Origin of the sequence: Parasphingorhabdus sp., assembly GCF_036964565.1 — a bacterium.
Lineage (GTDB): Bacteria > Pseudomonadota > Alphaproteobacteria > Sphingomonadales > Sphingomonadaceae > Parasphingorhabdus.
This window is the reverse complement of sequence record NZ_JBALTN010000004.1, coordinates 167,181-279,619: the sequence shown is the minus strand read 5'-3', so window position 1 is coordinate 279,619 and position 112,439 is coordinate 167,181. Positions and strand designations below refer to the sequence as shown.

The following is a 112,439-nucleotide window of genomic DNA, read 5'->3' as shown; positions in this document are numbered from 1 at the left end:
CGGCTCAAATGATCATATTGGCGCAGATGGCCGCCGCTACGGCACGGCGACGATAGCCGAAGCCGTTGCCCGGTTGAGGGATGGCGGTCTGGTCGCCGTGCCGACCGAAACGGTTTACGGCCTGGCTGCCGATTCGGCCCGTGCGGCGGCGGTGGCGGAAATCTACCGGACCAAGGGACGGCCCGATTTCAATCCGCTGATTGTCCATGTCCTGGACCTGGAAGCGGCCCGGTCGCTGGGGCAGTTCGATTCGCTGGCCCTGCGCTTTGCGGCGGCGTTCTGGCCGGGCCCGCTGACGCTGGTGGTGCCCAAGACAGACGATTGTCCGGTCGCACCGGCGGTCACGGCGGGGCTTTCCACCATCGCCCTGCGCTGTCCAGCCGATCCGGTGATGCGGGAGTTGCTGGCGGCTTCGGGCCTGTATCTGGCCGCACCCTCGGCCAATCGCAGCGGCGGGATCAGCCCGACTACGGCCGCTCATGTCGTGCGCAGCCTGCAGTCCGCAGCGCCGCTCATCCTGGACGGCGGCCCGTGCGATCAGGGCATCGAGTCGACCATCGTCGCAGTCGATGGCGACGACTATCGGATCTTGCGTCCGGGGCCGGTGACCGCGAGCCAGCTGGAGGCCGTGGCCGGCAAAGCAGCGGACACCGCGATCAGCAGCAAGATTGAAGCGCCCGGTCAGATGGCCTCCCATTATGCGCCCTCAAAACCCGTTCGTCTTGGCGCCGACATCGCCCGACCGGATGAATATCATATCGGTTTCGGGCGCGTGGCGGGCGACATGAACCTGTCCCAGGGCGCCGATCTTGCCGAGGCGGCCAGTCGGCTGTTCGCCGCGCTGCATCTGGCCGACGACAGCGAGCAACCGAAGATTGCGGTGGCGCCCATTCCCGCCACCGGGATCGGGATCGCGCTGAATGACCGCTTGCGCCGGGCCGCATCGCCGAAATAATCTCTCCCGTGAAACTGAACGGCTGTGCAGCGGCGTACTTGCGGATCACGAGGACCGAGTTCGCTTCGGAGTTTTGGCAAACTGACACTTTAATGGCACAATCAGGCTGCCCGCTTTAACAATCCGGCCGTTTTCGGTTTCATTTCGCAATTTTCTATTGGTCAACGCCGGATAGATACTTAAGACAAGTGGCAACAGGGGTGGAAATGCGCGTTATGACGCTTGGCAGAACGACGATATCGATTGTGGGCGGTCTCTTTTTGTTGACCGGCTGCAGCCCGAGCGAACCCGACACGAAGCCCAAATCCGACGATCCGATTCCCGCAGCGGTTGCGACGGTCCAGCCGGCCAGTGACAGCGAAACGCTCACCGCCGCCGGCACCGTTCGCCTGCGCCGGGAAACGGCACTGGGCTTTACCACATCGGGCAAGGTGGCTTCGGTCCGCTACGACGAAGGAGACCGGGTGAAGCGGGGTGCGCTGCTGGCAGCGCTCGATTCCAGCACCGTTGCCGCGGATCTCAATGCGGCCCGGGCCGAACGCGATCGAGCGGAAGCCGAATTTGCCCGCGTCGAACAATTGTACAAGGATGGCTGGGTGACAAAGTCGCGGCTGGAGCAGGCCGACGCGGCTGCTCGTGCGGCGCGGTCGCGTGTCGATTCCGCGGGATTTTCCAGTCGAACATCGCAGATTCATGCGCCCAGCAGCGGCATATTGCTGACCCGAAATATCGATGCCGGTCAGATCGTCGCGGCGGCGGAAACCGCGCTGGTGCTTGGCGAAGTCGACAAGGGTTTCGTCCTGCGGGTGCCGATGACCGACGCCGACGCTTCCCGCTTGCGGGTCGGGATGCCGGCGACCGTCCGGATTGGCGGCGCCGAAGCTGAACCGCTCCGCGCGGTGGTCAGCGAGATGGACGGACGGGCGGACCAGCGAACCGGAACCTTCGAGGTGAGCTTCCAGCTGCCGGCGAGCGACCGGTTGCGCTCCGGGCAACTGGGCAGCGTGGAGGTGGCCGTGGCGCGCAACTCTCCCGACAGCTTTGCGGTACCCGCCAATGCCATATTCGGCATTCGGGCCGGTGAGGGGCTGGTCTATGTCGTCGATGCCAAAAACCGTGTGAAGCAGCGCAACGTGCAGATCGGCGAGCTGAACGACCAGTCGCTCGAAATCCTCTCGGGGCTGGCAGAGGGCGAACTGATCGTGACGCAGGGTATCGAAAAGCTTCAGGATGGCAAGATGATCAAGCCGATCCGGGTTGCAAGGTGATTGCACGGGTCCGTCAAGCGGGTGGTCTGAGCTGATATGCTTGCCCGGTTCGTGATCTCCCGCTGGCAACTCAGCCTGGTGCTTTTCATCCTGCTGGTGATGCTGGGCATTTCCGCGCTGGCCAATATTCCCAAGGCGGTGGACGCGCATTTCCCGATCCCGGCGGTCAATATCATCGCGATCCAGCCCGGAGCCGATGCCCAGGAGATGGAAGAGACGGTCGCCAAGCCGATCGAGGAAGTCGTCCAGGGGCTCGACGATATCGTCAAGGTGCAATCGACGAGCACCGATGGCGGGACGATCATCCATGTCGAGTTCAGCGAATGGTCGGGGAATGTCGATGGCTATTATGATGACGTCGTGCGCTCGGTTTCGGCGATACGGGACCGGCTCCCCGAAGGCTTGCAGCGGCTCGACTATCGCAAGATCCGGACGACCGAAGCGGCGGTCATGCAGGTGGCGCTGGTCAGCGAGACGGCTTCGTGGCGGCGGATGGAAAAATATGCCGACGACATGGCGGATGTCTTCATGCGCAATGCCGGTGTGCGCGAATCTCGGATTTTCGGACTGCCGCGGCCGGAGGTCAGCGTCGAAGTCAATCCCGAGCGACTGTCCGAGCTGCGGGTGCCGGCCAGTACGGTCGCGGATGCCGTCCGCCAGGGAGGCGCCGAGTTGCCCGGCGGTGCGGTCCAGAGCGGCGAACGGCGGCTGAATGTCGAGGCGGGCGGCGCCTATCGGGAACTGGATGCGATTCGGGGGCTGCCGCTTCGCGCATCGGACGGATCGCTGCTGACCGTGGGCAATGTCGCGCAGGTGCAATGGGGCGCGGAAGAACAGATCTATCGTGCGAGGCACAATGGCAAGCGCGCCGTATTCCTGACAGTAACGCAAAAGGACGGGGTCGATGTCACGCGGCTGAAAAGCCAGCTGGACAGCGAACTGGAACGGCAGCAATCGATCCTGCCGCCCGACATCAAGCTGGTGATGCAGTTTGACCAGAGCCGGGATGTGCAGCGGCGACTCGACGAACTGACCCGCGATTTTACCATCGCCATCGTGCTGGTCATCTTCACGCTGCTGCCGCTGGGCCTGCGCTCCTCGGCGATCGTGATGATCTCGATCCCGCTCTCGCTCGCATCCGGCCTGCTGGTGCTCTACGCGGCCGGCTTCAACCTCAGCCAGCTTTCGATTGCCGGCTTCATCGTCGCCCTAGGCCTGCTGGTCGACGACAGTATCGTGGTGACCGAGAATATCGCGCGGCACTTGCGGATGGGCAAGACGCGGACCGAAGCCGCGATCGACGCCACGCTCGAGATTCGGGCCGCGGTGATCGGCTCCACCTTCGTGCTGGTGTTTGCCTTCGTGCCGTTGCTGTTTCTGCCCGGTGGTGCCGGCGCCTATACCCGGTCCTTCTTTATCGCGATCATTGCCACGGTGATCGCCTCGCTGGTGATCTCGCTGTCCCTGATCCCGTTTCTCGCCAGCCGCATCCTGCGGCGCGACGAGGACCCCGAGGGGAATGCGGCGCTGCGCTGGGTCAACGACAAGATCCAGCGCTTCTACCGGCCGTTTCTGCATATTTCGCTGGAGGCTCCCGCGCGGACCGTCGGCCTGGCCATGGTCTTGTGCCTGTCCGCCTTCGCGCTGGTTCCGGTGCTGGGCTTTTCGCTTTTTCCATTCGCCGATGCGCCCTATTTCCGGGTGTCGGTCGAATCCGAACAGGGCAGCAGCCTCGACCGCACCGACCGGCTGGTTGCGGAGGTCACGAGGATTCTCGAAACCGAGCCGAGCATAAAGGTGCGGGCGGAAAATATCGGAAACGGCAATCCGCAGGTGTTCTACAATGTTGGCCCGCGGGCAGAGCGCATCAACTATGGCGAGGTGCTGGCCGTTCTCGACCAATGGGACACGCGCGAGGGCCCGGCGATGATCGCCCGGCTGCGCCAGCAACTGGACGAGATTGCCGGGGCGCGGGTGAAGATCGAACTGTTCCAGAACGGCGCGCCGGTGGAAGCGCCGATCGTGATTCGCGTGGTCGGTCCCGAGCTGGACAAGCTCAAGCAACTGTCGAGCAAGGTCGCGAACGTGTTGCGTGAAACCCCGGGCGCGCGCGATATCGTCAATCCCGTGGAGACCGACAAGGTCGATCTGGATGTTGGTCTCGACGAACGGAAGGCGGCGCTGCTGAACATCGCCTCGGGCGAACCGCGCCGCGCCATCCGGCTGGCGCTCAGCGGCGAACGGGCAGCATCCTTCCGCGATCAGGAAGGGGACGATTATCCCGTCGTGGTGCGCTTCCCGTTCGAGAACAATCTGCCGATATCCGCACTGGACAAGATTTATGTCGCGACGCGCACCGGCGATCCGGTGCCGCTGACGCAGATCACCAGTCCGAGGCTGATCAATGTCTCGCCGCAGATCCAGCGCTATCAGTTGCAGCGAACGGTGCTGGTGACGGCCCAGGTCGATTTTGGCGAAGTCCCTTCCACGATCAACGACCGGGCCGTGGCGGAGCTGGAGAAGATCGAGTTCCCGGAGGGCTATGCATGGTCAATCGGCGGCGAATCGGAAGCGATAGGCGATACGTTCGGCGATTTCGGGCCACTGATCATCACCGCGATCATGCTGATCTTCGCCATTCTTGTCGCCGAGTTCCGGCGGTTCCGGGAGACGATCGTGGTGGCAGGCGTCATCCCGCTGGGGACCTTTGGCGGTCTGCTGGCATTGTTCGTCACCGGCAATTCGCTCAGCGTGATGGCAATCATAGGTTTCATCGCGCTGATCGGCATCGAGATCAAGAATTCGATCCTGCTGGTCGACTTTACCGCCCAATTGCGGGCCCAGGGCATGGGTCTCCGCGAAGCGATCGAACGGGCAGGCGAGGTCCGGTTCCTGCCGGTTCTGCTGACATCGATCACGGCCATCGGAGGCCTGACGCCGCTCGCATTCTGGGGTGGCGCGCTCTATGCGCCGCTGGCCGCGATCATCATCGGCGGATTGATCAGCTCGACCCTCTTGTCTCGCGTGGTCACACCCGCCATGTATCTTCTGGTCGCACGACGCGACGAAGAGAACAGAAACGCAAACGGCGGGATTGACCCGGCCACCGCGTAAAAGGAGTGTTTATGGCACAGCAGGAAGCCATTTTTGCCGGTGGCTGTTTTTGGTGCACCGAGGCGGTGTTCAACGACATAGCCGGGGTCCATTCGGTCGAGAGCGGCTATATCGGTGGGGCGAAGCCGGATCCCACCTATCGCGAGGTCTGTTCGGGGACCACCGGCCATGCCGAGGCGATCAAGATCGGCTTTGACGACGATGCGGTTAGCTATTCCGATCTGCTCGATATCTTCTTCGCGACCCATGATCCGACCCAGCTCAATCGCCAGGGCAATGATATCGGGACCCAGTATCGGTCGGCGATTTTCCCGCTCGACGATGACCAGCGCAGCGAAGCGCTCGCGGCGATCGCGCGCGCTGCCGATGGCCGGCCTGACCCCATTGTCACGACGATCGAGGGGCCGGCGCCCTGGTATGCGGCCGAAGATTATCACCAGCAATATTGGGCTGACGAGGGCCGCAGCAATCCCTATTGCGTTGCGACCATTCCGCCAAAACTGGAAAAGCTGCGGACCAGCTTTGCCGACAAGCTCAAGGACTAGAGCCGACCCATGAAACCGATCAGAAAAGCTGTATTCCCGGTGGCCGGCATGGGCACCCGCTTCCTTCCGGCTACCAAGGTGATGCCGAAGGAGCTGTTTCCGATCGTTGACCGGCCGCTGCTGCAATATGCCGTGGACGAGGCGCTGGAAGCCGGGATCGAGCAGATGATCTTCGTCAACGGCCGCGGCAAGGGCATGATCGAGGATCATTTCGACATGGCCTACGAGCTCGAGACTATCATGGAGGAGCGTTCGAAAGATCGCAGCATGCTCGACGGGACGCGGCTGAGACCGGGTGACTGTGTCTTCGTCCGGCAGCAGGAGCCGCTGGGCTTGGGTCACGCGATCTGGTGCGCGCGCGACATTATCGGCGACGAACCATTTGCGATTTTTCTGCCCGATGAATTCATGGTCGGCTCTCCGGGCTGCATGAAACAGATGGTGAGTGCCTATGACAGGCTCGGCGGCAACATCGTCTGTGCGCTCGAAATTCCGATTGAGGACACGCCGTCCTACGGGGTCATCGATCCGGGCTATCGCGACGGACCGATCACCGAGGTCAAGGGGCTGGTCGAGAAGCCGGCGGCCGGGACCGCGCCCTCCAATCTGATCCTGCCGGGGCGCTATATCCTGCAGCCCGAGGTGATGCGCATTCTTGAAACCCAGGAAGCGGGGGCTGGCGGAGAGATCCAGCTGACCGATGCGATGGCGCAGATGATCGGCAAGCAGCCGTTTCACGGCATGACCTTTGACGGCAAGCGCTATGATTGCGGGTCGAAGCAAGGCTATGTCGAGGCCAATCTGGCGCTGGCGCTGGCCCATCCCGAAATCGGCACCGAAATTCGGGCAATGGCGGAGCGGCTGCTGGCAGAATAGGGCATGCTGTTCAGCATGACTTCAGTTGATGGCATACAGACTGTTTCCAAGGAGTATCTCATGCGCGCACCTACCCTGCTTTTCATCGGCCTCATCCCCGCCCTGCTGTCCGGCTGCGTCGCCAGCAAGATTGTCACCGCCCCGTTTCGCGCGGCTGGCACGGTGGTCGAGACCGCGGTCGATGCGACCACCCAGACCCAGTCGGAGCGCGAGGAGGATCTGGGCCGCAGAGTGCTTGCCGATCGCAAGCGACAGCGGGATCTCTGCCTTGATGAGGCGCAAAACAAGCAGGAGCGGCGCAACTGCAAGGAGGCCTACGAGCGGGACGACTGACGGCGCCTATTCGGCCGTCAGCAGCGGCGGCGGATATTTGCCGTCAACAGCCTCCATAGCCGCCATTTTTGCCATTTCCTCCTCGAACAGCTCGACACGTTTTTTCCAGCGATAATGCGTCGATGCGGACAGGATGCCCTTGCCATGTTCCTGGCCATAGCGGGTCCAGAAGCGGATCGCGGCCTGCGGGTCATAGCCGGCATTGGCCATAAGCCAGACCGAAAGCCGGTCGGCCTCGATTTCTGTGCTTCTGATCCGGCCGGCGCTTTTGCCAAACTGGCCGAAAAATCCGCGATTGACATCCTGCGCGTCGAGCCGGTCGCGGTGCTCGAGCAGATTATGGGCGAGCTCGTGCGCGACCACGGCGGCAAATTCGTCGTCGCTCAGAAAATATTCGGCCATTGCCGAAGTGACGGACACGATTTTTCCGTCTGCGGAGGCCCCGCGATCCTCACTGGCCGTGATCTGGAAACGGCTGGCACAGGCGGGCGGGGCGTCGATGACGAGTTGCATCCGTTCGCCGCCGCGCATGATGTCGAGCGTGGTCTGGCCCTGACCGAGGGCCCGATCCAGCTGGCTGTTCACCGCTGCGATGCGCCGGTAGGCTTCAGGTTCCTTCGCGATGGCGGGACCGTTGGCGGGGATGTCTTCCACCCGCTGCCCGTCGATCGCCAAGAGATCATCGCCGGGCAACAGCCCTGCCGCAGCCGCCGGGCTGTCGGGCGCGACGGCCATGACCGCGATCCGCCCGTCAAAGCCGAGCGCAAATCGGGCGACGGCCTGATCGGGATATTGCTCGATATCGTGTAGCAGGACACCGGCCTGCGCAGCGGTGTCTGTGCAATAGGGCGCGTTGCCGGTGACCAGCCGCTGGCCGATGGCGTTCAGCCGCTGATCGAGCAGCTGCAGGCCTTTCAGCGCCAGGATCGTGCCGGAATCACACGCGCTGTCGGATTGTTCCTGAGCGGCGAGGGGCTGGGCGAGGACAAGCGCCAGCAGGCAGAGAGATGGTCGGATCATTCCGGTCATTTATCCGATCGTCCCTTGCGGCAGGTTGAACGCGCCGGCAATCGCGCTGTCGGTCAGGTTCCACCAGGCCAGTATCAGCGCTGCGCCGAGCAGCACGACGGCAGCGACCTTCTGAAACAGCGGCTGCGCGCGGTCGGCGGTACCCAGACGACGCGCCCGCGACGCCAGGGCGGCATAAAAGGTCAGGCCGGTGGTTTCGGTGATCACGGTCAGCCCGGCAAGGATCGCAAATTGCAGCAGCAACGGCCTGCCTGGGTCGATGAAGGGCGGGATAATGGCGGTATAGAAGAGCAGCGCCTTGGGATTGGACATGTGCACGGCCAGGCCGTTCGCAAATCCGCGCGCAAAACCGGCAGGCCGCGCCGACTGCGTGGCGAGGCGGCTGTTGCCGCTCCGAAACATGCGCAGCGCCATCCATCCCAGATAGGCGACGCCGATCCAGCGCAGCGCCGCATAGGCGGTCGGCACCGCCTGGATCAGGGCGATCAGTCCGAAAGCCGTCAGGACGTACCAGATGAAATTGCCGAAATTCACCCCGACAATTGGTCCGAGCGCGCCGCGCATCCCGCCTGAGGGCCCCTGCGGCAAGGCATGGCTCACGGTGACCAGAGTCGCCGGGCCGGGGGTCAGGCAGAACATCATGTCGGTAATCAGGAACAGCAGGATCGTTTCGATTGCCATTAATATTCGGCCCCGCTGCGCTGACGATCTTTACAAACTTTGCAGTGTAAGAGCAAAATCATCTCTGCCTCCGAATCCGGCAAGGTTCAGCCCTTCCGGATCATGCGAGAATGCTGTTGGCGGTGGTGGGTCATCGTCGGTTGCTATCCGTTTGTTCGGCAAACAGGGAAGATACAAAATGACGGCGCTGTAGGACAGCGAAATGATTGATCGGGCTTTGGTATCACCGGCGGCCATAGCGCCCGATCCCGATGCTAGCGCAAATTGTCCTTGAGATGGTTGACCAGGGCATCAACTCTGGCGGGCCGCAGCCGCGACGGCGGCATGACGATATTGAGAGCAATATTGTCACCGATCCGCCACCCCGGCAGGATATTGATCAGCTGGCCGCTGGCCAAGGCGGGATCGCACAGAAAATCAGGCAGACAGCCAATGCCGCGGCCGGCGATCAGCGGTGACAATATGGCATCACCGTTGTTGCTCCGGAAGCGGCACCGGGGGCGGACGGTGATCATCTGACCATCGGGTCCGATCGTCTGCCAGACGTCCGGATTGGGCGTGTTGGAATAGAGAAAGCAATCATGATCGACCAGTTCTGCCGGTGACTGGGGCTCGCCCATGCGGGCGAGATAGGCGGGAGCGGCGAGAAAATAGGCTTTGACATCGCGCAGCCGGATCACCCGCAGGCTGCTGTCGCCGAGTGCCGCGATGCGGATTGCGCAGTCAAAGCCTTCCTCGACCAGATCCACCCGTGCATCATCAAGCTGCAGATCGACAGCGATTTCGGGATAGGCGCACATGAAGTCGGCGATCACCGGGGCAAGATGGGATAGGCCGTAGCTGAGCGGGGCGGCCATCCGGACCTGCCCCCGCAGCAAATGGGTGGTGTCGCGGGCCGCCTCCATCGCCGCTTCGCCGTCGAAGGCAATCTGACGGGCATGGTGCAGCAGCGACCTGCCGGCGGTGGATAGCGATATCTTGCGCGATGTGCGGTGGAACAACACGGTGCCGAGCGAGCGTTCCAGCCGCGAGATCGCTTTGGAAACCGTCGGCTTGGACAGCGACAATTCCTCCGCGGCAGCGGTGAAGCTTCCGAGCCGCGCAACGGCGGCAAAAATTGCCCAAGCTTCATAATCGGGTAAGGCCATCTCTCGATATTATATCAAATTTGGAAACAATCAAATTCTATATTGTCTGTTTAAGAAACATCAGTCTCGCCCTATTTCCATACCAGATGCAGCGGCTTGGTAGCCGCCAGAGCAGGAGACAGACGATGATAGAGAAGAGGACATTCAAGGACCTGGCCCATGTGGATCACGAGTGGCTGCAGGCCCGCCACCATTTTTCCTTCGGCAAATATTGGGACCCGGCCCGCATGGGATTCGGTCCGATCCGGGTGTGGAATGACGACGAAATCCAGCCGAAGACCGGATTTCCGATGCACGGCCACCAGGACATGGAAATCATCACCTATGTCCGCGAGGGTGCGATTACCCATCGTGACAATCTGGGCAACGAGGGCCGCACCGAGGCCGGCGATGTCCAGGTGATGAGCGCCGGCTCCGGCGTGATGCACAGCGAATATAATCTGGAGGACGAACAGACCCGTCTGTTCCAGATCTGGATCGAACCCCGCGCTGCCGGCGGCGCGCCACGATGGGATGCCAAGGCATTCCCCAAGGGCGAGCGGTCGGACCAGCTGGAAATCCTGGCGAGCGGCTTTGACGAGGATATCGACAAGGGCGCGCTGATGATCGGCGCGGACGCCCGGCTGTATGGCGCGTCGCTCACCGCAGGGACGACCATCGAGCACCGGATTGCGGACGGAGCCCATGTCTATCTGGTCGGTTCCTCTGGCCAGATCCGGGTCAACGGCGAGAGCGTGGCGGAGCGCGATTCGCTGGCAATCCGGGATGTCGCATCGCTTCGGATTGAAGCGATCGAAGACGCCGAATTCGTGTTTGTCGAGGCGCAGGAATCCCTGAACTGACCCTCGATCAAAGGGGCGCTCTCCTTCCCTCCCTTGCGGGGAGCGCCCCCCATGCCGAGCAGTATCAATCCAATCCAGGAGACATGATCATGACCAATAGCCAGAATATCCTTCGGGTCGACGCCAGCGCGCGGCGAGCCGGTTCCTCGTCCCGCGCGCTCGGCGATGCGCTGATTGCCAAGCTGGGCGCTGAAGCGGTTGTATCCCGCGACCTGGCCGAACCTTTGCCTCATGTCACCGAAGACTGGGTGCATGCCAATTTTACCGACGAGGCCGATCGGAGCGACGAGCAACGGGCCGAACTGGCGCTGTCGGACCAGCTGGTTGCGGAACTGTTTGCCGCCGACATTCTCGTGATCGCTTCGCCGGTCTATAATTTCGGAATCCCTGCGGCCCTGAAGGCGTGGATCGACCTGGTCGCCCGGGCGCGCAAGACGTTCCTCTATACCGAAAATGGTCCGCAAGGGCTGCTGACCGGCAAGAAAGCCTATGTGCTGATCGCCTCGGGCGGTACCGCCATCGGCAGCGAGATCGATTTCGCCTCCGGATATCTGCGGCACGTGCTTGGCTTCATCGGCATTGACGACGTGACGATCATCGCCGCCGACCAGCAAATGATCCGCGGCGAGGAGGCGTTGAGCCAGGCGATAGACCTGGTGGCTGCCACCTGACCGGGCGGCGCGGAAACCGGCGGCGTCGACGGGTCGGACCGCTTGTCTGCCACCTGCACTGAACCTTTTTCCCGTTCGGATCGTTGGTACAGAAGAGGCTGTCCGTCGGATGGCCTCTTCCGGCGGCGGGCGATTGCCCGTCGCGGATGAATGAAATTTTTCCCCCGGACGGAACTGCAGCCGCGCTGCGCGCGCTCGCGTCCCCCATGCAAGGAGCTAGAAATGGCGAAGATACTGATACTCTATTATTCCTCTTACGGACATGTCGGCGCGCTGGCCGAGGCAATCGCCGAAGGCGCGCGCGATGCTGGCGGCGACGTCACCATTGGCCGTGTTCCCGAAACAGCGCCGAAGGAGATTGTCGAGTCTGCGGGCTTTTCGGTCAATGAGGATCACCCGGTGGTCGAGCCGGACGATCTGTCCGACTATGACGCGATCATTGTCGGCGCCCCGACCCGTTATGGCCGGCTGTCCAGCCAGATGGCATCCTTCTGGGACCGCACTGGCGGCCTGTGGGGCAAGGGAACGCTGATCGGCAAGGTCGGTGCATCCTTTACCTCCACCGCGACCCAGCACGGCGGGCAGGAGACGACACAATTCTCGATTCTCAGCAACCTGCTGCACCATGGCATGATCATCGTCGGTCTGGATTACGGATTCGATGGCCAGATGAGCACCGATGCGATCATCGGCGGTTCGCCCTATGGAGCTTCCACGGTCGCTGGTGGCGATGGCAGCCGCACGCCCCACGAGATTGATCTGAACGGCGCCAAATATCTTGGCGCGAAGGTGGCGCGGACGGCGGCCAAGCAATGCGCCTGACCGGCCGGCCGACATAGCCCGGCATATTCTGCCGGACGGCAGTTGGTGAGCCACTTATTAAAAAAGCCCCGCCGGAGCATGTCCGGCGGGGCTTTTTTTTGAAACCGGTCAGGCCGGGAGAAGATTTACTCTTCTTCGTCCTCGTCGGCCTGGGCCGCTTCGGTTTCGCTTTCCTTGATGCCGTCTCCCATGGTCTTGGCCATGTGCGAATCGCCGGTAGCCGCTTCGTCACCCTGTGCGAGTTCCGCTTCATGCTGTTCTTCGGCGCTGTCGGCAGCGATCAGGGATTCTTCCACCGGTGCATCCCGGAAGACATCCTCCGCCGTCGGTTCGGCAGCGACGGGAGCAGCAGCCGAAGCCACTTCTTCCGCCTTCAGATCAGCCGCCGCCTGCATCGCATCCAGCATTTTCTGCTGCTGCGCCCGGAGCGCAGCGTCGCGGCTCGTGGCAGCGATCCGTGCCCGGTTCATGCCCGCGCCGGTACCGGCCGGGATCAGACGACCAACGATGACGTTTTCCTTGAGACCGATCAGCTGATCCTTCTTGCCCTCTACCGCCGCCTGGGTAAGCACCCGGGTGGTTTCCTGGAAAGAAGCGGCAGAGATGAAGCTGCGGGTCTGCAGGCTCGCCTTGGTGATGCCGAGGAGAACCGGCTTGCCGGCAGCAGGTTCCTGCTTCTTGGTCAGCTTCGCGTTATATTCCATCATCTCTTCGAGATCGACCTGTTCGCCCGGCAGCAGGGTGGTATCGCCGCCATTGGTGATTTCAACCTTCTGCAACATCTGACGAACGATCGTCTCGATATGCTTGTCGTTGATCTTCACGCCCTGCAGACGATAGACTTCCTGAATTTCCGAGACGAGATATTCGGCCAGCGCCTCAACCCCCAGAACTTCCAGAATGTCGTGCGGATCGGGAGAACCGGAGACCAGGTTGTCGCCCTTCTTGACGAAATCGCCTTCCTGGACGTCGATGACCTTGGTCTTCGGCACCAGATATTCGACCGGTTCGCCTTCTTCCGGCACGATCGCGATCTTGCGCTTCGCCTTGTAGTCGCGGACGAATTCAATCCGGCCATCGATTTTCGCGATGATCGAATTGTCCTTCGGAATACGCGCTTCGAACAGTTCGGCGACGCGAGGCAGACCACCCGTAATGTCGCGCGTCTTCGCCGCTTCGCGCGAAACACGAGCGAGCACGTCACCGGCGGCAACCTTGGCACCGTCCTCGACGGACAGGGTCGCACCATTGGCCAGCATGTAACGGCCGGCTTCGCCGCTGTCCTCGTCAAGCAAGGTCATGCGCGGACGCAGATCTTCCTTGTTGGCACCGCGTCCCGAAGCCCGATATTCCATGATCACGCGCTGTGCGATCCCGGTGGCTTCGTCGGTCTGTTCGGTCATCGTCTTGCCTTCGATGACGTCCTGGAACTTGATGACACCCGGCTTTTCGGTGATCATCGGCATGGTGAACGGATCCCATTCGGCCAGTCGATCGCCGAGCTTCACCTTGGCGCCGTCCTTGATCAGCACGCTGGTACCATAAGGCACCTTGTCGGCAGACCGTTCGCGACCGTCATTGTCGATCACGGCGATGATACCGCTGCGCGCCAGCGACAGGAAGCGGCCGTTCTTGTCCTCGATGACCGGCATGTCGCGATATTCGACTTTACCTTCTGCCACCGATTCCAGATTCGACTGCTCGTTGAGCTGCGCGGCGCCGCCGATGTGGAAGGTCCGCATCGTCAGCTGCGTGCCTGGCTCACCGATCGACTGGGCCGCGATAACGCCAACCGCTTCACCGATGTTCACAGGTGTACCGCGGGCAAGGTCACGTCCGTAGCAGGTGCCGCAGACGCCCATCTTGGACTCGCAGACCAGCGGCGAGCGAATGCGCGCGGACTGGATGCCGAGTTCCTCGATCACGACGATCGCCGCTTCGTCGAGCAGCGTGCCCGACTTGATCACGACGCTGTCGTCCTTGCTGTCGACGATATCCTCGGCCATCGTGCGGCCCAGAATACGTTCGCCCAGCGATGCGATGACCGAACCGCCCTGGACGATGGCTTTCATCTCCAGCGCGTTCTCGGTGCCGCAATCTTCCTCGACGATCGTGCAATCCTGCGACACGTCGACCAGACGACGGGTCAGATAACCCGAGTTTGCGGTTTTCAGCGCCGTATCCGCGAGACCCTTGCGGGCGCCGTGGGTGGAGTTGAAATATTCCAGAACCGTCAGGCCTTCCTTAAAGTTCGAGATGATCGGTGTTTCGATGATCTCGCCGGAAGGTTTCGCCATCAGGCCGCGCATGCCGCCCAGCTGCTTCATCTGGGCTGGCGAACCACGGGCGCCGGAGTGACTCATCATGTAGATCGCGTTGATCTCGCGCTCGCGGCCATCCTCGTCCAGCGGGGTGGCGGCCAGCTCTTCCATCATCGCGTTGGCAACCGTGTCACCGCAACGGGACCAGGCGTCGATCACCTTGTTGTATTTTTCCTGCTGGGTGATCAGGCCATCCTGATATTGCTGCTCATAGTCGGCAACCAGCGTCCGGGTGTCCTCGACCGTCTTGTCCTTCGAATCCGGGATGATCATGTCATCCTTGCCGAAGGAGATGCCGGCGCGGCAAGCGTGGCGGAAGCCAAGGCCCATGATCGCATCGGCGAACAGGACCGTGTCCTTCTGACCGGTGTGGCGATAGACCTGATCGATCACGTCGCCGACTTCCTTCTTGGTCAGCAGCCGGTTGACGATGTCGAACGGTACCAGGTGCGACTTCGGCAGACATTCGGCGATCAGCAGGCGGCCCGGGGTGGTTTCGAAACGCTTGAGGATCGGGTTGCCGTCCTCGTCGGTCTGCGGAACCCGGGTGGTAATTTTGGAGTGCAGGGTCACCGCACCGATTTCCAGCGCCTGGTGCACTTCGGCCATGTCGGCCAGCAGCATGCCTTCGCCGGGTTCGCCCTTGCGGTCCATTGTCAGATAATAGATGCCGAGGACCATGTCCTGGGACGGCACGATGATCGGCTTGCCGTTGGCGGGCGAGAGGATGTTGTTGGTCGACATCATCAGCACGCGGGCTTCAAGCTGAGCTTCCAGCGAGAGCGGCACGTGGACCGCCATCTGGTCGCCGTCAAAGTCGGCATTGAAGGCGGAGCAGACCAGCGGGTGCAACTGGATGGCCTTGCCTTCGATCAATACCGGTTCAAAGGCCTGGATGCCGAGACGGTGGAGTGTCGGCGCGCGGTTCAGCATCACCGGATGCTCGCGGATCACCTCTTCCAGGATGTCCCAGACTTCCTTGCGTTCCTTTTCGACCCACTTCTTGGCCTGCTTCAGGGTCATCGAAAGACCCTTGGCATCAAGACGGGCGTAGATGAACGGCTTGAACAGCTCGAGCGCCATTTTCTTCGGCAGACCGCACTGGTGCAGTTTCAGTTCTGGACCGGTCACGATCACCGAACGGCCGGAATAGTCGACGCGCTTGCCGAGCAGGTTCTGGCGGAAGCGGCCCTGCTTGCCCTTGAGCATGTCGGACAGCGACTTCAGCGGGCGCTTGTTGGCACCGGTGATGGTCCGGCCGCGACGACCATTGTCGAACAGCGCGTCGACCGATTCCTGCAGCATGCGCTTTTCGTTGCGGACGATGATGTCCGGCGCGCGCAGTTCCATCAGACGCTTCAGGCGGTTGTTGCGGTTGATCACGCGGCGATAGAGATCGTTGAGATCCGACGTCGCGAAGCGGCCGCCGTCCAGCGGCACCAGAGGGCGCAGCTCGGGCGGGATCACTGGAATGATCTCGAGGATCATCCATTCCGGCTTGTTGCCGGATTCGATGAAGCTTTCGACGACTTTCAGGCGCTTGATGATCTTCTTGGGCTTCAGCGTCGACTTGGTCGTCCGCAGATCTTCCATCAGATCGTCGCGTTCCTGCTTCAGGTCGAGGTCCTGCAGCATGATCTTGACCGCTTCCGCGCCGATGCCGGCGGAAAAGGCGTCTTCGCCATATTCATCCTGGGCGGCGAGCATTTCGTCTTCGGTCAGCAGCTGGAATTTTTCCAGAGCGGTCAGGCCGGGCTCGATAACCACATAGCTTTCGAAATAGAGCACGCGTTCGAGCTGCTTGAGCTGCATGTCGAGCAGCAGGCCGATGCGCGATGGCAGCGATTTCAGGAACCAGATATGGGCAACCGGGGCAGCCAGGTCGATGTGACCCATGCGCTCGCGGCGAACCTTGGTCACGGTGACTTCGACACCGCATTTTTCGCAGACGATGCCCTTGTATTTCATGCGCTTGTACTTGCCGCACAGGCATTCATAATCCTTCACGGGACCAAAGATGCGCGCGCAGAACAGGCCGTCACGTTCCGGCTTGAAGGTCCGGTAGTTGATGGTTTCCGGCTTCTTGATTTCGCCGAAGGACCAGCTACGGATCCGCTCCGGCGACGCCAGGCCGATCTGGATCTGGTCGAAGGTTTCCGGCTTTGCGATCGGATTTGCAAAATTTGTTACTTGATTCATGTCTTAATTCCTCTTGGGCTTTCGCCCCAAATTTGAAATGCTGCGTGGCGTGAAGCTAGCGCTTCACTCCGCCGCGATCGCAATCCCGTCGTCAGAGTCGTCATCATCCTCGTCGCCAAAGCTGGAGAGCTGGATGTTGAGGCCCAGCGACCGCATTTCCTTGACCAGCACGTTGAAGCTTTCCGGAACGCCCGCTTCGAACGTGTCGTCGCCCTTGACGATCGCCTCGTAGACCTTGGTCCGCCCAATCACGTCATCGGACTTGACCGTCAGCATTTCCTGCAGGGTATAGGCAGCGCCGTACGCCTGCAGCGCCCAGACTTCCATTTCCCCGAAACGCTGTCCGCCGAACTGGGCCTTGCCGCCCAGTGGCTGCTGCGTGACCAGGCTGTACGGTCCGATGGAGCGGGCGTGGATCTTGTCGTCGACCAGATGGTGGAGCTTGAGCATGTAGATATAGCCCACGGTCACCTTGCGGTCGAACTTGTCGCCGGTCCGGCCATCGTAGAGATTGACCTGACCGCTGCGATCCAGACCTGCCAGTTCCAGCATGTCGGAAATGTCGCCTTCGTGCGCGCCGTCGAACACCGGCGTGCCCATCGGGACGCCGTGCCGCAGATGGCCGACCATTTCGACAATGTCGGCGGTGTCACGGCTGTCGATATCCTCGTGATACTGATCGCCGTAGATGACCTTGAGCCGTTCCTTGACCGCATCCGGTGGCGAGGCCGCCTCGGGATCCGGGTTGGCGAGCTTCCACTCTTCCAGCGCTTCGGTAACCTGCTGGCCGAGGCCACGTGCGGCCCAGCCCAGATGGGTTTCGAAAATCTGCCCGACGTTCATGCGCGAAGGCACGCCGAGAGGGTTGAGCACGATGTCCACCGGCGTACCGTCTTCCAGGAACGGCATGTCTTCCTGCGGCAGAATCCGCGAGATAACACCCTTGTTGCCGTGACGGCCGGCCATCTTGTCGCCCGGTTGCAGCTTGCGCTTCACCGCGACGAACACCTTGACCATCTTGAGCACGCCCGGTGCGAGTTCGTCACCGCGTTCCAGCTTCTCGCGACGGTCTTCGAACCGCTCGTTGATCAGCTTGATCGCTTCGTCATATTGCTGACGGGTCGCTTCGAAATCGGACTGAACCTGATCGTCCTTGACCGCGATCTTCCACCAGTCGACCTGCTCCAGTTCGGACAGGCTTTCCTCGGTGATCTCGGCACCCTTCTTCATCGGCTTCGGCGCGGATGTCGCGGTCTGGCCGATCAGCATATCCTTCAGCGTGTTGAAGGTGGCGCGATTGAGGATGGCGCGTTCGTCGTCACGATCCTTGGTAAAGCGGCTGATTTCTTCGCGTTCGATGGCCAGGGCACGCTCGTCCTTGTCGATGCCGTGACGGTTGAACACGCGCACCTCGACCACCGTGCCGGCGACGCCGGGCGGCAGACGCAGCGAGGTGTCGCGCACATCGGAAGCCTTCTCGCCGAAGATGGCGCGAAGCAGCTTTTCTTCCGGTGTCATCGGCGATTCGCCCTTGGGCGTGATCTTGCCGACGAGAATGTCGCCCGGCTCGATTTCCGCACCGATATAAACGATGCCCGCTTCGTCGAGGTTGCGCAGGGCTTCCTCGCCGACGTTCGGGATATCGCGGGTGATGTCTTCCGGTCCCAGCTTGGTGTCGCGGGCCATGACTTCAAATTCTTCGATATGGATCGAGGTGAAGACGTCGTCCTTCACGATCCGCTCGGAGATGAGGATCGAATCCTCATAATTGTAACCGTTCCAGGGCATGAAGGCGACGAGGCTGTTCTTGCCCAGTGCCAGTTCACCCATGTCGGTCGACGGACCATCGGCAATCGTGTCGCCCTGCTGGATCATCTCACCAACCTTCACCAGCGGACGCTGGTTGATGCAGGTGTTCTGGTTCGAACGCTGGAATTTCTGCAGCGTGTAGATGTCGACGCCGGATTTGCCGGCTTCGACCGCACCCGAGGCGCGGATCACGATACGGGTGGCGTCCACCTGATCGACGATACCGGCGCGGCGCGCGGCAATGGCAGCGCCGGAGTCGCGGGCCACGGTTTCTTCCATGCCGGTGCCGACAAACGGTGCTTCGGCTTTCACCAGCGGCACGGCCTGACGTTGCATGTTCGATCCCATGAGCGCGCGGTTGGCGTCATCGTTTTCCAGGAACGGAATCAGCGACGCGGCAACCGAAACCAGCTGCTTGGGGCTGACGTCCATCAGGGTGATGATATCGCGCGGCGCCATCAGGAATTCGCCAGCCTGACGCGAGGAAACGATTTCCTCGACAAAGCTGCCATCTTCGTTGAGCTCGGCATTGGCCTGCGCCACGGTATGCTTCTGCTCTTCCATTGCGGAGAGGTAGAGGACGTCGTCGGTGACCTTGTTGTCGACGACCTTCCGGTATGGCGTTTCGATGAAGCCATACTGGTTGATGCGGCTGAACGAGGCGAGCGAGTTGATCAGACCGATGTTCGGGCCTTCCGGCGTTTCAATCGGGCAGATCCGGCCATAATGGGTCGGGTGAACATCGCGGACTTCAAAGCCGGCGCGTTCGCGCGTCAGACCACCGGGTCCAAGCGCCGACACGCGGCGCTTGTGGGTGACTTCCGACAGCGGGTTGGTCTGGTCCATGAACTGCGACAGCTGCGAGGAGCCGAAGAATTCGCGGACGGTCGCGACTGCAGGCTTTGCGTTGATCAGGTCGTTCGGCATCACGGTGGAGACATCGACGCTGCTCATGCGTTCCTTGACGGCACGCTCCATGCGCAACAGACCGACGCGATACTGGTTTTCCAGCAGTTCGCCGACGGAACGGACGCGGCGGTTGCCGAGGTTGTCGATGTCGTCGACTTCGCCCTTGCCGTCCTTGAGATCGACGAGGGTCTTGACCACCGCGAGAATGTCTTCCTTGCGCAGGATGGTATAGTCTGCCGGTGCATCGAGTTCGAGACGCATGTTCAGCTTCACGCGGCCAACGGCGCTCAGGTCATAGCGCTCCGGATCGAAGAACAGGCCTTCGAACAGGGCTTCCGCGGTTTCGCGGGTTGGCGGTTCGCCGGGACGCATGACGCGGTAGATGTCGGACAGCGCGCCATCACGGTCTTCGGCCTTGTCGGCTTTCAGCGTGTTGCGGATCCAGGGACCGGTGGTGACATGGTCGATGTCCAGCAGTTCGAGCGAATCGATGCCGGCATTGTCGATCTTCTCGAGATTTTCGGCGGTGACTTCGTCACCGGCCTCGATGTAGATTTCGCCGGTCTTCTCGTTGATCAGGTCGAAGGCGCTGTAGCGACCGAAAATTTCCTCGGTCGGAATGACGATGTTCTTCATGCCGTCGGATTCGGCCTTTTTCGCGGCGCGCGGCGTGATCTTGGTCGCGGCTTCGAAAACGACTTCGCCGCTCTGGGCGTCGACAATATCAAAGGTTGGCTTGATTCCGCGCCATTGCTCGGCAACGAACGGGATCGTCCAGCCGTCCTTGGCGCGCTTGTAGACAATGCGCGCGTAGAAGAGGTTGAGGATATCTTCTTCCGAATAGCCCTGCTTGACGATCTTGACGAGCTGGGCGCTCTTGGTGCGGCCTTCGTCCTCGATCTTGCCCTGGACGTCGATCGCACCCATCGGTTCGCGGATGGTGATCAGATTGCCGTCGATTTCGAGAATTTCGGCGGGCTGCTTCATGCCGGCCACGCGGACCATTTCGCCGACCTTGAAGTCAGGCTTCTTTTCCTTGACCTCGAGGATGGCGTCGCCGAGCGAACGCAGCAATGCGGTCACCGGCAGCTTGCGCTTGCGGTCGATACGGACGTTGACGATGTCCTTGGCGTCGAATTCGAAGTCGAGCCAGCTGCCGCGGTACGGAATGACGCGGGCGGCGAACAGGAATTTGCCGGAGCTGTGGGTCTTGCCGCGGTCATGGTCAAACAGCACGCCGGGCGAACGGTGCATCTGGCTGACGATCACGCGCTCGGTGCCGTTGATGACGAACGTGCCGTTCTTGGTCATCAGGGGCATGTCGCCCATGTAGACATCCTGCTCCTTGATATCGAGAACGGAGCGGGCTTCGGTTTCGGGATCGACCTCGAACACGATCAGGCGGAGGGTCACCTTCATCGGCGCGGCATAGGTGATGCCCCGCTGGCGGCATTCCTCGACATTATACTTAGGATCTTCGAGCTGGTAGTTGACGAAGTCCATTTCGGCGGTACCGGCAAAGTCGCGGATCGGGAAAACGCTGCGCAGCGTCTTTTCGAGGCCCGACACATAGCCGATCGAGGCGTCCGAGCGCAAAAACTGTTCATATGATTCGCGCTGCACTTCGATGAGATTCGGCATCTCGATGACTTCGTGGATATTCCCGAAGATCTTGCGGATGCGTTTCTTGCGGGTGGGGGTCGGAGCCGTCGTCTTGACCGAAGCTGCTTGGGTAGCCATAAAGTTTTGCCTTCTCGCCATCGCCGGAAAACCGGCGGAAAATCAATATGTGGAGGCGCTTCAAGACAACAAAAGCCGCAAGTCCCCCGAAGCGGGAAACTGCAGCTTTTTAGCGTCCTGAAAACCGGGCAGATTTCATTTCTTCTGGCGCGCCGCGCGACTGCACGCCCTGTCTCGAAATCTGTGGTGAGTGGGCGATATAGGCCGTCGGCCTATTTGGGTCAAGGGGGCAGAGTCGAACAATGTGCAGGCAAATGGCGTGGTAACGGCGGCGCGTGGTCAGTCGCGCCGTGCCCCTTCGCGGTTCTGCCACCGTGCCGAGCCCCAGGTCCGGATCAGCCGGTCGACGCGATCCCCGAAGGTTCCAGACAGGCTCCGCGCATTGGCGCACTGCTTCTGCTCGACCAGGCAGGCTTCACCGGTATCAAGCCGAAGGCTGGTGATCCGCGATCCCGCCTCGGCCATGCCGATCTGCGTCGGATGATCAAGGCCGCCGATCGTCATCAGCACCGGCTTGGCGGCGACATGGGCCTTCCTGCCCTGGAGCAGGGCAAGCATGATGGCGCGATAGTCGTTCAATCCGATCGGACCCTCGGCGCTGACGCCGGGGCGATTGGTGACGAGGAAAGTGCCGTTCTGCCGGATATTGATATTGTGGCCGTGGCCGAGCAGGCCGTCCTCGAACAGGTCCTCGCCATGATCGCCGGTGATCACGACCAGGCTGTTGTCCCAGACGCCGTCCCGCTTCAGCCTTGAGACCAGCTCGCCGAGCTGCTGATCCGAATAGCGGACCGCGTTCCAGTAGGTGCGTTGCAGGGCATCGCGCTTGCCGGGGCTGATCTCGGCGCGGGGCAGGGGCTGGTCGGTCAGCCGCAGCGGCAGGCCTTCGTGGAAATAGGGGAAATGGGGGGACTGGAAGTTGAAATAGAGAAATTGCGGCCGCCGCCATTGGTCCGGCCCGGCATATTTCTCGTCAAAGGCCTGGAGCAGATGCTTCTCGTCGACCAGGATTGAACCCTGCGCGCCGTTGCCGAAGGCCCGCAGATGCTTCAGCTTCTCGCCGTCGATGAAGAAATCGGCATTTTCGCGCATGCCGACGGTTTCTGAAATATCGCCGAAATCCTCCGGCTGGCCGGAAAACACGGCGATGTCATAGCCGCTGGCCTTGAGCTCGCGGAACAGCGAAGGCGAACCGGCGGCCGGCTGCAGGGCGCCGCCGAATATGGATTTGAGCGACGCGGTGGTGAAACCGACGTGGCTGAAGACCGGGGCAATGAAGCTGCCGGACCGGGCAATGGCTTCGAGATTGGGCGCGACCGGCTGGCCGTTGATGCGCTTGCCGATCGCGTCATGGCGGGCGCTTTCGATGACGATCAGGACGAGATTGGGGCGCGTGCCGATCAGCGGGGTGAGCGGTGGCTGTGGCGGCACGGGCAGCAGCTCGAGGTCGCCGCCATAGCCGTCTTCGTCGATGCCGTTGCCCGGGATATCGAGCGCCAGCGGATAGCGGGCGCTGTCGAACGGATGGCGGTCCGGCATGCTGGAGATCCAGCCATAGCCGTCCCGGTCAAAATCGGTGACCGCATTGGCGGCCTCGGCGAACAGCCCCCAGGCCAGCGTGCGGTTGAGACCGTTCCGCACGTCAGTCGAAACCATCGGCACGGCAAAAGCAAGCAGCAGGCTGGCGAGAAACAGGGCGATCACGGAGCGGCCGCGGGCCGGCCATTTCATGCCGGCGGTGTCGACCGGATATTTCCGGGACAGCCAGCGGAACGCCAGGACATAGCCGAGCAGCCCGATGAGCAGCGCGGTAACGCCGACGAAGATTTCGTTGGAAACGAACAGCATCGCATCGGCGAGGCTGCCGCCGCCCAGATTGGCCATCAGCGCGAAGCTCATCGTGTCGCTGAAATATTGGCCGAGCTTGAAGGTGAGGGCGAGCAGCAGCAGATAGCCGCCCCCGACGATCGTCACCAGAAAGAACAGCGGCGGCCAGGAACGGTTGCTTCTGCAGATCCGGACGATGATCCACCACATGGTCATGACCAGCATTGCCAGGGCGCACAAATAGCCGACCCCGAAGACAAGCCGTTCCGCAAGCGTATCGACCGCCTGCGACTGGCCGAAGCCGCCGGTGAACAGGCCATATTTGCGGTCGGCGAGCGCCAGTTCCAGACCGGCGAGGAGGAGCGTCAGCGCCGCAAGACTGGCTGCAAACAGCTTGCGCTGGCCCTCGCTCTGGGTGAAGAAATGTCTCATCCGGCTCTGCATTGATTCCCGCTGGTGGTTGGCCGACCAACGCTAGCAGCAACCGGTAAAAGGCTGGTTAAGCATGGATTTTCGGCGGCGACGCGCGGTCAGCTGTCCCGGAATTCGGTGATCAGCACCACTTTGCGGACCATCGCCGGATCATATTCGATCTGGCCGTCGAGGATCAGCATCGCCAGCCCGTGGACCAGCGACCAGGCGTGCAGCGTGGCGGCCGCGCGTTCCTCCGGTGCAAGGTCGCCGGGCATCTTTTCCGCTATCCCCTTGCGCAGCTGGCGAAAGGCCTCGCCCATGGCGGAGGGGTCGGGGGTAGCCAGATCGACCTTGCCGACCCTTGCATAGATCAGGCGGAGAAGAGCGGGGTGCTGCACCGCCCATTCGACATAGGTGACGCCGACCTCGGCAAAGCCGGGAAGCCCACCACCAGCCGCGTCGGCTGCCTCGGCCTGACTTTGTCCCAGCCGGTCGAGGCCTTCCAGCGCCAGCGCATCGAGCAGGGCATCCTTGTTCGGGAAGTGGCGGTACAACGCGGTGGCGGACACGCCGAGATCGCGGGCGAGGGCGCGCAGGCCGAGGTCGGGCTGCACCTGGCTGGCCAGCCGCTCCATGCCCATTTCCAGCGCCGCGGCGCGCAGATCGCCGTGATGATAGGGGGCGTTCATTGGAAGGATTGGAGGCTTGGAGCACTCCTCGCCAAACATATGTTGACACTGTTATCATTACTTGTCATGTTAACGGCATAAACATCGCGAGTCGATTTGCCAACAGCCGTGTTGGAAATCGTGCGACCAGCAAGAGGAAATCGCCATGGCTTCCGTCATCGAAAAGACCATCCGCTCCGCCGTCACCCCGGTGATCACCGCCGTGGCCAGTTACAACCGCAAGCGCCTGCCCGAACCCAATGGCGGGCATCCATTCCTGGACGGGCTGCACGAACCGATGCAGAGCGAGGAGACGATTTCGGCAATGCAGGTGACGGGGACGATTCCGGACCAGCTGGACGGGCGCTATCTGCGCATCGGTCCCAATCCGCTCAAAAAAGCGCACAGCCCGAGCCATCACTGGTTTGTCGGCGACGGCATGGCCCACGGCATCCGGATAAAGGGCGGAGAGGCGGCCTGGTATCGCAACCGCTGGATCCGCAGCAACGCGGTGAGCGACGCGCTGGGCGAACCGCGCAAGCCGGGTGCGCGGAACCCGCGGTCGGATACCGCCAATACCAATATTGTCGGCATCGACGGCCGGACCTTTGCGATCGTCGAGGCCGGCGGCTTTCCGGTCGAGCTGAACGACGAGCTCGACACGATCAAGCATAATCCGTTCGACGGCACGCTGACCCATGCCTTTTCCGCCCATCCGCATCTTGACCCGAAAACCGGGGAGCGGCACGCGATCTGCTATGACGCGGCGACGCAGGACACGGTCTGGCACGTGGTGGTCGATGCGCAGGGCAAGGTGATCCGCGAGGAGCCGATTGCGGTCAAGGACGGCCCGTCGATCCACGATTGCGCGATCACCGAACATTATGTGCTGGTGCTGGACCTGCCGGCGACGCTGTCGATGAAGCGGCTGATCAAGGGGTTCCAGTTTCCCTATGACTGGAACCCGGATCATGGCGCGCGGGTCGGCCTGATGCCGAAGACCGGCAGCAACGACGACATCATCTGGTGCGATGTCGAACCCTGTTATGTCTTTCATCCCGCCAATGCGTTCGAGACCGCCGACGGCAAGGTGATCGTCGATGTGGTGGTGCACGAAAGCATGTACGCAAGGTCGCCCTATGGTCCAGGTGGCGACTGGGCGCGGTTCGAGCGCTGGACGGTCGACCCGGAAACGCGGTCGGTCGACCGCAAGATCATCCACGACCGGAACCAGGAATTTCCCCGCTATGACGAGCGGCGGACGGCAGAGCCCTATCGCTATGTCTACAGTGTCGCGCTGGCCGAAAATGACAGCGGCGTGTTCGATCGCGGCGGATCGCAGCTGTTCAAGCATGATCTGGAACGCGGAGAGACGCTGACCCGCGAGCTGGGCGCGGATCGCTATCCCGGCGAATTCGTGTTCGTGCCGCGCTCGGAGGATGGCGGTGAAGATGATGGCTGGCTGATCGGGCTAGTGATCGATGCCGCAAATGAAACGACCGAGCTGCAGATTTTGAACGCCGATGATTTTCTCGGCGAACCGCAGGCGGTGATCCATGTGCCGCACCGGATTCCGCCGGGATTCCATGGCAATTGGGTGGAAAGCTAGACTTTCTGGCGGCTGGCGCCTTGCCTTGAGCGGTCGTTGAGCTGCGCTCGCCCTGCGGGTCGACGGGCTGAGGACGAACGGGGAGGTTACAGCAGCTCGATAAAGCGCGCGGCCTCCTCGGCGGCGCGGTTGGCGGCGCGTTCGAGATTGGCGTGAAAGTCGCCCGAGCTGTCGCTGTTGGCGCCGTCTGTGACCGCCTTGATCCCCGCCCAGGGACGATCGAGCAACGCAGCGATCTGCGCCACGGCTGCGGTCTCCATGTCGACCAGATCGGCCTTCAGCACATCGCGCAAATAGCCGGATCGCTCCGGACATTTGACGAAGCAGTCGGCGGTCGCGATTCGGGCCTGCGGCAGAGCGAGCGCTTCCGGCATCGGATGGGCCGTGAAGGGTTTCCAGTCTGACGGGCCAATCGGCCAGGCGCCGGCGTTGTAGTGGGTGAAGCCGTCATGGTCGCCGAACCGTTCGAGCGTGCCATAGTCGGCCTGCAGCGATTCGCCGAGATAGAAGCAGTCGCCGGCCAGCGCACTGACATGGCCGGCGGTGCCGATTACCAGAAACAGGTCGGGGCTGAAATGGCTGTGCATGTAGAGGGCAGCGGCGCCGGCATGAACCTTGCCGATGCCGCAACACAGGACAGAGACGGTCTTCCCGGCATGATCGATCTGACGGATGGTGCCGAGCGGACTCCCGGCGGTCCGTGCCGAATGGTCGGGCAGGAAGGCGTCGGCCTCGTCCTGCACCCCGGTGATGATCGCGACATGGTCAATCACCGGCAAAGGCCATCAGGGCTTTCGGTGTCACCCCGGCTGCGGCCAGTTTCTGCGCGCCGCCCAGATCGGGCAGATCGACAATGAACAGGGCCTGTTCGACCAGTGCCCCCTGGCCGCGGAGCAGCTGGGTCGCGGCGATGGCGGTGCCGCCGGTGGCGAGCAGGTCATCGACCAGCAGCACCCGCTGCCCCGGCAGGACCGCGTCCGTGTGCATCTCGATCCGGTCGGTGCCATATTCCAGCGCATAGTCGATATAGACGGATTTGCCGGGCAATTTGCCCGGCTTGCGCAGCATGATCTTGCCCTTTTCCAGCGCGTAGGACATCGCCGCCGAGACGATGAAGCCGCGCGCTTCGATGCCGGCAATCAGGTCAAAGGATGCCGGATCGACCAGCGCGATCATCCGGTCGATGGTGCGGCGAAAGGCGGGGCCGTCGAGCAGCAGGGTGGAGACGTCGCGAAACTGGATACCCGGCTTGGGATAGTCGGGGATCGTCCGCACCAGATCGATCAGGTCCTGATTGTCGGTCATGTCGTCCCCCGGAATCGTGAAAGCCTCTAGTCGCGCAGGGGCCGGGCCGTGTCAATCATTCTGCAGGAGGGAGCAGCCGTGACTCTCGGCCGGGACGTTCCGCCAGCGGCCATAGAAAAAGGGCGGCTTCCGAACCGGAAGCCGCCCTCTTGAATGGATAAAAGTCGAAAGACTTACTTGAGTTCGACGGTACCGCCGGCAGCTTCGATCTTCGCCTTGATGTCTTCGGCTTCGGCCTTGTTGACGCCTTCCTTGATCGCCTTTGGCGCGCCTTCGACGAGGGCTTTCGCATCGGTCAGACCAAGCTGGGTGATCGCACGGACTTCCTTGATCACCTGGATCTTCTTGCCGCCGTCGCCGGTCAGGATTACGTCAAATTCGGTCTGCTCTTCGGCAGCTTCGCCAGCGGCAGCAGCCGGGCCAGCAACAGCAACAGCAGCGGCAGCGGAAACGCCCCACTCTTCTTCCAGTGCCTTGGACAGTTCAGCCGCTTCCATGACGGTGAGTTTCGAAAGTTCTTCGACCAGTTTTGCAATATCAGCCATGTTAAATACGCTCCAATTTTCTAAAGATTTGAAAAGTTAAATTCATTCACCCGCAGCAGCATAAGCGCTGAGTACGCGTGCGACACTGGTTGCCGGCTCGACAAGAACCCTTGCGATTTTCGTTTGTGGTGCAACAAGCAGTCCCACAATCGTTCCGCGCAGTTCGTCAAGCGAAGGCATGGCAGCCAGAGATTTGATGCCGGCTTCGTCGAGAAGGGTGTCGCCCATTGCGCCGCCAACGATTTCCAAACGGTCGTTGGTTTTTGCAAATTCCACTGCGATCTTGGCAGCGGCCACCGGATCATCCGATGTGGCAAGCGCGACCGGACCCGTCAGCATATCTGCTATCGGGGCATAGTCGGTACCTTCCAGAGCCAGCTTGGCAAGGCGGTTTTTAGAGACTTTGAAGCTTGCGCCCTCGTCCCGCATTTTCGTCCGCAGCGCCGTTGATTGCGCGACGGTCAGACCCAGGTTGCGTGTCACCACGACCACCCCGGCCTGCTTGAAAACAGCGTTCAGAGCGACAACCGCTTCGGTCTTTTGACCACGATCCATATTTTGCTCCTTCACGTGGATGGGGGCCGAAACCCACATCCAATTCCAATTATCGTCATCCTGAACTTGTTTCAGGACCTCCGGATGCAACATGCTTCCGGGAGGGATGCTGAAACAAGTTCAGCATGACGAGCGAAAGGATTGATCGAAATCAATCCTGTATAATCCGAAGGGGGAGTTTGGCTGCGATGCCGCGTGCAGGACGCGGGCTGCGAACCTATGAGCCAAGGCTCATAAAAAACTGATCCCCGTCTAGGCTGGAAATTAAGAGAGGCAAATTCCCCTCACCCGCTGTCTCGGACGGAAATTGCGATTCTTTTGATGGAAGCACAATTTGTAGGGGAGCCATTAGCGGGTGGGGCAGGGATGTCAAGGGTGGATGGGATTTTGAGTGGCTGTCAACTGCGTAAAGGAGACGTCCGAGGTTTGTGGATGTTGGTCAGTTAACGCGTCAATTGCGGTGGTTGATCATGTCGTCTATTATCGAGTTAAGCGGCCGATGTTTGGAGATCAAGCCAGTGAGCAGGAAGACCAGCAATTACCTCCTTGGGATGAGCATTTGCATGGGCTTGGTATCGCTGCACGGTTTGGAGATCGTTGAACTGGGGAAGGGTGCAAAAATAGTTGCCTTCGTCAGTTTGGTCTTTGCATTTTTAGTGCTGTCCTCGAGCTTGCAGGACCGGAAGGCAAAGAAGAGCTAAACTGTTCTCCTAATCGAGGGCAGAACGCCCTCATCCAACTGCGCCTAATCCGCTTCGCGGATAAGGCTTCGTATCCTTCTACCTCACGGGAGAAGGTTTACTGGTCGCGCCGCAAAACGCCCGGTTCAATCCCGTAATAATCACCCTTGTCGGCTACATAGATATGGCTCCAAATTTTCGTGCCGGTCGGCTGGTCGATGCAGCCCATGGCGATGGCGATCTTGTCGGGATGTTCGATCGGGTCCCAGAACAGGAAGGAGCCGCAGGTGTCGCAGAAGCCGCGGCGGACCTTGGGGGATGACTGGTACCAGCGGATATGGTCTTCGCCGGTGATGGTGACGGCGCTGGTCGGGAGGTCGGCGGAGGCCCAGTAGTGGCCGGACTGCTTGCGGCATTGGCTGCAGTGGCAGGCGTCGGCCTCGGGCAAGTCGCCGTCGACCTCGATCTGGATGGCGCCGCAGAGGCAGGAACCCTTGTGCATATTGTCCTCCGGTAAATGGTCGGACGCCAATCCTACCGGAAAAGGGGGCGGGTTTGGAAGCGGCTATTTTCAGGCGCGGGAGACCCGGACCTGCTGGCTGACCATCTCCATGCTGCCGAATCCGGTGAGGAAGGAGACGTCGGTGGCGTCGCGGCCGATGCCGATCACCGCCATGTCGCTCGCCTGGGCCATGCCGGTCGGATCGACCAGATGCCAGCGGCCGTCCAGAAACACCTCGGCGACCGCGTGGAAATCCTGCGGCTCGACATCGGGGGCATAGGTGCTGACAAAGCGGGCGGGGATATTGGCGGTGCGCGCCATGGCGATCAGGATATGGGCATAGTCGCGGCACACGCCCTTGCGCGCGTCATAGCTCTGCTCGGCATTGGTGTGGGCATTGTCGCTGTCCGAGCCGTAGGTCATGATCCGGCCGACATGGTCGGACATGGCGGCGACCAGCGGGCCGCCGACAAGATCGGCGAACTGGTCGCCGACCAGCTGGTCGAAGGCATGGGCCGAGCAATAGGGCGAGCTGAACAGAAAGGGCACGGCCTCGCCCGGCAGGTCGGGCAGGTTTGTCGCGGCCAGGCTGGCCAGATCCGGATTGGCGCGATCGACCGTGACCCCGGCGGCATAGGAGACGGTCAGAGCCTGCTGCTGCGTCGTCCACAGCCGGGTGCCGATACCGTCCTGCGCCGGGATGATCGTCTGGTCGGGGACCGGACCGACCGTGGTCAGCGCCTGGTCGAGCCGCTGTTCCCGCGTGGCCGCGGCCGAGACCTGGACGAGGATGGTGCAGGGCGCGGGGAGGCGGTAGGAGAGGTCGGCGCTGATCTGCAATCGGGTCATGGCGGGTCCTTCAAAAAAATCGGGCGCATGAAAAAAGGCCGGGGTTGCACCCGGCCTTCTTCACTTGGCTTTTGCGGTCATCCCCGGCGGATGCCGGAGCGACGGACGGCGAATCAGGCGCCTTCGATCTCACCGAGATCAACCTTGAGGCCGGGGCCCATGGTCGTGCTCAGGCCGATCTTGCGGACATATTTGCCCTTGGCACCGGCTGGCTTTGCCTTGACCACGGCACTGACCAGCGCGTCGAAATTCTTGCGCAGATCGGCTTCCTTGAAGCTCACCTTGCCGAGACCATTGTGGATGATACCGGCCTTTTCAACGCGATATTCAACCTGGCCGCCCTTGGCGTCCTTGACGGCCTGTCCGACATTCGGGGTCACGGTACCGAGTTTCGGGTTCGGCATCAGGCCCTTGGGTCCGAGTACCTTGCCGAGACGGCCGACGAGGCCCATCATGTCCGGAGTGGCAATAATGCGGTCATAGTTGAGATCGCCGCCCTGCATCGCTTCCATCAGGTCTTCTGCGCCAACCGTGTCGGCACCCGCTTCGCGGGCTTCGTCCGCTTTCGCGTCCTTGGCAAACACCGCAACGCGGGTTTCCTTGCCGGTACCGGCAGGCAGCGAGACCACGCCGCGGACCATCTGGTCTGCGTGGCGGGGATCGACACCGAGATTGATCACGACATCGAGGGTCTCGTCAAACTTCGAGGTCGAAGCGAGGCCCTTCAGCGTCTGGATCGCTTCGTCGATGCTGTAGATCTTGTTGCGATCGACCTTTTCGTTGATCGTCTGCATTTTTTTGGAGAGTTTCGCCATGGTCTTATCCCTCCACCACTTCTACGCCCATCGAGCGTGCGGTGCCTGAAATGATCTTCATGGCCTGTTCGATGCTGTTGGCATTGAGGTCGGCCATTTTCGTTTCGGCGATTTCCTTGATCTGCGACGCCTTGATCGTGCCGCCGGAGGTCTTGCCCGGTTCGCTCGAACCCTTTTTCAGCTTGGCCGTCTTCTTGATCAGAAAGCTCGCTGGCGGGGTCTTGGTTTCGAAGGTGAAGCTGCGATCGCCGTAGACGGTGATCTTGGTCGGGATCGGCGTGCCTTTTTCAAGCTTGTCGGTCGCCGCGTTGAACGCCTTGCAGAATTCCATGATGTTGACGCCGCGCTGACCCAATGCTGGGCCGATCGGCGGGGATGGGTTTGCAGTACCGGCCGGTACCTGCAAATTGATATAACCATCAATTTTCTTAGCCATTTGGCTGTCCTTTCATTCTTTTCCCGTCCTTCGACAAGCTCGGGATGAGCGGGCCTCGGGGCGGATCAAATTAAGTGGTCAAACGGAGAGCATGCTCTCCTCCCACACTGGTATTCTGGAGCAAGCTCCGGAATTTTGTTGTGCTCCAGATTCTAACCGGAGCGAAAAACTAGCTGATCAGGTCGACTTCGCCGAAGTCGAGTTCGACCGGGGTTGCGCGACCGAAGATGGACACGGAAACCTTGACCTTGTTCTTGTCGAAATCCAGTTCCTCGACAATGCCGTTGAAGCTGTTGAACGGGCCGCTCTTGACCTTGACCTCGTCGCCGATTTCGTAGCTGACCGTGATCCGCTGCTTCGGAGCGTTGGCCGCTTCTTCCTTGGTGTTGAGGATGCGGGCGGCTTCGGATTCGCTGATCGCCTGCGGCTTGCCGCTGCTGCCGAGGAAGCCGGTGACCTTGGGCTGGTTCTTGACCAGATGGTAGACATCGTCGGTCATTTCCAGCTTGGCCAGCACATAGCCGGGGAAGAATTTCCGCTCCGACTGGATCTTCTTGCCGCGCTTGACCTCGGTGATCGTCTCGGTCGGAACCTCGATATCCTCGACCAGTTCGGTCAGGCCCAGCCGCTTGGCGTCGGCCTCGATGGCTTCCTTGACCTTGTGTTCAAAGCCCGAATAAGCGTGAATGATGTACCAGCGTGCCATGCGAATAACCTAAAAAATCTGTGTGGGGCGCTTAGGCAAGGCTCAGGAGCCAGGCCACAACCGCGTTGAAAATCGAATCGACGCCGAGGAAAAACAAGCCGAGGATCGTGGTCATGATCAGCACGAGGATCGCCGTGCGGACGGTTTCCGGCCATGTCGGCCAGACGACCTTGTTGGTCTCCGCCTTGACCTGATTCATGAATTCGCCTGGATTGACTTTCGCCATGCTTGATTCCCTAAACTTGTCTCGCCGGTTTTAACATAAACTCCGGGTGTCAGCCATTTGACTGTGACCGGATATATGCATGGTTTCGGAAAGAACCAGCCCTTTATACGCAGATTCCCGGATTCGCAAGAAAAAGAACGGGGATTTGCCGGAGCGGCACAGCTTCGATCTGCGATCCGATCCTTCGGAGAGGTTCGCGGTGTCACCAGTCGGCGGCTTCCGGGTCCTTCCTTGGACTCACGCGAAGCCGCGAAGCGATTGTGCGCAGTCTTTCATTCTTGGCGGCTTTGCGTCTTCGCGTGAGCCAAGACTTTTGTTGAAGCGAGTCGAGAACTTTACAAAAACGCGCGCTTTTATTTTCCGTGACCTTTGGCCCAAGGCGGCAGATTTGCTGCGGTTCGCGACCGCCGGGATCGCGGCGAGTGTGACCTTCCGGCGGGAGGCGGGGCCAGCCGGATGGTGCGGGCCGCTGGTTCTTTCCAATGTCAAAGAGCCTGTCGAAGTATGTGGGCAATTATAGACGAACGGGGCGGGTGTAGGACAGCGGTTTTTGGCAGTGACGGCAGGGAGCATTGCGCCTTCATCCCTGAGGCTGATCTGCGCTTCGGATGGTGGAACACCCTCATCCAACGCCGCCTAATCGCTGAAGCGATAAGGCTCTGTATCCTTCTCCCTCACGGGAGAAGGGGGGGGTGCCCCAAGTGCTGCGTTCAGACGCGAGTCCCCTCCACCACGCTGCGCGCGGTCCCCCTCCCCGCAGGCGGGGAGGATTTGGCGAGCGCTCAGGCTGGCCGGGTCGCCAGTTTCCGGCTCGGGTGCATGCCGTCGACATAGCCCATGAAGGGCGGGTGGATATTGTAGCCGAGCAGTTCCTGTACGCGCTTCGGGAAGCGCGCCGCCTTTTCGGGAGAGACGGCGAGCAATTGCTGTTCCAGCGGCCGGCACCAGCCCTTGCAGAATTGCGGGGTGACGATCAGCCGGTCGGCGGCGGAGCGGTTGCTGCCGCCGCGGTGCCACAGGGTGCCCTTGGCCAGCATCAGCGAGCCGGCGGGCATGGTCGCCCGGATCATGTCGGGATGGTCATCGGTGCCGTGACTGGTCTTGTCGGTGACGCCGGTCCTGAAATCGGAGCCGCGATTGGCGCCAGCCGGCTGCTCGTCGCCCCAATTGTGGCTGCCGGGGATGATCTCGGTGGCGCCATTGTCCTCGGTGGTTTCGCTGATCGACCAGAAGGTCGACAGGCTGAGCGGGTCGCGCGGCCGCGCCAGGCCGCAATGGCTGTCGTCGAAATGCCAGGGCTGGACGGTTTCGCCGGGGTGCAGGTTGATCGCGAGGCAGGCGTAGAGCAGGCAGCTCTTGCCCAGTTCGCGCTCGGCAAAGGCGAGCTGCAGCGGATGGGCAATCAGGTCGGCAAAGACGGGATCCTTGTCGAGCATTCCGTAGATCCGGTTCGATTTGTCGCCTTCGAAATTGTTGCGCCCGCGGATATCGGCATCGATCCACGGCTGGAGCGCCGCGCGCTGCTGTTCCACCTGTGCGGGTGTCAGCACGTCGGGAAGCATGACATAGCCCTCTTCCTGAAACTGGGCCCAGGCATCCTCGAAGCTGCGCCCGTGCAGCCAGGGGCCGAGATCCGCATCCGCCGTGGCCATGCTGCTTTCGATAGTCATCGATCCTGCTCCGTAATTCGTGTCATTGTGACCTTGATAGCCATTGTTTGAATTGAATTCAATTCAAACAATGGCTAGGAGGCAGGAGGACGGGCAAGGCAAGAGAGACAAGCGCAAGGGCAAGGGCAAGGGCAAGGGCAAGGGCAAGGGCAAGGGCAAGGGCATGGCCAAAGGCAGCAGGACCGCGGAAACATCCGATCGCAAGCTGATGCGGGCGGCGAGCATATTGGCGGCGGCAGAAATGATCCTGCGGGACGGCGACGGTGAACTGGAAATGGGACAGGTCGCCGAGCGGGCCGGCGTGTCGGTGGGCCTGGCCTATCATTATTTCGGCTCCAAGTCGGGGATGCTGGGCGCGATCATCCACGCCTTCTACGATCGCTACAACCAGGTGGCGAACCAGCATATCGACCCGGATATCCGGTGGGGCGTGCGCGAGAAGCGCAGGCTGATGGCGGTCGTCGCCTTTCTCTACGACGATCCGATGGCGCCGGTCATTCTCGGAAAGATGGCCCGGACCAACCAGGTCGCTGCGGTGGAATCGGCGCGCCATGAAGAGATGATCGAAATGGCGATCCGCAATATCCGGTCCGGCATCCGGCGCGGCGATATCGGTGCCCATATCGATCCGGCGATTGCCGGCGCCGCGATAACCGGAGCGATCCGTAGCGGGATCATGCACGCCATGGCGATGGCCCCGCGGCCGGACCCGGCCAAGCTGGGGCACCAGATATGGGGGATGATCGCGGGGGCGCTGGATATCGAGCGTTAATAGCGCTCGATCAGGTCCCACCGGTTGCCGAACGGATCGCGCCACTTGACCACCATGCCGTAGGGCTCCTCGCGCGGTTCCTCGAGAAACAGGATGCCGGCCCGCTGCATGATCGCGTAATCGGTTTCGAAATCATAGGTTTCCAGAAACAGGAACACCCGGTCGCCGGCCTGTTCGCCGATCACCTCCTGCTGCGCCTCGTTGCTTGCCCGCGCGAGCAGCAGGCGCGTCTCGGTGCTTCCCGGCGGCGCCACCAGCACCCATCGCTTGTCGTCAGACAGCGGCGTGTCCTCGACCAGCTCGAAGCCCATCAGGCCGACATAGAATTCGATCGCCGGATCATAGTCGGGGACGAGCAGGGTGATGGCGGAAAGGAACTGGGGCATGAAATCTTCGGTGCAAGAAAAGGAAAAATGGCAGGAGTGCACGGACTCGAACCGTGGGCCCTCGGTTTTGGAGACCGATGCTCTACCAACTGAGCTACACTCCTGCACGGCCGCTGCGCGCTCGCGCGGCAGCCGGTTCGCGCATTAGCGTCCCGCGACGCATTCGGCAAGCGGGTTTGTTGGCGGTCGGCCAAAGCGGTCGATGGTTAATGCGTTAGCCTTCGCCGTTTACCGAAATCCGGCACACGGGCTTTACCGGCAGGGTGGAAAGAACATGGGTCGCCATCTCGCCGCGGATTCGGGATGCGACTGCCATTGCAATGGCCCCGAGGAGGTAAATATGACAGACTCAATGGTTCGGACGCCCGATGTGTCGCCGGTCAGGGACCTGGCGACAATGCCTTATGCGATTGCCGTAGAGGAAGACCGCTGCGCCGTTCGTCACCGGCTGGCGATCCCGGCGAAGATGCGCTTATCCTGTTCCAGCAGCTTCCCGGTCAATGTCCTCGACATGTCGCTGGCCGGATTTTCCTGCGATGCCCTGCTCCAGGCGCATCCCGGCACCTTGTGCTGGCTGACCCTGCCCGGCCTGGGCGCGCTGGAGGCGGAGGTCGTGCGCCATGATCCGGCGGGCATGGGCTGCTCGTTCAAGAATCTGCTCAACCAGGCAGTACTCGATCATTTTGTCATGAGATATCCGCCAGCGCAGAGCTGACCGGCCAGATCGGGGAATATTCCCCGGGCCAGTCTGGTCCGGGGAAACTGTGACAGCGCCGGAGGGCGGTTACTCGGCCGCCTGCAATTGCGGCGCGAAGATCCGGTCCAGTTCCGCGTCATCGGCCTCCGTCAGCCGTTCGACCCACTGGTGGAACGCCTGTCCGCCGCCTTCGTTGCGGCCGAACCAGACCTTGTCGATCAGGCCCGACTGCAGCGCCTCGTGCTGGCGCTTGCCGGTCTTGTAATCCTCTTCCGCGACCACGGTCTCGAGAAAGTCGAACTGGTCGCGCGCGCCCTGGCGGACGGCGTCGTCGGTCGGGGCATGCTCCATCACGTAAAATTGCGTGGTGTAGCTTTCGCCGACGGTTTCGCCGGGGAACAGCTGCGAGATCATCGCGCCGCGACCGCCGCCGCCGTAGAAGCTGGCGATCGAGATATGCGGAAAGATCGTCCAGACGCCCTGCAGCAGCGCGTCGATCGGCCAGTCCTTCTCGTCGATCTCGGTGAGATCGACCTTTTCCTCGCTGCCGGTCTTCTGGACAAATTTCGAGGGCGAGGACAGCCGCTGGTGCGGCCCCCAGGCAAAATAATTGGCGCGATTGAAAAAGTCGGCGCCGAACGTGTTCTTGTGCAGCACCGGCAGGTGATAGAAATCGAGATAGCCGTCATAGGCGGTCTTCCAGTTCGGACCCGGAATGGTGCGCTGGTCGAACAGGTGCCAGCCGTCGAAGCCGAAATGCTCCAGCAGGCTGTCATAGCCGCAGAGATAAGCCTCGATGTCGAGCGTGCTGTCGGGGTCGAGCGTCGCCCAGATCAGGCCGGCGCGTTCGAGCGTCGGGAATTTCTTCAGGCAGAAGGCGGCCTTGTCGACGGTGCCGAAATCCTTCGGCGAGGCGATGGCGAGCAGGTCGCCGTCATTCTTGAAGGTCCAGCCGTGATAGCCGCAGGTGAAGCGGGTGGCCTTGCCGCTGCCCTCGGCGACGGGATTGCCGCGGTGGGTGCAGCTGTTGAGAAAGGCCTGGGCGGTGCCGTCCTTCTGGCGCGTGATCAGGACCGGGATGCCGGCCATGTCCATCGCCTTGTAGCAGCCGGGTTCGGGCAGTTCGCAGGACGGTGCCATCATCAGCGGCAGCCGCTTGAAGATCAGGTTTTTCTCCCGTTCGAACCGGGCTTCGTCGGTATAGTCGGACGCGGGGATTGCCACCACGTCGTCGACGAGCTCCATCGTGTCCGCCTTGCCATGTTCAACCAGTGAACGGGTCATTTCCAACAATTGTTGCCGCGACATGTCTCTCTCCTAAAGATTTGGGGGAGAGATTATCATATCTGCCGGGAGCCGAAACTATTCTTTATGCGAAGGGGGGTGGACGGGCAATATATCGGCGGCCGGCTCGTTGCGGGTCCAGATCCAGCTGCCGCTGATCAGCGCCGCCGCGATCGGAATCAGGTTCCAGGGCAGCTTGACGAACAGCAGGGCGATGACGCAGCTGGCGGCAAAGGCGACGGTGGCGGCCCATTTCCCGCGGCGGGTGATCGCGCGCCGGTCGCGCCAGTTGCGTATGTGGCCGCCGAAAACGTGATGGTCGACCAGCCATGCTTCCAGCCTTGGCGAACTATTGGCAAAGCAGAAGGCGGCCAGGATCATGAACGGCACGGTCGGCAGCAGCGGCAGCACCACGCCGATGCCGCCCAGGGCGACCGAGATCAGGCCGGCGGCCAGATATAATTGTCGTTTCATGGCGATTCTCTAGCATGGATTGCAGCAAAGGCGACCGATTCGATGGCCCTGTCTGCTACCCGCGAGCGCGCCGCTGGTTGCTTTGCGATCCGGCGGCAACCGGGTTTGGTTATCCCGTGGTCCTGCCGGGAGAGGCGACGAAGCGCAGCAGCAGATATCCCAGCAGTCCCGAGACCAGCGAGCCGCTGATCACGCCGAGCTTGACGGTTTCGATCTGGCCGGGATCGACAAAGGCGAGATTGCCGATGAACAGGCTCATCGTGAAGCCGATCCCGGTCAGGCAGGCCAGCCCGTAGAGCTGCAGCCAGGTCACGCCGGCCGGGGGCTTCACCAGACCGAGCCTGGTCGCCAGGAACATGAAGCCGAAGACCCCGAGCTGCTTGCCGATCACCAGACCGGCGGCCACGCCCAGGGCGAGCGGTGCCATCAGGTCGGTGATCTCCAGCCCGGCCAGAGAGACCCCGGCATTGGCGAAGGCGAATATCGGCAGCACCAGAAAGGCGGTCCAAGGATGCAGCATATGCTCGAGGCGTTTGAGCGGGGACCGGCCGTCGGGCGCGGAAAGGGGAATGGCGAGGGCCGCGATGACCCCGGCAAGGGTGGCGTGGACGCCCGATTTGAGGACGCAGATCCAGAGAAATATGCCGACCAGAATATAGGGTGCGGTGCGGATCACGCCCATGCGGTTCAGCGCGAACAGGGCGAGCGTGCCGACGCCGGCCAGCATCAGCGAAATGCCGGAGACTTCGGCGGTGTAGAACAGCGCGATGATGATGATCGCGCCGATATCGTCGATGATGGCGATGGCGAGCAGCAATATCTTGAGCGAAACCGGGGCATGCCGGCCCAGTAACGCCAGCACGCCGAGGGCAAAGGCGATGTCGGTGGCTGCGGGGATCGCCCAGCCATTGATGTTCGCCGGCATGTTCCAGTTGAAATAGAGAAAGATGGCGGCCGGAACAGCCATGCCGCCGACCGCCGCGATCAGCGGCAGCGAGGCCTGTTCGACGCTGGAGAGCTGGCCCTCGATCAGTTCGCGCTTCACCTCGAGACCGACCAGAAAGAAGAAGATCGCCATCAGGCCGTCGTTGATCCACAGCGCCAGCGGCTTGGCGATTTCCAGTCCGCCAAACCGGACGGCCACCGGAATGTCGAGAAAGGACAGGTAATAAGGCGCCAGCGCGCTGTTCATGGCGACCATCGCCGCCAGCGCGGCGCAGAACAGGACGATGCCGGCGCTGGTTTCCTGCGCGATGAAATTCTGCAGGGCGCGGTTCATCCTCTTGACCATGTCGGTGTCCTCATCTCAAAAATCGGGGCGGCGAGCACGTGAGGGAGTGCTGCCGCCCCAGGGGGGTGGGGGAGGGACCGTGGCTAGGCGGACGTGCGGGGCCGAGCCTTGCGGCCGTGCTGCCCGGTGTCGCGGATGCGTTCGGCCAGGCTGCGCTGCAATTCGCGGAGGGCGCGGCCCTGTTCGTCCCTGATGCTAAGGCTTTGCGTGCGGTAATCCGCGTTATAATGTCTTTCTGTCCGATTGCTGGTATATTGCGCCACCTGATGTCCTCATTTTATCGTGCGTTCGCAGCGATATGGTTGATATGCGGGCCGGTCGATGATAAATCCAATCGAATGAATTCCTAAGTATCAATAGATTGTTTCTATAAGTGGAGCGCTGACCCATGCCGACCTTGCGCCAGTTCGAATATCTCGTCGCCGTCGCCGATCATCGCCATTTCGGCAAGGCGGCGCAGGCGGCTGCCGCCTCGCAGCCGACCCTGAGCCACCAGCTGCGGACGCTGGAGCAAAGGCTTGGGGTGACACTGGTGGAGCGCCGCACCCATGGCGCCGAACTGACGCCGGTTGGCCGGGAGATCGCCGACCGGGCGCGCCACGTGCTGGTACAGGTCAAGGATATCCGCGACCTCGCCGAGCGGGCCAGCGACAGCCTGGCGGGGATCCTGCGCTTCGGCGTGTCTCCGACACTGGGCCCCTATCTGATGCCGCCGGTCATCGCCGCCCTGCACCGCACGCGTCCCGACCTGCGATTCTACATGCGCGAGGGGATTCCCGACCTGCAGGCGATGGAACTGACCAAGGGCTCGATCGATATGCTGCTGGGTCCCTTGCCGATCGAGGGCGAGAATCTGCATATCGAGCCGCTGTTCCGGGAGCCGCTGATCCTGGTCGCGCCGCCGGATCATCCGCTGGCCACCCGCGGGCAGCTGACGCTGGCCGACCTGGCGGGGCTGCCGGTGCTCAGCCTCGACCGGCGGCACCATCTCCACCGCGACGTTGTCCGCCAGTGCCAGCAGCACGACATGAACCTGCTGCGCGACTATGAGGGCACCAGTCTCGACAGCGTCCGCCAGATGGTCGCCTCGGGGCTCGGGCTGGCGATCCTGCCGGAGCTTTATGTCCGTTCGGAACTGGCGCGGGGCGGCGACGTCGCCCTGCTCGATGTCGAGGGCTGGACGGTCAACCGCAGCATCGGCGCGGCGTGGCGCACCAATGCCGGCTTTGCCAGTGAATATGCTGAGATCGCCAAGAAAATTGCCGATGAAGCCCGTGTCCTGATGGCCGGTTGAGATAGCGGATTCTGTCTCGATTTATGCCTCGGCGAATGATAGGGACCGGAACATTCCCAGCGCATGACCATTGATCTTGATCTTCTTCTAAAGGCTTACGGCTCCGGCATATTTCCGATGGCCGACGCGCGCGATGACCCGGAAACCTTCTGGGTCGAGCCGCGGGCGCGGGCGATCATTCCGCTGGACAATTTCCGGATGTCGCGTTCGCTGCGCAAGACCATAAGATCCGATCGGTTCCGGGTCACCGCCGACGCAGCCTTTGCCGATGTCATCGCGGTCTGTGCGGCGCAGTCGGGCGAGCGCCGGGAGACATGGATCAATGCCGAGATCGAGGAGGCGTTCAACCAGCTGCACGCGCTTGGCCACGCCCACAGTATCGAATGCTGGCTGACCGACGACGCCACCGGTAAAGAACATCTGGTCGGCGGTCTCTATGGCCTGGCGATCGGCGGTGCATTTTGCGGGGAAAGCATGTTCTCGCGCGTCCGCGACGCGTCAAAAGTGGCGCTGGCGTGGCTGGTGGCGCGGCTGAGAGTCGGCGGCTTTCCGCTGCTGGATTGCCAGTTCATGACCGACCATCTGGCGTCGCTGGGCGCGATCGAGATCAGCCAGCAGGCCTATCTGGAACAGCTCAAACGGGTCCGGGACTATGTGCCGTCGCCGGTTTCGGCGATCAGGTCGCCGATCACGTCGTCGGGCGCGGTACCGGGGGCCGGGGCGGGCCTGGCGGCGGGCGCGGGCGCCGATGGCGGCGGGGACGGAGTCGCCGGTTCGGAATCCGTCTCATTCGGGGTGCTGGACGCGCTGTTGGCAAGGTTGGAAGACGATGCGCGCGGCGCGGTCGGATCCACCGCGCCTTCGGGCGCTTCCTCTTCGCCCGGGAAGCTCATCGCGCAGCTCTTGACCCAGACGTCGTAGATCGGGTGCTCGACCACGTTCAGCGACGGCGATTCGCGGAACAGCCAGCCGGAAAAGACGCGCTTCCACTGGTCCTCGCCGGAACGGTTGGGCGGTCGCTCGTTCACCAGTAGCTGGACAAAGGCGCCCTGTTCCGGGGTCAGTTCCCAGGGGGCGGTGCGTTCGCAGGCCCGGAGGCGGACGATGGCGCGGCCGATGCGAATCGACTGGCCGGGTTTCAGCTCGAGGTCGCGGGTAAGGCCGTTGCGCTTGTTGAGAAAACCGAGCGTGGCAACCCGTTCCGCCATCGGCGTGCCGAGCTGATCTGTCACCGATGCGACGAGGTCACCGTCGGTTGCGGCCACCTTGCCCTTTTCAGCCGCCTGGCCGGTGGCATTTTCGTCGACATTGTCGCTGCCCAGCCAGCCGCAGCCGGCGACCAGCAGCGTCGCCGCCAGCGTCGGAAACAAAATGGATGGGCGGGCCATGCCTGTCATTCCGCTTCGGCGGGATTCCATGGTTCGTAATCGCCGGTCGCCGGTGCCCGGTGACCGCCCTGCTCGAGCGCCCCTGCCGGACGATAGGCCCGCGCTGTACCGGTCAGATTGCCGCTTGGTTCCTTTTCCCAGATGCGCGCCTGCGGCATATGGCTTTCCGGAATATCGTCAAAGCTGTGATGCAGCCAGCCGTGCCATTCCGGCGGTACCCGGCTGGCGTCGTTGGCGCCCTTGTAGATGACCCAGCGCTTGCCTGCGGGATGGCTGTTGCCGGGCTTTTTTGTCTGGAAATAGACATTGCCGAACACATCCTCGCCGACGCGTTTGCCGTTGCGGGCGCTGAACAGGGAGGTGCCGATCGTTGCCCCGTCCCACCAAGTGAAAATGTTCGCCAATATGCTCATGCCGCTCGCTTAGCCCCGCAGCCATACGCTCCGCAACGAAAAAATATCAAATAGGGAGGATGGCCGGCCATGAAGGATCGTCGCTACCAAGTGACGCTGTCACCCGCCTGCAGGCCGAGTTCCGCTGCCCGTCCGGCCGCAATTTCCAGCACGGTCGCGACCGGCTCGTTAGAGCGGACCGGAGCCAGCGAGTAGGGAATGGTATTGGCGGCAATCGATTCGATGGTGCCGTCCCGGCGGATGAAGATGATATCCAGCGGAATGACCGTGTTTTTCATCCAGAAACTGGCCATCCGGTCCTGCGGAAACGGGAAGATCATGCCGCGGTCCGGGGCCAGTTCGGTGCGAAACATCAGGCCCTGTGCCTGCTCCGCCACGCTGGCCGCGACTTCCACCACGAATGCGTGGGTTGCCTCTGCGGTGCGGACACGAAGCCTGACCTGCTCGAGCCCGGCTTCGGAGCGCGGCAATTCGGCCTTGAGGCTTGCCGCGGCGGTGTCGCCGGTCGCTCCATAGCAGCCTGGCAGGGCCGCCAGTGCCAAGGACAGCGCCAACGCATTGAGAATCTTGATCATCGATGTGCTTTTCTGTTTCAGTCTGCAGGCGGCAGACAAATTTGTACGGCCATATGGCCACGATTTCCGTCCTTGATGCGGACCAGCAAAGTCTGTCCGGGATAGATTTCGGCGATGCCCGCATCGCGGATCGTTTCCATATGGATGAAGATATCCCCGGCAAAATCGTCGCTGATCAGGAAGCCGTAGCCTTTGGCGCGGTTGAACCATTTCACCTCGGCATCGACGAAGGCGGAACTGTCGTCCACGATATGGACCGCCTTGCGGGTACCGGTGGTCGCCGACCGCTCGGCCCTGGTGCTGCATGCCGACAGATCAATGTCGAGAATTCGGGTTGCCTGGAGGCCTTTGGGCGCAACGGCATATTCGCAGGTTACCACCGCCATTTCCGGCAATTCGCGCGTGCCGAGCGATTCCAGCAGGCTCCAGTGCACGAGTATGTCGGATGTCGGGACAGTGTCATCACCATCGCCAAGCCCCTTTTCCGGGACAATGAAGCCGAAGCCGCGGTGGCTGTCGAACCATTTGACCCGGCCTTTTGCGCGCCGCAGTTCGCCGCTGGTCGAGGTCTGGTCATCCTGGCCGGATTGGGCTGCCTGATCATCCGCAGGGTCTGGTTCCGCAAACAAGCTTGCCACGATGCATCTCCGAACAAAACTAAGCCAATTCAAATGTCTAACAGATTTCGACTCGTCTTGCAGTCTATATCACAATATTATCGAACTGGCGATTCTTGACAGCAGCGCGGCCGAACTCATCAAGATGGCCTGCTGGCCGTGGCCTTCATGCCTCGTCTTCCCCGGATATTTCTTCGCCCGGTCCGGCAGAAACATAACGGTTCGCCACGGCAAAGTCATGGCCGGCGCGAAGAAAGGCCTGTAAATGCTTGCGGCACATGTCCGGGTCCTGCCGACGTTCCGCATAGGGGCCGATTTTTCGCTTTCGCGCAAATTTGTCCGCCGCCGCCCATTTGTTCGCGTCGCTGATCTGGAACGCCTCACGGCCATCGGTTTCGCTGATCCCCGCCTGGTACAGGGCCTGCGATACCCGTCGGCTTCCATAGCCGCGCCGGACAAGGGCGGTTGCCTTGTTCTGCGCGTAGAGTGCATCGTCGATATAGCCCAGTTCGGCAAAGCGTTCGACCAGTTGTTCGACCTCAGGTGAGTCCGGGCCTTGCCATTCCCGTTCGCTGATTTTCCGGTGCAGATAATCCGCAAGTTTTTTCCGGGTTGTCGCATATCGCTCGACATAGCGCAGGGCCAGCTGATGCAGGCTCTTCTGATCTAACGTTTTAACGCTGTTTTTCAACGGTTTGCCCTTCAGCTGTCGCCTTTGCCCTTTTTGTGCCACAGTCGGGTCGAAATTTAAACGCCAGAGGTCATCAATGACCTTTGCAGATGCGGCTAAAGGAACGTCATTGCGACATTTTTTCCCTTGGCGAGCGAAGCAGATTGATTTTAGGAAGGCTGGACCTTCCGGAAATGGATATTGGATGACCGAACTGACACCGACCCCGACCTTGGACGAGCTGCCGCGCCGTTTTTCCGATTTCGAGACGCTGGGGGAAGCCCTGGACTATGCCGCGCAAGGCAGCAAGGGCTTCAATTTTCACGATGCCCGGGCGTCGCTGGTGCGCGCCTATCCGTTCCGCGAACTGCGTGAGGATGCCTTGTCGGGGGCCAGGCGGCTGATTGCCGCGGGGATCAAGCCGGGTGACCGCGTCGCCCTGATCGCCGATACGGAACCACAGTTCTGCGCGCTGTTTTTCGGTGCTGTCTATGCCGGTGCGTTGCCGGTGCCGTTGCCACTGCCGACATCCTTTGGCGGCAAGGAAAGCTATATCGACCAGATCGGTGTCCAGCTGGACAGCTGCGACCCGGCAATCTTGCTCTATCCGGACGAAATTGCGGACCTGGCGGCGGCCGCCGGCCAGTCGCGGTCTATTCCGGTGGTCGGCTGGGATGCCTTTGCCGAGCAGGATGCGCCGGACACCGAACTGCCCGCGGCGACCAGCAGCGATATCGCCTATCTGCAATATTCCAGCGGGTCGACCCGCTTCCCGCATGGCGTCGCCGTGTCGCACAAGGCGCTGCTGCACAATCTGGGGTCGCACGCGCACGGCATGCTGATCAACGATACCGATCGCTGCATTTCGTGGCTGCCCTTCTACCACGACATGGGACTGGTCGGCTGCTTCCTGTCGATGGTCGCCAACCAGGTTTCCACCGATTATCTCAAGACCGCCGATTTTGCGCGCCGGCCACTGTCGTGGCTGGACCTGATCACCCGCAATCCTGGCACGTCCTGCAGCTTCTCGCCGACCTTCGGTTACGAGATCTGCGCGCGCCGGATCGGCAGCCAGTCCAACGTCCAAGAGCGGTTCGACCTGTCGCGCTGGCGGCTGGCCGGCAACGGCGCCGACATGATCCGGCCCGACGTGATGCAGCGGTTCACCGATGCCTTCGCGGCGGCGGGATTCAATGCCAAGGCGTTCCTGCCGAGCTATGGCCTGGCGGAAGCGACCCTGGCCGTGACCCTGATGCCCTCCGGCGAAGGCATGGAAGTGGAACTGGTCGAGGAAACCGAGCTGTCCGGGGAAAAACAGAGCGATGGCAGCCGTCCGAAGCGCTACCGCGCGATTGTCAATTGCGGCAAGCCGGTCCGCGACACCCTGCTGGAAATCCGCGAGGAAAATGGCGCGGTTCTGGCCGAAAAGTCGGTCGGCAAGGTATGGATGAAAAGCCCGGCGGTGATGGACTGCTATTATCGCGACCAGGAGGCCACCGATGCCTGTCTGGTCGACGGCTGGCTCGACACCGGCGACATGGGCTATCTGTCGAACGGCTATCTCTACATCGTCGGCCGCGCCAAGGACATGATCATCATCAACGGCAAGAATCACTGGCCGCAGGACATCGAATGGGCGGTCGAGCAGTTGCCCGGCTTCAAGGCGGGCGATATCGCCGCCTTTGCGATCACCACGCCGGGCGGCGAGGAAACGCCGGCGGTGCTCGTCCAGTGCCGGACCTCCGACGAGATCGAGCGTCTCCGGCTGTGGAACGAGATCCGGGACAAGGTGAGGGCGATCACCGGCATGAATTGCGTCATCGAGCTGGTGCCGCCACGCACCCTGCCGCGGACCAGTTCGGGCAAGCTCAGCCGTGCCAAGGCCCGCAACCTCTACCTCTCGGGAGACATCCAGCCCTATGCGGTCGCCGCGTGAATGTGATTAACGTTTGTTTATCAGAACATCGGAAACAAAAAATTAAGGCGTTCCTTACGTTTCGCTAAGAAATTTTGCCTACTACAGGCGGGTGTTGAAAACTATTTCCCAATCCGCTCTGCCGCGGGATATCCCGCTGCGCGTCTTGCTCGGTCTTTCCGATCCGCCGGGGATCGACTGGGGCCGGATTCGGGCGCTGCAGTTCAACGGCAATCAGGAGCATGGCTTGCTGAAGATCGTTGCGGCGGTCGTCTGCGCCCTGCTTACCGTGCAGTGGGGCATCGGCCAGGTCAATCTGCTGCTGCTGGCGCTTTGGCTGGGCGGGATTTGCACCCTCTACGTTTATGGCCACATGCTGTTCCGCAAACAGCTGGCCTGGCAGCGCAAGTCGATCAGCCGAAGCGACATGACGATGGTCTATCTGACCTCGCTGGTTGCCGGATTGCTGTGGGCCTCGGGCTTCCTGATGTTCGCGTTCAGCACCGATCTCCTGGTGATGATCCCGGTGTGGGTGACGATCGTCTGCCTGATGGTCGGGGCGGCGATGCTGTTCTCGACCATGCCGCTCAGCAGCATATTGTTCATATCCACGGCTTCTGCCGGGCTGTGCGTGGGCTGGGTCTACGTCGGCAATATCCATCTCGCGGTCGCCTCGCTGGCGATCGCTGTGCTGCTGATATCGGCGTGCCTGAAGACCGGTCGCTCGTTCATCGATCGAAGGGTTGCGGAAGCCAGCCTCACCGAGAAAAGCGAAGTGGTCAGCCTGCTGCTGAAGGAGTTCGAGGACACGGGCGCCGACTGGCTGTGGCAGACCGATACATCGCGCCGGATCACCCACGCCTCGCCGCGCTTTGCCCATGCTCTCGGCAAGCCGCCCGAGGAAATCGAGGGCAAGCCGTTCCTGCAACTTGTCGCCGGGGAAGCATGGGAAAGCGGCAATTTTTCTGCCGCCTTGCACGAACTGGCCGACAAGCTGAAGCGTCGCGACAGTTTCAGCAATATGCTGGTTTCGGTCCAGATCAACGGGGAAAACCGCTGGTGGGAATTGTCGGCATCGCCAAAGCTTGACGACAACGGCATATTCCACGGGTTTCGCGGCGTCGGGTCCGATATTACCGAGCAGCGGGAATCGGCCGACAAGATCTCCCATCTGGCGCGGTTCGATACGCTGACCCGCCTCCCGAACCGGCTGCAGCTGACCGATGCGGTGAGAAAGGCGATGCAGGCCTCGGAACAATGGAGCGGCCGCTGCGGGTTCATGATGATCGACCTCGACCGGTTCAAGGCAGTGAACGACACGCTGGGCCATCCGGTCGGCGACCGCTTGCTGGCCCGGGTCTCCGAGCGGCTCCGGTCGATCATGACAGAGAATGAGCTTTGCGGCCGTCTCGGCGGCGACGAGTTTGCGGTGGTGGTGAAGGATGCCAGCGACACCAGCTATATGGAATTGCTGGCCAAGAAGATCATCGACACGCTGTCCCGCCCCTATGAGGTCGACCAGCACACGCTCTATATCGGTGCCAGCGTCGGCACGGCTATTGGTCCGCGGGACGGACGCACGGTCGAAACGCTGATGCGCAGCGCCGATCTGGCCCTCTATCGATCCAAGGACCAGGGCGGCGGTGCCTTCACGCATTACGAACCCAAGCTTCACGTCCAGGCGGAAGAGCGCCGCGTCATGGAAATGGCCCTGCGCAAGGCGTTGGAGAGCGACGAGCTGCTGCTCAACTACCAGCCGGTGGTCAGCGCCGATTCGGGCGGGGTCGTCGGATTCGAGGCGCTGCTGCGCTGGGCAAGCCCGCAGTTCGGCAATGTTTCTCCCGCCAAGTTCGTGCCGCTGGCCGAAGAAGCGCGGCTGATCGTGCCGATCGGCGAGTGGGTGATGAGAACGGCGTGCAAGGAAGCCATGCATTGGCCGTCCACGGTCAAGGTCGCGGTCAATGTCTCGGCCGACCAGCTCACCGAAGCGAATTTCCTGTCGATGGTGGTGTCCGCGCTCGAAGACAGCGGCCTGCCGCCCGACCGTCTGGAAATAGAGGTGACCGAGAGCATCTTCATGCGCGAAGGCACCGGCGCTGCAGAAGTGCTGGATCAGATCATCGCCCTGGGCATCAATCTGTCGCTTGATGATTTCGGTACCGGCTATTCCTCGCTTGGCTATCTGCGCAAGACCCGGTTCACGACGATCAAGGTTGACCGGAGCTTTGTTCAGGGAGCGGCCAAGAACGCCCCGGAAAGCCTTGCCATCATCCGCGCGGTGGTGGCGATGGCCGATGCCTTGGGCATGTCCACGACCGCCGAGGGCGCGGAGACCGAGGAGGAAGTGCGGATGATCAAGAAGCTGGGCTGCCGCAAAATCCAGGGCTATTATTTCGGGCGGCCGATGATCGCCGAGAACGCCCGCGATCTGTTCGGTACGTTTGAGGCCGAACCCGCCGAATATGGCAAAAGGTCGGCCTAGCCGGATTTGGCGGCGCTGTCTTTCGCCAGCCGCTTCTCGATCCCGCGCCAGATGAGGGCATAGGCCTGCGCCGCAGGGCTGCGCGGCGCAAAACTGCCGACCGGCTGCTGCAATTTCGTCATATGCTCGACCGCGCTCGACATCGGGATCACCGGCCATTTCGGCTTTCGGGCCAGGCTCTGCTTGTGGATCGCCCGGCGGCGGTCGACCATCGTGTACACCGGCAGCAGGGGCGCATGTTTCTTGCCGCTGCTGTCCAGAAACATCTGGACGTCGACCAGCGCGCGCTCCGACAGCGGCGACGGTATGACCGGGACCACGACGATATCGGCGTTGCGCAGGATCTGCTCGCTCGTTTCCGTCAGTCCGGGCGGACAGTCGAGAATGATCCGGTCATAGTCGCTGCCGAGCTGCCTGAGCAGCTTGCCGAGATAGCGTTTCTTGCCGATCTGGAAGAACAGCCGGTCGAGACCCCGCAGCGAGACATCCGCTGCCAGCAGGTCCAGATTGTCTATGTCCGTCGGCTTGATCAGCTTCTCCGGCTTGATGGTGCCCGCGACCATGGCCCGGGCACGATCCCTCTCCTTATGGTCTCCGCGCAGCATGAACGAGGCGGCGCCTTGCGGATCGAGATCCCAGAGCAATGTGCGACGGGAACTGCCGACCGCGCTGTTCCATGCCAGGCTGACCGCCGAACAGCTTTTGCCGACCCCGCCTTTCATGCTGTAAATCGCGATGACTGCCATCGTAGTTCCCGCTTCCGTTGCTCTGACCGCGCTTTGGTGCCGCGAGTCAGAGAATTTCGTGGACCAGCTCCTGCGGGCGGCACAGCCGGACCCCCTTGTCGGTCTCGACCAGCGGCCGGTTGATCAGGATCGGCTCTTCCGCCATGGCATCCAGAATCTGCTCAGCGGTCGCGTCTGCCTTCGTCAGGCCCAGCTCTTCTGCCGGAGACCCGCGCACCCTTAGGCCTTCCTGCGGGGTCATGCCAGCATCGTCGAACAGCTGTTTCAGCCTGGCACGGCTCGGCGGGTGTTTCAGATATTCGACGACCGTCAGCTCAACGCCGGGCGTTTCCTCCAGGATTGCCAGCGTCTTGCGCGAGGTGCCGCATTTCGGATTGTGCCAGATGGTTGCTTTCATGTTTCTCTCCTGTGGGGCCAAACGGGCTATGGCTTCGGCGTGAGCGCCGGCACCGCCCTGGCGGCATCTTCGGGGTCGATCCCCGGCGGCGGCGCGGCGCTGAGCACGGCTTCCCCGCGGGCGACGCGACCGGCGCGCTGGATCGCCTCACGAATCCGCGGATAGGTGCCGCAGCGGCAGATATTGGTGATCGCCTCGTCGATCGCGGCCTTCGAGGGATTGGAATTTTTCTTCAGCAGCACCGCCGCGGCCATGATCATGCCGGACTGGCAGAAGCCGCATTGCGGCACGTTTTCCGCGGCCCATGCCTGCTGCACCGGATGGCTGCGATCGCGCGACAGCGCTTCGATCGTGGTCACGAAACGGCCTTCCAGCTCGCCGATGGTGACCAGGCAGGAGCGGATCGCCTCGCCGTCGATCTCGACCATGCAGGCGCCGCAGTCGCCGGTGCCGCAGCCATATTTCGTGCCGGTCAGGTTGGACGCGTCGCGCAGCGCCCAGAGCAAGGGCGTTTCCGGGTCCATCCGGTACCAGACCGGCCGGTCGTTGACGGTGAATTTGGTCATGTGGCTATACTCGTCATCCTGAACGTGTTTGATGAATTTCCTGTTGCGCCAAGCACGTCATTGCGAGGAGCCGAAGGCGACGCGGCAATCCAGGGCGTCCAGCCGCCACCGTTGGTGATGGCCGCTCTGGATTGCTTCGCTGCGCTCGCAATGACGGCCTTGGTTGATTCATACAAACACCAAATGACGCATGCCGCAGATTACTCCCGCCAGCTCCGGTCTTCGCGATCGACGAGCCGCACCATCGCCTCGAATTCGGGAACACCCTGCTGCAGCGGATCGATCGAGGCCTGGGACAGGTTCTCGAGATGCTTCCTGATCACCGCTTCGCCGATCATGACGGGCTTGCCCATCGACAGGGTCTGCATCTGGATTTCGCAGGCGCGTTGCAGCACCCAGTGATTGAGGAACGCCTGCTCCAGCGTCCGGCCCATCACCACGGGTCCGTGATTTTCCAGCATCATCATCCGCTTGTTGCCGAGGCTGGCGAGGAACCGGGGTCCCTCGTCCTCGTGCACGGTAATGCCTTCGAACTTGTGATAGGCAAGGCGCGGGACGACCGCCGCGGCATAGAAATTGATCGGTTGCAGGCCGCCTTCGACCGAGGACACCGCCATCGTCGCGGTGGTATGGGTGTGGATGATCGCATGGACATCGGGCAGCTCGCGGTGGAACAGGCTGTGCTGGGTGAAGCCGGCCTTGTTCACCGGATAGGTCGAGCCGTCGAGCGTGTTGCCCTCGATGTCGATCTTGACCAGGGTCGAGGCCGTCACTTCGCTGAAATGCAGGCCGTAGGGATTGATGAGAAAGGCATTGTCCTCGCCCGGCACCTTCAGTGTGACATGGTTGAAGATCAGCTCGTCCCAGCCAAGATAGGCGAAAATGCGGTAGCAGGCGGCGAGCTTCTGGCGCGCCTTCCATTCCTCTTCGCTGCAGCTGGACTGGACATTGATCGCGGTGGCCATTTTTCTCTCCTCGAATCGGCTGACTGGGTCTCCTGAAGCGCTTCTATCGCAAAGCACCGGAAACGGGAATGCAAAGCGCCTGTCATTCCGGCGAATTATCGTCTAAAAGCTTGCTTCGGCCCCGAGAAATTGATAGGCGGCCCGAGATTGAAGCAGAATGATTCTGCGGCAAACCCTTTTTTATGGCTTTTACACCAATTCAGGCCAGAAGAAATTGCTTCTGGTCCGCTACGAAATTTGAACGGAGTTACTCAGTCTTATGCAAATCATGGTTCGCGATAATAATGTTGATCAGGCGCTGCGGGCGCTCAAGAAAAAGCTGCAGCGTGAAGGCGTTTATCGCGAAATGAAGCTTCGTCGCCATTACGAAAAGCCGTCCGAAAAGCGCGCCCGCGAAAAGGCTGCTGCCGTTCGCCGTGCCCGCAAGATGGACCGCAAGCGGATGGAACGCGACGGTCTGATTTAAGCGCTTCGGCTCCACGAACATTAAGGTAGCCTGCCCATGTCTGTCACCACGGTTCCGATTCACCCCATCAAGAAAGGCGCGCTGACCAAGCTCTGGATCGGCCTCGCGCTGATTGTCGCCGCGGCGCTGCTTCTCGCTTTTGCGGGCACGGAAAATGCCGTCGTCACGGGCGCGAGCAACGAGCAGTTTCTCGCGGCCAATGCTGACGAGGACGGGGTAGAGACGACCGCATCGGGCCTGCAGTACAAGATACTCAAGCCAGGCGAGGGACCGTCTCCCACCGCCACCGATACCGCGCTGGTCAAATATGAAGGCACGTTGCGCGATGGCACGGTGTTCGATGCCAACGAGCAGGCTCCGATGCCCGTCGGCGCCGTTGTTCCCGGTTTCTCCGAAGCGTTGCAGCTGATGCAAAAGGGCGGCGAATATCGCATCTGGATCCCGTCGGACCTGGCCTATGGCGAAGCATCGCCCGGCGAGCAGATCCCGCCCAACAGTCTTCTCATTTTCGACGTGAGCCTGCTCGATTTCATTTCGCAGGCGCAGATGGAAGAATTGCGCCAGCAGATGCAGGCGCAGGGCATGGCCCCCGGCGCACCGGTCGCACCCGGTCAGTAAATCCGTCGATCCCGGCCGGACAGGAGCGAAATTGTGAGTGTTGTCGGCCAAGCCCGTAACCCGGACGGGCGACCGTTTTCTATCAAGACATTCCTCCTGGGCGTGCTGGTCGGCGCAGTTTCCCTCGGCGCGCTTGCGGCGGCCATTCCGGAAAAGACAAGCCCCGCGGAATTTGTCCAGGCCGGCTGGGAAAAGCTGTTCCCTCCCCCCGACAATGCCGCGTTTCTGGCGGACAATGGCAAGCAGGAAGGCGTCGTACAGACCGCCTCCGGGCTGCAATACAAGGTCCTGAAGCCCGGCACCGGCCCGTCACCCAAAGCCACCGACACCGCGCTGGTCAAATATGAAGGAACGCTGCGCGACGGCAGCGTGTTCGATGCCAGCGAGCAGACACCGATGCCAGTGGGCGCGGTCGTCCCCGGTTTCTCCGAGGCGCTGCAGCTCATGCAGAAGGGCGGCGAATATCGCATCTGGATCCCGTCGGACTTGGCCTATGGCGAATCATCGCCCGGCGAACAGGTGCCGCCCGATAGCCTGCTGATCTTCGACGTCACGCTGCTGGATTTCATCTCGGCCGAGCAGATGGAAGAATTGCGCCAGCAGATGCAGGCGCAGGGCGCCGCTGGCGGACCACCGCCCGCTCCCTAGGAAGTTCCGGCAAGGGCTGACGAACAAACCCCTTGCACCATGGAACGTCATTGCGAGCGCAGCGACGCAATCCAGGGCGGCTATCACCAACGTCTGCGGCCAGACGCTCTGGATTGCCGCGTCGCTGCGCTCCTCGCAATGACAGCGATCGACTCAGTGCATATTTGGTTGAATGGGGTTTGTCATGAATGGACTCAGGCGCGTTCCGCCTGCGCGACCGCTTCCGAGGCGCGCAGGGCGGACAATATCCGCATCAGATGATGGACATTGTGCACCTCCAGCGCGACATCGAATGTGTGAAAAGGTCCGTCCCGATGGGACAGGTGCAAGTTCAGGATGTTGGCGTTGTGAAAGCCGAAGATGCCCGCCATTTCAGCCAGCGTTCCCGGCTTGTTGTGCAGCACCACGCATAGCCGGGCAGGGGCGCCGTCGCTTTCATTGCCCCAGCTGAGATCGACCCAGTCGGCATCCACCCCGTCCGCCAGGCTCTGGCAGTCGATTGTGTGCACCTCGACATTCTCGCCGCTGCGGCGCAGGCCGACGATGCGATCGCCCGGCACGGGATGGCAGCATTCGGCGAGGTCGAATGCGACGCCGGGGGTCAGACCCTTGATCGATATGGCGCGATCCTGTTCGGGCCATTGCCGCTCGTCGTCATTGTCGTTGACGCTGCCGGGGATGATCGCTTCCATCACCTCGCGGTCACTGAGTTCGCGGGTGCCGATCGCCATCATCAGATCGTCCGGTTCCTGCATGTTCAGCCGCTTCAGCGCGGCCTTCATCGCCCGCTTGCCGATCTTGCCGGGCAGCCGCTCGATGATTTCATCGTACAGCTCGGTGCCGATCGCGATCATCTCGTCGCGTTCCTTGAACCGCACGTTGCGGCGGATCGCGGCGCGCGCCTTGCCGGTGATGACGAAGGACAGCCAGCCGGGCTGGGGCTCCTGGCCCTTGGACTTCAGGATTTCGACGACGTCGCCATTCTGCAGCTGGGTACGCAACGGCACGTGCCGGCCATTGACCTTGGCGCCGACCGCCTGGTTGCCGAGATCGGTGTGCACGGCATAGGCAAAATCGACGGTGGTAGAGCCGCGTGGCATCTGCAGCAGCGTGCCCTTGGGCGTGAAGGCAAATATCCGGTCCTGGTACATCGCCAGCTTGGTGTGTTCGAGCAGTTCCTCGGCATCTTCGGCCTGGTCGAGGATCTCGATCAGGTCGCGGATCCAGCCGGCCTGGCCGTCGGGCCGGTTGCCCTGCTTGTAGGCCCAGTGGGCGGCGAGGCCGAATTCATTGTCCTCGTGCATGCGCTGCGAGCGGATCTGGATTTCCACCCGCATGTTGGTGCCGTGCATGATCGTCGTGTGGATCGAGCTGTAGCCGTTGCGCTTGGGCGTGGAGATATAGTCCTTGAAGCGGCCGGGGACCATCTTCCATTTCTTGTGCAATATGCCCAGTGCCCGATAGCATTCCGCGCTATTGTCGGTGACCACCCGGAACGCCATGATATCGGTCAGCTGTTCGAAGCTGACATGCCGTTCCTGCATCTTGCGCCAGATCGAATAGGGATGCTTTTCCCGGCCGCTGACCTCGGCCACCAGGCCGCCGCTTTCAAGAGCCTTGGTGATCGACTGGGATATCTTGTCGACCTGACCTTCGTCGCCTTCCTTGATCGCCTGCAGCCGCTTGGTGATCGTGTCATAGGCTTCCGGTTCCATGTGCCGGAAGGCGAGCAGCTGCATCTCGCGCATATATTCGTACATGCCGACCCGCTCCGCCAGCGGCGCGTAGATATCCATTGTCTCGTGCGCGATTCTCAGCCGCTTTTCCTCGCTCTTGATGAAATGCAGCGTCCGCATATTGTGCAGGCGGTCGGCCAGCTTGACCAGCAGCACGCGAATGTCGTCGGACATGGCGAGCAGGAACTTCCGGAGATTCTCGGCGGCGCGCTCGTTGTCGGTCTGGGCCTCGATCTTCGAAAGCTTGGTCACGCCATCGACCAGCCGCGCGATTTCGCCCCCGAAAAGCCTGCCGATTTCTTCCGTCGTGGTCAGCGTGTCCTCGACCGTGTCGTGGAGCAGCGCCGTGACGATCGTCTGCTGGTCCAGCTTGAGATCGGTCATCAGGCCGGCGACCTCGATGGGATGGCTGAAATAGGGGTCGCCGCTGGCGCGCTTCTGGCTGCCGTGACGCTGCACCGAAAACACATAGGCGCGGTTGATCAGATCTTCATCTGCATCGGGATCATAGGATCGGACCCGTTCCACCAATTCATATTGCCTGAGCATGAGAGGAAGATGGTGCCCTTTCGGGGCCGGGGCAACTAAAAAGAGCGCCGAAGCCTGCTCCTGGTCTCCGGGGAACGGAAGAGAGCGTTGGCTTCGGCGCTATGGCTGACCGGAGCAAACCAGAATTCTGGCTGCGATTGGGAGCGAGAGCCGGTCAGTCGGGGATGGTCATATCAGCCGTTGCACTGGGCCAGTGCTTCGGTGTCGAATGCTTCGCCCTTGTAGGCGAAGCTGGCAACGGGACCGAATTCGTCGGCGATCTTGGCGCAGATCGTCCGCGGTGCGGAGTTGCTTTGGCCACCGATGCACTCGGTGCCGGCGCAGCGGATCACCGTGCCCTTGATGATTTCCTGGCTGGCTTCCACCGGTGCCTGCAGTTCTGCGGTATAGGCAACGGTCGTCGTGCGAGCCTCGGCACTGGTGGCGGTGGTGGCGGTGAACAGGGTGAGCGAGGTCATCGCGGCGACGGAAAATAAAATGGAAGCGCGAAGCGGGCTTTGGGAGAGAAGCATGATACGTCCTTTCGTCAGTCGAGCCCAGCCTTGTCAATCAGGCCGGAGGGGAGAAGATTTTCGTTGCAATTTAGGTTGCGAATCAATACCTATATCAATAGGTTTTAAGTTGCAACTAAAAACTTATAATTTTTTCGCACTTGCCCATAAAAGGGTTTAGGATTGGAGCCATGGATAAAATCAGAGAAGATCTATCGAGTCTGGCGGGCGGTGAGTGCAGCTTGCCGGTGTCGCTGGAGGTTATCGGCGAGCGCTGGTGCTTCATGATATTGCGGGCGGCGCTGAACGGCGTCGGCCATTTCGAGGATTTCCTCTCCGAGATCGGGATCGCCCGGAATATTCTGGCCAACCGGCTCACCCGGATGGTCGAGGCCGGGATCATGACCCGCCGCCCGTGCGAGCATGACAAGCGCAAGGTCGAATATCGGCTGACCGACAAGGGGCAGGACCTGCTCCCGACCATGATCGCGCTGCGGCAATGGGGCGAAAAGTGGGAAACCGGCGTGCCGTCCAATCCGATCTTGTGCGATTCGCGGGACCGCCAGCCGATCCGCCATATCAGCATGCGGGCGCATGACGACCGGGTGCTGGCGCTGGACGACCTGTGCTGGATCGACGAGGCGGAACTGAAGCTGGATTCAGACGGTGCCAGCCGCGACGATATGGTGGTCCGTCACCTCAGGGAAATCGGCGAATCCTCAGCGGCCTGACGATTCGCATGACGGCCGCCTATTCGGTCACGTAAATGCTGTTGACCGGCCGCGCCATGACCCTGCGGACCATCGGCTCGAAAAATTCCAGCGGTGCGGTGTCATAATTGGCATCAAAGGCGGTCTGGTCGTATTTCGCGCAGAATTCGGCGCAATCCTCGAAATGTTCGTGCCCGCGGAACTGTTCGCGCATGTCGCGATCCTGGCCCAGATAATGGAAGAAATAATAGCCCTGGAAGATGCCGTGCTTTTCGGTGATCCAGTGGTTCTTGGCGCTGACAAAGGGCCTGAGGATTGCCGCGGCAATATCGGGATGATTATAGGTGCCGAGCGTGTCGCCGACATCGTGCAACAGGGCCATCACGACATATTCCTCATCGCGCCCGTCGCGGTGGGCACGGGTGGCGGTCTGCAGGCTGTGCTGCATGCGGTCGATCGGAAAACCGCCAAAATCGCCGTCGAGCAGCTTCAGATGTTCTAGGACCCGGTCGGCGACCTTGCTGGCAAAGGGGCCGAAATGGCTGCCGATGATCTGCCAGTCTTCCTGGGAGCCCTCTTCCATCGAAGGAAATTTTGCCCGGACTTCGTTGGGACCACCCATGATATTCTCCTTTGTGCTTTGCCGATCTTCAGCCCCATTTTTGCCGGCAGCAATGCAAATATCTTTGCATTGGGTGTAAAAAACAGAGCCTTTGTCGTCTTAATCGGGCAAATGATAGGCGATTCTTCCCCAAGCGGCAATGCCCCGCTATAGAAAGCAACATGGCCGTCATGGAAATTCGTCCCCAGCCGTTTTTTGGCAACAAGAACCGGGCATTCTGGAACCTGCAATCGGCGGGCTGGGCGGGTGCGCTGATCCTGCGCGCGATCGGCGGCATCTCCAACGGGCTGCCGCTGAGCTTTCTGGTGCCGGTGATCATTTCGACGATCACGGGCTATTCGATCTCGCTGCTGCTGTCGGTGGTCTACAAGAATCTGATCCATCGCCGGCCGATCGTCACCTGGAGCAGCACCGCGGCAATATTGACCGTGGCCTCGGCGCTCTATGCCTTCATCGACGCCTGGGTGTTCCTGATCCAGAATCCGACGACCGAGACCGCCTTCGGAACGCTGTTTCTCGGCTCGCTGTTTCTCGGCATCATGATGCTCGGCGCCTGGTCGGCGCTCTATTATGCGATCAATTTCTTCCTGCGGGTGGAAGAGCAGAACGACCAGCTGCTGCAGCTGGAGGCGCAGGCGACCCGGGCGCAGCTGGCGATGCTGCGCTACCAGCTCAACCCCCATTTCCTGTTCAACACGCTGAACAGCATTTCGACGCTGGTGCTGCTGCGCCAGACCGAGCCGGCCAATGCGATGCTGTCGCGCCTGTCCTCCTTCCTGCGCCATACCTTGGTCAACGAGGTGCACAGCCGCGTGACCCTGGCGCAGGAGGTGGAGACGCTGCATCTTTATCTCGATATCGAGAAAATGCGGTTCGAAGAGCGACTGCGGTCGCATTTCGACATCGATCCGGCGGTGCGCGATGCGCTGCTGCCGTCGCTGCTGCTGCAGCCGCTGGTCGAAAATGCGATAAAATATGCCGTGACCCCGCAGGAAGAGGGGGCCGACATCTCGGTGGCGGCTCATCTGGACGGAGACAAGTTGCGCATCACCGTTTCGGATACCGGGCCGGGAAAAAACGGCGTGATTACCAGCAAATATGATTCTACCGGAGTCGGGCTCGGCAATATTCAGGAGCGATTAAACCAAGCCTATGGAGAAGGCGCGATATTCGAGACGCGTTCGTCACCCGGCGAAGGCTTTTCGGTATTGATCGCCTTGCCTTTTGAAACGAGAGAACAGATCGCGCGGGAGGCCGCAGATCACGCAACAACCGTGGAACAGGTGAGAAACGAGACGATTTTTGGGGAGCATGCATCCAGTGATGACAATCAGCGGGAGTCGGCCAGTAGCCCGGCTTTGCCATCACTTCAGCACAAGGATTTGAAAATATGACAATCAGAGCGATTCTAGTCGATGACGAAAAGCTGGCCATCCAGGGCCTGCAGATCCGTCTCGAGAAATTTGACGATATCGAGATTGTCGACACGTGCCGCAATGGCCGGGAAGCGATACGCAAGATCAAGACCCTCAAGCCCGATCTGGTGTTTCTGGATATCCAGATGCCCGGTTTTGACGGTTTTTCGGTGGTCCAGGGGATCATGGAGATTGAGCCGCCGCTGTTCATCTTCGTGACCGCCTATTCCGAACATGCGGTGCGCGCCTTCGAGGCTGAGGCGATCGACTATCTGGTCAAGCCGGTGGAGGAAGACCGGCTCGCCGACGCGATCGACCGGGTGCGCAAGCGGCTGCTGGAAAAGCGCGGCGGCGCCGAACTGGAAAAGCTGAAGAATGTGCTCAACGAAGTCGCGCCCGACGCCATGGCCCATATCGACGACAACGAGGAGCCGGCTTCGGCGAATCGCTACGAGAAATTGATCAACGTCAAGGACCGCGGCCAGATTTTCCGCGTCGATGTCGACACGATCGAACGGATCGATGCCGCCGGCGACTATATGTGCATCTATACCGCCGACAACAGCCTGATCCTGCGCGAAACGATGAAGGATCTGGAAAAGCGCCTCGATCCGCGGAATTTCCAGCGGGTCCACCGCTCGACCATCGTCAATCTGAGCCAGGTGCGGGAAGTGAAGCCGCACACCAATGGCGAATGTTTCCTGGTGCTGGGATCAGGGGCGCAGGTGAAAGTCAGCCGCAGCTACCGGGATGTTGTCGCGCGCTTCGTGCACTAGCGGTCAGCCGCGGCGCTCCGCGAAAAAATCCAGCAGCAATTTCGCCGACCGATCCGCCTCCAGGCCGGCATAGACCTCCGGTCGGTGGTGGCAGGTCGGGGCGTCGAAAAAGCGGACGCCGCTGTCGACGCCGCCGCCCTTGGGATCATCGGCTCCGTAATAGAGCCTGGCGATGCGGGCATGGGCGATGGCGCCGGCGCACATCGTGCAGGGCTCCAGCGTGACCCACAGGTCGCAATCCTCCAGCCGGTCATTGCCGAGAAAGCGGGTCGCCTCGCGAATCGCGACGATCTCGGCATGGGCGGTGGGGTCGGAATCGATGCGGGTGCGGTTGTGGCCCCGGCCGATAATTTTTCCGCCGCGGACGATGACCGCGCCGACCGGAACCTCGCCGACAGCGATCGCGGCATCCGCCAAGGCCAGCGCATCGCCCATGAATGAAGTATATTTTGCCCCTGTCATGATTATCGATTAGCGGCGAAGCGGCCGGAAGGCCATAGGACAGCGCGATCGTGCAAAAAGCGGCCGATATGCTTGACGCATGGCCCGATTGCGGTTAGGGGACCGCTCTTTCCCGTGGGAATCACTCAACAACAAGAAATTGGACTTATACGATGTCGCGGATTTGCGAACTGACAGGTAAGACTCGGCTGGTAGGCAATAATGTGTCGCACGCCAAAAACCGGACCAAGAAGACCTTTTTGCCCAACCTGCAAAATGTGACGCTTCTCTCCGACGCATTGGGCAAGGGCGTTAAGCTCCGCGTTTCGACGCACGGCCTGCGTTCGGTCGAGCATGTTGGCGGTCTCGACAACTGGCTGCTGAAAACCAAGGACGAGAAGCTGAGCCTGCGGGTGAAGCGCCTCAAGAAGGAAATCGCGAAAAAGCAGGTTGCTAGCGCTTAAGCGATCCGTCCGATTCGAATGCTGAAAAGCCGGGGCTTGCCTCGGCTTTTTGCTTTTGGCGTCGGGCAGAGCGCGCTTTCTCCGTCGCCTTCTCCGGCAGCAGGCGGAACTTCAGCAGCAGCGATTCCTGGAGCCCGCTGAAATTGTCGTCAGACGCCAGCCAGACGATGCTGTCCGCTCCCTCCCTGGTGATCGCCAGCGCTTCCATGTTGTCGACCTTCAGCGGCGGCTCGAGCGTCGCAATCGGCGTGGATGTGGCGATTTCGCCGGGCTGAAAATCGGCCAGCCGGGCGATCGAAATGATCGCCGAAACCCCGTCCAGCGGCGTGAAGCGGCGGTGCAGCATCAGCGCCGACTTGTCATCCAGCATCGCCGCATCGGTCAGTTTATAGCCTTTGGGCGGGCGGTAGCCGAACGCTTGCGCGGTGCTGGACGAATCGGCCGGGTCGCTGTCAAAGAAGAGCGCCCGATAGGCTCCCTCGGCATGTTCGGCGGACTCGGAAAATACAACAAAGCGTCCATCCGCGAGCCGGAGCATTGCTTCGGCGCCGCCGTTCTCCGGCCATTGCTGCATGGCCGCCGGAAAATTGGCGGCTTCCTTTCGGGAAAAGGATGAGCCGTAGCGCCAGATGCTGTGCTGATGCTCGTAGCCGACCCAATATTGGCCGGTGGCGGGATTGTGGACCAGCGATTCGGAGTCCCAGTTCTGACGCGCAAATGCATTGGGTTTGGCGGGACCGTCGGGCAACGGCGCGATGAAGGGACGGATCGCCCGGTGCGCCGCCTCGTCGAACGTGAATCCGACCAGCGTTCCATTGTCGCTGAGCATCAGAAAACGCTGGTCCGGCAATATCACCATAGATGAAATGCCGCCAAACTCGCCATTGTCGCTGGTGATCTTCCATCCCGCCAGAAAGACCAGCTGACCCGCCCGGGTGCGTTCCGGATGCCGGGGATCAAGGGCGATCGGCTCAAGAGCGATATACTGGTCATCAACGGGCGGCGCCAACGGCCCGCGGACATAGGTGACCGGCACCAGGAAGAAGAACAGGGCGAGGCAGGCAAGAAGGCGGATCATGGCGCCGCGCATAACCCATTCACGGTTTCAAACATATTCTATTCTGGACGCTTGCGCGCCACCTGGGCTAGACGCCGGGCAACAAGTGAGGAAAGCGCGAATATGAAAAAAGTCTACCCTGATGCCGCCGCCGCTCTCGACGGTCTATTGTTCGATAACATGCATTTGTGCGTTGGCGGATTTGGCCTTTGCGGGATTCCGGAACGGCTGATCGACGCGATCCAGCAGGACGGGGTCAAGGGACTTACAATCGCTTCCAACAACGCAGGCATTGACAACGAAGGCCTCGGCAAGCTGCTTCGCTCGCGCCAGGTCAAGAAGATGATCTCTTCCTACGTCGGGGAAAACAAGGAATTCGAACGCCAGTTTCTCTCCGGGGAACTGGAGGTCGAATTCTGTCCGCAGGGCACGCTGGCCGAACGCTGCCGCGCCGGCGGTGCGGGCATTCCCGGCTTTTACACCAAGACCGGGGTCGGCACGCAGGTGGCGGAGGGCAAGGAGCACAAGGATTTCGACGGCGAAACCTATATTCTGGAACGGGGCATTTTTGCCGACCTCTGCCTGATCAAGGGGTGGAAGGCGGACAAGGCGGGCAATCTGATATTCCGGAAGACGGCCCGCAATTTCAACGCGCCAATGGCAACCGCCGGCAAGATATGCGTCGCCGAGGTGGAAGAGATTGTCGAGGTTGGCGAACTGGATCCCGACAGCATTCATCTGCCGGGCATTTATGTCAAACGCCTGATCGCCGGAACGCCCTATGACAAGAAAATCGAATTCCGCATGACGCGGGAACGCCAAGAGGCCTGATGGGCCGAATCCAGACATCATTGATCGTTCTGGGCAGCGTGCCGCTTCTTTCCGGTTGTGTCGCCGCGTTGCTGCCGCTTGCAGCCTTGGGCGCCCTAGGCAAAAACCAGATTGATCGCACCGAGGCAAAGCGGGGACTGGTCGCGGCCGGCGCGGTTGATCTCGCCATGCCGATCGGAACCGTCACCGTCGGCACCGGGGATGAGTCTGCCGGAGCAGCGGCCGGCGCAAAAAGGGCCTTCACGACCCAGGGCAGTCCGGCCGGAGCCATGGCGGTGGAAATGGATGCAGAAGCCGCAGACTATCTCTCGCAATTTTTTGAACCCGCGGGGGCAGGCAGGTCGCCCTATGCCGGCTTTGGGGCCTATGCGCTGGCGCAGTCGGCCCGATTGCAGGAGGGCGAAGGCGTCCGGTCGGTCGTGCTGATACCCCAGGTCGATATTTTCAGGCCGAAAACCATGGCATGCGAAGGCAAGCCGCTGGCCGTGCTCATCGATCTTGATGGGGCATCCGGCGGCAACTGGCTCGCCGCGGACACATTATATCGCCAAAATGGTCTGATCGAGGTGCTCGACAGCCTGAGATCGGCCGAGATCAGCGTGATCTGGTTGTCCGATCAGCCGGTGGCGGCCTCCAGGAAAATTTCGGCAATTCTCAGCGACGCCGGTTTGTCGCAATCCCAGACCGACGATTTTCTTTTCCTTGACCGCGGCGGTGAAGACCGCAAACAGGAGCGGCGCTGGGATGCGGCGCGCAACTATTGTATCGTGGCGATGGCGGGCGACGACCGGTCGGATTTTGACGAGCTTTACAGCTATCTGCGGGATCCCGACGGCGCAATCACGCTGGAAAACATGTTTGGTAACGGATGGTTTCTGACACCGCCGCCGCTGGTCGAAGCAACGGAAGCAACGGTGTCGGAACCAAATGAAAAAGAAGGATGAATATGCCCTGGACTCGCGATGAAATGGCCGCTCGGGCGGCGCAGGAACTGCAAGATGGTTATTATGTGAATCTCGGCATCGGCATCCCGACGCTGGTTGCCAATCATATCCCGCCGGGTGTCGAGGTCACGCTGCAGAGCGAGAACGGCATGCTCGGCATCGGGCCGTTTCCCTATGAGGACGAGATTGACGCCGATCTGATCAACGCCGGCAAGCAGACGATCAGCGAGCTGCCGTCCTCCAGCTATTTCGGTTCCTCCGACAGCTTTGCGATGATCCGCGGCGGCCATATCGATCTGACGGTGCTGGGCGCGATGGAAATCGCCGAGAATGGCGATATTGCCAACTGGATGATCCCGGGCAAGATGATCAAGGGCATGGGCGGGGCAATGGACCTCGTCGCCGGCGTGAAGAAGATCATCGTGGTGATGGACCATTGCGCCAAGGACGGCAGCCCCAAATTCATTCCCGAATGCACGCTGCCGCTGACCGGCACCAATGTCGTGGACATGATCATCACCGACCTCTGCGTTTTCCAGCGGCCCGATCATGACAGCCCGTTCCGTCTGATCGAACTGGCGCCGGGGATCAGCGCCGAGGATGTCGCGGAGAAAACGACCGCCGCCTATGAAATCGCCTTATAATATAGCCCGAGTGAAGAAAAATCTCGCGATATTGCTGGGTCTGGCCGCTCTCCTGCTGGTTGGCGGCTACAGCTATCGGACGCTGGTCGAGCAGCGAAGCGGTTTCCCGCTGCCGGCCCTGATCGTTCCGGAAGCTCAGAGCCGCCTGCCGACCGAGCCGGCCGACTGGCGCGGAAAGATCGACTATCGCGGCCTCGACCAGCAGTTTGCCGCGCTCGCCGACCGGCCGGAAATGGCCGGGCTGGCGATCGCCATCATCGAGGACGGCGACCTGCGTTTTGTGTCCACCTACGGCGTGACCAGCCGGCAAAGCGGCGAGCGGGTGAAGCCGCAAACGGTGTTCCGCTGGGCCTCGGTCTCGAAGGGCGTGGCGGGTTCGCTGGCTGCAAAACTGGCGGAAGAAGGCAAGCTCAGCCTTGATGCACCGCTGGGCCGGTGGCAGTCGTCGCTGCGGCTGCCGGGTGGTACAGAATCGCAAATCACGCTGGCACAGCTCCTGTCGCACCGTACCGGCCTGACCAAAAATGCCTATGATACCAAGCTGGAGGACGGCGAAGAGCCGGGCCTGCTGCGCAGGCAGCTGGGGGCGGCGCCGCTGCAATGCGTGCCGGGGACCTGCCACAGCTATCAGAATATCGCCTTTGACGCGGCGAGCGAAATATTGGGCCAGGCGGCAGGCACGCTATATTCCGACGCGGTGGAGAAGCAGCTGTTCAAGCCGCTGGGCATGAAGAGCGCGCAATTCGGCATGGCTGGCCTTACCGGGGCGGAAAGCTGGGCGCGGCCGCATCGCGGTGACGAGGTCCGGACATTGTCCGAGTCCTACTGGCGGGTGCCCGCCGCTGCCGGCGTCAGCAGCGACATCATCGACATGGCACGCTGGATGCGCGCGCAAATGGGCGAAAACCGGGAGGTGCTGTCGGCCGGGGCGCTGGCCGTGGCACACGCGCCGCTGGTCCGTACCCCGCGGGTGTACAGCGGTGTTCTCGCGCGCGCCCTCGCCGATCCCTATTATGGCCTGGGCTGGCGCAGCTTCACCTATGCCGGGCGACAGCTGGTCGGGCACAGCGGTGCCGTCGACGGCTACCGCTCGACGATGATATTTGATCCGGTGGCGCGCACCGGCGTGGTGGCGATGTGGAATGATGGCTGGGGACGGCCCTTCCGGCTGCCCTTTGCGGTGCTCGACAGCTATTATGGCCTGTCGGGCAGCAACTGGCTGGACCTTTCGGATCTGCCGGCGGTCGAGGTGGCGCAGCCCGACCCAGCCTTGCCGCGCTGACTGCCGGCGCATCCCTCAGGTCCCGGGCGCTGCCCGCAATGCCGCCTGTTCGAACAGCGCCCTGTCGCCCATTTCCCAGGTGACGTTCAACTGCGTGCGATGGATCAGCCAGCCCTCGGGTGCCCGCCGCAGGTCATGGACATAATAGCCGCCAATGCTGTGCATCTCCCGCAAGTCGCCGGTGACCAGATGGTGATGGGCAGCCATGTAGCAGGTACAGGTGGCGCGCTCGCCGGTGACCTCGGTCACGAAATTGGTCAGGACATGCTGCGTGGCGTCGAACGGTTCGAGCGTCCGGCGGACTCCGGCAACCCAGTCGTTGGCGTCCATGACGCTGGCCGGTTCGCCCGACCAGCTTGAAAAATCGATCGTCAGCCGGTCCGCGAAGATTGAGCGGTAGAGAGCCCAGTCGCGGCGATCGATGCCGGTGGCATAGCGCAATATATGGTCCTTGATTCGCGCGCGGTCGACCAGATAATCGGTGTTCATCTCACTTCCTTTCGGCAAGCAGGGCTTTGCTGGCGGTGATGGCACGATGCGCCCAGGCCGCGGCATCGAAGCCCGCCGGCGCGGCATGGGCCGGCACCTCGACGTCGATATCGACATGCGGGCCGAGCAGGGCGGCCAGCGCGCGCAGCGGAAAGACGCCCTCGCCGGGAACCATCCGGTTCATAGCCTCCCCGATATAGTCATCCGCCAGGCGGAAATCGGGGCCGTCGCAAAGCTGCGCATAGGAGACGACTCTGGGATCGAGGGCCGCGACCTGTTCCAGCATGCCGCCGGTGCGGAACAGGTGCAGCGCGTCGATGGCGATGGCGAGATTGGGCTGGGCCATGCGGCCATGCAGGGCGACGGCGCTTGCCAGGCTGTTGCAGCCCGGCGCAAATCCGGTAAATTCCAGGCCAACCCCCAATCCGTGGTCCGACGCCAGCGCGCACAGGCTGGCCAGCTGATCCTCCGCCCGCCGGCTGTCGCTTTCATGGATATGGGTGACCAGCCGCTTCGCGCCCAGTTCCGCGGCAAGGCTTATGGCCGGCTGATATGCCGCGACGTCCTGCTGCGGCATCACCGGGAAATATTCGGCGTTGACGATCCGCACATCATGGTCGCGCAGCAGGCGTTTGAAGGAGGGCGCGGCAGATGGCTCCACGACCGGGAACATGTTCCGGCCCTTCGCATCGACCGGCGTGGCGGTGAACAGGCAGACGCCGTCGAGCCCGGCTGCCGCGGCGAACCGCACCAGGCCCTCGGGGCCGCCGTCCATCATCGTGATCTGGTGCAATGCCAGTGTATGCATCGGCCAATCCTAGTGGATTGCCGGTGCGGCGCCACCGGATTTCGGGCGGCGCGGCTAGTCAATCTGCTAGGCTGTATCATATCGCCGCGTCTCTATGTATCCTATGGAAAAGCCGATCGCGGAATCGCGCACAGAGGATATTTGCATGACCGAAGAAGATATTATTTCCATTGGCGACGTGGTGCGTTTCCAGACGCAGGAGCAGCCGGACGCGGTGGTCTTCACCTTCGAGGGCGACGAGATGACCTATGCCGCGCTCGATGCCGGCAGCAACCGGGCGGCGCAGGCGCTGGCCTCCAAGGGCGTCGGCAAGGGCGACCGGATCGCCTATATGGGCAAGAACAGCCATCTCTATTTCGAGATACTGGTTGGCGCGGCCAAGCTCGGCGCGGTGATGGTGCCGGTCAACTGGCGACTGGCCCCGCCCGAGGTCGCCTACATCCTGAACGATTGCCAGGCCAGGCTGCTCTTCGTCGGCCCCGGTTTCGACGAGCTGGCGGGCAAGATCCGGGATGATCTGGAACATGTCGACCTGATCCTGGGCAGCGAGAAGGCGGAAAGGGAATTTCCCGGCTATCCGGCATGGCGCGACGGTTTCGAACCCCGGGATCCGATGTTGCCCTGTGCCGAGGATGATGATGCGCTGCAGCTCTACACCTCGGGCACGACCGGCCACCCCAAGGGCGCGATCATGACCAATGGCTCGATCTTTTCGTCACGCAGCGCCGGGGTCAGCGAAGAGGATTTGATGGACTGGCAGAAACCGGTTCCCGGCGAGATCACCCTGCTCGCCATGCCCTGTTTCCATATCAGCGGCACCGGTACCGGTCTGGCGGTGATGTTCACCGGCGGCAGCGCCATCGTCCTGCCGGAATATGATCCGACCCAGGCGCTGGACCTGATCGCCCAATATAATATCTCGAAAATCTTCATGGTGCCGGCGGCGATCCAGATCCTGCTCAACCACCCGAAGGTGAACGATGTCGATTTCTCCAATCTCAAATATATCACCTATGGTGCCTCGCCGATCCCGCTGGAGCTGATGAAGCAGGCGATGGACGTGCTCGGCTGCGGCTTTGTCCAGATGTACGGCATGACCGAGACATCGGGCACGATCACCACGCTCAACCCGGAAGACCATGACGTCAACGGCAACGAGAAGATGCGCTCGGTCGGCACGCCGCTGCCGGGGGTCGAGATCAAGATCATCGATCCGGAGACCGGGGAGACTTTGCCACCCTATACGATCGGCGAAATCGCCACCCGCTCGGCGAAGAACATGAAGGGCTACTGGAACCGGCCCGATGCCACGGCGGAAACGATCGATGCCGACGGCTGGCTGAGGACCGGCGATGCCGGTTCGCTCGACGAAGACGGCTATCTCTATATCCAGGACCGGCTCAAGGACATGATCATCTCCGGTGGCGAAAATGTCTATCCGGCGGAAGTCGAAAATGCGCTCTACGCCAATCCCAAGGTGGCCGATGTTGCGGTGATCGGCGTGCCCGATGAAAAATGGGGCGAGGCGGTGAAGGCCTGCGTCGTGGTCAAGGCCGGGCAGGAGCTGACCGAGGCGGAACTGATCACCGATGCCCGCACCCGCATTGCCGGCTTCAAATGTCCCAAGTCGATCGACTTCATCGAAGCGCTGCCGCGCAATCCTTCGGGCAAGATCCTGCGCAAGGACCTGCGCGCGCCTTATTGGGAAGGCCGGGACCGGGCGGTTAACTGATCGATAGCTCGTGACTTTGATATTACTCCGTTCGTGCTGAGCTTGTCGAAGCACTGGGCTAGCCGCCCTTCGACAGGCTCAGGGCGAACGGGCAAATGGATTGGAGCGATGGAACATGACAGAACTCGTACTGCGTGAAGACCGGGATGGCTGGGCGTTGCTCACCCTCAACCGACCGGACAAGCTGAACGCCCTGACGGTGGCGATGTTCCGCGAGCTGCGCGATCATGTGGCCGACCTGCGCAAGGATGACAGCATCGGCTGCGTGGTGCTGCGCGGCGCCGGCAAATGCTTTTCGGCCGGGCACGATCTCGGCGACATTGCCGAAGGCGAAGCGGTACCGTCGCGCGGCTGGCATTCGGAGACGCTGCGGATGCTGGAAAAATTGCCCAAGCCGGTGATCGCGGCGGTCCACGGCCATTGCTATACCGGTGCGCTCGAGGTCGCTCTCGCTGCGGATTTCATTTTGGCAGCGGACAGCGCCCGGTTCGGCGATACCCACGCCAAATGGGCGCTGACCCCGGTCTGGGGGATGAGCCAGCGCCTGCCGCGCCGGGTCGGCATCGCCACCGCCAAGCGGCTGATGTTTACCGCCGACATGATCGATGCCGACGAAGCGGTGCGCATCGGTCTGGCGGAATATGCGGTGCCGCTGGAGCAGTTCGATGCCGAGATTGAAGCGCTGGCGAAGAAGATTGTCGCCAATTCCGGCTTCTCGCACGCGGCGAACAAGCGCCTGCTGGAAGCAACCGATGGCGGGCCGCTCGACGCAGGGCTGCAATGGGAAGTGATGGAGAGCGAAGGTCATGGTCCGGATATGCAGGAGCGGATCGGGGCATTTATGGGCAAGGGCAAGTGATGCTGAGATGAACCCGTTATTGTGAGTGTCCAAGATATGCCGCAAGCGGACTTCAGTTTTGCCTTGCTGGGTGGAAAGCGGTCGAACCGCTTCCGGTCGGGAAAGACGCCTTAGCGACCGTGTTCAGGGAATCGTCCCGGCGCTTTGATGATCGCGTATGAAACATGACCGAAATCGATCGAAGACGTATCCTCTGGACCTACGGCATAACCTTCGAGGAGACTGACGCACCCGTGCTTGCAATGAAGGATGGCTCCAAGGCCATATTCCATCCCGTCAACACCGATCCAAACATCTTCGCCCAGTGGCGCTGACTTCAGATTTAACAGTTCCACTTCGTCGGGAACGTTCAAATGCACGAAAAACCCGCCGCCGGTGTTTTCACGCGCCCTAACCGTGGCGCGGAGCAACTGACATTCAACGGCGGCGCGATCGTCGCCCGTTTCGGCCAGGATAGCATCTAATGCGGCTCTTTCGAGCGGCGTGAAGGAAGAATCCATAGGGATTTACTGCCATAACGCGGATATGTCCGCAATCCGGAAAGACTGCAGCACTCCCAAGCCACCCAGTCCGGAGTGATTGTTGAGCGGCTGATGGAGGCAGCCTATTTCAGCCCGCTCCGCCTCAGCCGAGCGTCTCCATACCGATCACGAACCGATAGCGCACATCGGACCTTTCCATCCGGTCATAGGCCTTGTTGACATCCTGCATCGCGATCATTTCGATTTCGGGCAATATATTCTTCTCCGCACAGAAATCGAGCATCTCCTGGGTTTCCGCAATCCCGCCGATCCCCGAACCGGTGAGGATCCGGCGACCCAGCAGGTGGCCGCTGTGCATTTCCGGGAGCGTGCCGATGACGCCGACCAGCACCTGCGCGCAGTCGACCTTCAGCAACGGCATATAATGGGCAACGGGGTGCGGTACGGGAATGGTGTTGAGGATCAAGTCGAAACTGTTCGCGGCGGCTTTCATCGCATCGCGGTCGGTGGACAATAATATGTCCGTGGCTCCCAAAGCCTTTGCGTCAGCCATCTTGTCTTCGGTGCGGGTAAGCACGGTGACCTTCGCGCCCATCGCCACGGCCAGCTTGACGCCCATATGGCCCAGCCCGCCGAGGCCGACGACCGCGACCTTGCTGCCCGGGCCGACCTTCCACTGCTTGAGCGGGGAGTAGGTGGTGATTCCGGCGCAGAGCAGGGGAGCGGCGGCGCCCATGTCCATGCCGTCGGGGATGCGCAGGACAAATTCCTTGCGCACCACGATCTTGTCGGAATAGCCGCCCAGGGTGTTGCTGCCGTCGCGGCGATCCGTGCCATTATAGGTGCCGGTCATGCCGCCGTTCAGGCAATATTGCTCCAGGCCCTGTTTGCAATGATCGCACTCGAGACAGGCATCGACCATGCAGCCGACCGCGACCCGGTCGCCTTCCGCAAAGTCCGTCACATCTTCGCCAACCGCTTTCACATGACCGACGATTTCATGACCGGGGAGGACCGGATATTTGCTGCCGCCCCAGTCGTTGCGCGCGGTGTGCAGGTCGGAATGGCAGATGCCGCAATGCGAAATCTCGATCAGCACATCGTCGTGGCGCAGGCCGCGCCGGTTGAAGGCAAAGGGTTCGAGCGGCTGGTCCGGCGCATGCGTGGCATAGCCCTTGGCGGGATATTCGTTGGTCTGCTGGTCGGTCATGGTCGTGCCTTTCAAAAAAAGGGGCTCCGGCCGACAAGCCGGAGCCCTTATATTTGCGCAACAACAGCGCGTCCGCGCCCCGAAAGCGAGCCGCGGCTTGCGCCTAGAACTGCACCCGTTTGGTAAAGCCGCCGTCGATCACCAGATGGGCGCCGGTGGTGTAGCTGGACGCCGGGCTGGCGAGGAAGACGACGCTGCGCGCGACATCGTCGGCATTGCCGAAATCGCCCAGCGCGAAGCCGGTCTTGGTCGCTTCGTAAAATTCCGGCATGCCCTTTTCGATCTGCGACCAGTTGCCGCCGGGGAACTTGATCGGTCCCGGGGAGACCATGTTGACGCGAATGCCCTTGGGGCCGAGCGCCTGGCTGAGCTGGCTGCCATAGGTGATCAGCGCGGCCTTCATCGCGTTGAACGCCTGCGGCGCGACAAAGGTCTCGAAGGCGGCGGTGGAGGACATGAAGATCACGCTGCCATCGTCGGATTTTTCCAGATGCGGTTCGAGCACTTCCATCGCCTTGACCGCGCCGAGGATATCGGTCTGGAAGGTGACTTCCCAGTTACCAGTGGCGCCGGCGCCGGAGGAGCTGACATTGTGGATGAAGATGTCACAGCCGCCAAGGTCGCCCGCCGCCTTTTCCAGCCATTTCGCATAGCCGTCGATATCGGTCATATCGAGGGCGTCAGCGACGACCTTGCCGCCATGCGCTTCCAGTTCCTTCTTCGCTGCAGCGACCTGTTCGGCGTTGCGCGAGAAAAACGCAACGTCAGCGCCTTCGCTGGCGAAATGTTCCAGCGCCGCGCGGCCGAGGCCGCGGCTGCCGCCGGTCAGAATGACTTTCTTGCCCTTGAGTCCCAAATCCATTTTCTTCTCCTTTGTGTGTCTTAAAAAATCGGGGTTAGAATTTTGCGATCGCGGTTTCGCAGCTCCAGCCGATGCCGCGCCGCAGCAGATCATAGATGATCGGCTGCTGCCAGCCGGACCGGTCGATTTCCGGCCACCAGTCGAGCACCGGCTCCATGTCGTAATGGCCGCGGCAATGGCCCATCGTCAGATAGAGCACCGCGCCGTCGCCCATCCGCCGGATATAGAAGACCGGGTGACGGCTTTTCGGAATGTCGCTGTGGACGAAGCCGCTGATATCGTCCGTGCCATTATATTCGGTGTCGAGCAGCACATCCAGTTCGGCGCGGGTCTCGACCAGATATTGCTCGTCGGTGGTCTCGAAGCTGGGAATACCCTTGACCAGCGGGTGATCCGGCTGGGCGTTGTCGACGGTGAACGGGATGATCGGCGGGTGCGACAGGAAGCGGGTGCCGAGCGTGTCGGCAAAGACCGGCATCTCGTCCGGCGCATCGACCAAGCCGTTTTCGAGGAATTTCAGGACGGCGTTGGTCCCGTGCAGGGCAAAATAGCGGCCGCCGCCGTTAACGAAATCCTGGATGGTCTTCTGCGCCGCCTCGCTGGGCTGCACATCGCAGGTGTAGCTGACCAGGAAATCGGCATTCCGGATCGCCTCGAGATTTTCATAATCCTCGAACACCCGGACCCGGATGCGGTCATCCTCGGCGAGCAATTTCATCACTTCCAGCCGGGCATAGTCGATATCATGATATTTGCCGGCGGCGACCAGCACGCATTTGATCGGTTTCTGGTCGGGGCGGCGTTCGGGCGCTTCGCTCATCATTCTTTTCCTATCACGGGGTTTGTCTGGCCATCCCAGTCGAGATGCATCTGGCGCATGGCCGCGAACCCGTCGAGACCGGCCTGCGGGATCTGCAGATATTCGATGATGGTGCCCGGGCCGCCGCCATAATCGGCATAAAAGGCACCGCCGACACCGCCGGGCAGGCTGACTTCCTGAATGACCTCGCCGCCGGCTTGCTCGGTCAGCGCGCGGGCATGATCGAGATCGTCGACGATCAGGCAGAGATGCTGGACGCCTTGCAATCCCTTTTCGCGCCAGTCCCTGAACATGGACGGCGCGTCGTTGTTGGGCCGGATCAGCTCAATCTGGATATCGCCCCAATAGCCGATCGCCATCGAGAACTGGATATCGGATGGCTCGCCGCGATAGCGGACATTTTCGACCTCGACCTTCTCGGTGTGGAAAAACGGACCGGCCCCCATTTTCTGCGTCCAGTAATCGAGCGCGGCGTCATAATCCTCCGGCACATAGCTGATCTGCATGATTGTGCCGAGCCTGGCGAGGGAAGCGGGCTTCTCGCTCATTCGCTGTCCTTCCAGACCTGCGCCGACGGCCGCTGGTCGATCCGCTCGACAAATTTTGCGAGATTGTCGGTGCCCTCGGGCAGCGACCAGCCGACGGTATAGCCGAACTGGACGAAGCAATAGGCGATGAGATCGGCCATGGTGAACTTGTCCTGGCAGATATAGTCCTTGCCCGCGAGCTGCTGGTCCAGCCATTTCCATCTGTTGTCCGACATGCGCGACAGCTCCGCTGCGCCCTCGGCGCCGACCACGTCCATGCGCGGTTCGAACATTGGCCGGCCGGCACCGCCGCGAAAGCCGAGAGTCATCGGCACGGCGATTTCCAGATCGATCCGCCTGGTCCACATGCGCACTTCGGCGCGCTCCTGCGCGGAGGATCCGATCAGCACGGGTTCGGGATGGGTTTCCTCGAGATATTCCGCAATCGCCATGATCTCGCTGAGCATGAAACCATCATCCAGCTCCAGAACTGGCGTGGTGCCCAGGATATTCTTGTCGGCGAAATCCGGCTGGCGGTTTTCGGCGGTCAGGATGTCGATGTGCACGCGTTCGATATCCAGCCCCTTTTCCAGTATGAACATGCGCACGAAACGCGGGTTGGGACCAAGGCTGGAATAAAGCTTCACGTGACATATCTCCTTCGGGGCGGATTCGCGTCCCCCTCTATCCTATCGAAAGATACACAGGTAGTCGCCGCGGGCTAACCTCTCAAAATCAACAGGCAGTGCTGCCAGATTCACTAGTGGCAGCGCTGCTTCATTGCGCTATTTTAGCCCAAACAAGAGTATTTAGTTTTCAGGAGAAGATAATGGTCGAGACGTTAACCGGACATAATCGGTCCAACGGCATTTCCTATACCGAGCTTTTGGAAGGCGACAAGGTCGCACCCCCCGCGATATTTCTTGAAGAGTCGCCGATGGAGCCGGGCGTCACCACCGTCGAGGTCAGCCGTTACTGGACCAAGGAAGAGCATGACCGCGAAGTCGAGCGGCTCTGGAAGCGTGTCTGGCAGATGGCCTGCCACAAGGACGAGATCAAGGAAGTCGGCGATACATATGTCTACGATATTGCCGAGCTGTCCTTTCTGGTGGTCCGGGTGTCGGAAGACGAGATCAAGGCGTTCCCCAACAGCTGCATGCACCGTGGTAGAGCGATTTGCGACAATCACAAGAAGGGCCAGAAGGCGCTCCGCTGTCCTTTCCACGGCTGGTCGTGGGAGCTCAACGGCAAGCTGAAAGAGGTGCCGTGCCAGTGGGACTTCCCTTCGGTGAGCGAAGAGACTCACAGCCTGAAAGAGATAAGCGTCGGTGAATGGGGCGGCTTCGTTTTCATCAATCCCGATCCCGATTGCGAGCCGCTGGAAGATTTCCTCGGCGATATCGACCGGCATTTCCAGATTCCGTTCGAGCGGCGGTACAAGGCGGCGCACATGGTCAAGCGGTTGCCGTGCAACTGGAAAATCGCCCAGGAAGCGTTCATGGAATCCTATCATGTGGTCGGTACCCATCCCGAACTGATGCCCGCCTTTGCCGATGCGAACAGCAAATATGATGTATGGCACAATTTTTCCCGGGCGATGTCCGCGCACGGGGCGCCAAGCCCGCACACCGATCTGGTCAACCCCGATCCGACGGCCTTCCCGGATGCCAAGGCATTCCAGAGCTTCATCCATCCGATCAGCCATCACAAGTTCGAGCGGCTGGAAGAAAATCGCGTCAAGGTTTCGCTGCCCAACGGCAAGAGCGGCATTTTCGACATGGAGGCCAATTATATCGAGGGCGACCTGAAGTCGGCCGATCCGCACATGTGCAACTGGATCGGCGGCAAGATCGCCCCGGCCGACGAGAACATGCCGATGGTCTACAGCGATGTTTCGGCCCACGCCATGCGCGACGAAGCCGCGCAGGCCCGGCGCGAGGAAATGCGCCCGATCTGGGGTGACATGGTGGATCAGATCAGCGATGCCGATCTGGTCGATGCGATTTTCTACAGCGTCTTCCCGAACATCAGCCCCTGGGCCGACTTCAACCCGATCTTCTACCGCTTCCGTCCCGACGGCGACAATCCCGAGCAATCGCTGCACGAGGTGATGTTCATGGTCGCGTTGCCGGAAGGCGCGGAACGTCCGGAGCCGGCCAAATGCACCTTCCTCGACCTGCACGACGACTATACCCAGGCGACGGAATTCGGCAGCTATCTGAACAAGATATTCAACCAGGATTATCTCAACCACAAGGCGATGCAGAAAGGCGTGAAGAGCCAGCCGGACGGCGTATCCCTGTTCGCGCAATATCAGGAATCGAAGCTCCGGCATTTCCATGAGACGCTGGACCTGTGGCTGAATTCCGAGGAAGCGCCAAAAAGTCCCAAGCGCAAGGTGGCTGCCTGACCTTGGGCGAAATCGAGGCGGACGATATTCCGGACGGCTTCCGGCGGGCACGATTTTCCAGCCCGTTCCTCGATATGGCGGGCCCCTATTACGAGCGCCCGGACGAGGAGTGCATCGTTGTCGCGACGCGCATCAACGACGGCCATATCAACCATATCCAGGTCGCCCACGGGGGCGTCCTGGGGACGCTGGCGGACGTGGCGCTGAGCTATCAGGTGCACCGCGCGGAGAAGCCGGCGCTGCCGGTGGCAACGATGAATCTCAACACCAACTATCTGGCGGCGGCAAAGCTCGGCGACTGGGTGGAGGCCTATGCCAGCATCGACCGGATCAGCAAGCGCACCGCCTATTGCAGCGGACAGATCGTCTGCGGCGAAACGGTGCTGATGACGATGACGGCGGTGTTCGCGATCCTGCGCAAATAGCGAACCGTGGACAGTTGCGGCGGGCTAGTCGGTCGCGCCGAGATAGCCCAGCTGGCCGGCCTTGAAGATGGTCTGGCCGCGATTGACGCTGTTCAGCTTCTGGCCCGCCCGGTTGACATGATAGCGGATCGTCGCGTGGCTGAGCGACAGGATCATGCTGATTTCCTTGTCGGTCTTGCCGATCGCGGCCCAGTGCAGGCATTCCGCTTCGCGTTTTGACAAGACACAATTGGCCGGCATCCGGTGCTTCTCGCGCATGGCGAGAACATAGCCGGTGACGAACCGGCTGGTAATGATGCCGAAAAAGTCGGAATAGAGACGATAGGCCTCCTTGAGATCGGTGATGCCATGTTCAATCGTCGAGAAGCTGACGGCGGCGATCTGGCCGAAGGGCAGGTGCACGGGGATCAGAATATGCGATTTGGATGTCGCGGACTGGGCGTAGAAATCCTTCAGGTCGATCTTGTCGAGATATTCGTTGGGCCAGTGGCCATGGAAACCATCGGCGTTGCACCAGATCGGCTCGCTCTCGTAGCGACAGGCTCTGGGCAGCGGCGAACTGAGCGCCAGGCGGGTATCCTCCCACCAGCGCTCGCCCTCGGCAACCCATCCGAACACGTCCTTGTTGATCAGGATCCCGTCGGCGTCGACGAGATGGGCCTTTGACGAAATATCGGCCGATACGGCGATACGAAAACCATAGGACTGGGCGATTTCATTGACCGCCTCGGCCGCAGGCCGAATTTCAGCCGGATTGGTGATAGTGACGCTATCAACATTCTCCCGAAATCGCTGTCTGCCGATTTCGGGAATTTCGGCGATAAAATTTTCGGCCATCAGGCTCCGCTCCTTGCGACACTTGCTATTATTGTTAGCGGTGTGTCGCGTTGTTTGGTTTTCTAGTCAACCAAACATTCCTATCGATAATGATAGGAGGAATCTATCGCCGTGGTTTTTTATTCGATCGTTCCGATCAGTTCGCCGACCGGATATTCTTCGCCGTCCGCCTGGACGATGATCTTCAGTGTGCCGCTCGCCGGGGATTCGACCTCCTGGGTCGATTTCTCGTTTTCCAGCGCATAGATTTCCTGGCCGGCGGTGACCTCTGCGCCGTCTTCGACCAGCCATTCCGCGAGAATGCCCGATTCCATGCTGAAGCCCAATTTGGGGATGCGTATTTCTGTTGCCATGGTTCTTTTCTTCTATCCTAGAATCTTGTGTACTTCGCGCTCGATATCATCCTGGCTGAACATCCAGGCTTTCTCGATCGCCGGCGAGAATGGCACCGGCGCATAGCCGGAACCGACGCGGCCGACCGGGGCCCGCAGTTCCGAAAACAGCTCTTCATGGATGCGCGAGGAAATCTCGGCACCGGTTCCGAAGCTGCGCACCGCTTCGTGCACGACCACGGCCGCCTTGGTCTTGGCCACGCTTTTCAGCACGGTTTCCTCGTCAAACGGCGCGATCGTGCGCAGGTCGACGATCTCGCAGGAAATGCCGTCTTCCGCTAGCTTGTCGGCGGCGGCATGGCATCGGCTGATCGCGCTGCCATAGCCGATCAGCGTGATGTCCGTGCCTTCGCGCGGGATCGATGCCTTGCCGAGCGGCACGGTGTGATCGGCGGCTGGCGCCGGACCCTTGACGAAATAGCCGGGGGTGTTCTCGATGAAGATCACCGGATTGTCATCCATGATCGAGGAATAGAGCAGGCCATAGGCGTCCTGCGGATTGGATGCCGCGACGACCTTCAGCCCGGGGACATGAGCAAGCCACGCCTCGAGCATGTCGCTATGCTGTCCGCCGAGGCCGGTGCCGGCACCGGTGGTGGTGCGAATGGTCAGCGGCACGCTGGTCTGGCCGCCGGACATGAAGCGCAGCTTGGCAGCGTGGTTGACGATCTGGTCCATCGCCACGGTGATGAAGTTCATCAGCATGATTTCGGCAACCGGCTTGTAGCCGACCAGCGCCGCGCCGACCGCGGCACCGACAATCGCCTGTTCGGAAATCGGCGTCGACCGGACACGGTCGGTGCCATAGGTGCCGGACAGGCCGGCGGTCACCTTGAACACGCCGCCGCCTTCCTTGTCGGCGATATCCTCGCCGAGCAGGATCACCTTCGGATCGTCCGCCATCGCCTTGTTCATGGCCATGTTGAGGGCCTGGGCGAACATGATGTCTTTTGGTTTTTCTGCTGTGTCGCTCATGCTGCAATCTCCACGTCGAGGACATCGATGCGATATTCATCACCTGAAGGATAGTCGCTATCGAGCGCAAACTGGGCCGCTTCGGCGATGATCGCGGCGTTTTTCGCTTCGATCGCCGCGACATCCGCTTCGCTGATCTGCAGGTCGAGCAGCTGGTTGCGCAGGATCGGCATCGGGTCGTCCTTCTTCGCCTGCTCCATCTCCTCCTTCGGAATATAATGGCTGGTGTCGCCCAGCAGGTGGCCGTGGAAGCGGAAGGTCATCGCCTCGATCAGCGTCGGGCCATTGCCGGCGCGGGCATGGTCGACGGCTTCCTTGGCGGCCTTGTACATGGCACTGGCGTCGTTGCCGTTGACCTGGACCGAACGCATGCCAAGACCTTCGCCGCGCTGCTTGATCGAGGCCGAGCCGGTGGTGTCGCGCATATGGGTATGTTCGCCATAGAGATTGTTCTGGCACAGGAAGATGACCGGCAGCTTCCAGATCTGCGCCATGTTGAGGCCTTCGTGGAACGCGCCGATGTTGGTCGCGCCGTCGCCGAAGCAGCAGACCGTGACCTTGCCGTCCTTCTCCAGCTGGCTGGCGAGGCCGAGGCCGTTGGCGATCGGGATGCCGGAACCGACGATGCCGGTGGTAACCATGACGCCGGTCGCCGGATGGGTGATGTGCATCGGCCCGCCCTTGCCCTTGCAGGTGCCGGTCACCTTGCCGGCAAATTCCGCCCAGAGTTCCTTCGAGGGAATGCCCTTGGCGAGCTGGTCGTGCAGACCGCGGTAGATGGTGACCAGATAATCATCCTGATTGACCGCTGCCATCATTGCCGACGACACCACTTCCTGGCCGCGAACGGGATAATAAACGATCTGCAATTGACCCGCTCCGATCATCTGCCGGAACTTGATGTCCGACTGCATGATCAGGTCGGCGCGGGTGAAAATATCGACGAGGACGTCTTTGTCCGCCATATCGGTAGAGGCCAAGGCTTTGCTCCTTCATATCGCGTCCCTCTGACGGGGACGCATTAGTTGAAAACTACATAGCGCGAGCAGGCTCACCCGCCACTATTGTTATAGGGAGTGAGCGCGCAAAGGATAGGGCCGCAAAGTCAGCATTTGCCTTGCAAACCTCCCCGTCTTCGCGAGACTGCACCGGCGCGCGGACAATTTCAATCCGCCAGCTATCAAAGCTGGCAGTTCGGGTGAACAACAAAATCCGTCTAACAGGTTTCCAAGTTTCCAACGGAGAGAATGTATGACCGAGAACAGGCAATGGCTGATCAACGGACGCCCCAAGGGGCGCGGGCTGGTTGATGATGATTTCAAGAAGGTTGTCACCCCGGTGCCGGAATGCGCCGAAGGCCATGTGCTGGTCAAGAATGAAATCCTCGGCTTCGATCCGGCGCAAAAGGGCTGGATGGAGAATATCGGCGGCTATGTCGCCCCGACCGAAATTGGCGAAGTGATGCGCGGTTCCGGCATCGGTACGGTGGTCGAGTCCCGCCATCCGGATTTTGTCAAGGGCGACAAGGTCATGGGCATGCTGCGCTGGCAGGATTATGCCCATGTTCGTGGCGGCGAACTCAACAAGATTCCGGATGATGATCTGCTGGCCGCCAATCTGGGCGCGCTGGGGACAACCGGCATGACCGCCTATTTCGGCCTCCTGAAACATGGCCGGCCACAGCCGGGCGATACCGTCGTGGTGTCGGGCGCGGCCGGTGCCACCGGTTCGATGGTGGGTCAGATTGCCAAGATCGCCGGTTGCCGGATCATCGGCATCGCCGGTGGCGAGGAAAAATGCAAATGGCTGACCGACGACGTCGGCTATGATGTCGCCATCGATTACAAGAATGACGATGTCCGCGCAAAACTGAAGGAACATTGCGCCCAGTCGATCAACGTCTTCTACGACAATGTCGGCGGCAAGATACTGAACGACGCGCTGGCCCATCTCGCCATGCATGCGCGGGTCGCCATTTGTGGCGGCATTTCGCGCTACGAACAGGGGGACATGCCTGCGGGGCCGGAAAATTACTTCAACCTGATCTTCAAGCGCGCCAGCATGTCGGGCTTTATCGTCTCCGACTATGCCAGCGAATTTCCGGAAGCCCAGAAACGGATGCGGCAATGGATCAAGGAAGGCCGGATTACCTTCAAGGAAGATATTCAGGAGGGATTCGACAATATCCCCGATACCCTGAAACGCTTGTTTGCAGGCCAGAATTTTGGCAAGCAGATGCTTCGCCTGGATTGAGGCGACCGATGATATCGCTAACTAAATGCGCAGTGCCCGCATCGTGCAGGCTGGCATATGACATTGTGTCACGAGAGGTTAGGGCATGAGCGATCTGGAAGAATTTCGCACGGACGTCAGGGCATGGCTGCAGGAAAATTGCCCGGAAGAGATGCGGGATGGCGACATCACGGCGGAAAACCAGTGCTGGGGCGGACGGCAGTGGGAATTCCAGTCGGAAGCCCAGAAGCTGTGGTTCGAGCGGGCACTGGCCAAGGGCTATACCGTGCCCAGCTGGCCGAAGGAATATGGCGGTGCCGGCCTGTCGGCTGACCAGGCCAAGATACTCGACGAAGAACGGCAGGCGATAAACGCCCGCAAGCCGCTGAGCAATTTCGGCATCTCGATGCTGGGCCCCGCGCTGCTGGCCTATGGCACGCACGAGCAGAAGGAGCAGCACCTGACCGGGATTGCCCGCGGCGAGATTCGCTGGTGTCAGGGCTATTCCGAGCCGGGGGCCGGTTCCGACCTTGCTGCGCTGAAGACCAAATGCGAGGACAAGGGCGATCACTGGCTGATCAACGGACAGAAAATCTGGACGTCGAACGCGGATATTTCGGACTGGATCTTCTGTCTGGTGCGCACCGATTTCGATGCCCCGAAACATGAAGGCATTACCTTCATCCTGATCGACATGGCGAGCGAGGGAATCTCGGTCAAGCCGATCGTCCTGATCTCGGGCCATTCGCCATTTTGCGAGACATTTCTCGACAATGTAAAAGTGCCGAAATTATACGGCGAGGGCAATCCCTCGGTCGTCGGTGAAGTCAATCGCGGCTGGGATGTCGCCAAGAATCTGCTGGTGCATGAGCGCGGCATGCTGGGCACGATGTCGCCGTTGCGCGGGACCACGGGGCCGGAAAATCTCGGCAAGTTTGCCGCCGAGCGCATCGGGCTGGATGCGGCCGGACGTCTCGACGATCCCGACCTGCGGCAACGCATCGCGCAGGCAGAGCTGGACAACTGGGCCTATAATCTTACCGTCGAACGCATGACCGACGAAGCCAATGCCGGCAACGGCCTGGGTGCCAAGTCTTCCATGCTGAAATATGCCGCCTCGGAACTGACCAAGCGCGGAACCGAATTGCGGATGGATATCGAGGGTACCGCCGGCGCCACGATCGGGCCGGACGGCATCGAATATGGCAGTCTTGCCAACAACTGGCTCTACAACCGGGCCTATTCGATCCTTGGTGGCACCACCGAAGTGCAGTTTAACATCATTTCCAAGCGCGTCTTGGGATTGCCGAGCCAATAGGGCGAATCACTATGCCGCTGATACTCAACGAAGAACAGGCCATGCTGCAGGATGCCGCCAACGGCTTCCTCGCGGAAAAAGCCCCGGTCGCTGCCTTTCGCAAGGTCCGCGACAACAGGCCGGTCGATGGTTTCTGCCGGGATCTGTGGGCCGAAATGGCCGAAATGGGATGGGCCGGTATCATCGTCGACGAAGACCATGGCGGCAGCGGCTTCGGTTATGTCGGCGCGGGTGTGCTGGCGGAGCAGATGGGGCGCAACCTGACCGCATCGCCGTTCTTCTCCACCTCCGTGCTCGGCGCGACGGCGATCCAGCAATATGGCACGCAAAAGCAGAAGGACGAGAATCTGGCGGCGATCAGCCGCGGTGAACGGCTGTTCGCCCTGGCCGTGGACGAGGGTCCCCGCCACAATCCGAGCCGCATAAAATTCTCGGCCAAGCCGGCCGGCAACGGGTTCATCCTGTCGGGCGCGAAGACGTTCGTCGCCGACGGCCATGTCGCCGACAAGCTGATCATCGCCGCGCGCACGGCCGGAGAAGAGGGCGATATGGATGGCATCACCCTGTTCCTGGTCGATGCCGATGCCCCGCAAATCAATCGCGAGCCGACGCCGATGGTCGACAGCCGCAACGCCGCCAATATTACGGTCGACGGACTCGAGGTGACCGGTGACGATATTCTGGGGGAACTGGGCGGCGGCTATGCCGCGCTGGAAGGCATATTGTCGGCCGGCCGCGCCGTTCTCAGCGCCGAAATGTCGGGATCGGCCCAGCAGGTGTTCGGCGTCACCACCGACTATCTGAAGGAGCGCGAGCAATTTGGCCAGAAGATCGGATCGTTTCAGGGGTTGCAGCACCGGGCGGCGCATCTGGCGACCGAAATCGAAATGATGAAGTCGGCGGTCATGAAGTCGCTCAAGGATCTGGACGAGGATTTTGAGCGGGCGGGCATTACCTGCTCGCTGGCCAAGGCGAAGACCGGCCAGGTCGCGCAGCTCGCGACCAAGGAAGCGATCCAGATGCACGGCGGGATTGGCGTCACCGACGAATATGATGTCGGACTCTATTTCAAGCGGGTCCACGTCGCGCAGCAGATGTTTGGCGACGCGGGATTCCACAGCGATCGCTGGGCCAGGAACGCCGGCTTCTGATCCGCTGCGGAGCCCTAAGCTTCCTTGACGGTTATATTGGCAGGGCCAAAATAGGCGGTCATCCTGGCAACTTTGCCGTCGTCATCAAACTCGAATATGTCGATGACTTCGACGATGATCGTCGGCCCTTCGGTTCTGGTGATCTCTGCGCGGAACGGGAAGGCGGCGGCCTTGGCCGAAAGCCGCACCGGGCCGGTCAGGGCGACGGTGGCACCGCCGGCAAAGGCGTTCTTGTAAAATTGCAGGATGTCGGCGCCGCGCTTGGGTTCCGTGCCCGCCGGATCCTCGACGGAGGCATTATCGGCATAGAGCGCGATTACGGCATCCATGTCGCCGGCATTGATCGCGGCGAGATAGCGGTCGACGGTTTGCTGCATATGTTCCGGTGTCGTCATCGGATATCCTTTTGCTGGAAAACGTGCCGAAACTAGAATGTCGGGGCAGGAGTGACTTCTGCTGAATTAGATAGGGAGATATGAATGGCGGGTCGATTGGACGGAAAGGTCGCGATTGTGACGGGCGGTGCTTCGGGCATCGGGGCAGCGACGGTCAGGCGTTTTGTCGAGGAGGGCGCAAGAGTCCTCTCCACCGATGTCCAGGAAGCACTGGGGCAGTCGGTCGCGGACGAGGCGGGGGCGCTGTTCATGGTTCAGGACGTGTCGGACGCGGGCGCCTGGGAACTGGTGATGGCCAGGGTTCGTAGCGAATTCGGGCGGCTCGACATATTGGTCAACAACGCCGGCATCGTGATCGGCAAGACTATCGAGGATGTCGATCTCGACAGCTGGCACCATCTGCTCGGCATCAACCTGACCGGGGTGATGCTGGGTTGCCAGAAGGCGATCGCGCTGATGAAGCAGAATCCCGGCGGCTCCTCCGGTTCGATCATCAATATCGCCTCGACCAGCGCCTTTGCCGCGCTCCCCGGTGACGTCACCTACACCGCCTCGAAAAGCGCGGTCCGGATGCTGTCCAAGTCGGTTGCCGTCCATTGCGCGCAGAGCGGATTGAACATACGCTGCAACAATCTCGTCCCCGGCGCCACCCACACGGCGATCATCGACACCGCTGCCAAGTCGGTCCCCGGCATGGTCGAAATGGCCGCGGCGATGTCACCGCTGAAACGGATCGGGCAGGGCAGCGACCTCGCTGCCGCCGCGGTTTATCTCGCCAGCGACGACAGCGCTTTCGTGACCGGCAGCGATCTGCTGGTCGATGGCGGGATGCTGGCGGTGCATCCGGGCTATTGACTGGTGCCTGTCCTAGCCGTTTTGGCAGTTAAGGGCGGCCCTCTTTCGCTCTTATAGAAGGGTCAGAAAAGGGAGAGAATTTTGTGAGCGCACAGCCGATTGCCGACAATCTGTTTACCGAGGACATGAGCGCGCTGGTCGGTGCGCGGAACCGGGAAACCGGCCACATCTTCTTTCCGCTGCCACTGACCCCGGATGACAATATCGAGCCGATCCGGCTGGCCTCGCGCGGCACGGTCTGGACCTACACGATCCAGCGCTTTCCGCCGAAGGAACCCTATGCCGGACCGACCGATCCGGAAAAATTCAAGCCCTATGCGGTCGCCTATGTCAGCCTGCCGGGGCAGACCATGGTGGAATCGCGCCTCACCGGCATTGACGTGGACGATGTCGAAATCGGCATGGAGGTGGAACTGACCGCAATCCCGCTCGATCCGGATGCTCCGCCCGAGGAGCAGAAACTCATCCACGCCTTCAAGCCTGTTCAGGGAGAATAATCATGTCAGATGTTTGTATCGTAGGAGCAGGGATTCACCCGTTCGGCCGCACCGAAGGGCGCGACGGCATGGACCAGGGCATATTCGCGGTGAAGCAGGCCCTGACCGACAGCGGCATCGAGTGGAAGGATGTCGAATTTGCCTTCGGCGGCTCGGCGGCGTCCGGCAATGCCGACAATATGGTGTCCCAGCTTGGCCTGACCGGGATCCAGTTCATCAATGTCTCGAACGGCTGCGCCACCGGCGGATCGGCGCTCAACGCGGCGGTCAGCGCGATCAAGTCGGGCGAATATGAAATCGGCATGGCGGTCGGCTTCGACAAGCATCCGCGTGGTGCCTTCAACGCCGACCCGTCCTCCTACGGTCTGCCCAACTGGTATGGCGAAGCTGGCTACATGCTGACCGTGCAGTTTTTCGGCGCGAAGATCATGCGCTATCTGCACGAACATGATATCAGCCGGGAAACGCTCGGCCGGGTGGCGGAAAAGGCGTTCCGCAACGGCGTCAAGACCGATCACGCCTGGCGGCGCAGCGAGGTCGATCTGGAAACGATCATGAACGCGCCGATGATCTGCGACCCGCTGACCAAATATATGTTCTGTTCGCCGGCCGAAGGAGCTGTGGCTTTGATCCTCGCCAGCGAGAAAAAAGCCAGGGAACTGGGCGTTCCCATCATCCGGCTCAAGTCTTCGGTGATGCGCACCCGGCCGCCGGGATCGTTCGAGGTATTTGCCGCCTCGATCGACAATGAGCGCGGCGGGACAGCCACCGAAATCGCCTCCAAGGCTGCTTTTGAACAGGCAGGCATGGGGCCCGACGATATCGATATCGCGCAGTTGCAGGACACGGAATCCGGCGCGGAAATCATGCACATGGCGGAAAACGGCTTCTGCAAGCCGGGCGATCAGGAGCAGTGGCTGCTCGAGGGCCGCAGCGAAATCAACGGCCAGTTGCCGATCAACACCGACGGCGGCTGCCTTGCCTGTGGCGAGCCGATCGGCGCGTCCGGCCTGCGGCAGGTCTACGAGAATGTCGTGCAGCTGCGCGGCACCGCAGGCGCGCGCCAGGTACCGGGTGATCCGAAGACCGCCTATACCCAAGTCTATGGCGCGCCGGGTGTTTCTGCCGTAACGATTCTCCAAAGATAGGAGATTCAATGACCAAGGAAATCAGCGCCGAGGCGCATGACATTGCCGAGCGGGTGGAGATTTTCGTCCGCGACAAGATTTTTGCCTATGAGAAGGACGAGCGCTGCGAGGACCATGGTCCGACCGATGAACTGGTCCAGGAAATGCGCGTTCTGGCAAAGGAAGCGGGCATCCTGACGCCGCATATCCGCGAGGATGGCAGCCATCTCACCCATCTCGAAACCGCGCTGGTGTTGCGCAAGTCCGGCCTGTCGCCGCTCGGCCCGCTGGCGGTGAACACGTTCGCGCCCGACGAGGGCAACATGTATCTGCTCGGCAAATGCGCCTCGCCGGAGCAGAAGCAGCGCTTCCTTGATCCGCTGGTGTCGGGCGTGGCGCGCTCCGCCTTCTTCATGACCGAACCGGCCAGCGAAAATGGCGCGGGCTCCGACCCGATGATGATGCTGACGACCGCGAAGCCGGACGGCAACCACTGGATCATCAATGGCCGCAAGACCTTCATCACCGGTGCCAAGGGCGCGAAGGTCGGCATCATCATGGCCAAGTCGGACGAGGGCGCGACGATGTTCCTGGTCGATCTTCCCGATCCGGCGATCCAGATCGAACGGGTGCTGGACACGATCGACAGCTCGATGCCCGGCAGCCATTCGGTGGTCAGGATCGACAATCTGCGCGTGCCCGCCGACCAGATGCTCGGCGAAAGCGGCGAAGGCTTCAAATATGCGCAGGTGCGCCTGTCGCCGGCCCGCCTGACCCACTGCATGCGCTGGCTCGGCAGCTGTGACCGGGCGCAGGAAATCGCCATCGACTACGCCTGCAAACGCCAGGCCTTCGGCAAGCCGCTGATCGATCACGAAGGCGTCGGCTTCATGCTGGCGCAGAACCAGATCGATCTCAAGCAGGCGGAACTGATGATCGACTGGTGCGCTACGGTGCTCGATACCGGCGCGCTCGGCACCACCGAAAGCTCGATGGCCAAGGTCGCCGTTTCCGAGGCCCTGTTCCGCATCGCCGACAATTGCGTTCAGGTGATGGGCGGCACCGGCCTCAGCCGCGATACCGTGGTCGAGCAGGTGTTCCGCGAAGTCCGGGCTTTCAGAGTCTATGACGGCCCGACCGAAGTGCACAAATGGTCGCTCGCCAAGAAGATCAAGAAATCCCATAAAATCGCGAATGAAGGATAATCCATGACCACGAACCGCAAGTTCACGCTCGTCAGCCGGCCGGTCGGCGAACCAAAGGAAAGCGATTTTGCGCTGGTCGAGGAAGATGTTCCGGAACTTTCCGACGGCGCCTTTCTGGTCCGCAACCATTATATCTCGCTCGACCCGGCGCAGCGCGGCTGGATGAGCGATGCCGAAAGCTACATGCCGCCGATCGCTCTCGGTGCGGCGGTTACCGCCAGCACCGTCGGCAAGGTGACTGAATCGAGGAACCCCGATTTCCCGGTCGGCCAATGGGTCGTCGGTCTCGGCGCGATGGAGGAATATTCCGTCGTGCAAGCCGGTGGCTTCACTTCGCCGGTCGATGCCTCGCTGGTGCCGTCCCCGACCAACTTCCTTTCGGTGCTCGGCGCGGTCGGGATGACCGCCTATTTCGGCATGATCGACGATGCCAAGCCGAAACAGGGTGAAACCCTGCTGGTGACCGGCGCCGCCGGTGCGGTCGGTTCGCTGGTCGGGCAGATCGGCAAGATCAAGGGCTGCCGGGTTGTCGGCATCGCCGGCGGTGCCGACAAATGCGCGCGGCTGGTCGATGACTATGGCTTTGACGCGGCGATCGACTATCGCGGCAAGAGCCAGGCCGACCTGGAACAGGCCATCGCGGACGCCGCGCCCGATGGTGTCGACATCATCTGGGAAAATGTCGGCGGCGAGATTCTCGATGCCGGCATCACCGCAATCAACGAGCATGGCCGGGTCGTGCTCTGCGGCCTGATCAGCGAATATAACAGCCCGGAGCCGGTCGGCATCCGCAACCTCTGGTATCTGATTTCGCGGCAGGCAACGATCAAGGGCTTCCTGGTCCGCGACTATCCGCCGCGCTTCGGCGAAGGCATTGCCGAAATGGGCAAGTGGCTGGCCGAGGGCAAGCTCCGCCACGACGAGGATATCGACCGGGGCATCGAGAACAGCTACGCCGCCTTCATGAAGCTGTTCTCCGGCGCCAACCAGGGCAAGATGATCCTGGACGTTTCACCGGCAGAATAAGGAGGTCTGAAGATGTCGGACAGCAAGCAACAGATTCTCGACTTTATCGCTGCCTGGAACCGGCTCGACTATGACGCGATCTACGCGGCCATGACCGACGATATCTTCTACCACAATATCCCGATGGAACCCTGCGTCGGGCTGGAGGCGGTCCGGGGCTTTTTCGAGGGATCGGGCATGGGGTCCGACTGCGCCGAATGGATCGTCCATCATATCGTCGCCGAGGGCGACACGGTCCTGACCGAACGGACCGACAAGTTCCGCGTCAACGGCCAGTGGATCGCCATCCGCGTGATGGGCACGTTCGAGATGCGCGACGGCAAGATCGCCAAATGGCGTGACTATTTCGATCTCGCCGAATTCCAGAACCAGATGGTCGCGGCCATGGGTGGCGGCGCCGCCTGAGATCAGGCCGGCTTGTAGAGCACGCCGTTGTCGACCGGATATTCACCAGCGGTCATGAAGCGCGATTCATCGCTCGCGAGATAGACGCATAGCGCTGCGACATCCTTCGGATGGCCGAGATCGCCGAGCGGGATCATTCCGGTTTCCGGCGTCTCCCCGCCACCCGCGCCGACCGATTCCTGCCGCACCATCGGTGTGTCGATTCCGGCGGGGTGCAGGCTGTTGCAGCGGATCGGATAATTCTGTTCCTTGCAGTGCAGCGCTACCGACTTGGTCATCGACCGTACGCCACCCTTGGCCGCGCTATAGGCGACGAACGGCGAATAGCCCTGCAGCGCCGCCATCGAGCTGAGGTTGATGATCGAGGTTGGCTGGTCATTCGCCTTCATCGCCCTCACGGCGGCGCGGCAGCCCAGGAACACGCCCTCCAGCATTACCAGATTCTGCTTGCGAAACTGCTCCAGCGAGCAATCCTCGATCGTCCCGGGTATCACCAGGCCCGCGTTGTTGACCAGGATATGGGGATTGCCGAACGCTTCTGTCGCGGCCTTCATGATCTCATCCCAGCGATCTTCGTCAGCGACATCCTGGTGAAGCGCAATGGCATTGGCACCGATGTCCCCCGCAACCGCAGCAGCGGCTTCGCGATCAATGTCGGTGAGAACGACCTGCGCCCCTTCCGCGGCAAACGCCAGGCCGATGGCCTTCCCCAGGCCAGAGCCGGCACCCGTGACGATCGCTGTTTTTCCGGTGAGGCGGCCCATGTCTGTTCTCCGATTGGTTTTCAACGGATCGCTTAGGCGGCGGTCGGCCGGTTCAGGCAATCCCTATTTTGGTTAGCATGACAGGCGATTGTTGGGAAACGGCGCACAAATGTTGCGTGAAAAACACAGTTTTTCGATTTTGCTATCAAATTGGCTAGCAGAGACAAAAGAAACTGCGGCTTAAGATCACTGGATAACAAGGCGGGAAAACTGCCGAAAACTTGAGTTTGGGACGCGGCCGGATTGGCCGGGCCAAAATTGGGAGAGAGCAATGTCCGTATACGCAAGGCGCCACAAATCCGACTTTAAAAACCAGGCTGTGAGACTCCTCTTGTTGGGTTCTGCAGCCTCGATTGCGCTCGGGGGTATGGCTGCACCGGCTTTCGCGCAGGATGCAGACGAAATCGACGAGGCCAATGTCATCACGGTTACCGCGCGCAAGCAGACGGAAACATTGCAGGAAGTGCCGGTCACGGTGACCGCGATCGGCAGGGATGCGCTGGACAATTACAACGTCAATGAAATATCCGACGTCACCAGCCGCGTTCCCTCGCTGAACGTTCAGGTCGGCGGTTCCGGGTCCGGCGGCCAGATATCCCTGCGCGGTGTCGGTTCGTCCAATATTTCGGCCGCCTTCGACTCTGCCGTCGCCTTCGATTTCGACGGGGTGCAGGTCAGCACCATGCGGATCGTCCAGGCCGGCTTTTTTGACGTCGAGCAGATTGACGTTCTGAAGGGACCGCAGTCTCTCTTCTTCGGCAAAAGCGCTTCGGCGGGTGTTTTCTCTATTCGGTCCGCCAATCCGACCAAAGACTGGGAAGTCGGCGGCAAGGCCTCCTATGAATTTGAGGAAAATGGCTACACCGTCGGCGGATATATTTCCGGCCCTCTCACCGATACACTCGGCATTCGTCTTGCCGGTCAGTTCACCGACATTGATAAATATGTCAAGGTCGCACCCGGAACGCCTGCGGTGAATCGCAATCGCGGCCTGAAGGATTTTATCGGCCGTGCCACGATTCAGTGGGATCCGGTGGATCGTTTCAGCGCCAATCTGAAACTAAACTACGTTCGCAATGAAAATGATGGCGCGCTCGCGTTTTCCGACGTGTTTTGCGGTCCAAACGGACGGGCGGATGAAGTGTTTCTTCTGCAGGGTGCAGTGGTCATCCCTTCCAACGCCGATTGCAATATCAGCGATGACAAATATCCTCTTGTCGATCCTTCCCCCGCTTTGGCGACAGGAATCCCAGAGGGCAGCGCCGCCGGTCAGAATTTCGACGGCGTTCCGTTCGGCAGAACCGATATCTTCTTCGGACGGCTGAAATGGGATCTCGATTTGTCCGACTCGCTGACCCTGTCATCGGTTTCGGGTTATCTCAATCTCGACGCGGTGGATTTCGACAGCTACAGTTCGGTTGGTGTTGGTCCGGCCTTTTCTCCTTTCGGCCCGTTGTCCGCGGTAGCGCCGGCACTTGCTGCCGTTAACTTCCCCGGATCGGCCCAGGGCGCAGGATCCAGCGATCCTCGCAACCAGACGGAGCAATTTACTCAGGAACTCCGCTTGGCCAGCGATTTTGACGGCATGTTCAATTTCATGGTCGGCGCGTTTTACGAAACGCGGGAAATTGATTTCAACACCTCGCAGCAGGGCGTCAATATCTCGCTGATCGCACCCGATCCAATCACCGGCAATACCTATGACTGGTACAAGAAGCACAATACCAAAACCGAAGCGCTTTCGTTCTTTGGCAGCGTGTCGCTCGACCTCACCGATCAGCTTGAACTGTCCGGCGGCCTTCGCTGGACCGACGAGAATAAGGTCAACACGATTTCGGTGCCTTATGTGCACTCGTTGCTGGGTCCCGGCCCGGCGTTTATCGGAAGCGGGTTTTTCTCTGGCCCGATAAATTTCTCTGACTCCAATTTTTCGCCTGAAGTTTCTGTCCGCTATCAGGCGACACCGGATGTCAATATTTACGCTGCCTTCAAAACAGGGTTCAAATCGGGCGGCATCGACAACAGCGCCTTGCCATCCAATTCCCTGAGTGCTGCCGCGGTCAGCGGGGATTTCAGTTCGCTGATCTTCCAGTCCGAAACCGGTAAAGGGGGCGAGGTTGGTGTGAAGACACAGTTTGCCGACCGGGCTGTCACGTTCAATGTTTCTGCATTCTACTATATTTTTGACGATTTGCAGGTGCAGAATTTCAACGCCACCACGGTGCAGTTCCAGACCTTCAATGCCAGCCAGTTGACGACCAAAGGTCTCGATATCGATTTTGCATGGCGGACGCCGCTTGATGGTCTGTCGTTTTCCGGGGCGCTAGCCTATACCGACGCGAAATTTAGCAAATCCTTCATTTCGACGAACGGGCAGGATCTGGATGGCCGTCGGGCCGCCCGCGCACCTGAGTTTGCAGGCAACATCGCGTTCGACTGGCAAGTTCCCGTGGGCGATGCATTCCAGTTCGGGCTCAACGGCAACCTGCAATATAGCGGCTCATATTTTACCGCGCAGACCGGACTGGATGATTACCGTCAGCCCAGTTTCGTAACCGTTGATGGCGCGATTTCGATCGGTGATCCGGACAGCAAATGGAAGCTCTCGCTGATCGGCGTCAATTTGACGGACAAGATCATCACCAACACCAGCGGCGGGCGTCCCTTCCTTGCAGGACCGAATGCGTTCGGTATCCCGGTTGGTGACGACCAGGTTGTGACGCAAAATCGTGGTCGCCAGGTCTTCGTGGAGGCCAGCTTCAAGTTCTGATCAGCCTTCTACCGATCATCATGGGCCGGGGCAGCGCACGCTGTTCCCGGCCTATCTATTTTGGGGTGGCGGACGGGCCAGAATAGCGAAAGTGACAGTAGTAGCCGCACACTGACCTGCTAACCGCTGGCCGATAGAGACGGCAGCGAAACGTCGTTCATAATGGATGTACCTCAGGTCAAGGACTGAGGTATTTTTTTTTGGAGAAAATGATGACTACCCGATCAACACGTCTGAATACTATGTTCCACTGCGAATCCGCGCGCGGTCTGCTTTTGGGCACGGCTGCAAGCCTGGCCTTTGTTGCGGTTGCAACGCCGGCTCATGCGCAAGACGCTGTTGATGAAATCGATGACGCCAACGTGATCACCGTCGTTGCCCGCAAGCAGACGGAAACCTTGCAGGAAGTGCCGGTAACGGTCACCGCAATTGGCGGCGACACCCTGGAAAAATTTCAGGTCAATGAAATCGCCGATGTCGTCAGCCGCGTTCCCGCCCTGAATGTTCAGGTCGGCGGTTCCGGCTCGGGTGGTCAGATCAGCTTGCGCGGCGTTGGTTCCTCGAACATTTCGGCAGCCTTCGACTCCGCCGTGGCCTTCGACTTCGACGGCGTCCAGGTGAGCACGATGCGTATTGTCCAGGCCGGCTTCTTCGACGTCGAGCAGATCGATGTCCTCAAGGGCCCGCAGTCGCTGTTCTTCGGCAAAAGCGCCTCGGCAGGCGTATTCTCCATCCGCTCGGCCAATCCGACGCGGGATTGGGAAATGGCTGGCAAGGCGTCCTACGAATTTGAAGAAAAAGGCTATACCGTTGGCGGCCATATTTCCGGCCCGCTGACTGACACGCTCGGCATCCGCGTGGCCGCGCAATATCAGGACATCGAGGATTATGTGAAGCTCGCGCCGGGTACCCCAGCGTTCAATCCCGACGGCTCCATTCGTGACTCGCGCGGCATCAGCAGCTTCGTCAGTCGTGTCACCCTGCAGTGGGATCCTCTCGACAATTTCAACGCCAATCTGAAGCTGAACTACGTCAAGAACAAGAATGACGGGGCCGTGGGGCATACCGACATCAACTGCGGTGCCAACGGCGTGGCGGATCCCGTCTATTTGTTGCAGGGCGCGGTTGTCATTCCATCCAATGCCGACTGCAATGACTATGACGGTCTCTATCACACGTCGGATGGTGCCGGCGCGCTGGTCGGCAACGTGCCCGCAGGATCGGGCGGTGATCCCCGCTTTGAAAATGGCGTGACATTCGGTGAAACGGAAATCTTCTTCGGCCGGTTGAAGTGGGACCTGGACCTGTCCGACACGCTGACCTTGTCGTCGGTGTCCGGCTATCTCAGCCTCGATGCCATCGATACCGATTGCTATGCTTATGTCGGCCAGTTTGCCAATGGTGCGCCGGGCAATGCGGGCTGCAGCGATCCGGTCAACAAGACCGAACAGTTCACGCAGGAACTGCGTGTTTCGAGTGATTTTGATGGCATGTTCAACTTCATGGTCGGTGCGTTTTACGAAACGCGCGACATTGATTTCAACACTTCGCAGCAGGCCGTCAATATCTCGCTTGTAGCGCCGGATCCGGTGACCGGCTTCACGTATGACTATTACAAGAAGCAGAACACCAAGACCGAGGCTCTGTCGTTTTTCGCCAGCACCACGCTCGATTTGACGGAGCAATTGCAGGTTTCCGGCGGCGTGCGCTGGACGGACGAAAAGAAGGTTTCGCGGATCAGCGTTCCTTATGTCCATACCTTCCTGTCGTCGACGCCGGCCTTCATTTCCAGCGGCTTCTTCTCGGGACCGATCACCTTCAAGGACTCGAACTTCTCGCCGGAAGTTTCGATCAAATATCAGGCAACGCCCGACATCAACATCTATGGTGCGTTCAAGACCGGCTTCAAGTCCGGCGGCATCGACAACAGCGCACTGCCGTCGAACAGCCTGCTTGGTTTCAACGATCCGGATCCGGCGGTTCGCGCCGCAGTCGCCGATTCGCTGAAGTTCAAGTCGGAAACCGGCATGGGCGGCGAAGTGGGTGTGAAGGCGCAGTTTGCAGACCGTACCGTCACCCTGAATACCTCGGTCTTCTATTATGTCTTTGACGACCTGCAGGTCCAGACGTTCAACGCAGCGACGGTCCAGTTCCTGACCTTCAACGCCAGCCAGCTGACCAGCCAGGGCGTCGATGTCGAATGGGGCTGGCGCACGCCGGTCGAGGGACTGAACCTTTCCGGTTCGCTGGCCTATACCGACGCCGAATTTTCGGCACCGTTCGTGACCACCTCCGGTCAGGATCTCAACGGTCGCCAGGCCGCCCGCGCGCCGAAATTTGCCGGCAACGCGGCCTTCGACTGGACTGTCCCGATGGGCGATGCCTTCGAGCTCGGCCTCAACGGCAACGTGCAATATAGCGGATCCTACTTCACCAACGAAGATTCGCTGACCGACTTCCGGCAGGACAGCTATTTCTCCTTCGATGGTTCGGTTTCGGTTGGCGACCCGGACGGCAAGTGGAAGCTGTCGCTGGTCGGCGTCAACCTGACCGACGAAATCTGGACCAATACCAGCAGCGGCCGTCCGTTCCTGCAGCCTGGTGTCGGTGATGATCTGGTGTTGACGCAGAACCGTGGTCGCCAGGTCTTCGTGGAAGCCGCCTTCAAGTTTTAACCACTCTCCGGTGATTATGATCTGGCCGGGACAGCTTGCTGTTCCCGGCCATTTTTTTATGCGGCCTGGTGACAAATACCCATAATGACAGTGGCTATGCGCTTCGGCAGGACGGTAGAAGACCGGAAAATTTCACAAAGAGGAGCGGATTTGATGGGACGTCTTGAAGGAAAGAAAGCGGTTGTTCTGGGAGCGGCCGGCCAGGGCAACATGGGCCAGGTCATCGCGCAGAGGTTTCGCGATGAAGGCGCTGACGTGCTGGTCGCGGGCCGCAAGGAAGACGAGCTGAAGCGCTTCGCGGACGAGATCGGCGGCCATTACGCGCTGTGCGACCTGACCAGGGAAGCGGACGTCAAGGCGCTGGCCGAAACGGCGAAGAGCAAGATGGGCGGCGTCGATATCGCGATCAATGCAACCGGCGTCGGTTTCCTCAAACCCTTTCTGGAAAATACCCGGGAAGAACTGGAAATGATGTCCGAGCTGCAGCTGGTCGGACCGTTCCAATTCTACCAGGAAATGATCAAGGCAATGGACCAGGGCGGATCGCTCATCCAGATCAGCTCGGCCACGGCGACGATCATGCTCAACGATCACGCCGCCTATATGGGCACCAAGGCGGCCACGGATCATATCATCCGCTGCGTCGCGCACGAGTTTGGCGAACAGGGCATACGCGCCAACAGCATTTCTCCCGGCCTGACCCGCACGCCAATGACGGCCGGCGTCGATCAGGTGCCGGGTCTGGTCGAATCTTTCGAGGCGCGCTATCCGCTCGGCCGGATCGGCACCAGCGAGGATATCGCGGCCGCCGCCGTCTTCCTGGCCAGCGACGAATGTTTCATGACCGGCGAAAATTTGCAGGTCAACGGCGGGCTGTGCCTGCGCGGCAATCCGACGCGCAAGGACCAGCAGCTGATGATGGCGTCGCTCTCCGGCCAGTCCTGACCCTAGTCGACCGGCCCGAGCCGCTTCTGGATATGCGGGCGGACCTTGAGGAATTGCTTGTACAGCGCCTCGAGGACCGCCAGCACTCCCGGCCGGCGGGCCAGCAGGCCCAGCGGCCGCAACAGCGGAATCGCCCGCCACATCGCCGCAAAGGCGGCCGCCCCCGACAGCAGCTGGCCGTTTTCCGACGCGTGAAATCGCTCGAGCAGCAACTGCCGGTCAATCGGGCAGGCCGCAGCCGGGGTTGATATGTCGGTGAAGCGGATCGCGTTGCGCCGGTCGAGCCTGCGCATCAGCGCGATTTCCCGGATGCACAGCGGGCAAGCGCCATCATACCAGACGGTCAGCGGGCAATCGCCCGTGCCGCGCTGCTGTTCAGCGCCATTATTGTATCCAGCCGTCATTGCCCTGCCAGCTTACCCGGGACGACGATCCTGAGCCATATGGCCGAAAGGCCCGGTTCTCGAACCGGGCGACCGGACGATCAAACGTCCAGGTTCGCCACGTTGAGCGCATTGTCGACGATGAACTCGCGCCGCGGCTCGACCACTTCCCCCATCAGCTTGGTGAAGATATCGTCGGTCACGTCCGCCTGTTCCACGGTCACCTGCAGCAGCGAGCGCACTTCCGGATCCAGCGTGGTTTCCCAGAGCTGTTCGGCATTCATCTCGCCCAAACCCTTGTAGCGCGAGATCGCCAGACCCTTGCGGCCCGCCGCCAGCACCGTGTCGAGCAGTTCGGACGGACGGGTGATCAGCGTGCCGTCGGAACCGACGCCTGCATCTTCCCCTTCCTCCGTCTCGGCCGAAGCCGATTTGATCAGCCGGCTGCCCATGTCATAGGTCGCGGTCTCTTCCGAGGCGAGCCGGTGCAGCTTGCGGGCCTCCGCGCTCTCCAGGAATTTCGCCTCGATGATATGATGGTCGGTGACGCCGCGCCAGAAGCGCTGGAACAGATAGCCGCCTTCTTCCGAAACCTGGCCCGACCAGCGGCCTTCCTCGTCGACCTTGTCCATCCAGGCAGCGGTGGCGTCGACCGCGGCTTGCCGTTCCGTACGCCCGTGATCGGGGTTGAGCGCGCCGGTGAGCGCCATGCCCTCGACAATGGTGCTGTCATAGCGCCGCGGCACATAAGCCATCAGGCTGCGCATCCGCCGCGCATGTTCGATCAGACCGCGCAGGTCGTCGCCGGTGCGCGCGCCCTCGCTGGTCTGCAGCAGCATGCCGGACAGGCCCGCCTCGACCAGATACTGGTCGAGCGCATTGTCGTCCTTCAGATAGACCTCGCTCTTGCCTTTGCCGACCTTGTAGAGCGGCGGCTGCGCAATATAGAGATGGCCGTTCAGGATGATCTCCGGCATCTGCCGGTAGAAGAAGGTCAGCAGCAAGGTCCGGATATGCGCCCCGTCGACATCGGCGTCGGTCATGATGACGATCTTGTGATAGCGCAGCTTTTCCAGGTTGAAATCGTCGCGGCCGATGCCCGTGCCCATCGCCTGGATCAGCGTTCCGACTTCCTTGGACGACAGCATCCGGTCAAAGCGGGCGCGTTCGACGTTGAGGATCTTGCCCTTCAGCGGCAGGATCGCCTGGTACATGCTGTCGCGGCCCTGCTTGGCGGAGCCGCCAGCGGAGTCCCCTTCCACCAGGAAGAGTTCGCACTTGCTGGCGTCCTTCTCGCGGCAGTCGGCGAGCTTGCCGGGTAGCGAGGCAATGTCCATTGCGCCCTTGCGCCGGGTCAGTTCGCGCGCCTTTTTCGCGGCTTCGCGGGCGGCGGCGGCATCGATCACCTTCTGGATCACCATCGCCGCATTCTGCGGATTTTCCTCGAGCCATTCAGCCAGCTTGTCGGCCATCAGGCTTTCCAGCGGCTGCCGCACTTCGGACGAGACCAGCTTGTCCTTGGTCTGTGAACCGAATTTCGGATCCGGCAGTTTCACCGAGACAATTGCAGACAGGCCTTCGCGCATGTCATCGCCGGTCAGCTTGACCTTTTCCTTTTTCAGCGCGCCGGAGCTTTCGGCATAATTGTTCAGCGTCCGGGTCAGCGCCGAGCGGAAGGCCGCCAGATGGGTGCCGCCGTCGCGCTGCGGGATATTGTTGGTGAAGCACAGGACATTTTCATAATAGCTGTCGTTCCACTCGAGCGCGACGTCGATGATGACATCGTCGCGGTCGCCGTGGATGGCGATCGGCTCGGGCACCAGCGGCGTCTTGTTGCGGTCGAGATACTGGACGAAGGCCGCGATGCCGCCCTCGTAGAACAGGTCGATTTCCTTCGCTTCCTCGTGCCGCGCGTCGCGCAGGATGATGTGTACGCCGCTGTTCAGGAAAGCCAGTTCGCGGTAGCGGTGCTCGAGCTTCTCGAAATCGAACTCGGTGATCTTGAAGGTCGCCGGGGAGGGGAAGAAGGTGACCTTCGTGCCCTTCTTGAAGCCCGTCTTGTTGTCCGCCGGAGGCGCGTCGCCGACCACTTCCAGCGGGCGCACGGCATCGCCGAACTCGAAGCGCATGTTGTGCTGCTTGCCGTCGCGCCAGATATCCAGCTCCAGCCATTCCGACAGCGCGTTGACCACCGATACGCCGACGCCGTGCAGGCCACCGGAGACCTTGTAGGCATTGTCGTCGGAGGTATTCTCGAACTTGCCGCCGGCGTGCAGCTGGGTCATGATCACCTCGGCCGCCGAGACGCCCTCCTCGCTGTGCATGCCGGTCGGGATGCCGCGGCCATTGTCCTCGACCGAAACGCTGCCGTCGGGATTGAGCGTGATCAGGATCAGGTCGCAATGGCCGGCGAGCGCCTCGTCAATCGCATTGTCCGAGACCTCGAACACCATGTGATGCAGGCCGCTGCCGTCATCGGTGTCGCCGATATACATGCCCGGACGCTTGCGCACTGCGTCGAGGCCCTTGAGCACCTTGATCGAATCGGCACCATATTCATTCTGGTTGGAAGAGCTCGGTGCCGCTTCCGGTACATTGTTTTCGCTGATGTTGGTCATGCCGGGAACCATAGCCGCTGGCGCCGGCAAACCCAAGAAAAATGTCGAATTTCGCGATATTAAAAGTATTGAAAAACAGAGGTTTAGATCGATTTTTAATCGGGCGGAAAATTCACCTGCAAAGCGGTGATTATCAAAATGGATAGGGGGCCTAAATCGGCGCCAGTAGGGACCCTGACGGCATCTGGCAAAAGCCCTTGGGGGCAGCAGATGATTGTGCAAAAAGAGCGTCTGGGCGCGCCTTCGCGTGAATCAACCCGGAAAAGGACCCCGTAGATGACCAATCCCGCCGATATCGTCCCCTTTGCCAAGACCATGGGCATCACCATCACCGCGATGGACAAGGACAGCGTGCGCGGTGAGATGCTGGTGCGGCCGGAGATCTGCACCGCCGGCAACGGCCGCGGCAGCCCGAGCATCCATGGCGGCGCGGTGATGACCTTTGCCGATGTGCTGGGCGCCTTTGGCGGTTTCGCCAATCTGCCGGAGGGATCGAACGGCACCACCACCTCGGAGAGCAAGACCAACTTCCTGAATGCCGCGCCCGAGGGCAGCATCGTCTACGGAGAGGCGACCCCGTTCAAGGTCGGCCGGCGCCAGTCGGTCTGGCAGACGAAGATCACGCTGGAGGACGGCACGCTGGTGGCGGTGGTAACGCAGACCCAGATCGTGCTGTGAGGGATCACGAACCCTGCTGAGCCAAGCCCACCACCGCTCGTAACGGGTCCTTCGAAGCCCACCACCGTTCGTCCTGAGCCTGTCGAAGGACGCTGGGGAGCGCCAAGGGTGCTCGACAAGCTCAGCACGAACGGAAGTGGGAGGGCTCGGCACGGAGGGTATAGCGATGCTCGACGGGGACTTGGCGCGCACAGCAGCGATTGACCTCAGCACCCCCCCGCTCAACTCGCCCACCGCCGCAATATATTCGCCGCTTCCCTTGCACCCCGCTTTTGCGCTAAACCTCTCGCCATGATCAGATCCCTGCTCGCCCTGTCCCTGTTAGGCCTGGCCACCACCGCCTGCTCCGAATCCACCGAGGTCAGCGATGACCTGCCCGAAAGCAGTGCCTATCTCGAGAACCCCACCGGCCGCGCCGAGCGGGTCGAGGGCGATCCGTCGGCCAAGCCGGTGCGGATCGGCGAGGGCGGCCCGCGCTTCGACGCCTGCCAGTCGGTCGGCGAGGTCGGCCGTCACGACAGCGGCGCGCTGCCGGTGCTGAGCGCGCCGTTCGACGCGGCTGCAAAGAAGGACAGCCTCGCCCCCGGCCAGCGCGTCTATATCTGCACCCGCAGCATCGACCAGCAATGGTTCGGCATCGTCTATGACAAGCCCCCTGTAGCCGCAGAAGGCGCGCCGGAAGCCCGCAGCCCCGGCACTTGCGGCGTCTCCTCCCCGGTGCGCGCCAAGCGCAACTATGATGGCCCCTGCGCCAGCGGCTGGGTCGAGAGCATCTATGTGGTGCTGGTGGCGGGATAGGCGGCCGGTTGCTCGCGCGAAGGCGCGAAGACACAAAGAAGATGAGCCCCTGACCCCGACCATCATTGCGAGCGCATCGAAGCAATCCAGGGCGTCCTGCCCCGATCGCTAGCGCTTGCCGCCTTGGATTGCCGCGTCGCTGCGTTCCTCGCAATGACGGTGGCTGAACCAGTTTCAGGAATAGCGGTGCACCCCATGCAGGCAAGGTCTGGCGCGCAAACCAGGATCACTCCTGGCGCCTTCGCGTCTTCGCGCGCTAAACGCCCTGACCGGGGAAAGCGCGAAGGATGACGGTAGAGTACCAAGCGCTCCCGGTTGCGGTCTGCTGTCCTGGCCCACTCCACCCCACGACCAAAAAACCGCTGTCCTACACATCGTCCGATCGGTTATATCCGCCGCTTCTTCGCCACGTGCGGGACAGGCATTTTGACAGGTTGGAGGTAAAATCTGGAAGGTCACACTGGACGCCCTGTCGGACTGTTGGAAAGACCGGAATTCCACCGGCTCAGGGCAAAAGTCACAGAAAATAAAAACGTATCAATTTGTCAGCTTCGCTCCGCTCATCCTTGCTTCGCGCCCTTGCGCCTGCGCGCGCCAAAATTCCCCCCGCCCTGGCGAAAGCGCGAGCCAGCAAGCAAAGCCGTTGCATTTGCGCGCCAGATGCGGAATTAATCGCTTGATGAAACATATAGACCCCGCCCGCTATCTCGAGCAGCCGTTCGGCCAGCTCGCCGATCTGATCAACGCCCACGCCGTGAACCAGCCCGACCGTATCGCGCTCGACGACGGCGCGGAAAAGCTGGACTGGGCGCAGACCGCCGCGCGGGTCAACCGGATCGCGGCGCAGCTGCAGGCGGACGGGCTCGCAAAGGGTCAGGCGGTGGCGATCCTCGGCACGACCACGGTATATTATGCGCTCGCCTATCTCGGGGCGATTGTCGCCGGCGGCTGCGCAGCGCCACTGACCACCTCGGCGACGCCGAAGCAGCTGGCCAACATGATGCGCGACAGCGGCGCGATGCATCTGTTCATCGATAGCGCCAAGCGGGCGGAATTGCTGGACAGCGGCGAAGAGTTGCCGGCGCTTCGCCATGTCATGCTCGACGCGGCGGTCGATGATGCGCCTGCCATGTCCGACTGGATGGCGGCCGAGGGCGCGATGCCGGCCGATCCCGGCGTCGGCCCGAAGGAACCCTATAATATCATCTATTCCAGCGGCACCACCGGCACGCCCAAGGGCATTGTCCACAGCCGCCAGATGCGCTGGTATCACGCGGCGGTCGGCGAGGGCACCGGCTATGGCAAGCCGGGGCAGGTGACCCTGCTGTCGACGCCGCTCTATTCGAACACGACGCTGGCGCTGTTCACCCCGACCATTGCCTATGGCGGGACAGTGGTGCTGATGGGCAAGTTTGATTGCCGGCGCTGGCTGGAACTGGCGCAGGCGCATCGCGCCAGCCACACGATGCTGGTGCCGGTGCAATATCAGAGGCTGATGGATTTCGAGGGCTTCGACGATTATGACCTGTCCGCTCTGACCCACAAATATTGCACCAGCGCGCCCTTCTCGGCGGAGCTGAAGCGCGAGGTGCTGCGGCGCATGCCGGGCGGGCTGATCGAGATCTACTCGATGACCGAGGGCGGCGTGGTCTGCCTGTTGCTCGCGCACGAGCATCCGGACAAGCTGCACACCGTCGGCATCGCCTGGGGCGGCAGCGAGGTGATCACCGTCGACGAGCAGCTCAACCGGCTGCCGGCCGGCGCAATGGGCGAGCTGGTCGGGCGCTCGCAGACGATGATGTCGGGCTACAAGAATCAGCCGGAGAAGACCGAGGAAGCCAGCTGGTATGACGAGAATGGCGATCGCTGGCAGCGGATGGGCGATATCGGCAAGGTCGACGCGGACGGCTTCATCACCCTGATGGGGCGGTCCAAGGACATGATCATTTCCGGCGGCTTCAACATCTATCCGCGCGACCTGGAGGAAGCGCTGATGGCGCAGCCGGGCGTCGCCGATGCCGCGGTGATCGGGGTCGCCTCGCGGCAATGGGGCGAGACGCCGGTCGGCTTCGTCGTCGCCGAGGCCGGGGTGACGCTCGATCCGGAGGTGCTGAAGGCGGCGACCAATGCCGATCTCGGCAAGACCCAGCGATTGTCGGAGCTGCGCCTGATCGACGAGCTGCCGCGCAGCCATATCGGGAAGATATTGAAAACCGAACTGCGGGCGATGGCAGAGGCAAATGCGTAGGGGCATTATGCTCATCTGCCTGCTGCTGATCACGGCATGCGCTTCTCAGGAAAAATTGGCGGAGACGGTTCGTTCGCCCGATGGATCAATGACCGCCAAACTCTTCGTGACTGATCTGGGAGCATGTTGTTCGCCGCATGCACGAGTGGAATTAAGCTATCGCGATGATCAATCGGCGGGGATAACTAAGGAGGTCTATAGTTCTGCGGGTGGCTGGCCTCTTAAAATCGAGTGGATCGACAATTGGAATCTTGTCGTCACAGCCTGTGATGCACATACGACCAAAATGAAAAGCTCAATTTACACTGAGAAAACCGCAGAAAACGACTATAGACTTTTAAATATCATCTCTGCTCACGGGCGAGGTGAGCAGATTAATGGCAAGACATATTGCGCATTGGATAAAGGGTAAGAAATATTTCAATTGTTGAGGGGAATCGCACGCAATTCACTGTCGGATGCTTCAATCTCTTCAACCCGCAACCAATACTGGTCCGGCAAAGGCAACGCTGCGTGATATGGCAGAGGGATGAGTGCCCCCGCGCAGGCGGGGGTCCATCTCCCGGTCTCTCGTCTTGTGGCAACGGTCCCTGATCACCTGTTGGCGCAGCCTGCGCGCACTGCCATTCCCACGGCGCTGAAAATGGCGCCCGGGAGATGGGCCCCTGCCTGCGCAGGGGCACGGAAGCAACCTAGTTTGCGGAGCGGCGTTAGCGTTTCATGATGATGACAATTCTCGTTGTGGCCGTTGTGTCGGCCGCCCTGATCGCCGGTGCGCTGTGGGGAATTTACGGGAAACTTTCTACAAAGACGCAGGGCTTTGTGATCGCGCTGGCCGGCGGTGCGCTGATCGTCTCGCTGGTTACCGAACTGATCGAACCGTCGCTCGAGCAGAGCAGCATGTGGGTCGGCCTGGGTGCCGTGGCCGCCGGGGCAGTCGTGTTCACGGTCATTGATTACTGGATCGACGAGAAATGGGGCGCGGATGGTGGTGGCGGCCTCCTCGCCGCGATCACCCTTGATGGCATACCGGAAAATCTGGCGCTTGGCGTGGCGCTGATCGGCGCCGCCCCGATCGAGGTGGCGGCGCTGGCGGGCTCGATCCTGCTGTCCAACCTCCCCGAAGCGGCAGGCGGGGCCAAGCAGATGGCCGGCGACGGCCATTCCCGGGCCAGGATCCTGGTCCTGTGGGCGGCGACCGCGGCGATCCTGTCGCTGGCGGCGATCATCGGCAATATCGCGCTGGAAGGCGTCTCCCCGCATGTGCTCGCTGCCACCCGCTGTTTCGCCGCCGGTGCGGTGGTCGCCTCGCTCGCCACCGAGGTGTTCCCCAAGGCCTATAAGGAAGACCATCATATGGTCGGCATCGCGACCGCGATCGGGGTGATCCTCGCGGTGTTGCTTGGCGGGCTCGCGACAGGATGAAAAACCGTCCGCTGTCACCGGCCGGATGGACAAAGGCACTGGACTCAAAACGGGTCGCCCACTAAGCGGCTAAGCCATGTCCATAGCCCATGAAGAAACCATCCTGATCGTCGATTTCGGCTCGCAGGTCACGCAGCTTATCGCCCGCCGGGTCCGCGAGGCCGGGGTCTATTCGGAGATCGCTCCGTTCAACATGGCGGAAGAGGCCTTTCAACGGCTGAAACCCAAGGGCGTGATCCTGTCCGGCTCGCCAGCCAGCGTCCCCGAAGAGGGCAGCCCGCGGGCGCCGCAGCTGATCTTCGACAGCGGCCTGCCGATCCTCGGCATCTGCTATGGCCAGCAGGTGATGACCGACCAGCTGGGCGGCGAGGTGCGGCCGGGACACGAAACCGGCGAGGGCGGCGAGTTCGGCCGGGCCTATCTGACGGTGACCGAAGGCTGCGTGCTGTTCGACGGCCTCTGGGAGGTCGGTGAGCGCCACCAGGTGTGGATGAGCCACGGCGACAAGGTCACCGAATTCGCACCGGGCTTCCGGATCGTGGCGACCAGCGAGGGCGCGCCCTTCGCGCTGATCGCCAATGACGAGCGGCGCTATTATGGCACCCAGTTCCACCCCGAGGTCGTGCACACGCCCGATGGCGGCAAGCTGATCGCCAATTTCGTCCGCCATGTCTGCGGTTGCGCCGGTGACTGGACGATGGCGGAGTACAAGGACGCGAAGATCGCCGAGATCCGCAAGCAGGTCGGCGACAAGAAGGTCATCTGCGGCCTGTCCGGCGGCGTCGACAGCTCGGTCGCGGCGATCCTGATCCACGAGGCCATCGGCGACCAGCTGACCTGCGTCTTCGTCGACCATGGCCTGCTGCGCCTCAACGAGCGCGAGCAGGTCGAGACCCTGTTCCGCGACCATTATAATATCCCGCTGGTGGTGGTCGATGCCGAAGCGCGCTTCATGAAGGGGCTGGCCGGCGAGACCGACCCGGAGAAGAAGCGAAAGTTCATCGGCGGCGAATTCATCGAGGTGTTCGACGAGGAAGCCGCCCGCGTCGGCGGCGCCGACTTCCTTGCCCAAGGCACGCTTTATCCGGACGTGATCGAGAGCGTCTCCTTCACCGGCGGGCCGAGCGTGACCATCAAGTCGCACCACAATGTCGGCGGGCTTCCGGAACGGATGAACATGAAACTGGTCGAGCCCTTGCGCGAGCTGTTCAAGGACGAGGTCCGCGATCTCGGCCGCGAACTGGGCCTCAAAGACCAGTTTGTCGGGCGGCACCCGTTTCCCGGCCCCGGTCTGGCGATCCGCATTCCGGGTGAGGTAACCAAGGAGCGCTGCGACATATTGCGCAACGCCGACGCGATCTATCTCGAGGAAATCCGCAATGCCGGTCTCTACGACGCGATCTGGCAGGCCTTCGCCGTGCTGCTGCCGGTCAAGACCGTCGGCGTGATGGGCGACAGCCGCACCTATGACAATGTCTGCGGCCTGCGCGCCGTCACCAGCACCGACGGCATGACCGCCGATGTCTACCCCTTCGACGCCGGATTCCTGACCCGCGTGTCGACCCGGATCGTCAACGAGGTCAAGGGGATCAACCGCGTGGTCTATGATTATACCAGCAAGCCGCCGGGTACGATCGAGTGGGAATGATTCCGATCAAACGAATATCCGGGGGATATTCGTAGGAAGTATTCGGCGACGCGAGGAGCCGTGCGGCGGCTCCATCCTGCGGGATCGGAAAAGTGGACCCTGGACCAAGTCGAGGAATGACGCGCACCGGGAACGTCATTGCTAGCGTAGCGCGGCAATGCAGAGCGGCAAGCACCGACGATGGCGGCCAGACGCGCTGGATTGCCGCGTCGCTGCGCTCCTCGCAATGACCACCACTGTTCCCGACGGGATAAGGAACCGAAAGCGGGCTCGAATGTTTCGCTCCTTCGACAGGCTCAGCACGAACGGAGATCGTGGTATCTCGCCATTTTCCGCCGTTTCCCCTCCCGTTCGTCCTGAGCTTGTCGAAGGACGCTGAGGAACTGAGAACCGGTGCCGGCGGAACCCGATCAACCCTCGCCCGTTATCCTACTGTCGCCTGCGCCAACGAGACGCGGGCGAAACAGGAGAGAGAAAATGATCAACATGCAGAAAACACTGCTGGCGGGCCTCGGCACCGCTGCGCTGGCCGGATGCGCCACGGTCGAAGAGAAGGTCGCGGAGCGCACCGGCGACGTCTATCGCACGACCCTGCTCGGCAGCGAGGAAGTGGGACCGGGTGACGCCGACGGCTACGGCCGTGCGGAGATCAGCATTTCCGAAACATTCGGACAGATCTGCTGGGACATCAACGGAGTCCGCGGAATCGGACCGATCACCGCGGCGCATATCCACCGCGGGGTGCGCGGGACCAATGGTCCGCCGGTATTCACGCTGCGCCCGGCCAACGAAGGCGGCTACAAGGGCTGCGCCGATGGTTCGGAATGGACACAGGACCGGATCGAAGGCGATCCCTCGGGCTTTTACGTCAACGTGCACACGGCGGAATATCCCGCCGGCGCGATCCCTGGTCAGCTGAGCCGCTAGGTTCGGTCGTGCAGGGCATGACGTGCGGGCTCCGCTCCTCCGGCAGGCTCGGGACGAACGGGTAGGCTATCGCTCAGAGCAGGTCGCCGTAGAGTGTGCCGAACCAGTCGGGGAGCGGGTCGGCGCGCCGCGCGACCTGCCCGTGCGTCAGTTCGAGCAGCACCTGCGGCCGCTCGTTCAGCGCCGACGCATCGAAGATCATCGCCCGATCGGCGAGCAGGGCCGCTGCGCGGATCAGCGGACCATTGCGGGCGAAACGCTCGCGGATCTTTGCGTCTGGTACCGGATGGCCACCCTCGGTGATCCGCGCCTCGACGCGGGCGACGGCCAGATCGGCCGAGGCCAGAGCCAGATGGAAGACGATGATGCGGAAACCGGCCGCGCGCGCATCTGCCAGCAGTTCCAGCTTCGAGGGATGCGAAAAGACGGTTTCCATCACGAAGGACTGGCCGGACCCGATATGCGCCCGCCGCCGTTCCTCCGCTATTTCTGCGGCGCGATAGGAGGCTTGGGGTGAGGGATCAGCCAGTTCGTCGCGCTGGATGATGTCGGCGTTGATGAAGGGCGCCAGAATGCGCGGGGCGAGCACGCTGTCGTAGAAGGTCGATTTGCCGGCGCCATTGGGGCCGGCGATCAGGAACAGCGTCGGGCGACCGGCAACGATCGCCATCAGGCGGCCTGATCGCCTTCCTTGCTGATCCGGCCACCACGAAGCCCGATGCCCAAGCCCTTGCCCTTGCGCTCCGCAAACAGCTTGCCCTGTTCGACCGTGCCGGAGCGCGCGGCTTCGAACAGGCCGTCTATATGGGCTTCCTGTTCGCCAGCGGTCAGCGCATCGGGCGCCAGCTGTCCGCTCAGCGCCTCCACCACCCGTGCCTGGTCGAAGAAACGCGATTTTTCCACGCTCATCCCGATCCGCACCCAGTGGCGGACCTGTCCGGCCAGCGAGCGGCTCATCATCTCCGCCTCGCGGCCAATGACCTCCATCAGTTCGTCGTCGATCTTGACCGTTTTTGCCATGGTGTCAAAATGACACCTAAGGCACTTTTTGTCAAGGCCTCGCCAGGTCCACCGTGATGCGGCTCAAGGTTGACCAGCAGCCCGCCCGCTACTAGACCTGATTTAATTGAACGATTAAATCCAGGAGACATCGCGCATGAAAGCCATTCAGCTCAAATCCCCCGCATCGCTCGACAACCTCACCCTTGTCGATCTCCCGGAACCCGCAGCCCCCGGACCCGGCCAGATCGCCGTGCGGCTGCGCGCGTCCAGCCTGAACTATCATGACTATGCGGTGGTCACCGGGATGATCCCGGCAGCGGCCGACCGCATTCCGATGTCCGACGGCGCGGGCGAGGTGACCGCCGTCGGCGACGGTGTCAGCGACTTCGCGGTGGGCGACCTGGTGGTCTCGACCTTCTTTCCCGACTGGCTCGACGGCACGCCGCCCGCAGGCGGCTTCAAGCGCGTACCCGGCGACGGCATTGACGGCTATGCGGTCGAGCAGGCGGTCCGTCCGGCGACGGCCTGGACGCACGCCCCTGCCGGTTATAGCGCCGCCGAGGCCGCGACCCTGACCTGCGCCGGCCTCACCGCGTGGCGCGCCCTTTTCGTCGATGGCTGCGTCAAGCCGGGCGATACCGTGCTGGTGCAGGGCAGCGGCGGCGTATCGATCTTCGCGCTGCAATTTGCCAAGGCCGCGGGCGCAACGGTGATCGCGACCTCCTCGTCGAACGAGAAGCTCGAGCGGTTGAAGCAGCTCGGCGCCGATCATCTGATCAACTACAAGGAAGTCGAGGCCTGGGGGGCAAAAGTGCTCGAACTGACCGGCGGCAAGGGCGTCGACTGCGTCGTCGAGATTGGCGGCCCGGGGACGCTCGACCAGTCGATGATGGCCACAAGGATCGGCGGCCATGTCGCGCTGATCGGGGTGCTGACGGGCTTTGCCGGCCCCGTGCAGACGGGCTTGCTGATGGCCAAGAACCTGCGTGTGCAGGGCCTCACGGTCGGCAGCCGGGCGCAGCAGCTGGAAATGATCGCGGCGATCGAGGCCAACGGGATCAGGCCGGTGCTCGACCAGTCCTTCCCGCTCGCCGATCTGGCCGATGCCTTCCGCCACCAGGAATCGGGCCAGCATTTCGGCAAGATCATCGTCGATATCTAGACTCCTGCCACCCGGTCGCTTGTCACCTGCCGGTTGCCCGCCCATATCCTGGCAATGGAACTGGATTTCGGCCCCGATCATCGCACTGCCATGTTGCGCCGGATGCATAGCAGGCTGATCGAGCGTTTCGGGCGCTTTGTCCGGCCCGATGACAGCCGCCGCGACCCGATGTGGACGCTGGTTCAGGGCGTGATTGGCGCGCGGGCAAAGACGGCTGTCTCCAACGCCAACACCGACCGGCTGCTGGAGCGCTACCGGACATGGGAAAATGTGGCCAGTGCCGATCCTGACGCGCTCGCTGCCCTTCTCAGGACCGCCACCTTCCCGGCGATGGCGGCGGAGCGCCTCCAAGCCTGCCTGCAGACGATCGTCGAGCAGCGCGGCAGCGCCACGCTCGATCATCTGGACCGGCTGGAGACCGCAGAGGCGATGGCCTGGCTGGAGAGCCTGCCCGGCGTTGCCCGCAAGATCAGCGCCGGCGTGATGAACACCAGCCACTTCCATCGCCGGGCGCTGGTGCTGGATGCTGGCCATCGCCGCGTGGTCCAGCGGATGGGGCTGGTGCCGGCAAAGGCGGACACCGCCCGCGCCTACGAGGCGCTGATGCCGGTCCTGCCGCCGGAATGGTCGGCGGCCGATATCGACGAGCATCATCTGCTCGGCAAGCGGCTGGCACAGGTCATTTGCCGGCCAAAACGGCCCCATTGCCGCTGCTGTCCCATAAAGTCCGATTGTGCCTTTGGCAGCGGTCCGGACAGCGGAGCGGATTGAACCTGCCCCGCCACCGGAATTGGGCCTTGCTTACCGGCCATTTCCGGCTAATTCAGTCCGGGAATCGAATCTGCACGTTCCCGCGCACCCGGATGCGGCCCCTTTCGGGGCGCTGACCTTCGTGTCTGGCCCGACGTGCAGCAGAAAACAGGACAGAAGCAATGAGCAACGAAACCAAGATGTACGGCATTTCCAACTGCGACACGGTGCAGAAGGCGCGCAACTGGATGGAGCGGAACGGCATAAACTATGTCTTCCATGACTATAAGAAGTCCGGAATCAGCAAGGAAAAGCTTGAAATGTGGGTGATGCAGGTTGGCTGGGAGGCGCTGGTCAACAAGCGCGGCACCACCTTTCGCAAGCTGCCCGACATGGTGAAGCAGAATATCGGCGACGACACCGCGGTGATGGTCATGGCGGAAAATCCAAGCATGATCAAACGGCCGGTGCTGGAACATGGCGACGAACTGGTCGTCGGCTTCAAGGCATCCGACTACGAAGCCGCCGGACTGGCCGCGCGCAACAGCTAGGATTGCTCGGGCTGCTCGATACCAGCTGCTTTTTTTCCGCCCTTTACCCCGATTGCCGTATCGCCGATCGGCCTTTCTGATTTTATCAGCATGCGTGGCATCAAACTGTTATATTGGGACGCTAGAGGGATCTGGCTACCATCGACACTGATTGTTGCGGCAGGCTTTGGTATCAGAAAAGGACAGAAAAAATGGTCACGGCAACATGGAACGGCGCGATGATCGCGGAGAGCGATGATACGGTGGTGATCGAGGGCAATCACTATTTTCCGCGCGCCGCGGTCTGGTCCAAATATCTGATGCACAGCGACACGACCAGCCATTGCCCCTGGAAGGGCGACGCGTCCTACCATTCGCTGATCGTCGCGGGCGAAATCAACGAGGATGCGGCCTGGTATTATCCGTCGCCGAAAGCGGCGGCAGCAGAAATCGAGGGACGGATCGCGTTCTGGAAAGGCGTCGAGGTCGGCTAGCGATGAGTTTGCGGCTTGCTCTTTGTTCCAGCCTCTTGCTCCTGCTCGGTTGCGGGGATCCGGCGCGGGCGGGTGAAGAATCGGAGGCGTCGATAGCCACGCTCAGCGGGAACGCCCCGATTATCATCGCCCATCGCGGTGCCAGCGGCGAGCGGCCGGAACATACGCTGGCTGCCTATGCGCTGGCAATCGAGCAGGGGGCGGATTTCATCGAGCCCGATCTCGTGCTCACCCGGGACGGCGTTCTGGTGGCGCGGCACGAGAACGAGATCAGCGAAACCACCGATGTGGCGGACCGATCGGAATATGCCGACCGCAAGACCGTCAAGACAATCGACGGACAGCGCTACGAAGGCTGGTTTACCGAAGACTTCACGCTGGCGGAACTCAAGACATTGCGGGCCAGGGAGCGGCTGCCGCAGCTGCGCGCCGGCAACGCGAAATATGATGGCCAGTACGAAATACCGACCTTCGAGGAGGTTCTGCAATTGCTGCAGCGGCACGAAGAGCAGAGCGGCAAGCGGGTGGGCGTCTATCCGGAAACCAAGCATCCCGGCTATTTCGCCGGGCTAGATATGCCGCATGACGAACCGCTGCTGACCCTGCTGGGACGCTTTGGCTATGCCGGTCCGGATGACCCTGTATTCATCCAGTCCTTCGAGGTCGGCAATCTGAAACGGCTTCACCGCAAGACGACCATCCGGCTGGTGCAGCTGGTCGCCGGCGAGGGTGGCCCGCCCGACGATCCGGCGCGGACCTATGCATCGATGATCACGGCCGAGGGATTGCAGCAGGTTGCCGCCTATGCCGACGGCCTCGGGCCCGCCAAGGATCTGGTGATCGGGCGCAACATACTCGGCCAGCTGGATGGTCCGACCGGGTTGGTTGCGGCAGCGCACAAGGCCGGGCTGCTCGTCCATCCCTGGACATTCCGGGCGGAGAATTATTTCCTGCCCACCGATTTCAAGAGCGGACTGGATCCGCGCGAGTCCGGCGATCTGGCCGGGGAAGTGCGCGCCTTTGTTGCGGCCGGTGTGGATGGCCTGTTCAGCGACCATCCCGGCCAGGCCGTGGGTGCCATCCGACCATAAGCGATGCTGGCCTTATCCGGCGCGGTCGCTTATCAGGACCGTCCCGCCAACAATATTGCCGAGAATTGCCATGTCCACGACCTTCAAGCTCGATACCTCCACCAGCCGCGCCAATCCGCGGCCGCAGCCGATGCGGCGGTTGTCGGTGCCGAAAATCCAGGGTCGCAAGGTCGACGGGGTCACCGCCGAGCCGGTGGTGATGCTGACCGCCTATACCGCGCGAACTGCGCAGTTGCTCGACGCGCATTGCGACATGCTGCTGGTGGGCGATTCGCTGGCTCAGGTCATTTACGGCCTCGATTCGACCATTCCGGTCACGCTCGACATGATGTGCAACCATGGCGCGGCGGTGGTCCGGGGCAGCTACCACAGCGTCGTGGTCGTCGACATGCCGTTCGGGTCCTACGAACAGTCGCCCGAGCAGGCCTATGAGAGCGCCGCCCATATCCTGAAGCAGACCGGAGCAGCGGCGGTCAAGCTGGAAGGGGGCGAGGTTATGGCAGAGACGGTCGCGTTTCTCGTGCAGCGCGGCATTCCGGTGGTCGGCCACGTCGGCCTGACCCCGCAGGCGATAAACGTGCTGGGCGGCTATGCCGCGCGCGGGCGCAGCGACGCGGAAGCGAAGAAGATTGTCGGCGATGCGGTAGCCCTCGACCGGGCCGGTGCCTTTGCCATCGTTCTCGAAGGAGTGCTGGAACCGATCGCGATCGAAGCGACCAAGGCAGTGAAGGCGATCACCATCGGCATCGGCGCGTCGGCGCAATGCGACGGCCAGGTGCTGGTCACCGAGGATATGCTCGGCATGTTTGATCGTACGGCCCGCTTCGTGAAGCGCTATCACAATATCGCCGAACAAATTGACCAGGCCGCCGAGCAATATGCAGGAGAGGTCAGGGAGCGCAGTTTTCCCGGCCCGGACCAGCTCTATCAACCGAAAGAATAACGGAAACTTCCCTGTTCGTACCGCTCGCCGTTCAGCCTCTGGAAATGGTCAATAGACTTTTACTTTTGCTAATGCGGGCGCTAAAGGACAGCCGATTGCAAATCGCCTTCGCCTGACCGGCGGATGGAGTGCGCGAAACATTATTGAGGAAGCCACATTGGCCAGGAACAAAGACCAAGCACCGGAAGAGAAGCCCGACCATCAGGAACAGGTGTTTCTGCGCGAAGTCGACGAAGCGGTGCGCGAGGACCAGCTCAAGAACATCGCTGCCCGCTACGGCCTGTGGATTTTCGCGGCGGTGGTCATCGGCCTGGCATCGCTGGCCGGCTGGATCTTCTATCAGAACAACCAGGACGAGGCCTCCGGTCTGCGCAGCGAGGAATATGTCGCTGCGATCGACAGTATCCGCCAGAATAATCTGGATGGTGCGTCCAAGGCGCTCGACCCGCTGACGGACGCGGGGCAGCCGGGTTACCGTGCCGCGGCGCAGCTGCTGCAGGCCAATATCGCGCTGGAAAAAAATGATCCGAAAAAGGCCATTGCCGGCTATGCCAAGGTCGTTGCCGATGACAGCCTGCCGAAACCGTTCCGCGATCTCGCTCTGATCCGTCAGACGACCGCAGAATTCGACTCGCTGAAACCGCAGCAGGTGATCGACCGGTTGAAGCCGCTGGCGGTGCCGGGAAATGCGTGGTTCGGCAGCGCCGGCGAAATGGTCGCGATATCCTATCTGAACATGAACAAGTCTGATCTCGCCGGGCCGCTTTTTGCCCAGCTTGCGAAAGACGACAATGTCCCGGCGACGATCCGGTCGCGCGCCCTGCAAATGGCGGGCGTTGAGGGCATTGACGCCG

111 protein-coding genes, 1 tRNA gene and 1 pseudogene (2 of these 113 cut by a window edge) are annotated in these 112,439 nt (G+C 61.4%); 57 read left to right on the top strand and 56 right to left on the bottom strand.

The window, feature by feature from the left end; genetic code table 11:
- The 6 genes from V7650_RS07355 to V7650_RS07330 form a co-directional block, all read left to right on the top strand.
- Positions 1-955, top strand: the 3' portion of a protein-coding gene (locus V7650_RS07355; protein WP_335655604.1) for an L-threonylcarbamoyladenylate synthase. Its footprint begins 5 nt before the window's first position; the window shows 955 of its 960 coding nt (coding positions 6-960); its start codon lies off the left edge, out of view; it ends in the stop codon at positions 953-955.
- 215 nt (positions 956-1,170) lie between these two features.
- Positions 1,171-2,223: an efflux RND transporter periplasmic adaptor subunit gene (locus V7650_RS07350; protein ID WP_335655603.1), complete on the top strand. Its 1,053-nt coding sequence runs from the start codon at positions 1,171-1,173 to the stop codon at positions 2,221-2,223.
- A 36-nt stretch (positions 2,224-2,259) separates the two neighbouring features.
- Entirely contained in the window at positions 2,260-5,337 is a 3,078-nt protein-coding gene (locus V7650_RS07345; RefSeq protein ID WP_335655602.1) for an efflux RND transporter permease subunit, read from the top strand.
- Positions 5,338-5,348: 11 nt separating this feature from the next.
- Positions 5,349-5,882, top strand: a complete 534-nt coding sequence (msrA, locus tag V7650_RS07340; protein ID WP_335655601.1) for a peptide-methionine (S)-S-oxide reductase MsrA — start codon at positions 5,349-5,351, stop codon at positions 5,880-5,882.
- Positions 5,883-5,891: 9 nt separating this feature from the next.
- A complete protein-coding gene (locus V7650_RS07335) occupies positions 5,892-6,758 on the top strand; it encodes a UTP--glucose-1-phosphate uridylyltransferase (RefSeq protein WP_335655600.1) in 867 nt (288 codons plus the stop codon).
- Positions 6,759-6,818: 60 nt separating this feature from the next.
- Positions 6,819-7,091, top strand: a complete 273-nt coding sequence (locus V7650_RS07330) for a DUF6726 family protein (protein WP_335655599.1) — start codon at positions 6,819-6,821, stop codon at positions 7,089-7,091.
- A 6-nt stretch (positions 7,092-7,097) separates the two neighbouring features.
- On the opposite strand, the gene V7650_RS07325 is transcribed toward V7650_RS07330, so the two are convergent.
- The 4 genes from V7650_RS07325 to V7650_RS07310 are packed head-to-tail and all read right to left on the bottom strand — an operon-like array spanning position 7,098 to position 9,949.
- The gene (locus tag V7650_RS07325; RefSeq protein ID WP_335655598.1) at positions 7,098-8,120 is read right to left on the bottom strand and encodes a M48 family metalloprotease; all 1,023 of its coding nucleotides are present in this window, start codon (positions 8,118-8,120) and stop codon (positions 7,098-7,100) included.
- A complete protein-coding gene (locus V7650_RS07320) occupies positions 8,121-8,801 on the bottom strand; it encodes a LysE family translocator (RefSeq protein ID WP_335655597.1) in 681 nt (226 codons plus the stop codon). It abuts the gene before it with no gap.
- A gap of 30 nt (positions 8,802-8,831) precedes the next feature.
- The gene (locus tag V7650_RS07315) at positions 8,832-9,038 is read right to left on the bottom strand and encodes a hypothetical protein (RefSeq protein WP_335655596.1); all 207 of its coding nucleotides are present in this window, start codon (positions 9,036-9,038) and stop codon (positions 8,832-8,834) included.
- A gap of 17 nt (positions 9,039-9,055) precedes the next feature.
- Positions 9,056-9,949, bottom strand: a complete 894-nt coding sequence (locus tag V7650_RS07310; protein WP_335655595.1) for a LysR family transcriptional regulator — start codon at positions 9,947-9,949, stop codon at positions 9,056-9,058.
- Positions 9,950-10,074: 125 nt separating this feature from the next.
- Between V7650_RS07310 and V7650_RS07305 the strand changes: the two genes are divergently transcribed.
- The 3 genes from V7650_RS07305 to wrbA all read left to right on the top strand — a co-directional run bounded on the left by V7650_RS07305 (position 10,075) and on the right by wrbA (position 12,284).
- Positions 10,075-10,791: a pirin family protein gene (locus V7650_RS07305; protein ID WP_335655594.1), complete on the top strand. Its 717-nt coding sequence runs from the start codon at positions 10,075-10,077 to the stop codon at positions 10,789-10,791.
- An 89-nt stretch (positions 10,792-10,880) separates the two neighbouring features.
- Positions 10,881-11,462 (top strand): FMN-dependent NADH-azoreductase, encoded by a 582-nt coding sequence (locus tag V7650_RS07300; protein WP_335655593.1) that lies wholly within the window; start codon positions 10,881-10,883, stop codon positions 11,460-11,462.
- Between the two features lie 222 nt (positions 11,463-11,684).
- Positions 11,685-12,284 (top strand): NAD(P)H:quinone oxidoreductase, encoded by a 600-nt coding sequence (gene wrbA, locus V7650_RS07295; RefSeq protein ID WP_335655592.1) that lies wholly within the window; start codon positions 11,685-11,687, stop codon positions 12,282-12,284.
- A gap of 125 nt (positions 12,285-12,409) precedes the next feature.
- Here wrbA and rpoC read toward each other — a convergent pair whose 3' ends face one another.
- The 4 genes from rpoC to V7650_RS07275 form a co-directional block, all read right to left on the bottom strand.
- The gene (rpoC, locus tag V7650_RS07290) at positions 12,410-16,804 is read right to left on the bottom strand and encodes a DNA-directed RNA polymerase subunit beta' (protein WP_335655591.1); all 4,395 of its coding nucleotides are present in this window, start codon (positions 16,802-16,804) and stop codon (positions 12,410-12,412) included.
- A 63-nt stretch (positions 16,805-16,867) separates the two neighbouring features.
- Complete coding sequence (rpoB, locus tag V7650_RS07285) at positions 16,868-21,262, bottom strand: DNA-directed RNA polymerase subunit beta (RefSeq protein WP_335655590.1); 4,395 nt, start codon at positions 21,260-21,262, stop codon at positions 16,868-16,870.
- Between the two features lie 279 nt (positions 21,263-21,541).
- Entirely contained in the window at positions 21,542-23,521 is a 1,980-nt protein-coding gene (locus V7650_RS07280) for a sulfatase-like hydrolase/transferase (protein WP_335655589.1), read from the bottom strand.
- Positions 23,522-23,619: 98 nt separating this feature from the next.
- Positions 23,620-24,192: a TetR/AcrR family transcriptional regulator gene (locus V7650_RS07275; RefSeq protein WP_335655588.1), complete on the bottom strand. Its 573-nt coding sequence runs from the start codon at positions 24,190-24,192 to the stop codon at positions 23,620-23,622.
- A 145-nt stretch (positions 24,193-24,337) separates the two neighbouring features.
- Here V7650_RS07275 and V7650_RS07270 point away from each other — a divergent pair, with 145 nt between their 5' ends.
- Complete coding sequence (locus tag V7650_RS07270) at positions 24,338-25,780, top strand: 8'-apo-carotenoid 13,14-cleaving dioxygenase (protein WP_335655587.1); 1,443 nt, start codon at positions 24,338-24,340, stop codon at positions 25,778-25,780.
- Between the two features lie 86 nt (positions 25,781-25,866).
- Here the strand turns inward: V7650_RS07270 and V7650_RS07265 are convergent, their stop codons facing one another.
- From V7650_RS07265 to V7650_RS07215, 11 genes are all read right to left on the bottom strand, one after another.
- Complete coding sequence (locus V7650_RS07265; protein ID WP_335655586.1) at positions 25,867-26,553, bottom strand: 5'-methylthioadenosine/S-adenosylhomocysteine nucleosidase family protein; 687 nt, start codon at positions 26,551-26,553, stop codon at positions 25,867-25,869.
- A complete protein-coding gene (locus V7650_RS07260; RefSeq protein ID WP_335655585.1) occupies positions 26,546-27,085 on the bottom strand; it encodes an adenine phosphoribosyltransferase in 540 nt (179 codons plus the stop codon). The genes V7650_RS07265 and V7650_RS07260 overlap by 8 nt, the downstream gene beginning before the upstream one ends.
- Before the next feature lie 173 nt (positions 27,086-27,258).
- Positions 27,259-27,630 (bottom strand): 50S ribosomal protein L7/L12, encoded by a 372-nt coding sequence (gene rplL / locus V7650_RS07255; RefSeq protein WP_323798709.1) that lies wholly within the window; start codon positions 27,628-27,630, stop codon positions 27,259-27,261.
- A 42-nt stretch (positions 27,631-27,672) separates the two neighbouring features.
- Positions 27,673-28,185 carry a 50S ribosomal protein L10 gene (gene rplJ, locus V7650_RS07250; protein ID WP_335655697.1) on the bottom strand — a complete coding sequence of 171 codons (513 nt, stop codon included), beginning with the start codon at positions 28,183-28,185 and terminating at the stop codon, positions 27,673-27,675.
- A gap of 798 nt (positions 28,186-28,983) precedes the next feature.
- Positions 28,984-29,367, bottom strand: a complete 384-nt coding sequence (locus tag V7650_RS07245; RefSeq protein ID WP_335655584.1) for a GFA family protein — start codon at positions 29,365-29,367, stop codon at positions 28,984-28,986.
- 69 nt (positions 29,368-29,436) lie between these two features.
- The gene (locus V7650_RS07240) at positions 29,437-30,216 is read right to left on the bottom strand and encodes a transglutaminase-like domain-containing protein (protein WP_335655583.1); all 780 of its coding nucleotides are present in this window, start codon (positions 30,214-30,216) and stop codon (positions 29,437-29,439) included.
- Between the two features lie 113 nt (positions 30,217-30,329).
- The gene (rplA, locus tag V7650_RS07235) at positions 30,330-31,031 is read right to left on the bottom strand and encodes a 50S ribosomal protein L1 (protein ID WP_335655582.1); all 702 of its coding nucleotides are present in this window, start codon (positions 31,029-31,031) and stop codon (positions 30,330-30,332) included.
- A 4-nt stretch (positions 31,032-31,035) separates the two neighbouring features.
- Complete coding sequence (gene rplK / locus V7650_RS07230; protein WP_335655581.1) at positions 31,036-31,467, bottom strand: 50S ribosomal protein L11; 432 nt, start codon at positions 31,465-31,467, stop codon at positions 31,036-31,038.
- A 169-nt stretch (positions 31,468-31,636) separates the two neighbouring features.
- Positions 31,637-32,173, bottom strand: a complete 537-nt coding sequence (nusG, locus tag V7650_RS07225; RefSeq protein WP_335655580.1) for a transcription termination/antitermination protein NusG — start codon at positions 32,171-32,173, stop codon at positions 31,637-31,639.
- A 31-nt stretch (positions 32,174-32,204) separates the two neighbouring features.
- Entirely contained in the window at positions 32,205-32,399 is a 195-nt protein-coding gene (gene secE, locus V7650_RS07220) for a preprotein translocase subunit SecE (RefSeq protein ID WP_335655579.1), read from the bottom strand.
- A gap of 782 nt (positions 32,400-33,181) precedes the next feature.
- Positions 33,182-34,069: a phytanoyl-CoA dioxygenase family protein gene (locus tag V7650_RS07215; RefSeq protein ID WP_335655578.1), complete on the bottom strand. Its 888-nt coding sequence runs from the start codon at positions 34,067-34,069 to the stop codon at positions 33,182-33,184.
- Positions 34,070-34,139: 70 nt separating this feature from the next.
- On the opposite strand from V7650_RS07215, the gene V7650_RS07210 reads away from it, so the two are divergent.
- Entirely contained in the window at positions 34,140-34,841 is a 702-nt protein-coding gene (locus V7650_RS07210) for a TetR/AcrR family transcriptional regulator (RefSeq protein ID WP_335655577.1), read from the top strand.
- Here V7650_RS07210 and V7650_RS07205 read toward each other — a convergent pair.
- Together V7650_RS07205 and V7650_RS07200 are read right to left on the bottom strand one after the other, a co-directional pair.
- Complete coding sequence (locus V7650_RS07205; protein WP_335655576.1) at positions 34,838-35,227, bottom strand: VOC family protein; 390 nt, start codon at positions 35,225-35,227, stop codon at positions 34,838-34,840. The two genes, V7650_RS07210 and V7650_RS07205, sit on opposite strands and share 4 nt — an antisense overlap.
- Positions 35,228-35,255: 28 nt before the next feature.
- Positions 35,256-35,331 (bottom strand) — tRNA-Trp (locus V7650_RS07200).
- 236 nt (positions 35,332-35,567) lie between these two features.
- On the opposite strand from V7650_RS07200, the gene V7650_RS07195 reads away from it, so the two are divergent.
- Complete coding sequence (locus V7650_RS07195) at positions 35,568-35,942, top strand: PilZ domain-containing protein (protein WP_335655575.1); 375 nt, start codon at positions 35,568-35,570, stop codon at positions 35,940-35,942.
- Positions 35,943-36,011: 69 nt separating this feature from the next.
- Here V7650_RS07195 and V7650_RS07190 read toward each other — a convergent pair whose 3' ends face one another.
- The 3 genes from V7650_RS07190 to nhaA all read right to left on the bottom strand — a co-directional run bounded on the left by V7650_RS07190 (position 36,012) and on the right by nhaA (position 38,973).
- Entirely contained in the window at positions 36,012-37,232 is a 1,221-nt protein-coding gene (locus V7650_RS07190; protein WP_335655574.1) for an aromatic ring-hydroxylating oxygenase subunit alpha, read from the bottom strand.
- A gap of 54 nt (positions 37,233-37,286) precedes the next feature.
- Positions 37,287-37,682, bottom strand: a complete 396-nt coding sequence (locus V7650_RS07185; protein ID WP_335655573.1) for a YbaN family protein — start codon at positions 37,680-37,682, stop codon at positions 37,287-37,289.
- Positions 37,683-37,791: 109 nt separating this feature from the next.
- The gene (nhaA, locus tag V7650_RS07180) at positions 37,792-38,973 is read right to left on the bottom strand and encodes a Na+/H+ antiporter NhaA (protein ID WP_335655572.1); all 1,182 of its coding nucleotides are present in this window, start codon (positions 38,971-38,973) and stop codon (positions 37,792-37,794) included.
- Between the two features lie 388 nt (positions 38,974-39,361).
- Here nhaA and V7650_RS07175 point away from each other — a divergent pair, with 388 nt between their 5' ends.
- Positions 39,362-40,267 carry a hydrogen peroxide-inducible genes activator gene (locus V7650_RS07175; RefSeq protein WP_335655571.1) on the top strand — a complete coding sequence of 302 codons (906 nt, stop codon included), beginning with the start codon at positions 39,362-39,364 and terminating at the stop codon, positions 40,265-40,267.
- 63 nt (positions 40,268-40,330) lie between these two features.
- On the top strand, positions 40,331-41,188 hold the full coding sequence (aat, locus tag V7650_RS07170) for a leucyl/phenylalanyl-tRNA--protein transferase (protein ID WP_335655570.1): 858 nt from the start codon (positions 40,331-40,333) through the stop codon (positions 41,186-41,188).
- Between the two features lie 35 nt (positions 41,189-41,223).
- Here the strand turns inward: aat and V7650_RS07165 are convergent.
- From V7650_RS07165 to V7650_RS07145, 5 genes and pseudogenes are all read right to left on the bottom strand, one after another.
- Positions 41,224-41,475: pseudogene (locus V7650_RS07165) on the bottom strand (DUF2155 domain-containing protein); the annotation flags it as partial.
- A 185-nt stretch (positions 41,476-41,660) separates the two neighbouring features.
- A complete protein-coding gene (locus V7650_RS07160) occupies positions 41,661-42,068 on the bottom strand; it encodes an NADH:ubiquinone oxidoreductase subunit NDUFA12 (RefSeq protein ID WP_335655569.1) in 408 nt (135 codons plus the stop codon).
- Between the two features lie 83 nt (positions 42,069-42,151).
- Positions 42,152-42,643, bottom strand: a complete 492-nt coding sequence (locus V7650_RS07155) for a DUF192 domain-containing protein (RefSeq protein ID WP_335655568.1) — start codon at positions 42,641-42,643, stop codon at positions 42,152-42,154.
- 17 nt (positions 42,644-42,660) lie between these two features.
- Entirely contained in the window at positions 42,661-43,281 is a 621-nt protein-coding gene (locus tag V7650_RS07150; RefSeq protein WP_335655567.1) for a cold-shock protein, read from the bottom strand.
- Positions 43,282-43,426: 145 nt separating this feature from the next.
- Positions 43,427-43,951 (bottom strand): regulatory protein RecX, encoded by a 525-nt coding sequence (locus V7650_RS07145; protein WP_335655566.1) that lies wholly within the window; start codon positions 43,949-43,951, stop codon positions 43,427-43,429.
- Positions 43,952-44,135: 184 nt separating this feature from the next.
- Here V7650_RS07145 and V7650_RS07140 point away from each other — a divergent pair, with 184 nt between their 5' ends.
- Both V7650_RS07140 and V7650_RS07135 read left to right on the top strand, forming a co-directional pair.
- Positions 44,136-45,866 carry a fatty acyl-AMP ligase gene (locus V7650_RS07140; protein ID WP_335655565.1) on the top strand — a complete coding sequence of 577 codons (1,731 nt, stop codon included), beginning with the start codon at positions 44,136-44,138 and terminating at the stop codon, positions 45,864-45,866.
- Between the two features lie 91 nt (positions 45,867-45,957).
- Complete coding sequence (locus V7650_RS07135) at positions 45,958-48,327, top strand: putative bifunctional diguanylate cyclase/phosphodiesterase (RefSeq protein WP_442955269.1); 2,370 nt, start codon at positions 45,958-45,960, stop codon at positions 48,325-48,327.
- Here the strand turns inward: V7650_RS07135 and V7650_RS07130 are convergent.
- From V7650_RS07130 to V7650_RS07115, 4 genes are all read right to left on the bottom strand, one after another.
- Entirely contained in the window at positions 48,324-49,073 is a 750-nt protein-coding gene (locus V7650_RS07130; RefSeq protein WP_335655563.1) for a ParA family protein, read from the bottom strand. The genes V7650_RS07135 and V7650_RS07130 overlap by 4 nt on opposite strands.
- A gap of 46 nt (positions 49,074-49,119) precedes the next feature.
- Positions 49,120-49,470 carry an arsenate reductase (glutaredoxin) gene (gene arsC / locus V7650_RS07125; RefSeq protein ID WP_335655562.1) on the bottom strand — a complete coding sequence of 117 codons (351 nt, stop codon included), beginning with the start codon at positions 49,468-49,470 and terminating at the stop codon, positions 49,120-49,122.
- A gap of 26 nt (positions 49,471-49,496) precedes the next feature.
- A complete protein-coding gene (locus V7650_RS07120) occupies positions 49,497-50,036 on the bottom strand; it encodes a (2Fe-2S)-binding protein (protein ID WP_335655561.1) in 540 nt (179 codons plus the stop codon).
- A gap of 200 nt (positions 50,037-50,236) precedes the next feature.
- Positions 50,237-51,001, bottom strand: coding sequence for a class II aldolase/adducin family protein (locus V7650_RS07115; protein WP_335655560.1), 765 nt, complete (start codon positions 50,999-51,001; stop codon positions 50,237-50,239).
- Between the two features lie 259 nt (positions 51,002-51,260).
- On the opposite strand from V7650_RS07115, the gene rpsU reads away from it, so the two are divergent.
- From rpsU to V7650_RS07100, 3 genes are read left to right on the top strand one after another with little or no spacing between them, the layout of a single operon-like run.
- The gene (gene rpsU / locus V7650_RS07110; RefSeq protein ID WP_067197663.1) at positions 51,261-51,467 is read left to right on the top strand and encodes a 30S ribosomal protein S21; all 207 of its coding nucleotides are present in this window, start codon (positions 51,261-51,263) and stop codon (positions 51,465-51,467) included.
- Between the two features lie 36 nt (positions 51,468-51,503).
- The gene (locus tag V7650_RS07105; RefSeq protein ID WP_335655559.1) at positions 51,504-52,085 is read left to right on the top strand and encodes an FKBP-type peptidyl-prolyl cis-trans isomerase; all 582 of its coding nucleotides are present in this window, start codon (positions 51,504-51,506) and stop codon (positions 52,083-52,085) included.
- Between the two features lie 33 nt (positions 52,086-52,118).
- A complete protein-coding gene (locus tag V7650_RS07100; RefSeq protein WP_335655558.1) occupies positions 52,119-52,733 on the top strand; it encodes an FKBP-type peptidyl-prolyl cis-trans isomerase in 615 nt (204 codons plus the stop codon).
- 194 nt (positions 52,734-52,927) lie between these two features.
- On the opposite strand, the gene V7650_RS07095 is transcribed toward V7650_RS07100, so the two are convergent.
- Together V7650_RS07095 and V7650_RS07090 are read right to left on the bottom strand one after the other, a co-directional pair.
- Positions 52,928-55,018 carry a RelA/SpoT family protein gene (locus V7650_RS07095; protein ID WP_335655557.1) on the bottom strand — a complete coding sequence of 697 codons (2,091 nt, stop codon included), beginning with the start codon at positions 55,016-55,018 and terminating at the stop codon, positions 52,928-52,930.
- Between the two features lie 173 nt (positions 55,019-55,191).
- Positions 55,192-55,530, bottom strand: a complete 339-nt coding sequence (locus V7650_RS07090; protein ID WP_335655556.1) for a CC_3452 family protein — start codon at positions 55,528-55,530, stop codon at positions 55,192-55,194.
- Between the two features lie 170 nt (positions 55,531-55,700).
- Between V7650_RS07090 and V7650_RS07085 the strand changes: the two genes are divergently transcribed.
- A complete protein-coding gene (locus V7650_RS07085) occupies positions 55,701-56,240 on the top strand; it encodes a winged helix-turn-helix transcriptional regulator (RefSeq protein ID WP_335655555.1) in 540 nt (179 codons plus the stop codon).
- A gap of 19 nt (positions 56,241-56,259) precedes the next feature.
- Here the strand turns inward: V7650_RS07085 and V7650_RS07080 are convergent, their stop codons facing one another.
- Positions 56,260-56,841, bottom strand: coding sequence for an HD domain-containing protein (locus tag V7650_RS07080; protein ID WP_335655554.1), 582 nt, complete (start codon positions 56,839-56,841; stop codon positions 56,260-56,262).
- 161 nt (positions 56,842-57,002) lie between these two features.
- Here V7650_RS07080 and V7650_RS07075 point away from each other — a divergent pair, with 161 nt between their 5' ends.
- On the top strand, positions 57,003-58,235 hold the full coding sequence (locus V7650_RS07075) for a sensor histidine kinase (RefSeq protein ID WP_335655553.1): 1,233 nt from the start codon (positions 57,003-57,005) through the stop codon (positions 58,233-58,235).
- A complete protein-coding gene (locus V7650_RS07070) occupies positions 58,232-59,032 on the top strand; it encodes a LytR/AlgR family response regulator transcription factor (protein ID WP_335655552.1) in 801 nt (266 codons plus the stop codon). Before V7650_RS07075 ends, V7650_RS07070 begins: the two co-directional genes overlap by 4 nt.
- A gap of 3 nt (positions 59,033-59,035) precedes the next feature.
- Here the strand turns inward: V7650_RS07070 and V7650_RS07065 are convergent, their stop codons facing one another.
- Complete coding sequence (locus tag V7650_RS07065) at positions 59,036-59,494, bottom strand: nucleoside deaminase (protein ID WP_335655551.1); 459 nt, start codon at positions 59,492-59,494, stop codon at positions 59,036-59,038.
- A gap of 152 nt (positions 59,495-59,646) precedes the next feature.
- Between V7650_RS07065 and rpmB the strand changes: the two genes are divergently transcribed.
- On the top strand, positions 59,647-59,937 hold the full coding sequence (gene rpmB, locus V7650_RS07060) for a 50S ribosomal protein L28 (RefSeq protein WP_335655550.1): 291 nt from the start codon (positions 59,647-59,649) through the stop codon (positions 59,935-59,937).
- Here the strand turns inward: rpmB and V7650_RS07055 are convergent.
- Complete coding sequence (locus V7650_RS07055; RefSeq protein WP_335655549.1) at positions 59,927-61,015, bottom strand: esterase-like activity of phytase family protein; 1,089 nt, start codon at positions 61,013-61,015, stop codon at positions 59,927-59,929. The two genes, rpmB and V7650_RS07055, sit on opposite strands and share 11 nt — an antisense overlap.
- A gap of 102 nt (positions 61,016-61,117) precedes the next feature.
- Here V7650_RS07055 and V7650_RS07050 point away from each other — a divergent pair, with 102 nt between their 5' ends.
- From V7650_RS07050 to V7650_RS07035, 4 genes are read left to right on the top strand one after another with little or no spacing between them, the layout of a single operon-like run.
- Complete coding sequence (locus tag V7650_RS07050; protein WP_335655548.1) at positions 61,118-61,825, top strand: CoA transferase subunit A; 708 nt, start codon at positions 61,118-61,120, stop codon at positions 61,823-61,825.
- Complete coding sequence (locus tag V7650_RS07045; protein ID WP_335655547.1) at positions 61,825-62,769, top strand: hypothetical protein; 945 nt, start codon at positions 61,825-61,827, stop codon at positions 62,767-62,769. The genes V7650_RS07050 and V7650_RS07045 overlap by 1 nt, the downstream gene beginning before the upstream one ends.
- A 2-nt stretch (positions 62,770-62,771) precedes the next feature.
- A complete protein-coding gene (locus tag V7650_RS07040; RefSeq protein ID WP_335655546.1) occupies positions 62,772-63,413 on the top strand; it encodes a 3-oxoacid CoA-transferase subunit B in 642 nt (213 codons plus the stop codon).
- Positions 63,397-64,695 (top strand): serine hydrolase domain-containing protein, encoded by a 1,299-nt coding sequence (locus tag V7650_RS07035; RefSeq protein ID WP_335655545.1) that lies wholly within the window; start codon positions 63,397-63,399, stop codon positions 64,693-64,695. The genes V7650_RS07040 and V7650_RS07035 overlap by 17 nt, the downstream gene beginning before the upstream one ends.
- 15 nt (positions 64,696-64,710) lie before the next feature.
- Here the strand turns inward: V7650_RS07035 and V7650_RS07030 are convergent, their stop codons facing one another.
- Both V7650_RS07030 and V7650_RS07025 read right to left on the bottom strand, forming a co-directional pair.
- The gene (locus V7650_RS07030) at positions 64,711-65,184 is read right to left on the bottom strand and encodes a nuclear transport factor 2 family protein (protein WP_335655544.1); all 474 of its coding nucleotides are present in this window, start codon (positions 65,182-65,184) and stop codon (positions 64,711-64,713) included.
- Between the two features lies 1 nt (position 65,185).
- The gene (locus V7650_RS07025; RefSeq protein WP_335655543.1) at positions 65,186-65,992 is read right to left on the bottom strand and encodes a sugar phosphate isomerase/epimerase family protein; all 807 of its coding nucleotides are present in this window, start codon (positions 65,990-65,992) and stop codon (positions 65,186-65,188) included.
- A 145-nt stretch (positions 65,993-66,137) separates the two neighbouring features.
- On the opposite strand from V7650_RS07025, the gene V7650_RS07020 reads away from it, so the two are divergent.
- On the top strand, positions 66,138-67,724 hold the full coding sequence (locus tag V7650_RS07020; RefSeq protein ID WP_335655542.1) for a fatty acid--CoA ligase: 1,587 nt from the start codon (positions 66,138-66,140) through the stop codon (positions 67,722-67,724).
- Positions 67,725-67,839: 115 nt separating this feature from the next.
- Positions 67,840-68,583, top strand: a complete 744-nt coding sequence (locus tag V7650_RS07015; RefSeq protein WP_335655541.1) for an enoyl-CoA hydratase/isomerase family protein — start codon at positions 67,840-67,842, stop codon at positions 68,581-68,583.
- A gap of 110 nt (positions 68,584-68,693) precedes the next feature.
- Here V7650_RS07015 and V7650_RS07010 read toward each other — a convergent pair whose 3' ends face one another.
- The 6 genes from V7650_RS07010 to V7650_RS06985 form a co-directional block, all read right to left on the bottom strand.
- Positions 68,694-69,083 carry a hypothetical protein gene (locus V7650_RS07010; RefSeq protein ID WP_335655540.1) on the bottom strand — a complete coding sequence of 130 codons (390 nt, stop codon included), beginning with the start codon at positions 69,081-69,083 and terminating at the stop codon, positions 68,694-68,696.
- 124 nt (positions 69,084-69,207) lie between these two features.
- Complete coding sequence (locus V7650_RS07005; RefSeq protein WP_335655539.1) at positions 69,208-70,275, bottom strand: NAD(P)-dependent alcohol dehydrogenase; 1,068 nt, start codon at positions 70,273-70,275, stop codon at positions 69,208-69,210.
- 103 nt (positions 70,276-70,378) lie between these two features.
- Complete coding sequence (locus V7650_RS07000) at positions 70,379-71,137, bottom strand: SDR family NAD(P)-dependent oxidoreductase (RefSeq protein ID WP_335655538.1); 759 nt, start codon at positions 71,135-71,137, stop codon at positions 70,379-70,381.
- 34 nt (positions 71,138-71,171) lie between these two features.
- On the bottom strand, positions 71,172-71,957 hold the full coding sequence (locus tag V7650_RS06995) for a ThuA domain-containing protein (protein WP_335655537.1): 786 nt from the start codon (positions 71,955-71,957) through the stop codon (positions 71,172-71,174).
- A complete protein-coding gene (locus V7650_RS06990; RefSeq protein WP_335655536.1) occupies positions 71,957-72,505 on the bottom strand; it encodes a VOC family protein in 549 nt (182 codons plus the stop codon). The genes V7650_RS06995 and V7650_RS06990 overlap by 1 nt, the downstream gene beginning before the upstream one ends.
- Entirely contained in the window at positions 72,502-73,131 is a 630-nt protein-coding gene (locus tag V7650_RS06985; protein ID WP_335655535.1) for a glutathione S-transferase family protein, read from the bottom strand. Before V7650_RS06985 ends, V7650_RS06990 begins: the two co-directional genes overlap by 4 nt.
- Before the next feature lie 182 nt (positions 73,132-73,313).
- On the opposite strand from V7650_RS06985, the gene V7650_RS06980 reads away from it, so the two are divergent.
- Together V7650_RS06980 and V7650_RS06975 are read left to right on the top strand one after the other, a co-directional pair.
- Positions 73,314-74,894 carry an aromatic ring-hydroxylating oxygenase subunit alpha gene (locus V7650_RS06980; RefSeq protein ID WP_335655534.1) on the top strand — a complete coding sequence of 527 codons (1,581 nt, stop codon included), beginning with the start codon at positions 73,314-73,316 and terminating at the stop codon, positions 74,892-74,894.
- A gap of 2 nt (positions 74,895-74,896) precedes the next feature.
- Entirely contained in the window at positions 74,897-75,319 is a 423-nt protein-coding gene (locus V7650_RS06975; protein ID WP_335655533.1) for a PaaI family thioesterase, read from the top strand.
- A gap of 24 nt (positions 75,320-75,343) precedes the next feature.
- Here V7650_RS06975 and V7650_RS06970 read toward each other — a convergent pair whose 3' ends face one another.
- From V7650_RS06970 to V7650_RS06955, 4 genes are all read right to left on the bottom strand, one after another.
- Positions 75,344-76,156 carry a helix-turn-helix domain-containing protein gene (locus tag V7650_RS06970; RefSeq protein ID WP_335655532.1) on the bottom strand — a complete coding sequence of 271 codons (813 nt, stop codon included), beginning with the start codon at positions 76,154-76,156 and terminating at the stop codon, positions 75,344-75,346.
- A gap of 119 nt (positions 76,157-76,275) precedes the next feature.
- Entirely contained in the window at positions 76,276-76,509 is a 234-nt protein-coding gene (locus V7650_RS06965) for a biotin/lipoyl-containing protein (RefSeq protein WP_335655531.1), read from the bottom strand.
- Positions 76,510-76,521: 12 nt separating this feature from the next.
- Positions 76,522-77,523 carry an alpha-ketoacid dehydrogenase subunit beta gene (locus V7650_RS06960; protein WP_335655530.1) on the bottom strand — a complete coding sequence of 334 codons (1,002 nt, stop codon included), beginning with the start codon at positions 77,521-77,523 and terminating at the stop codon, positions 76,522-76,524.
- Complete coding sequence (locus V7650_RS06955) at positions 77,520-78,503, bottom strand: thiamine pyrophosphate-dependent dehydrogenase E1 component subunit alpha (protein ID WP_335655529.1); 984 nt, start codon at positions 78,501-78,503, stop codon at positions 77,520-77,522. Before V7650_RS06955 ends, V7650_RS06960 begins: the two co-directional genes overlap by 4 nt.
- A 271-nt stretch (positions 78,504-78,774) precedes the next feature.
- Here V7650_RS06955 and V7650_RS06950 point away from each other — a divergent pair, with 271 nt between their 5' ends.
- From V7650_RS06950 to V7650_RS06940, 3 genes are all read left to right on the top strand, one after another.
- Positions 78,775-79,776: an NADP-dependent oxidoreductase gene (locus V7650_RS06950; RefSeq protein WP_335655528.1), complete on the top strand. Its 1,002-nt coding sequence runs from the start codon at positions 78,775-78,777 to the stop codon at positions 79,774-79,776.
- 85 nt (positions 79,777-79,861) lie between these two features.
- Entirely contained in the window at positions 79,862-81,073 is a 1,212-nt protein-coding gene (locus tag V7650_RS06945; RefSeq protein ID WP_335655527.1) for an acyl-CoA dehydrogenase family protein, read from the top strand.
- An 11-nt stretch (positions 81,074-81,084) separates the two neighbouring features.
- Positions 81,085-82,224 carry an acyl-CoA dehydrogenase family protein gene (locus V7650_RS06940; RefSeq protein WP_335655526.1) on the top strand — a complete coding sequence of 380 codons (1,140 nt, stop codon included), beginning with the start codon at positions 81,085-81,087 and terminating at the stop codon, positions 82,222-82,224.
- 14 nt (positions 82,225-82,238) lie between these two features.
- Here V7650_RS06940 and V7650_RS06935 read toward each other — a convergent pair whose 3' ends face one another.
- Positions 82,239-82,619 (bottom strand): nuclear transport factor 2 family protein, encoded by a 381-nt coding sequence (locus V7650_RS06935; RefSeq protein ID WP_335655525.1) that lies wholly within the window; start codon positions 82,617-82,619, stop codon positions 82,239-82,241.
- Between the two features lie 84 nt (positions 82,620-82,703).
- Here V7650_RS06935 and V7650_RS06930 point away from each other — a divergent pair, with 84 nt between their 5' ends.
- The 6 genes from V7650_RS06930 (at position 82,704) to V7650_RS06905 (ending at position 87,734) form a co-directional block, all read left to right on the top strand.
- On the top strand, positions 82,704-83,474 hold the full coding sequence (locus tag V7650_RS06930) for an SDR family NAD(P)-dependent oxidoreductase (RefSeq protein ID WP_335655524.1): 771 nt from the start codon (positions 82,704-82,706) through the stop codon (positions 83,472-83,474).
- An 83-nt stretch (positions 83,475-83,557) separates the two neighbouring features.
- Complete coding sequence (locus V7650_RS06925) at positions 83,558-83,971, top strand: Zn-ribbon domain-containing OB-fold protein (RefSeq protein ID WP_335655523.1); 414 nt, start codon at positions 83,558-83,560, stop codon at positions 83,969-83,971.
- Positions 83,971-85,119 (top strand): thiolase family protein, encoded by a 1,149-nt coding sequence (locus V7650_RS06920; RefSeq protein ID WP_335655696.1) that lies wholly within the window; start codon positions 83,971-83,973, stop codon positions 85,117-85,119. The genes V7650_RS06925 and V7650_RS06920 overlap by 1 nt, the downstream gene beginning before the upstream one ends.
- 8 nt (positions 85,120-85,127) lie before the next feature.
- On the top strand, positions 85,128-86,303 hold the full coding sequence (locus V7650_RS06915; RefSeq protein ID WP_335655522.1) for an acyl-CoA dehydrogenase family protein: 1,176 nt from the start codon (positions 85,128-85,130) through the stop codon (positions 86,301-86,303).
- A 3-nt stretch (positions 86,304-86,306) separates the two neighbouring features.
- Entirely contained in the window at positions 86,307-87,329 is a 1,023-nt protein-coding gene (locus V7650_RS06910; RefSeq protein WP_335655521.1) for an NADP-dependent oxidoreductase, read from the top strand.
- 12 nt (positions 87,330-87,341) lie between these two features.
- Complete coding sequence (locus tag V7650_RS06905; protein WP_335655520.1) at positions 87,342-87,734, top strand: limonene-1,2-epoxide hydrolase family protein; 393 nt, start codon at positions 87,342-87,344, stop codon at positions 87,732-87,734.
- A gap of 2 nt (positions 87,735-87,736) precedes the next feature.
- Here V7650_RS06905 and V7650_RS06900 read toward each other — a convergent pair whose 3' ends face one another.
- Positions 87,737-88,498: an SDR family oxidoreductase gene (locus V7650_RS06900; RefSeq protein WP_335655519.1), complete on the bottom strand. Its 762-nt coding sequence runs from the start codon at positions 88,496-88,498 to the stop codon at positions 87,737-87,739.
- A 367-nt stretch (positions 88,499-88,865) separates the two neighbouring features.
- Between V7650_RS06900 and V7650_RS06895 the strand changes: the two genes are divergently transcribed.
- The 3 genes from V7650_RS06895 to V7650_RS06885 all read left to right on the top strand — a co-directional run bounded on the left by V7650_RS06895 (position 88,866) and on the right by V7650_RS06885 (position 94,888).
- On the top strand, positions 88,866-91,268 hold the full coding sequence (locus V7650_RS06895; protein ID WP_335655518.1) for a TonB-dependent receptor: 2,403 nt from the start codon (positions 88,866-88,868) through the stop codon (positions 91,266-91,268).
- 212 nt (positions 91,269-91,480) lie between these two features.
- Complete coding sequence (locus V7650_RS06890) at positions 91,481-93,943, top strand: TonB-dependent receptor (protein ID WP_335655517.1); 2,463 nt, start codon at positions 91,481-91,483, stop codon at positions 93,941-93,943.
- 153 nt (positions 93,944-94,096) lie between these two features.
- Positions 94,097-94,888, top strand: coding sequence for an SDR family oxidoreductase (locus V7650_RS06885; RefSeq protein ID WP_335655516.1), 792 nt, complete (start codon positions 94,097-94,099; stop codon positions 94,886-94,888).
- A 2-nt stretch (positions 94,889-94,890) separates the two neighbouring features.
- Here V7650_RS06885 and V7650_RS06880 read toward each other — a convergent pair whose 3' ends face one another.
- Together V7650_RS06880 and gyrB are read right to left on the bottom strand one after the other, a co-directional pair.
- A complete protein-coding gene (locus V7650_RS06880) occupies positions 94,891-95,292 on the bottom strand; it encodes a thiol-disulfide oxidoreductase DCC family protein (protein WP_335655515.1) in 402 nt (133 codons plus the stop codon).
- An 80-nt stretch (positions 95,293-95,372) separates the two neighbouring features.
- Entirely contained in the window at positions 95,373-97,889 is a 2,517-nt protein-coding gene (gyrB, locus tag V7650_RS06875) for a DNA topoisomerase (ATP-hydrolyzing) subunit B (protein WP_335655514.1), read from the bottom strand.
- Positions 97,890-98,165: 276 nt separating this feature from the next.
- Here gyrB and V7650_RS06870 point away from each other — a divergent pair, with 276 nt between their 5' ends.
- From V7650_RS06870 to V7650_RS06840, 7 genes are all read left to right on the top strand, one after another.
- On the top strand, positions 98,166-98,567 hold the full coding sequence (locus tag V7650_RS06870) for a PaaI family thioesterase (RefSeq protein WP_335655513.1): 402 nt from the start codon (positions 98,166-98,168) through the stop codon (positions 98,565-98,567).
- Between the two features lie 291 nt (positions 98,568-98,858).
- Positions 98,859-99,365, top strand: coding sequence for a hypothetical protein (locus V7650_RS06865; protein ID WP_335655512.1), 507 nt, complete (start codon positions 98,859-98,861; stop codon positions 99,363-99,365).
- 679 nt (positions 99,366-100,044) lie between these two features.
- Positions 100,045-101,613 (top strand): class I adenylate-forming enzyme family protein, encoded by a 1,569-nt coding sequence (locus V7650_RS06860; RefSeq protein WP_335655511.1) that lies wholly within the window; start codon positions 100,045-100,047, stop codon positions 101,611-101,613.
- On the top strand, positions 101,606-102,025 hold the full coding sequence (locus V7650_RS06855; protein WP_335655510.1) for a hypothetical protein: 420 nt from the start codon (positions 101,606-101,608) through the stop codon (positions 102,023-102,025). The genes V7650_RS06860 and V7650_RS06855 overlap by 8 nt, the downstream gene beginning before the upstream one ends.
- A gap of 308 nt (positions 102,026-102,333) precedes the next feature.
- Complete coding sequence (locus V7650_RS06850) at positions 102,334-103,038, top strand: ZIP family metal transporter (RefSeq protein ID WP_335655509.1); 705 nt, start codon at positions 102,334-102,336, stop codon at positions 103,036-103,038.
- A gap of 76 nt (positions 103,039-103,114) precedes the next feature.
- Positions 103,115-104,686 (top strand): glutamine-hydrolyzing GMP synthase, encoded by a 1,572-nt coding sequence (guaA, locus tag V7650_RS06845; RefSeq protein ID WP_335655508.1) that lies wholly within the window; start codon positions 103,115-103,117, stop codon positions 104,684-104,686.
- 477 nt (positions 104,687-105,163) lie between these two features.
- Positions 105,164-105,613, top strand: coding sequence for a CHRD domain-containing protein (locus V7650_RS06840; RefSeq protein WP_335655507.1), 450 nt, complete (start codon positions 105,164-105,166; stop codon positions 105,611-105,613).
- Positions 105,614-105,686: 73 nt separating this feature from the next.
- On the opposite strand, the gene V7650_RS06835 is transcribed toward V7650_RS06840, so the two are convergent.
- Positions 105,687-106,283: a zeta toxin family protein gene (locus V7650_RS06835; RefSeq protein WP_335655506.1), complete on the bottom strand. Its 597-nt coding sequence runs from the start codon at positions 106,281-106,283 to the stop codon at positions 105,687-105,689.
- Positions 106,283-106,633: a TA system antitoxin ParD family protein gene (locus V7650_RS06830; protein WP_335655505.1), complete on the bottom strand. Its 351-nt coding sequence runs from the start codon at positions 106,631-106,633 to the stop codon at positions 106,283-106,285. The genes V7650_RS06835 and V7650_RS06830 overlap by 1 nt, the downstream gene beginning before the upstream one ends.
- Before the next feature lie 136 nt (positions 106,634-106,769).
- Between V7650_RS06830 and V7650_RS06825 the strand changes: the two genes are divergently transcribed.
- The 7 genes from V7650_RS06825 to V7650_RS06795 form a co-directional block, all read left to right on the top strand.
- Positions 106,770-107,777 carry a zinc-dependent alcohol dehydrogenase family protein gene (locus V7650_RS06825; protein ID WP_335655504.1) on the top strand — a complete coding sequence of 336 codons (1,008 nt, stop codon included), beginning with the start codon at positions 106,770-106,772 and terminating at the stop codon, positions 107,775-107,777.
- 54 nt (positions 107,778-107,831) lie between these two features.
- Positions 107,832-108,548: an endonuclease III domain-containing protein gene (locus tag V7650_RS06820; protein ID WP_335655503.1), complete on the top strand. Its 717-nt coding sequence runs from the start codon at positions 107,832-107,834 to the stop codon at positions 108,546-108,548.
- Between the two features lie 161 nt (positions 108,549-108,709).
- A complete protein-coding gene (locus V7650_RS06815; protein ID WP_335655502.1) occupies positions 108,710-109,078 on the top strand; it encodes an ArsC family reductase in 369 nt (122 codons plus the stop codon).
- Positions 109,079-109,269: 191 nt separating this feature from the next.
- Positions 109,270-109,551 (top strand): DUF427 domain-containing protein, encoded by a 282-nt coding sequence (locus V7650_RS06810; protein ID WP_335655501.1) that lies wholly within the window; start codon positions 109,270-109,272, stop codon positions 109,549-109,551.
- Between the two features lie 2 nt (positions 109,552-109,553).
- Complete coding sequence (locus tag V7650_RS06805) at positions 109,554-110,642, top strand: glycerophosphodiester phosphodiesterase (protein ID WP_335655500.1); 1,089 nt, start codon at positions 109,554-109,556, stop codon at positions 110,640-110,642.
- 70 nt (positions 110,643-110,712) lie between these two features.
- On the top strand, positions 110,713-111,585 hold the full coding sequence (panB, locus tag V7650_RS06800) for a 3-methyl-2-oxobutanoate hydroxymethyltransferase (RefSeq protein WP_335655499.1): 873 nt from the start codon (positions 110,713-110,715) through the stop codon (positions 111,583-111,585).
- A 157-nt stretch (positions 111,586-111,742) separates the two neighbouring features.
- Positions 111,743-112,439 carry the 5' portion of a tetratricopeptide repeat protein gene (locus V7650_RS06795; protein ID WP_335655498.1) on the top strand. 74 nt of this gene lie beyond the right edge of the window, so the window shows 697 of its 771 coding nt (coding positions 1-697); the start codon lies at positions 111,743-111,745; its stop codon lies beyond the right edge, outside the window.

Excerpts from the sequence above, each read along its gene's own strand:
- V7650_RS07350 (WP_335655603.1), top strand. The coding sequence starts at position 1,171 with ATGACGCTTGGCAGAACGACGATATCGATTGTGGGCGGTCTCTTTTTG.
- V7650_RS07345 (WP_335655602.1), top strand. The coding sequence starts at position 2,260 with ATGCTTGCCCGGTTCGTGATCTCCCGCTGGCAACTCAGCCTGGTGCTT.
- msrA (WP_335655601.1), top strand. The coding sequence starts at position 5,349 with ATGGCACAGCAGGAAGCCATTTTTGCCGGTGGCTGTTTTTGGTGCACC.
- V7650_RS07335 (WP_335655600.1), top strand. The coding sequence starts at position 5,892 with ATGAAACCGATCAGAAAAGCTGTATTCCCGGTGGCCGGCATGGGCACC.
- V7650_RS07330 (WP_335655599.1), top strand. The coding sequence starts at position 6,819 with ATGCGCGCACCTACCCTGCTTTTCATCGGCCTCATCCCCGCCCTGCTG.
- V7650_RS07325 (WP_335655598.1), bottom strand. The coding sequence starts at position 8,120 with ATGACCGGAATGATCCGACCATCTCTCTGCCTGCTGGCGCTTGTCCTC.
- V7650_RS07320 (WP_335655597.1), bottom strand. The coding sequence starts at position 8,801 with ATGGCAATCGAAACGATCCTGCTGTTCCTGATTACCGACATGATGTTC.
- V7650_RS07315 (WP_335655596.1), bottom strand. The coding sequence starts at position 9,038 with ATGGCCGCCGGTGATACCAAAGCCCGATCAATCATTTCGCTGTCCTAC.
- V7650_RS07310 (WP_335655595.1), bottom strand. The coding sequence starts at position 9,949 with ATGGCCTTACCCGATTATGAAGCTTGGGCAATTTTTGCCGCCGTTGCG.
- V7650_RS07305 (WP_335655594.1), top strand. The coding sequence starts at position 10,075 with ATGATAGAGAAGAGGACATTCAAGGACCTGGCCCATGTGGATCACGAG.
- V7650_RS07300 (WP_335655593.1), top strand. The coding sequence starts at position 10,881 with ATGACCAATAGCCAGAATATCCTTCGGGTCGACGCCAGCGCGCGGCGA.
- wrbA (WP_335655592.1), top strand. The coding sequence starts at position 11,685 with ATGGCGAAGATACTGATACTCTATTATTCCTCTTACGGACATGTCGGC.
- rpoC (WP_335655591.1), bottom strand. The coding sequence starts at position 16,804 with ATGAATCAAGTAACAAATTTTGCAAATCCGATCGCAAAGCCGGAAACC.
- rpoB (WP_335655590.1), bottom strand. The coding sequence starts at position 21,262 with ATGGCTACCCAAGCAGCTTCGGTCAAGACGACGGCTCCGACCCCCACC.
- V7650_RS07280 (WP_335655589.1), bottom strand. The coding sequence starts at position 23,521 with ATGAGACATTTCTTCACCCAGAGCGAGGGCCAGCGCAAGCTGTTTGCA.
- V7650_RS07275 (WP_335655588.1), bottom strand. The coding sequence starts at position 24,192 with ATGAACGCCCCCTATCATCACGGCGATCTGCGCGCCGCGGCGCTGGAA.
- V7650_RS07270 (WP_335655587.1), top strand. The coding sequence starts at position 24,338 with ATGGCTTCCGTCATCGAAAAGACCATCCGCTCCGCCGTCACCCCGGTG.
- V7650_RS07260 (WP_335655585.1), bottom strand. The coding sequence starts at position 27,085 with ATGACCGACAATCAGGACCTGATCGATCTGGTGCGGACGATCCCCGAC.
- rplL (WP_323798709.1), bottom strand. The coding sequence starts at position 27,630 with ATGGCTGATATTGCAAAACTGGTCGAAGAACTTTCGAAACTCACCGTC.
- rplJ (WP_335655697.1), bottom strand. The coding sequence starts at position 28,185 with ATGGATCGTGGTCAAAAGACCGAAGCGGTTGTCGCTCTGAACGCTGTT.
- V7650_RS07245 (WP_335655584.1), bottom strand. The coding sequence starts at position 29,367 with ATGCACAAGGGTTCCTGCCTCTGCGGCGCCATCCAGATCGAGGTCGAC.
- V7650_RS07240 (WP_335655583.1), bottom strand. The coding sequence starts at position 30,216 with ATGACCCGATTGCAGATCAGCGCCGACCTCTCCTACCGCCTCCCCGCG.
- rplA (WP_335655582.1), bottom strand. The coding sequence starts at position 31,031 with ATGGCGAAACTCTCCAAAAAAATGCAGACGATCAACGAAAAGGTCGAT.
- rplK (WP_335655581.1), bottom strand. The coding sequence starts at position 31,467 with ATGGCTAAGAAAATTGATGGTTATATCAATTTGCAGGTACCGGCCGGT.
- nusG (WP_335655580.1), bottom strand. The coding sequence starts at position 32,173 with ATGGCACGCTGGTACATCATTCACGCTTATTCGGGCTTTGAACACAAG.
- secE (WP_335655579.1), bottom strand. The coding sequence starts at position 32,399 with ATGGCGAAAGTCAATCCAGGCGAATTCATGAATCAGGTCAAGGCGGAG.
- V7650_RS07215 (WP_335655578.1), bottom strand. The coding sequence starts at position 34,069 with ATGACTATCGAAAGCAGCATGGCCACGGCGGATGCGGATCTCGGCCCC.
- V7650_RS07210 (WP_335655577.1), top strand. The coding sequence starts at position 34,140 with ATGGCTAGGAGGCAGGAGGACGGGCAAGGCAAGAGAGACAAGCGCAAG.
- V7650_RS07205 (WP_335655576.1), bottom strand. The coding sequence starts at position 35,227 with ATGCCCCAGTTCCTTTCCGCCATCACCCTGCTCGTCCCCGACTATGAT.
- V7650_RS07195 (WP_335655575.1), top strand. The coding sequence starts at position 35,568 with ATGACAGACTCAATGGTTCGGACGCCCGATGTGTCGCCGGTCAGGGAC.
- V7650_RS07190 (WP_335655574.1), bottom strand. The coding sequence starts at position 37,232 with ATGTCGCGGCAACAATTGTTGGAAATGACCCGTTCACTGGTTGAACAT.
- V7650_RS07185 (WP_335655573.1), bottom strand. The coding sequence starts at position 37,682 with ATGAAACGACAATTATATCTGGCCGCCGGCCTGATCTCGGTCGCCCTG.
- nhaA (WP_335655572.1), bottom strand. The coding sequence starts at position 38,973 with ATGGTCAAGAGGATGAACCGCGCCCTGCAGAATTTCATCGCGCAGGAA.
- V7650_RS07175 (WP_335655571.1), top strand. The coding sequence starts at position 39,362 with ATGCCGACCTTGCGCCAGTTCGAATATCTCGTCGCCGTCGCCGATCAT.
- aat (WP_335655570.1), top strand. The coding sequence starts at position 40,331 with ATGACCATTGATCTTGATCTTCTTCTAAAGGCTTACGGCTCCGGCATA.
- V7650_RS07160 (WP_335655569.1), bottom strand. The coding sequence starts at position 42,068 with ATGAGCATATTGGCGAACATTTTCACTTGGTGGGACGGGGCAACGATC.
- V7650_RS07155 (WP_335655568.1), bottom strand. The coding sequence starts at position 42,643 with ATGATCAAGATTCTCAATGCGTTGGCGCTGTCCTTGGCACTGGCGGCC.
- V7650_RS07140 (WP_335655565.1), top strand. The coding sequence starts at position 44,136 with ATGACCGAACTGACACCGACCCCGACCTTGGACGAGCTGCCGCGCCGT.
- V7650_RS07130 (WP_335655563.1), bottom strand. The coding sequence starts at position 49,073 with ATGGCAGTCATCGCGATTTACAGCATGAAAGGCGGGGTCGGCAAAAGC.
- arsC (WP_335655562.1), bottom strand. The coding sequence starts at position 49,470 with ATGAAAGCAACCATCTGGCACAATCCGAAATGCGGCACCTCGCGCAAG.
- V7650_RS07120 (WP_335655561.1), bottom strand. The coding sequence starts at position 50,036 with ATGACCAAATTCACCGTCAACGACCGGCCGGTCTGGTACCGGATGGAC.
- V7650_RS07115 (WP_335655560.1), bottom strand. The coding sequence starts at position 51,001 with ATGGCCACCGCGATCAATGTCCAGTCCAGCTGCAGCGAAGAGGAATGG.
- rpsU (WP_067197663.1), top strand. The coding sequence starts at position 51,261 with ATGCAAATCATGGTTCGCGATAATAATGTTGATCAGGCGCTGCGGGCG.
- V7650_RS07105 (WP_335655559.1), top strand. The coding sequence starts at position 51,504 with ATGTCTGTCACCACGGTTCCGATTCACCCCATCAAGAAAGGCGCGCTG.
- V7650_RS07095 (WP_335655557.1), bottom strand. The coding sequence starts at position 55,018 with ATGCTCAGGCAATATGAATTGGTGGAACGGGTCCGATCCTATGATCCC.
- V7650_RS07090 (WP_335655556.1), bottom strand. The coding sequence starts at position 55,530 with ATGCTTCTCTCCCAAAGCCCGCTTCGCGCTTCCATTTTATTTTCCGTC.
- V7650_RS07085 (WP_335655555.1), top strand. The coding sequence starts at position 55,701 with ATGGATAAAATCAGAGAAGATCTATCGAGTCTGGCGGGCGGTGAGTGC.
- V7650_RS07080 (WP_335655554.1), bottom strand. The coding sequence starts at position 56,841 with ATGGGTGGTCCCAACGAAGTCCGGGCAAAATTTCCTTCGATGGAAGAG.
- V7650_RS07075 (WP_335655553.1), top strand. The coding sequence starts at position 57,003 with ATGGCCGTCATGGAAATTCGTCCCCAGCCGTTTTTTGGCAACAAGAAC.
- V7650_RS07070 (WP_335655552.1), top strand. The coding sequence starts at position 58,232 with ATGACAATCAGAGCGATTCTAGTCGATGACGAAAAGCTGGCCATCCAG.
- V7650_RS07065 (WP_335655551.1), bottom strand. The coding sequence starts at position 59,494 with ATGACAGGGGCAAAATATACTTCATTCATGGGCGATGCGCTGGCCTTG.
- rpmB (WP_335655550.1), top strand. The coding sequence starts at position 59,647 with ATGTCGCGGATTTGCGAACTGACAGGTAAGACTCGGCTGGTAGGCAAT.
- V7650_RS07055 (WP_335655549.1), bottom strand. The coding sequence starts at position 61,015 with ATGATCCGCCTTCTTGCCTGCCTCGCCCTGTTCTTCTTCCTGGTGCCG.
- V7650_RS07050 (WP_335655548.1), top strand. The coding sequence starts at position 61,118 with ATGAAAAAAGTCTACCCTGATGCCGCCGCCGCTCTCGACGGTCTATTG.
- V7650_RS07045 (WP_335655547.1), top strand. The coding sequence starts at position 61,825 with ATGGGCCGAATCCAGACATCATTGATCGTTCTGGGCAGCGTGCCGCTT.
- V7650_RS07040 (WP_335655546.1), top strand. The coding sequence starts at position 62,772 with ATGCCCTGGACTCGCGATGAAATGGCCGCTCGGGCGGCGCAGGAACTG.
- V7650_RS07035 (WP_335655545.1), top strand. The coding sequence starts at position 63,397 with ATGAAATCGCCTTATAATATAGCCCGAGTGAAGAAAAATCTCGCGATA.
- V7650_RS07030 (WP_335655544.1), bottom strand. The coding sequence starts at position 65,184 with ATGAACACCGATTATCTGGTCGACCGCGCGCGAATCAAGGACCATATA.
- V7650_RS07025 (WP_335655543.1), bottom strand. The coding sequence starts at position 65,992 with ATGCATACACTGGCATTGCACCAGATCACGATGATGGACGGCGGCCCC.
- V7650_RS07020 (WP_335655542.1), top strand. The coding sequence starts at position 66,138 with ATGACCGAAGAAGATATTATTTCCATTGGCGACGTGGTGCGTTTCCAG.
- V7650_RS07015 (WP_335655541.1), top strand. The coding sequence starts at position 67,840 with ATGACAGAACTCGTACTGCGTGAAGACCGGGATGGCTGGGCGTTGCTC.
- V7650_RS07010 (WP_335655540.1), bottom strand. The coding sequence starts at position 69,083 with ATGGATTCTTCCTTCACGCCGCTCGAAAGAGCCGCATTAGATGCTATC.
- V7650_RS07005 (WP_335655539.1), bottom strand. The coding sequence starts at position 70,275 with ATGACCGACCAGCAGACCAACGAATATCCCGCCAAGGGCTATGCCACG.
- V7650_RS07000 (WP_335655538.1), bottom strand. The coding sequence starts at position 71,137 with ATGGATTTGGGACTCAAGGGCAAGAAAGTCATTCTGACCGGCGGCAGC.
- V7650_RS06995 (WP_335655537.1), bottom strand. The coding sequence starts at position 71,957 with ATGAGCGAAGCGCCCGAACGCCGCCCCGACCAGAAACCGATCAAATGC.
- V7650_RS06990 (WP_335655536.1), bottom strand. The coding sequence starts at position 72,505 with ATGAGCGAGAAGCCCGCTTCCCTCGCCAGGCTCGGCACAATCATGCAG.
- V7650_RS06980 (WP_335655534.1), top strand. The coding sequence starts at position 73,314 with ATGGTCGAGACGTTAACCGGACATAATCGGTCCAACGGCATTTCCTAT.
- V7650_RS06970 (WP_335655532.1), bottom strand. The coding sequence starts at position 76,156 with ATGGCCGAAAATTTTATCGCCGAAATTCCCGAAATCGGCAGACAGCGA.
- V7650_RS06965 (WP_335655531.1), bottom strand. The coding sequence starts at position 76,509 with ATGGCAACAGAAATACGCATCCCCAAATTGGGCTTCAGCATGGAATCG.
- V7650_RS06960 (WP_335655530.1), bottom strand. The coding sequence starts at position 77,523 with ATGAGCGACACAGCAGAAAAACCAAAAGACATCATGTTCGCCCAGGCC.
- V7650_RS06950 (WP_335655528.1), top strand. The coding sequence starts at position 78,775 with ATGACCGAGAACAGGCAATGGCTGATCAACGGACGCCCCAAGGGGCGC.
- V7650_RS06945 (WP_335655527.1), top strand. The coding sequence starts at position 79,862 with ATGAGCGATCTGGAAGAATTTCGCACGGACGTCAGGGCATGGCTGCAG.
- V7650_RS06940 (WP_335655526.1), top strand. The coding sequence starts at position 81,085 with ATGCCGCTGATACTCAACGAAGAACAGGCCATGCTGCAGGATGCCGCC.
- V7650_RS06935 (WP_335655525.1), bottom strand. The coding sequence starts at position 82,619 with ATGACGACACCGGAACATATGCAGCAAACCGTCGACCGCTATCTCGCC.
- V7650_RS06930 (WP_335655524.1), top strand. The coding sequence starts at position 82,704 with ATGGCGGGTCGATTGGACGGAAAGGTCGCGATTGTGACGGGCGGTGCT.
- V7650_RS06915 (WP_335655522.1), top strand. The coding sequence starts at position 85,128 with ATGACCAAGGAAATCAGCGCCGAGGCGCATGACATTGCCGAGCGGGTG.
- V7650_RS06910 (WP_335655521.1), top strand. The coding sequence starts at position 86,307 with ATGACCACGAACCGCAAGTTCACGCTCGTCAGCCGGCCGGTCGGCGAA.
- V7650_RS06905 (WP_335655520.1), top strand. The coding sequence starts at position 87,342 with ATGTCGGACAGCAAGCAACAGATTCTCGACTTTATCGCTGCCTGGAAC.
- V7650_RS06900 (WP_335655519.1), bottom strand. The coding sequence starts at position 88,498 with ATGGGCCGCCTCACCGGAAAAACAGCGATCGTCACGGGTGCCGGCTCT.
- V7650_RS06895 (WP_335655518.1), top strand. The coding sequence starts at position 88,866 with ATGGCTGCACCGGCTTTCGCGCAGGATGCAGACGAAATCGACGAGGCC.
- V7650_RS06890 (WP_335655517.1), top strand. The coding sequence starts at position 91,481 with ATGACTACCCGATCAACACGTCTGAATACTATGTTCCACTGCGAATCC.
- V7650_RS06885 (WP_335655516.1), top strand. The coding sequence starts at position 94,097 with ATGGGACGTCTTGAAGGAAAGAAAGCGGTTGTTCTGGGAGCGGCCGGC.
- V7650_RS06880 (WP_335655515.1), bottom strand. The coding sequence starts at position 95,292 with ATGACGGCTGGATACAATAATGGCGCTGAACAGCAGCGCGGCACGGGC.
- gyrB (WP_335655514.1), bottom strand. The coding sequence starts at position 97,889 with ATGACCAACATCAGCGAAAACAATGTACCGGAAGCGGCACCGAGCTCT.
- V7650_RS06870 (WP_335655513.1), top strand. The coding sequence starts at position 98,166 with ATGACCAATCCCGCCGATATCGTCCCCTTTGCCAAGACCATGGGCATC.
- V7650_RS06865 (WP_335655512.1), top strand. The coding sequence starts at position 98,859 with ATGATCAGATCCCTGCTCGCCCTGTCCCTGTTAGGCCTGGCCACCACC.
- V7650_RS06860 (WP_335655511.1), top strand. The coding sequence starts at position 100,045 with ATGAAACATATAGACCCCGCCCGCTATCTCGAGCAGCCGTTCGGCCAG.
- V7650_RS06855 (WP_335655510.1), top strand. The coding sequence starts at position 101,606 with ATGCGTAGGGGCATTATGCTCATCTGCCTGCTGCTGATCACGGCATGC.
- V7650_RS06850 (WP_335655509.1), top strand. The coding sequence starts at position 102,334 with ATGATGATGACAATTCTCGTTGTGGCCGTTGTGTCGGCCGCCCTGATC.
- guaA (WP_335655508.1), top strand. The coding sequence starts at position 103,115 with ATGTCCATAGCCCATGAAGAAACCATCCTGATCGTCGATTTCGGCTCG.
- V7650_RS06840 (WP_335655507.1), top strand. The coding sequence starts at position 105,164 with ATGATCAACATGCAGAAAACACTGCTGGCGGGCCTCGGCACCGCTGCG.
- V7650_RS06835 (WP_335655506.1), bottom strand. The coding sequence starts at position 106,283 with ATGGCGATCGTTGCCGGTCGCCCGACGCTGTTCCTGATCGCCGGCCCC.
- V7650_RS06830 (WP_335655505.1), bottom strand. The coding sequence starts at position 106,633 with ATGGCAAAAACGGTCAAGATCGACGACGAACTGATGGAGGTCATTGGC.
- V7650_RS06825 (WP_335655504.1), top strand. The coding sequence starts at position 106,770 with ATGAAAGCCATTCAGCTCAAATCCCCCGCATCGCTCGACAACCTCACC.
- V7650_RS06820 (WP_335655503.1), top strand. The coding sequence starts at position 107,832 with ATGGAACTGGATTTCGGCCCCGATCATCGCACTGCCATGTTGCGCCGG.
- V7650_RS06815 (WP_335655502.1), top strand. The coding sequence starts at position 108,710 with ATGAGCAACGAAACCAAGATGTACGGCATTTCCAACTGCGACACGGTG.
- V7650_RS06810 (WP_335655501.1), top strand. The coding sequence starts at position 109,270 with ATGGTCACGGCAACATGGAACGGCGCGATGATCGCGGAGAGCGATGAT.
- V7650_RS06805 (WP_335655500.1), top strand. The coding sequence starts at position 109,554 with ATGAGTTTGCGGCTTGCTCTTTGTTCCAGCCTCTTGCTCCTGCTCGGT.
- panB (WP_335655499.1), top strand. The coding sequence starts at position 110,713 with ATGTCCACGACCTTCAAGCTCGATACCTCCACCAGCCGCGCCAATCCG.